97 protein-coding genes and 2 tRNA genes (2 of these 99 only partly in view) are annotated in these 115343 nt (G+C 63.1%); 50 read left to right on the top strand and 49 right to left on the bottom strand.

Annotated elements, in window-relative coordinates:
* From KW821_RS15605 to KW821_RS15595, 3 genes are all read right to left on the bottom strand, one after another.
* A protein-coding gene (locus tag KW821_RS15605; protein ID WP_218292084.1) for a putative selenate ABC transporter substrate-binding protein crosses the window boundary here: on the bottom strand, nt 1–583 show its 5' portion. The gene continues 263 nt to the left of window position 1, outside the view; 583 of the gene's 846 nt are visible here — the first part of the coding sequence; its start codon is at nt 581–583; the stop codon falls past the left edge of the window.
* A gap of 123 nt (nt 584–706) precedes the next feature.
* Nucleotides 707–1885: a nicotinate phosphoribosyltransferase gene (pncB, locus tag KW821_RS15600; RefSeq protein ID WP_218292083.1), complete on the bottom strand. Its 1179-nt coding sequence runs from the start codon at nt 1883–1885 to the stop codon at nt 707–709.
* A gap of 180 nt (nt 1886–2065) precedes the next feature.
* Complete coding sequence (locus KW821_RS15595) at nt 2066–2701, bottom strand: nicotinamidase (RefSeq protein WP_218292082.1); 636 nt, start codon at nt 2699–2701, stop codon at nt 2066–2068.
* A 74-nt stretch (nt 2702–2775) separates the two neighbouring features.
* On the opposite strand from KW821_RS15595, the gene KW821_RS15590 reads away from it, so the two are divergent.
* Together KW821_RS15590 and KW821_RS15585 are read left to right on the top strand one after the other, a co-directional pair.
* Nucleotides 2776–3426: a DNA mismatch repair protein MutT gene (locus tag KW821_RS15590; protein WP_042654438.1), complete on the top strand. Its 651-nt coding sequence runs from the start codon at nt 2776–2778 to the stop codon at nt 3424–3426.
* Nucleotides 3423–3905, top strand: coding sequence for a DUF523 domain-containing protein (locus KW821_RS15585; protein WP_218292081.1), 483 nt, complete (start codon nt 3423–3425; stop codon nt 3903–3905). Before KW821_RS15590 ends, KW821_RS15585 begins: the two co-directional genes overlap by 4 nt.
* Here KW821_RS15585 and KW821_RS15580 read toward each other — a convergent pair.
* The 3 genes from KW821_RS15580 to KW821_RS15570 form a co-directional block, all read right to left on the bottom strand.
* Nucleotides 3851–4804: an acyltransferase gene (locus KW821_RS15580; protein WP_218292080.1), complete on the bottom strand. Its 954-nt coding sequence runs from the start codon at nt 4802–4804 to the stop codon at nt 3851–3853. The two genes, KW821_RS15585 and KW821_RS15580, sit on opposite strands and share 55 nt — an antisense overlap.
* Before the next feature lie 9 nt (nt 4805–4813).
* The gene (locus KW821_RS15575; RefSeq protein ID WP_033129035.1) at nt 4814–5713 is read right to left on the bottom strand and encodes an acyltransferase; all 900 of its coding nucleotides are present in this window, start codon (nt 5711–5713) and stop codon (nt 4814–4816) included.
* A 137-nt stretch (nt 5714–5850) separates the two neighbouring features.
* Nucleotides 5851–7365: a YifB family Mg chelatase-like AAA ATPase gene (locus KW821_RS15570; RefSeq protein WP_218292079.1), complete on the bottom strand. Its 1515-nt coding sequence runs from the start codon at nt 7363–7365 to the stop codon at nt 5851–5853.
* A 383-nt stretch (nt 7366–7748) separates the two neighbouring features.
* Here KW821_RS15570 and ilvG point away from each other — a divergent pair, with 383 nt between their 5' ends.
* The 5 genes from ilvG (at nt 7749) to ilvA (ending at nt 14218) form a co-directional block, all read left to right on the top strand.
* Nucleotides 7749–9395, top strand: a complete 1647-nt coding sequence (gene ilvG, locus KW821_RS15565; RefSeq protein ID WP_218292078.1) for an acetolactate synthase 2 catalytic subunit — start codon at nt 7749–7751, stop codon at nt 9393–9395.
* Nucleotides 9392–9640 (top strand): acetolactate synthase 2 small subunit, encoded by a 249-nt coding sequence (ilvM, locus tag KW821_RS15560; RefSeq protein WP_033129032.1) that lies wholly within the window; start codon nt 9392–9394, stop codon nt 9638–9640. The genes ilvG and ilvM overlap by 4 nt, the downstream gene beginning before the upstream one ends.
* 12 nt (nt 9641–9652) lie before the next feature.
* Entirely contained in the window at nt 9653–10585 is a 933-nt protein-coding gene (locus tag KW821_RS15555) for a branched-chain amino acid transaminase (RefSeq protein ID WP_218292077.1), read from the top strand.
* Between the two features lie 148 nt (nt 10586–10733).
* Nucleotides 10734–12575, top strand: coding sequence for a dihydroxy-acid dehydratase (ilvD, locus tag KW821_RS15550; protein ID WP_218292076.1), 1842 nt, complete (start codon nt 10734–10736; stop codon nt 12573–12575).
* A 104-nt stretch (nt 12576–12679) separates the two neighbouring features.
* Nucleotides 12680–14218: a threonine ammonia-lyase, biosynthetic gene (ilvA, locus tag KW821_RS15545; protein ID WP_218292075.1), complete on the top strand. Its 1539-nt coding sequence runs from the start codon at nt 12680–12682 to the stop codon at nt 14216–14218.
* A 39-nt stretch (nt 14219–14257) separates the two neighbouring features.
* On the opposite strand, the gene KW821_RS15540 is transcribed toward ilvA, so the two are convergent.
* The gene (locus KW821_RS15540) at nt 14258–15133 is read right to left on the bottom strand and encodes a DMT family transporter (RefSeq protein WP_218292074.1); all 876 of its coding nucleotides are present in this window, start codon (nt 15131–15133) and stop codon (nt 14258–14260) included.
* 501 nt (nt 15134–15634) lie between these two features.
* On the opposite strand from KW821_RS15540, the gene ompA reads away from it, so the two are divergent.
* Entirely contained in the window at nt 15635–16756 is a 1122-nt protein-coding gene (ompA, locus tag KW821_RS15535; protein ID WP_218292073.1) for a porin OmpA, read from the top strand.
* 75 nt (nt 16757–16831) lie between these two features.
* On the opposite strand, the gene priA is transcribed toward ompA, so the two are convergent.
* Entirely contained in the window at nt 16832–19039 is a 2208-nt protein-coding gene (gene priA, locus KW821_RS15530; RefSeq protein WP_218292072.1) for a primosomal protein N', read from the bottom strand.
* 147 nt (nt 19040–19186) lie between these two features.
* Here priA and rpmE point away from each other — a divergent pair, with 147 nt between their 5' ends.
* From rpmE to KW821_RS15515, 3 genes are all read left to right on the top strand, one after another.
* Entirely contained in the window at nt 19187–19402 is a 216-nt protein-coding gene (gene rpmE, locus KW821_RS15525; protein ID WP_042654428.1) for a 50S ribosomal protein L31, read from the top strand.
* A gap of 116 nt (nt 19403–19518) precedes the next feature.
* Nucleotides 19519–20952, top strand: coding sequence for a DUF2867 domain-containing protein (locus KW821_RS15520; RefSeq protein WP_042654479.1), 1434 nt, complete (start codon nt 19519–19521; stop codon nt 20950–20952).
* Between the two features lie 178 nt (nt 20953–21130).
* Entirely contained in the window at nt 21131–22375 is a 1245-nt protein-coding gene (locus KW821_RS15515) for a malic enzyme-like NAD(P)-binding protein (protein ID WP_218292071.1), read from the top strand.
* Between the two features lie 94 nt (nt 22376–22469).
* Here the strand turns inward: KW821_RS15515 and KW821_RS15510 are convergent, their stop codons facing one another.
* The 4 genes from KW821_RS15510 to trmA all read right to left on the bottom strand — a co-directional run bounded on the left by KW821_RS15510 (nt 22470) and on the right by trmA (nt 26062).
* Nucleotides 22470–22673 (bottom strand): hypothetical protein, encoded by a 204-nt coding sequence (locus KW821_RS15510; RefSeq protein ID WP_218292070.1) that lies wholly within the window; start codon nt 22671–22673, stop codon nt 22470–22472.
* 54 nt (nt 22674–22727) lie between these two features.
* Nucleotides 22728–24053, bottom strand: coding sequence for a two-component system sensor histidine kinase RstB (gene rstB, locus KW821_RS15505; RefSeq protein ID WP_218292069.1), 1326 nt, complete (start codon nt 24051–24053; stop codon nt 22728–22730).
* Nucleotides 24054–24116: 63 nt separating this feature from the next.
* The gene (rstA, locus tag KW821_RS15500) at nt 24117–24821 is read right to left on the bottom strand and encodes a two-component system response regulator RstA (protein WP_218292068.1); all 705 of its coding nucleotides are present in this window, start codon (nt 24819–24821) and stop codon (nt 24117–24119) included.
* Nucleotides 24822–24955: 134 nt separating this feature from the next.
* Nucleotides 24956–26062, bottom strand: a complete 1107-nt coding sequence (gene trmA, locus KW821_RS15495) for a tRNA (uridine(54)-C5)-methyltransferase TrmA (protein ID WP_218292067.1) — start codon at nt 26060–26062, stop codon at nt 24956–24958.
* A gap of 169 nt (nt 26063–26231) precedes the next feature.
* Between trmA and KW821_RS15490 the strand changes: the two genes are divergently transcribed.
* Nucleotides 26232–27359: a DUF5610 domain-containing protein gene (locus tag KW821_RS15490; protein WP_218292066.1), complete on the top strand. Its 1128-nt coding sequence runs from the start codon at nt 26232–26234 to the stop codon at nt 27357–27359.
* Between the two features lie 95 nt (nt 27360–27454).
* On the top strand, nt 27455–27988 hold the full coding sequence (locus KW821_RS15485) for an ATP--cob(I)alamin adenosyltransferase (protein WP_218292065.1): 534 nt from the start codon (nt 27455–27457) through the stop codon (nt 27986–27988).
* A 47-nt stretch (nt 27989–28035) separates the two neighbouring features.
* On the opposite strand, the gene malZ is transcribed toward KW821_RS15485, so the two are convergent.
* From malZ to KW821_RS15440, 9 genes are all read right to left on the bottom strand, one after another.
* Nucleotides 28036–29865 carry a maltodextrin glucosidase gene (malZ, locus tag KW821_RS15480; RefSeq protein ID WP_218292064.1) on the bottom strand — a complete coding sequence of 610 codons (1830 nt, stop codon included), beginning with the start codon at nt 29863–29865 and terminating at the stop codon, nt 28036–28038.
* A 120-nt stretch (nt 29866–29985) separates the two neighbouring features.
* Nucleotides 29986–30834, bottom strand: coding sequence for an HDOD domain-containing protein (locus tag KW821_RS15475; protein WP_218292063.1), 849 nt, complete (start codon nt 30832–30834; stop codon nt 29986–29988).
* Nucleotides 30835–30903: 69 nt separating this feature from the next.
* Entirely contained in the window at nt 30904–31323 is a 420-nt protein-coding gene (locus tag KW821_RS15470) for an META domain-containing protein (protein ID WP_218292062.1), read from the bottom strand.
* Nucleotides 31324–31627: 304 nt separating this feature from the next.
* The gene (gene yegD, locus KW821_RS15465) at nt 31628–32989 is read right to left on the bottom strand and encodes a molecular chaperone (protein ID WP_042654418.1); all 1362 of its coding nucleotides are present in this window, start codon (nt 32987–32989) and stop codon (nt 31628–31630) included.
* A gap of 102 nt (nt 32990–33091) precedes the next feature.
* Entirely contained in the window at nt 33092–34081 is a 990-nt protein-coding gene (locus KW821_RS15460; RefSeq protein WP_218292061.1) for a 2-hydroxyacid dehydrogenase, read from the bottom strand.
* Between the two features lie 77 nt (nt 34082–34158).
* On the bottom strand, nt 34159–34623 hold the full coding sequence (locus KW821_RS15455) for a CreA family protein (RefSeq protein ID WP_218292060.1): 465 nt from the start codon (nt 34621–34623) through the stop codon (nt 34159–34161).
* 16 nt (nt 34624–34639) lie between these two features.
* Complete coding sequence (locus KW821_RS15450) at nt 34640–35089, bottom strand: DUF962 domain-containing protein (protein WP_042654415.1); 450 nt, start codon at nt 35087–35089, stop codon at nt 34640–34642.
* 143 nt (nt 35090–35232) lie between these two features.
* On the bottom strand, nt 35233–36096 hold the full coding sequence (locus KW821_RS15445; RefSeq protein WP_218292059.1) for a transporter substrate-binding domain-containing protein: 864 nt from the start codon (nt 36094–36096) through the stop codon (nt 35233–35235).
* 51 nt (nt 36097–36147) lie between these two features.
* On the bottom strand, nt 36148–36534 hold the full coding sequence (locus tag KW821_RS15440) for a TraR/DksA C4-type zinc finger protein (RefSeq protein ID WP_042654413.1): 387 nt from the start codon (nt 36532–36534) through the stop codon (nt 36148–36150).
* Nucleotides 36535–36997: 463 nt separating this feature from the next.
* Between KW821_RS15440 and KW821_RS15435 the strand changes: the two genes are divergently transcribed.
* The 10 genes from KW821_RS15435 (at nt 36998) to KW821_RS15390 (ending at nt 50116) form a co-directional block, all read left to right on the top strand.
* Nucleotides 36998–38329, top strand: coding sequence for a glutamine synthetase family protein (locus KW821_RS15435; protein WP_218292058.1), 1332 nt, complete (start codon nt 36998–37000; stop codon nt 38327–38329).
* A gap of 356 nt (nt 38330–38685) precedes the next feature.
* Complete coding sequence (locus tag KW821_RS15430) at nt 38686–40047, top strand: aspartate aminotransferase family protein (RefSeq protein WP_218292057.1); 1362 nt, start codon at nt 38686–38688, stop codon at nt 40045–40047.
* Between the two features lie 54 nt (nt 40048–40101).
* Nucleotides 40102–41199: an extracellular solute-binding protein gene (locus KW821_RS15425; protein WP_042644596.1), complete on the top strand. Its 1098-nt coding sequence runs from the start codon at nt 40102–40104 to the stop codon at nt 41197–41199.
* A 130-nt stretch (nt 41200–41329) separates the two neighbouring features.
* Nucleotides 41330–42409: a polyamine ABC transporter substrate-binding protein gene (locus KW821_RS15420; RefSeq protein ID WP_232018890.1), complete on the top strand. Its 1080-nt coding sequence runs from the start codon at nt 41330–41332 to the stop codon at nt 42407–42409.
* A gap of 76 nt (nt 42410–42485) precedes the next feature.
* Nucleotides 42486–43640, top strand: a complete 1155-nt coding sequence (gene potA, locus KW821_RS15415; protein ID WP_033129005.1) for a polyamine ABC transporter ATP-binding protein — start codon at nt 42486–42488, stop codon at nt 43638–43640.
* A complete protein-coding gene (locus tag KW821_RS15410) occupies nt 43637–44542 on the top strand; it encodes an ABC transporter permease subunit (RefSeq protein WP_042654408.1) in 906 nt (301 codons plus the stop codon). Before potA ends, KW821_RS15410 begins: the two co-directional genes overlap by 4 nt.
* Complete coding sequence (locus KW821_RS15405; protein WP_042654407.1) at nt 44539–45381, top strand: ABC transporter permease subunit; 843 nt, start codon at nt 44539–44541, stop codon at nt 45379–45381. The genes KW821_RS15410 and KW821_RS15405 overlap by 4 nt, the downstream gene beginning before the upstream one ends.
* 89 nt (nt 45382–45470) lie before the next feature.
* A complete protein-coding gene (locus KW821_RS15400; protein ID WP_218292056.1) occupies nt 45471–46199 on the top strand; it encodes an MOSC domain-containing protein in 729 nt (242 codons plus the stop codon).
* 139 nt (nt 46200–46338) lie between these two features.
* Nucleotides 46339–46415, top strand: a tRNA-Pro gene (locus KW821_RS15395).
* 722 nt (nt 46416–47137) lie between these two features.
* Nucleotides 47138–50116 (top strand): hypothetical protein, encoded by a 2979-nt coding sequence (locus KW821_RS15390; protein WP_218292055.1) that lies wholly within the window; start codon nt 47138–47140, stop codon nt 50114–50116.
* Nucleotides 50117–51080: 964 nt separating this feature from the next.
* Here KW821_RS15390 and KW821_RS15385 read toward each other — a convergent pair.
* On the bottom strand, nt 51081–51608 hold the full coding sequence (locus tag KW821_RS15385) for a hypothetical protein (RefSeq protein ID WP_042654404.1): 528 nt from the start codon (nt 51606–51608) through the stop codon (nt 51081–51083).
* Nucleotides 51609–51731: 123 nt separating this feature from the next.
* Complete coding sequence (locus KW821_RS15380; RefSeq protein WP_042654403.1) at nt 51732–52196, bottom strand: thioesterase family protein; 465 nt, start codon at nt 52194–52196, stop codon at nt 51732–51734.
* Between the two features lie 133 nt (nt 52197–52329).
* On the opposite strand from KW821_RS15380, the gene recQ reads away from it, so the two are divergent.
* Together recQ and KW821_RS15370 are read left to right on the top strand one after the other, a co-directional pair.
* Complete coding sequence (gene recQ, locus KW821_RS15375; protein ID WP_218292054.1) at nt 52330–54165, top strand: ATP-dependent DNA helicase RecQ; 1836 nt, start codon at nt 52330–52332, stop codon at nt 54163–54165.
* A gap of 9 nt (nt 54166–54174) precedes the next feature.
* Nucleotides 54175–54309: an HRDC domain-containing protein gene (locus tag KW821_RS15370; protein ID WP_371317614.1), complete on the top strand. Its 135-nt coding sequence runs from the start codon at nt 54175–54177 to the stop codon at nt 54307–54309.
* Between the two features lie 43 nt (nt 54310–54352).
* On the opposite strand, the gene KW821_RS15365 is transcribed toward KW821_RS15370, so the two are convergent.
* Nucleotides 54353–54655, bottom strand: a complete 303-nt coding sequence (locus KW821_RS15365) for a c-type cytochrome (protein ID WP_218292052.1) — start codon at nt 54653–54655, stop codon at nt 54353–54355.
* 106 nt (nt 54656–54761) lie between these two features.
* On the opposite strand from KW821_RS15365, the gene KW821_RS15360 reads away from it, so the two are divergent.
* The 3 genes from KW821_RS15360 (at nt 54762) to KW821_RS15350 (ending at nt 57384) form a co-directional block, all read left to right on the top strand.
* Nucleotides 54762–56189, top strand: a complete 1428-nt coding sequence (locus KW821_RS15360; RefSeq protein ID WP_218292108.1) for a YdiU family protein — start codon at nt 54762–54764, stop codon at nt 56187–56189.
* Between the two features lie 10 nt (nt 56190–56199).
* Nucleotides 56200–56487 (top strand): DUF3630 family protein, encoded by a 288-nt coding sequence (locus KW821_RS15355; RefSeq protein ID WP_218292051.1) that lies wholly within the window; start codon nt 56200–56202, stop codon nt 56485–56487.
* A 222-nt stretch (nt 56488–56709) separates the two neighbouring features.
* Nucleotides 56710–57384 (top strand): 7-cyano-7-deazaguanine/7-aminomethyl-7-deazaguanine transporter, encoded by a 675-nt coding sequence (locus KW821_RS15350; protein WP_218292050.1) that lies wholly within the window; start codon nt 56710–56712, stop codon nt 57382–57384.
* 272 nt (nt 57385–57656) lie between these two features.
* On the opposite strand, the gene rraA is transcribed toward KW821_RS15350, so the two are convergent.
* The 7 genes from rraA to KW821_RS15315 form a co-directional block, all read right to left on the bottom strand.
* Entirely contained in the window at nt 57657–58142 is a 486-nt protein-coding gene (rraA, locus tag KW821_RS15345; protein ID WP_042654398.1) for a ribonuclease E activity regulator RraA, read from the bottom strand.
* A gap of 268 nt (nt 58143–58410) precedes the next feature.
* Nucleotides 58411–59835: a magnesium transporter gene (gene mgtE, locus KW821_RS15340; RefSeq protein WP_218292049.1), complete on the bottom strand. Its 1425-nt coding sequence runs from the start codon at nt 59833–59835 to the stop codon at nt 58411–58413.
* Nucleotides 59836–59979: 144 nt separating this feature from the next.
* Nucleotides 59980–61386 carry a siroheme synthase CysG gene (gene cysG / locus KW821_RS15335; RefSeq protein ID WP_218292048.1) on the bottom strand — a complete coding sequence of 469 codons (1407 nt, stop codon included), beginning with the start codon at nt 61384–61386 and terminating at the stop codon, nt 59980–59982.
* A gap of 12 nt (nt 61387–61398) precedes the next feature.
* Complete coding sequence (gene nirC / locus KW821_RS15330) at nt 61399–62211, bottom strand: nitrite transporter NirC (protein ID WP_218292047.1); 813 nt, start codon at nt 62209–62211, stop codon at nt 61399–61401.
* 51 nt (nt 62212–62262) lie between these two features.
* Nucleotides 62263–62580 carry a nitrite reductase small subunit NirD gene (gene nirD, locus KW821_RS15325; protein ID WP_218292046.1) on the bottom strand — a complete coding sequence of 106 codons (318 nt, stop codon included), beginning with the start codon at nt 62578–62580 and terminating at the stop codon, nt 62263–62265.
* Between the two features lie 97 nt (nt 62581–62677).
* Entirely contained in the window at nt 62678–65224 is a 2547-nt protein-coding gene (gene nirB, locus KW821_RS15320) for a nitrite reductase large subunit NirB (RefSeq protein WP_218292045.1), read from the bottom strand.
* Nucleotides 65225–65618: 394 nt separating this feature from the next.
* Nucleotides 65619–66539: a LysR family transcriptional regulator gene (locus KW821_RS15315; protein ID WP_218292044.1), complete on the bottom strand. Its 921-nt coding sequence runs from the start codon at nt 66537–66539 to the stop codon at nt 65619–65621.
* Between the two features lie 179 nt (nt 66540–66718).
* Between KW821_RS15315 and KW821_RS15310 the strand changes: the two genes are divergently transcribed.
* Nucleotides 66719–68119, top strand: coding sequence for an MFS transporter (locus KW821_RS15310; protein WP_371317613.1), 1401 nt, complete (start codon nt 66719–66721; stop codon nt 68117–68119).
* A 69-nt stretch (nt 68120–68188) separates the two neighbouring features.
* On the opposite strand, the gene hslU is transcribed toward KW821_RS15310, so the two are convergent.
* The 4 genes from hslU to argS all read right to left on the bottom strand — a co-directional run bounded on the left by hslU (nt 68189) and on the right by argS (nt 72876).
* On the bottom strand, nt 68189–69517 hold the full coding sequence (gene hslU / locus KW821_RS15305; protein WP_042654391.1) for an HslU--HslV peptidase ATPase subunit: 1329 nt from the start codon (nt 69515–69517) through the stop codon (nt 68189–68191).
* 62 nt (nt 69518–69579) lie between these two features.
* The gene (gene hslV, locus KW821_RS15300) at nt 69580–70128 is read right to left on the bottom strand and encodes an ATP-dependent protease subunit HslV (RefSeq protein ID WP_042654390.1); all 549 of its coding nucleotides are present in this window, start codon (nt 70126–70128) and stop codon (nt 69580–69582) included.
* 189 nt (nt 70129–70317) lie between these two features.
* Nucleotides 70318–71127, bottom strand: a complete 810-nt coding sequence (locus KW821_RS15295; protein ID WP_218292042.1) for an SPOR domain-containing protein — start codon at nt 71125–71127, stop codon at nt 70318–70320.
* Nucleotides 71128–71130: 3 nt separating this feature from the next.
* Nucleotides 71131–72876 (bottom strand): arginine--tRNA ligase, encoded by a 1746-nt coding sequence (argS, locus tag KW821_RS15290; RefSeq protein WP_042654388.1) that lies wholly within the window; start codon nt 72874–72876, stop codon nt 71131–71133.
* 314 nt (nt 72877–73190) lie between these two features.
* Between argS and KW821_RS15285 the strand changes: the two genes are divergently transcribed.
* The 3 genes from KW821_RS15285 to KW821_RS15275 all read left to right on the top strand — a co-directional run bounded on the left by KW821_RS15285 (nt 73191) and on the right by KW821_RS15275 (nt 75101).
* Nucleotides 73191–73757, top strand: a complete 567-nt coding sequence (locus KW821_RS15285; protein ID WP_042654474.1) for an LON peptidase substrate-binding domain-containing protein — start codon at nt 73191–73193, stop codon at nt 73755–73757.
* A gap of 125 nt (nt 73758–73882) precedes the next feature.
* Nucleotides 73883–74452: a sigma-70 family RNA polymerase sigma factor gene (locus KW821_RS15280; RefSeq protein WP_218292041.1), complete on the top strand. Its 570-nt coding sequence runs from the start codon at nt 73883–73885 to the stop codon at nt 74450–74452.
* Entirely contained in the window at nt 74445–75101 is a 657-nt protein-coding gene (locus KW821_RS15275; RefSeq protein WP_218292040.1) for a ChrR family anti-sigma-E factor, read from the top strand. Before KW821_RS15280 ends, KW821_RS15275 begins: the two co-directional genes overlap by 8 nt.
* A gap of 64 nt (nt 75102–75165) precedes the next feature.
* On the opposite strand, the gene bacA is transcribed toward KW821_RS15275, so the two are convergent.
* The 6 genes from bacA to galE form a co-directional block, all read right to left on the bottom strand.
* Entirely contained in the window at nt 75166–75981 is an 816-nt protein-coding gene (gene bacA / locus KW821_RS15270; RefSeq protein WP_218292039.1) for an undecaprenyl-diphosphate phosphatase, read from the bottom strand.
* Nucleotides 75982–76091: 110 nt separating this feature from the next.
* Nucleotides 76092–77087: an aldo/keto reductase gene (locus KW821_RS15265; protein ID WP_218292038.1), complete on the bottom strand. Its 996-nt coding sequence runs from the start codon at nt 77085–77087 to the stop codon at nt 76092–76094.
* A 178-nt stretch (nt 77088–77265) separates the two neighbouring features.
* A complete protein-coding gene (locus KW821_RS15260) occupies nt 77266–78234 on the bottom strand; it encodes a galactose-1-epimerase (protein ID WP_218292037.1) in 969 nt (322 codons plus the stop codon).
* Nucleotides 78231–79382: a galactokinase gene (galK, locus tag KW821_RS15255; protein ID WP_218292036.1), complete on the bottom strand. Its 1152-nt coding sequence runs from the start codon at nt 79380–79382 to the stop codon at nt 78231–78233. Before galK ends, KW821_RS15260 begins: the two co-directional genes overlap by 4 nt.
* A complete protein-coding gene (locus KW821_RS15250; protein ID WP_042654473.1) occupies nt 79379–80428 on the bottom strand; it encodes a UDP-glucose--hexose-1-phosphate uridylyltransferase in 1050 nt (349 codons plus the stop codon). Before KW821_RS15250 ends, galK begins: the two co-directional genes overlap by 4 nt.
* Before the next feature lie 73 nt (nt 80429–80501).
* Entirely contained in the window at nt 80502–81515 is a 1014-nt protein-coding gene (gene galE, locus KW821_RS15245) for a UDP-glucose 4-epimerase GalE (RefSeq protein ID WP_218292035.1), read from the bottom strand.
* Nucleotides 81516–81730: 215 nt separating this feature from the next.
* On the opposite strand from galE, the gene KW821_RS15240 reads away from it, so the two are divergent.
* The 6 genes from KW821_RS15240 (at nt 81731) to KW821_RS15215 (ending at nt 91714) form a co-directional block, all read left to right on the top strand.
* The gene (locus KW821_RS15240; RefSeq protein ID WP_218292034.1) at nt 81731–82735 is read left to right on the top strand and encodes a substrate-binding domain-containing protein; all 1005 of its coding nucleotides are present in this window, start codon (nt 81731–81733) and stop codon (nt 82733–82735) included.
* 336 nt (nt 82736–83071) lie between these two features.
* Nucleotides 83072–86113: a beta-galactosidase gene (locus KW821_RS15235; protein ID WP_218292033.1), complete on the top strand. Its 3042-nt coding sequence runs from the start codon at nt 83072–83074 to the stop codon at nt 86111–86113.
* A 225-nt stretch (nt 86114–86338) separates the two neighbouring features.
* Nucleotides 86339–87325, top strand: coding sequence for a galactose/glucose ABC transporter substrate-binding protein MglB (gene mglB, locus KW821_RS15230; RefSeq protein WP_042654378.1), 987 nt, complete (start codon nt 86339–86341; stop codon nt 87323–87325).
* A gap of 52 nt (nt 87326–87377) precedes the next feature.
* Entirely contained in the window at nt 87378–88898 is a 1521-nt protein-coding gene (mglA, locus tag KW821_RS15225) for a galactose/methyl galactoside ABC transporter ATP-binding protein MglA (protein WP_042654377.1), read from the top strand.
* Between the two features lie 14 nt (nt 88899–88912).
* Nucleotides 88913–89923 carry a galactose/methyl galactoside ABC transporter permease MglC gene (gene mglC / locus KW821_RS15220; RefSeq protein WP_042654376.1) on the top strand — a complete coding sequence of 337 codons (1011 nt, stop codon included), beginning with the start codon at nt 88913–88915 and terminating at the stop codon, nt 89921–89923.
* 57 nt (nt 89924–89980) lie between these two features.
* The gene (locus KW821_RS15215; protein ID WP_218292032.1) at nt 89981–91714 is read left to right on the top strand and encodes a methyl-accepting chemotaxis protein; all 1734 of its coding nucleotides are present in this window, start codon (nt 89981–89983) and stop codon (nt 91712–91714) included.
* Nucleotides 91715–92570: 856 nt separating this feature from the next.
* Here the strand turns inward: KW821_RS15215 and KW821_RS15210 are convergent.
* Entirely contained in the window at nt 92571–92741 is a 171-nt protein-coding gene (locus tag KW821_RS15210) for a hypothetical protein (RefSeq protein ID WP_170175984.1), read from the bottom strand.
* A 747-nt stretch (nt 92742–93488) separates the two neighbouring features.
* Between KW821_RS15210 and arcA the strand changes: the two genes are divergently transcribed.
* The 4 genes from arcA (at nt 93489) to KW821_RS15190 (ending at nt 98309) form a co-directional block, all read left to right on the top strand.
* Nucleotides 93489–94709 carry an arginine deiminase gene (arcA, locus tag KW821_RS15205; protein WP_042644523.1) on the top strand — a complete coding sequence of 407 codons (1221 nt, stop codon included), beginning with the start codon at nt 93489–93491 and terminating at the stop codon, nt 94707–94709.
* Nucleotides 94710–94771: 62 nt separating this feature from the next.
* Complete coding sequence (arcC, locus tag KW821_RS15200) at nt 94772–95698, top strand: carbamate kinase (protein WP_042654373.1); 927 nt, start codon at nt 94772–94774, stop codon at nt 95696–95698.
* 82 nt (nt 95699–95780) lie between these two features.
* Complete coding sequence (gene argF / locus KW821_RS15195; RefSeq protein WP_042654372.1) at nt 95781–96785, top strand: ornithine carbamoyltransferase; 1005 nt, start codon at nt 95781–95783, stop codon at nt 96783–96785.
* A 117-nt stretch (nt 96786–96902) separates the two neighbouring features.
* A complete protein-coding gene (locus KW821_RS15190; RefSeq protein WP_042654371.1) occupies nt 96903–98309 on the top strand; it encodes a YfcC family protein in 1407 nt (468 codons plus the stop codon).
* A gap of 205 nt (nt 98310–98514) precedes the next feature.
* Here KW821_RS15190 and KW821_RS15185 read toward each other — a convergent pair whose 3' ends face one another.
* The 4 genes from KW821_RS15185 to KW821_RS15170 form a co-directional block, all read right to left on the bottom strand.
* On the bottom strand, nt 98515–99006 hold the full coding sequence (locus KW821_RS15185) for an arginine repressor (protein WP_042042602.1): 492 nt from the start codon (nt 99004–99006) through the stop codon (nt 98515–98517).
* 200 nt (nt 99007–99206) lie between these two features.
* A complete protein-coding gene (gene pyrI, locus KW821_RS15180; protein ID WP_218292031.1) occupies nt 99207–99671 on the bottom strand; it encodes an aspartate carbamoyltransferase regulatory subunit in 465 nt (154 codons plus the stop codon).
* 17 nt (nt 99672–99688) lie between these two features.
* Complete coding sequence (gene pyrB, locus KW821_RS15175; RefSeq protein WP_042654472.1) at nt 99689–100609, bottom strand: aspartate carbamoyltransferase; 921 nt, start codon at nt 100607–100609, stop codon at nt 99689–99691.
* 274 nt (nt 100610–100883) lie between these two features.
* The gene (locus KW821_RS15170; protein WP_042654369.1) at nt 100884–101426 is read right to left on the bottom strand and encodes a hypothetical protein; all 543 of its coding nucleotides are present in this window, start codon (nt 101424–101426) and stop codon (nt 100884–100886) included.
* Nucleotides 101427–101628: 202 nt separating this feature from the next.
* Here KW821_RS15170 and KW821_RS15165 point away from each other — a divergent pair.
* Both KW821_RS15165 and KW821_RS15160 read left to right on the top strand, forming a co-directional pair.
* Nucleotides 101629–101705, top strand: a tRNA-Trp gene (locus KW821_RS15165).
* Between the two features lie 311 nt (nt 101706–102016).
* On the top strand, nt 102017–103387 hold the full coding sequence (locus tag KW821_RS15160; RefSeq protein ID WP_218292030.1) for a phosphatidylserine decarboxylase family protein: 1371 nt from the start codon (nt 102017–102019) through the stop codon (nt 103385–103387).
* A 55-nt stretch (nt 103388–103442) separates the two neighbouring features.
* Here KW821_RS15160 and KW821_RS15155 read toward each other — a convergent pair whose 3' ends face one another.
* Nucleotides 103443–103961 (bottom strand): class IV adenylate cyclase, encoded by a 519-nt coding sequence (locus KW821_RS15155; protein ID WP_218292029.1) that lies wholly within the window; start codon nt 103959–103961, stop codon nt 103443–103445.
* 299 nt (nt 103962–104260) lie between these two features.
* On the opposite strand from KW821_RS15155, the gene KW821_RS15150 reads away from it, so the two are divergent.
* Nucleotides 104261–106150 carry a methyl-accepting chemotaxis protein gene (locus KW821_RS15150; RefSeq protein ID WP_218292028.1) on the top strand — a complete coding sequence of 630 codons (1890 nt, stop codon included), beginning with the start codon at nt 104261–104263 and terminating at the stop codon, nt 106148–106150.
* A 57-nt stretch (nt 106151–106207) separates the two neighbouring features.
* On the opposite strand, the gene KW821_RS15145 is transcribed toward KW821_RS15150, so the two are convergent.
* Together KW821_RS15145 and KW821_RS15140 are read right to left on the bottom strand one after the other, a co-directional pair.
* Nucleotides 106208–106720 carry a lipocalin family protein gene (locus tag KW821_RS15145; protein WP_218292027.1) on the bottom strand — a complete coding sequence of 171 codons (513 nt, stop codon included), beginning with the start codon at nt 106718–106720 and terminating at the stop codon, nt 106208–106210.
* Nucleotides 106721–106736: 16 nt separating this feature from the next.
* Entirely contained in the window at nt 106737–107639 is a 903-nt protein-coding gene (locus KW821_RS15140) for an AraC family transcriptional regulator (RefSeq protein WP_218292026.1), read from the bottom strand.
* Between the two features lie 141 nt (nt 107640–107780).
* Between KW821_RS15140 and yqhD the strand changes: the two genes are divergently transcribed.
* The 5 genes from yqhD to KW821_RS15115 form a co-directional block, all read left to right on the top strand.
* On the top strand, nt 107781–108944 hold the full coding sequence (yqhD, locus tag KW821_RS15135; RefSeq protein WP_218292025.1) for an alcohol dehydrogenase: 1164 nt from the start codon (nt 107781–107783) through the stop codon (nt 108942–108944).
* 506 nt (nt 108945–109450) lie between these two features.
* On the top strand, nt 109451–110977 hold the full coding sequence (locus KW821_RS15130) for a Re/Si-specific NAD(P)(+) transhydrogenase subunit alpha (RefSeq protein WP_218292024.1): 1527 nt from the start codon (nt 109451–109453) through the stop codon (nt 110975–110977).
* A gap of 11 nt (nt 110978–110988) precedes the next feature.
* Complete coding sequence (gene pntB / locus KW821_RS15125) at nt 110989–112473, top strand: Re/Si-specific NAD(P)(+) transhydrogenase subunit beta (protein ID WP_218292023.1); 1485 nt, start codon at nt 110989–110991, stop codon at nt 112471–112473.
* A gap of 367 nt (nt 112474–112840) precedes the next feature.
* A complete protein-coding gene (locus KW821_RS15120) occupies nt 112841–114133 on the top strand; it encodes a serine dehydratase subunit alpha family protein (protein ID WP_218292022.1) in 1293 nt (430 codons plus the stop codon).
* A 161-nt stretch (nt 114134–114294) separates the two neighbouring features.
* Nucleotides 114295–115343: the 5' portion of an L-cystine transporter gene (locus KW821_RS15115; protein ID WP_218292021.1), read on the top strand. Its footprint extends 352 nt past the window's final position; 1049 of the gene's 1401 nt are visible here — the first part of the coding sequence; its start codon is at nt 114295–114297; the stop codon falls past the right edge of the window.

Here is a 115343-nt window from a genome sequence, read left to right as displayed (position 1 = left end):
CCAGCTTGTCCCACACCGAGGCGTTGAGCGCACCGGCCGGCACCTTGCCGGAGGCGACCCAGGCGACGGTGGCGTCGTGGGCGCCGGAGAAGGCGACGTGGGCGAAGTCACGCTCCGGCACTATGCCCTGCTCGGCCAGGAAGTGGCGCGGCATCAGGTGGCCCGAGGTGGAGGAGGGGGAACCGAACGCGAAGTCCTTGCCCTTGGTGTCGGTCAGGGTCTTGATGCCGCTGTCCGCGTTGGCGATGAACTTGGAGGTGAACTGGGCATCTTCCTGACGCTGCACCAGCGGCACTACCTTGTCGGCCCGGCGATGGGCCTGCACGTAGGTGAAGCCCCCGAGCCAGGCCATGTCGAGCTTGCCGGAGGCCAGCGCCTCCACCACGGCGGCGTAGTCGTTGACCGGTACGAACACCACCTCGCGGCCGGTCTGCTCAGCCAGGTAGTCACCCAGCGGGGCAAACTTGCGCTGCAGCTCGGTGGGAGCCTCGTCCGGAATGGCGGAGACGCGCAGCGGCTCGGCGGCGGTGGCGCCCAGGCTGGCGAGCAGGGTGGTGAGGGCAAACATCCATTTACGTGTCATGGCAGTTCCTTGTGGTCTGTCGTTCGGGCAAGAGAAAGGCCCGACAACTGTCGGACCTGGCAAGTGAATCATGGTAGGGCGCCGGCGGCGTGATGCACAAGGCGGCGCCCCTAAAAAGCTACCTTACACCCCGACGTGAAACGCCTGCTTGAGGTTGCGGATGAAGTCCGCATCCCGGCACAGGGTCTTGCCCGGGCTGTCGGAGATCTTGGCGACCGGGCCGCCGTTGCACTCCATCAACTTGAAGACGATGTTCATCGGGCTGACGCCGGGCAGATCGCAGGTGAGCTTGGTGCCGATGCCGAAGCTGGTGTTGATGCGGCCGCGGAAGTGGCGGAACAGCTGCACCGCCTTGTCGAGGTTGAGGCCGTCGGAGAACACCAGCGTCTTGTCTCTGGGGTCTATGCCGAGCCGCTGATAGTGGCTGATGGCCTTCTCGCCCCACACCACGGGATCGCCGGAGTCGTGGCGCAGGCCCTGGTAGCGGCTGGCCAGCTCGAAGTCGAAGTCGCGCAGGAAGGCATCCATGGTGATGCAGTCGGTCAGGGCGATCCCCAGGTGGTTGGTGAACTCGTCCAGCCAGCTGGTGAGGGCCGCACGCTGGCTGTGCTCCAGCGGGAAGCCGAGCTGCTGGTGGGCCTGGAACCATTCGTGGGCCTGGGTGCCCACCGCCGGCAGCCGGTATTTCTGGGCCAGCTGGTAGTTGCTGGTGCCCTTGAATGCCGGCAGGCGCTCCTTGAGACGGCCCACCACGGCGTCCTGCACCGTGTGGGAGAAGCGGCGGCGAGTACCGAAGTCGATGAGGTTGAAATCCTGCATCTCCGCCGGGCTCAGCTCATGCTCCAGCTTGTCGATCTTCTGATCCAGCCGCTCCAGCGCCTGACTCACCCCGAACTGGGGATAGCGAAAGCGGTTGCGCATCTCGCTGATGATGGCGAGCACCGGTATCTCCCACAGGATCACATCCTGCCAGGGGCCCTCGACCCGCACATTGATGCGACCATCCTGCTCGAACACCCGCAGCAGGGAGGCATCGAGCGGCTTGCGGCGCAGGTGATCGAGGTAATCGGCGGTGAAGAAGGGGCGCTCGGCCAGGAAGTCGAGCTCGGGCTTGGTCAGCCGCAGGGAGCCGGCGAGGTGCAGCTGCTCCTCGATCTGGCCCATCATGGGCAACAGATCCTCTTCGTTGCGGCTGTGGAACTCGGCCACCACCTCGGCATCCGGATAGCGATGGAACACGGCCTGCTGCATGTGCAGCTTGTAGGCGTCGGTGTCGAGCAGGCTGGTGAGAATCGGCGGCATATCAGACTCCCCGCAGGCTGGTGAGCGCGATGACGTTCCCCTGCCGCATATGTAATTTGCAGGCATCGGTGTCGAGCAGGCTGGTGAGGATAGGAGGCATATCAGTATCCTGGCAGGCGGGTGACCTGCCGCATGGGTAATTTGCGGGCGCCGGGCAGGCTGGTGAGAGTGATGGGCATGTCAGGCGTCCAGCAGGCGTTGTACATCGGTCAGGGTCTGGACCAGTTCGGCGCCAGCCTCGATCATCTGGGTGCGGGCCTGGGCCACCGTCTCGGGGCTGATGCCACGGCAGGCGTCGAGATGGACTATCACCCGCAGGCCGGCCCGGCGCAGTTGCAACACGCTGGTCTTGACGCAGTAGTCGGTGGCGAGGCCGCCGACCAGCACAGTGCTGACGCCGCGGGACTGCAGAAACTCGATGAGGCCTGTGCTGCGCCGCTCGGCCAGGTCGTGGAAGCAGGCGCCGTAGGGATGCAGATCAGGCTCGATCCCCTTCCAGACGAAGAAGTCGTAATCGATGGGGGCGGGCAGGCCGTCCAGCAGCTCGAAGCCCGGGGTGCCCGGCACGCAGTGCACCGGCCAGCTGAGGTCGGCGTTGGGCAGATTCAGCGGCTGCAGCATGTCGGCGGGGTCAGAGACGGCCCAGGCGGCATTGCGGGGGTGGGCATCCTTGCTGCCTGCCCGCAGGCTGGCGAGGCGGGCCTGGGCGTTGAGCGCAGCCACAATTGCATCCCCACCCGCGACGGGCAGTTCGTTCGGGCAGAGGGGGGTGAAGCCCTTCTGCGCATCAATATCCAGGCTGGCGACGGTTCCCATGATTGGCTCCTGCACATACTATCCTTGTGATATTATCTACCAAACATTATTGGAAGGCGAGCAGGTCAGTCAGGATGCCGAGAATGAGTCTGGATATGGTGGTGCTGCGGTTGAACGAGGAGCGGCTCGAGCTGCTCCTCGAGACCCGCGATCGCCCCCCCTTTGCCCATAGCTGGCAGTTGCCCGCGCTGCGCATCGACGAGACGCGGGACCGGGATCTGGACGCCGCCCGCCATCGCCTGCTGGCGGAGTGGGGGCTGGGCCACTGCTACAGCGAGCAGGTCTGCACCCTCGGCAATCTGGAGCGGGATCCCCGCGGCTGGTCCACCACCCTGGTCTACCTGTGCCTGGTCGAGCCTGAGGTGGAGGCGGTGCGCGGCTGCTGGCATCCGCTCTCTGTCTTGCCGGGCCTCGGCCTCGCCTTCGACCACGGCCAGCTGATCGCCAAGGGGCTGGAGCGGCTGCGCATCAAGAGCCGCTACAGCACCCTGCCACTGCAACTGCTTGGTCCCGAGTTCACCCTCTCCGAGGTGCAGCGCGCCTTCGAGGTCATCCTGCAGACTCCGATGAACACGGCGGCGTTTCGCAAGCGCATCCATCGCGCCGATATCCTGGTGGATACCGGCCGCAAGCGCACCGGCAAGCAGCGCCCCGCCATCCTCTACCGGCTGGAGAGCCCCTGCTGCGTGATGTTCGATCAGGTGATGAACGGAGCCGAAGCATGAACCATAAACCGCTACGCGTGCTGGTCAGCGCCTGCCTGCTCGGGCAGCCGGTGCGGTATGACGGTCAGAGCAAGGGGATCCTCAGCGACTGGCTGAGCTCGCTGGGGGCCGAGGGGCGCACCCTGGCCTTCTGCCCCGAGGTGGCTGGTGGCCTGCCGACCCCGCGCCCGCCCGCCGAGCGGCAGGGGGAGTTGGTGGTGACTCAGTCTGGGCTGGACGTGACCGCCGAATTCGATCGCGGTGCCGAACTGGCGTTGCGGCTCTGCCAGAGCCAGGGGATCCGCTTCGCGCTGCTCAAGGAGGGGAGTCCCTCCTGTGGCAGCGGCCGCATCTACAACGGCCGCTTCGAGGGAGTTTCGATGGCGGGTGAGGGCAAGACCACGGCCCTGCTGCGGCGCCACGGCATCAGAGTCTTCTCGGAGGATCAGCTGCCCGAGCTGGCCTCGGCGCTCACCTCGGCGACCACCGCCTCGACCTGAGCCGCCGCATCGGTCTCCTGCCACTGCGCCAGCACCCTGTCTTTCTCCTGCCAGCGCTGGTTCAGCCACTGCTGGAAGCCCCGCTTGAACTGCTTGTCGTTGAAGTAATCCCCCACCAGCGGCTCATCGACGGGCAGCTCCTCGATGCGCACCCGAATGCGCTTCATCCGCCCCATCAGGAAGTCCTTGAACGGGGTCTCGGCGTTGTCCGGATAGCTGATGGTGACGTTGATCAGGCTGTCGAACTGCTCCCCCATGGCGGCCAGGGTGAAGGCCAGCCCCGCCGCCTTGGGCGGCATCAGGTGACGGTAGGCTGAGCGCACCGCATCCCGCTTGGACTCGGTGAAACGGGTGCCTTCCACGAAGTTGATGACGGTGGTGGGGATGTGGCGAAACTTCTCGCAGGCGTTGCGGGTGGTCTCTATGTCCTTGCCGCGCAGGTGCGGGTTGCGCAGCAGGAATGCCCGCGAGTAGCGGCGCATGAAGGGCATGTCCAGCCCCCAGCAGGCCAATCCCATCAGCGGGATGTAGATCAGCTCGTGCTTCATGAAGAACTTGGGCACCGGCAGCCGGTCCCTGAACAGATGGCCCAGCACCACTATGTCGGTCCAGCTCAGGTGGTTGCTGACGATCAGATACCAGCCATCCTTGCGCAACCGGGTGTCGTCTTCGATCTGCCACTCGATGCGGGTGGTGAGGCGGATCACCAGGGCGTTGCAGCTCAGCCAGAAGCGCATGATGCCGTTGTTGATCCGGCTGCAGGCGTGGCTGAGGCCCGGGATCGGCAGCAGCTTGATCAGCGACACCAGCAGGATCAGGCTGGAGACCAGGATGATGAACAATATGGTCAGGCTGGCGCTGATGAGCAGCACCAGCGGGCCGGGAAGAAAGGTGAGCATGGGTGTCGTTTACTGTGTCTCGTCCGCCAGCAGTTGGCTCAGGGTCTGATCCTTCTCGTGCCAGATCCCGTTCAACCACTGTTGAAACTCTTGTTGGAACTCGGGGTCATTGAAGTAATCCCCCACCAGATTGCGTTCGATCGGCAGATAGCGCACCCGAACCTTGATTTCCCTGACCCGCCCGCACATGAAGTCCCAGTAACTGGGGATGCCGCCCGGATAGGCGATGGTCACATCCACCAGCTGGTGCAGTTGATCCCCCATGGCCGCCAGGGTAAAGGCGACCCCGCCTGCCCTCGGGTGCAGCAGATGGCGATAGGGGGCGGCCTGCTTGTCATGCTTGTGGGCGGTGAAGCGGGTGCCCTCCACGAAGTTCATCACGCTCACCGGAATGTGGCGGAACTTGGCACAGGCCTTACGGGTTGTTTCTATGTCCTTTCCCTTCAGATGAGGGCGTTTTTCCAGAAACTTTCGGGAATAACGTCGCATGAAGGGGAAATCCAGCGCCCACCAGGCCAGACCGAGAAAAGGTACCCAAATCAGTTCTTTCTTGAGGAAAAACTTCAGGAAGGGGATTTTCTGATTAAAAATTCGCTGCAATACCAGTATGTCGACCCAGGATTGATGGTTGGCAATCACCATATACCACTCATTCCGGCGCCCTTTGTCCACTCCGACCACCTCAAAAGTGGTTCTGATGATGACTTTCTGGATCAGATTGTTGAAACCTATCCAGCAGCTGGCGCAGCCATCCAGCAGGGCGTTGCAGAGGGTACGCCAGCCCCTGATCGGCAGCAGCAGCTTGACCAGGCCGAGCAGCAGTATGGGGACAAACCAGAACAGGGTATTGAGGAAATAGAGCAGGGTCGAGAGGCTGCCGCGCAGTCGCTCTATCAGCTTGTTTTGCATGAATCGAGTCCGTCTTCTTGCTTGTGGATGACCACCAAGTGGTCAGATCTGTGGCCATAATATCAGCCGATGGCGCGCTAAACCATGTCTGACAGCCATGGACCACATAGGACTCACTTTTCCATAATCCCAGTCATTCAGCCGCTGCGCAGGCGGGAGAGCAGCCGATCCATGGCCCTGTAGCCGAGCGCCTCGATCAGGTGTTCCTTCTCGATGGCGGGCCGGCCTGCCAGATCCGCTATGGTGCGCGACACCCTCAGTATGCGGTGCCAGGCCCGGATGCTGAGCCCCAGCTTCTGGATGGCGCTCTCCAGAAACTCGGCATCTTGCGGCGATAGTCGGCAAATATCTTCGATCTCGCGGCTATCCAGCAGGTTATTGAGCTTGCCATTGCGGCTCAGCATCCGCTCCCGCGCCGCCAGCACCCGCTCCCGGATCTGACGGCTGGATTCACCGCGCTCCGCCTTGCCGGTAAGGCTGCCCTTGGGCAGCAGCGGCACCTCCACCGTCAGATCGAAGCGATCCAGGAAAGGGCCGGAGAGCTTGCCGAGATAGCGCAGGATCTGATCCGGGCTGGAGCGGGTCTGGCCGTCCCCATAGTGGCCACAAGGGCTGGGATTCATGGCGCCCACCAGCTGGAAGCGGGCGGGAAAGTCCACCTGGCGCGCGGCCCGGCTGATGGTGATGTGGCCGGTCTCCAGCGGCTCGCGCAGGGAGTCGAGCACCTTGCGCTCGAACTCCGGCAGCTCGTCGAGAAACAGCACTCCGTTGTGGGCCAGCGAGATCTCGCCGGGTCTCGGGTGGCTGCCACCCCCCACCAGGGCCACCGCCGAGGCGCTGTGATGGGGCGTGCGATAGGGCCTGTGATGCCAGTGGCCGACCCGGGGAGTGAGTCCGCCGATGGAGTGGATGGCGGCGGTCTGCTGCGCCTCCTGCTCGCTCAGCGGCGGCAGTATGCCGGGCAGGCGGCTCGCCAGCATGCTCTTGCCGGTGCCGGGGGGGCCTATGAACAGCAGATTGTGGCTGCCGGCGGCGGCGATCTCCAGCGCCCGCTTGGCCTGGGACTGGCCGATCACGTCCTGCAGATCCGGCACGTCGGGCAGTGTCTCCGTGCTCTGGGGCTCCGGCAGCGGCAGCTCATACTGGCCCGCCAGCCAGGCGGTCACCGCCAGCAGCTGGTGGGCGGTACGCACCTCCGCATCCTGGATGAGGGAGGCCTCGGGGCCGTTTTCCCGCGGCACCAGCAGGGTGCGGCCCGCATCGCGGCAGGCGAGCACGGCGGGCAAGACCCCGAGCACGGGGCGGATCTCGCCGGTCAGGGCTAGCTCCCCCAAAAATTCATGATCAAGCAGGTATTTTGCCGGTATCTGCTTGGAAGCGGCGAGAATGCCGATGGCGATGGCCAGATCGAAACGGCCCCCCTCCTTGGGCAGGTCGGCGGGGGCCAGGTTGACCGTGATGTGCTTGCTCGGGAACTCGAAGTTGCCGTTGAGCAGGGCGCTGCGCACCCTATCCCGCGACTCCTTCACCGAAGTTTCCGGTAATCCCACCATGTTGAAGGCGGGCAGCCCGTTGGATAAATGGACTTCCACCGTGACTTGCGGCGCCGCGATCCCCAGGCTGGCACGGCTATAAACCACAGCTAATGACATAAATCCCGTCCTTGGTTTGATGTATGTGCTGGTTAACCGTTTTTTATTAGTTTTTTGTGCCAGTCAGAGGCCGTCGGCGCGCTTGAAATCAGAGTCTTGTCAGCTAAAAAACGCTTGCCCAATAAAAATCACCGTGCTAGTTCTAATAGCCATTCGCGGTGCAAACCGCCCCTATTTCACAGGATTTCCGGTTGTAACTATGAACATGGCCTCCCGTTTCGTCAGCATTATTGTGGTCCTAGTGGTGATTATTATCTCACCGCTCGGGGCTCGTTTAGCTGCACGGAACAAGGGATAGACCCACCACCGGACAGAACGAAACAAGCGACCCCCGAGCCTCACGGCTCGGGGGTTTTTTTTCGACCAAAGGACAGGATTTCCACATGAACGGCGCGCAGTTTTTGGTACAGGCTCTCAAGAAACAGGGTGTGACCCAGGTGTTTGGTTACCCGGGCGGGGCCATCATGCCGGTCTACGATGCCCTGTATGACGGTGGTCTGGCCCATCAGCTCTGCCGCCACGAGCAGGGTGCCGCCATGGCGGCGGTGGGCTATGCCCGCGCCTCCGGCCGGGTGGGGGTCTGCATCGCCACCTCGGGCCCGGGCGCCACCAATCTGGTGACCGGGCTGGCGGAGGCGCTGCTCGACTCGGTGCCGCTGGTGGCCATCAGCGGCCAGGTAGCCTGCGCCGCCGTGGGCACCGATGCCTTCCAGGAGGTGGACGTGCTCGGCATGTCGCTCTCCTGCACCAAGCACTCCTTCATGGTCACCGACCCCGCCGATCTGGGGCGGGTGCTGGCCGAAGCCTTCGCCATCGCTACCGAAGGCCGCCCCGGTCCTGTGCTCATCGATTTCCCCAAGGATATCCAGCTGGCCGCCGTGCCCACCCTGAGCCCGCTGTTTGCGGTGGCGGAGCCGGAGGCCCTCAACCCGGCCGAGATCGGCGCCGCCCGCGCCCTGCTGGCGGCCGCCGAGCGCCCCGTGCTCTACGTCGGGGGTGGGGTCGGCATGGCCAATGCCGAGGCCGAGCTGCGCGAGTTTGCCGCCACCAGCGGCATGCCGGCGGTCACCACCCTCAAGGGGATAGGGGCGCTGGATCCCGACAGCCCCGTCTATCTCGGCATGCTCGGCATGCACGGCACCAAGGCCGCCAACTACGCGGTGCAGCAGTGTGATCTGCTGCTGGTGGTGGGCGCCCGTTTCGATGATCGGGTGACCGGCAAGCTGGACGAGTTCGCCCCCCACGCCAGGGTGGTCCACCTGGACGTGGACGCCGCCGAGTTCGGCAAGCGCCGCGCCGCCGAAGTGGGCATCACCACGGATCTGAGGCTGGTGCTGCCGGCGCTGGCCATGGCCCTCGACATCGCCCCCTGGCGTGAGCACTGCGCCGCCATGGCACGGGAATATGCGTTTCGCTACGACCATCCCGGCCAACCCATCTATGCCCCGGCCCTGCTCAAGCAGCTGTCCGAGCGCCTGCCCAAGAGCAGCGTGGTGGCCTGCGACGTGGGCCAGCACCAGATGTGGGTGGCCCAGCACATGCGTTTCACCAGCCCGCGCAACCATCTCTCCAGCGCCGGCCTCGGCACCATGGGCTTCGGCCTGCCCGCCGCCATCGGCGCCAAGATGTCGCGGCCGGATGACGAGGTGGTGCTGGTGAGCGGTGACGGCTCCTTCATGATGAACGTGCAGGAGCTCGGCACCATACGCCGCGCCCAGCTCAAGGTGAAAATGGTGCTGATCGACAACCAGCGTCTCGGCATGGTGCGCCAGTGGCAGGAGCTGTTCTTCGACGGCCGCTACAGCGAGACCATACTCTCGGACAACCCGGACTTCATCGCCCTGGCCGCCGCGTTCGGCATCCCCGGCGAGACCATCAGCTGCAAGGCGGAGATAGCGCCGGCGCTGGGCCGTCTGCTGGCGAGCGAGAGCGCCTACCTGCTGCATGTCGCGATTTCAGAGGAAGAAAACGTCTGGCCCCTGGTGCCACCAGGAGTCGCCAACCACAAGATGATGGAGCAACGCCCATGAACCAGCACACATTGCATATTCACGCCCAGCCGAGACCCGAAGTGATGGAACGGGTGCTGCGGGTGGTGCGCCACCGCGGCTTCGCGCTCTGCGCCCTCAATATGGAGCAGGATTGCCAACAGCTGCGGATCACGGTTACTGTCGAGTCGGTGCGTCCCATCCAGCAGTTGTGGAGCCAGCTGGTCAAGCTGGTGGACGTCTCCCGGGTCGATGCACTGGAACAGCAGCCCCGGATCAGCGCTTAAGGAGCAAAGCCAATGTCACAGCCTTCCCATCCTCAATACATCTGGTTCAACGGCAAACTGGTGCCCTGGCAAGATGCCCAGGTCCACGTCATGAGCCACGCACTGCACTACGGCTCCTCGGTGTTCGAGGGGGTGCGTGCCTACGACACCCCCAAGGGGACCTGCATCTTCCGCCTGCAGGAGCACACCCGTCGCCTGTTCGACTCCGCCAAGATCTACTGGATGGACGTGCCCTACAGCGAGGCCGAGGTGAATGACGCCTGCCGCACCGTGGTGCGCGAGAACGGCCTCAAGAGCGGCTATCTGCGCCCGCTGGCCTTTGTCGGCAACGTGGGGCTTGGGCTGCATCCGCCGCTGGATGCCAAGGCGGATCTCATGGTCGCCGCGCTGCCCTGGGGCGCCTACCTCGGTGAGGAGGGGCTCAAAAACGGGGTGGATGTGTGCGTCACCTCCTGGAGCCGGCTCGCGCCCAACACCATCCCCACCGGTGCCAAGGCCGGCGGCAACTATCTCTCATCCCAGCTGATCAGCCGGGAGGCCAAGCGCAACGGCTTCGCCGAGGGGCTGGCGCTGGACGTGAACGGCTATCTGAGCGAGGGGGCCGGGGAGAACCTGTTCCTGGTGAAGAACGGTGTGCTGTTCACCCCGCCCGCCACCGCCGCCATCCTGCCCGGCATCACCCGCGACACCATAATGACGCTGGCCAAAGATCTGGGTTATGAGGTGCGTGAGCAGGCGCTGCCGCGCGAAGCCCTGTATGTGGCAGACGAGATATTTATGACCGGCACCGCCGCCGAGGTGACCCCGGTGCGATCGGTGGATCGGATGAAAGTCGGGGCCGGGAGCCGTGGCCCCGTGACCGAGCGGCTGCAAAATGCCTTCTTCGGCCTGTTCAACGGCCAGACCGAGGACAAGTGGGGTTGGCTGACCCCGGTCAACGACTGATTGAAGGAGCGAGCGGGCAATCCGTCGCCCGCTCTCAGACAAGAGCCGGTTGTGGCAAGGGCAGGTCCCTTGCCACAACCGATTTGCAGTGACAGTTTTGCATCACTAATTTGCCCAACCGGGCTCATGTATTCAGGGAGTAGAGACAATGCCGAAGTTGAGATCCGCCACCACCACCCACGGACGTAACATGGCCGGGGCCCGTGCCCTCTGGCGCGCCACCGGCATGACCGACCAGGATTTCGGCAAGCCCATCATCGCCGTGGTCAACTCCTTCACCCAGTTCGTGCCCGGTCACGTGCACCTCAAGGATCTCGGCCAGCTGGTGGCCCGGGAGATCGAGGCGGCCGGTGGCGTCGCCAAGGAATTCAACACCATAGCCGTGGATGACGGCATCGCCATGGGCCACGGCGGCATGCTCTATTCGCTGCCCTCCCGCGAATTGATCGCCGACTCCGTGGAGTACATGGTCAACGCCCACTGCGCCGACGCCATGGTCTGCATCTCCAACTGCGACAAGATCACCCCGGGGATGCTGATGGCCGCCTTGCGCATCAACATCCCGGTGATCTTCGTCTCCGGCGGCCCCATGGAGGCGGGCAAGACCAAGCTGTCGGATCAGATCATCAAGCTGGATCTGGTGGACGCCATGATCCAGGGTGCCGATCCCAAGGTGTCCGACGCCCAGAGCGATCAGATAGAGCGCAGCGCCTGTCCCACCTGCGGCTCCTGCTCCGGCATGTTCACCGCCAACTCCATGAACTGTCTGACCGAGGCCCTGGGCCTCTCCCAGCCGGGCAACGGCTCCATGCTGGCGACTCACTCCGATCGGGAGCAGCTGTTCAAGCTGGCCGGTCAGCGCATCGTCGCTTTGGCCAACCGCTACTACCTGCAGGATGACGAGAGCGCCCTGCCGCGCAACATCGCCACCAAGGCGGCGTTCGAGAACGCCATGGCGCTGGACATCGCCATGGGCGGCTCCACCAATACCGTGCTGCACCTGCTGGCGGCGGCCCAGGAGGCCGGGGTGGACTTCACCATGACCGACATCGATCGCATGTCCCGCCGGGTGCCCCAGCTGTGCAAGGTCGCGCCTTCCACCCAGAAGTACCACATGGAAGACGTGCACCGCGCCGGTGGCGTGGTCGCCATCCTGGGCCAGCTGGAGAAGGCCGGGCTGGTGCACGGCGATACCCGCAACGTGCTCGGCACCAGCTTGCACGAGCTGCTGGAGCAGTACGACGTCAGCCGCTGTGATGACAAGGCGGTGCACGACTTCTACCGCGCCGGCCCGGCCGGGATCCGCACCACCAAGGCGTTCAGCCAGAGCTGCCGCTGGCCCGAGCTGGACCTGGACCGCGCCGAGGGCTGCATCCGCTCGCTGGACAACGCCTACAGCCTGGAAGGCGGCCTGGCCGTGCTCTCCGGTAACCTCGCCCTGAACGGCGCCATCGTCAAGACCGCCGGGGTGGATGAAGAGAACCTCTGCTTCCGCGGCCCGGCCCGGGTGTTCGAGAGCCAGGACACGGCGGTGGCCGGCATCCTGGATGGCACTGTGCAGGCCGGTGAGGTGGTGGTGATCCGCTACGAAGGGCCCAAGGGTGGCCCCGGTATGCAGGAGATGCTCTACCCCACCACCTATCTCAAATCCATGGGGCTCGGCAAGGCGTGCGCACTGATCACCGACGGCCGCTTCTCCGGCGGCACCTCGGGCCTCTCCATCGGTCACGTCTCCCCCGAGGCGGCCTCCGGCGGCACCATAGGCCTGGTGGAAGATGGCGACATCATCAACATCAACATCCCGGCCCGCAGCATGGTGCTGGAAGTCGCCGACAGCGTGCTGGCCACGCGCCGCGCCGCCGTCGAGGCCCGTGGCTGGAAGCCGCTGAACCGTCAGCGTCAGGTCTCCTATGCCCTGCGTGCCTACGCCATGCTCGCCACCAGCGCCGACAAGGGCGCGGTGCGCGACCTCAGCAAGCTGGAGGAGTGACCATGAAAGTGATGACACATCATTCATGCAAAGTGCTGCTCGCCTCCTCCTGCGCCGACAAGGGATTGGTGTGGCGCGATCTCAGCAAGCTGGAGGAATAGGACATGGTTTCAGCGGCAGATTATCTACGCAAGGTGTTGCTCTCCCCCGTCTACGAGGCGGCGCGGGTGACGCCTCTGCAGACCCTCAAGAAGCTCTCCGAGCGGCTCGGCAACCAGGTCTCCCTCAAGCGGGAAGACTTGCAGCCGGTGCACTCCTTCAAGCTGCGCGGTGCCTATCACAAGATCGCCACCCTGACCCAGGAGCAGAAGGATCACGGTGTCATCGCCGCCTCTGCTGGCAACCACGCCCAGGGGGTGGCGCTGTCGGCGGCCAAGCTCGGCATCAAGGCCATCATAGTGATGCCCAAGACCACACCGGACATCAAGATCGATGCGGTGCGCCGGCTGGGCGGCAACGTCATGCTGTTTGGCAACAGCTTCGACGAGGCCTACGGCGAGAGTCGCCGCCTCGCCGAACTGGAGGGCTACACCCTGATACCGCCGTTCGACGACGTTGAGGTGATCGCGGGCCAGGGCACCATCGGCAAGGAGCTACTGGAGCAGGACACCCACCTCACCCACGTGTTCGTGCCGGTGGGGGGCGGCGGCCTGGCCGCCGGGGTGGCGGTCTACATCAAGCAGCTGCTGCCGGACGTGAAGGTGATCGGGGTTGAAGCCGAGGGTTCCGCCTGCCTCAAGGCCGCGCTGGCGGCCGGCGAGCCGGTCAACCTGGAGCGGGTCTCGCTGTTTGCGGACGGGGTGGCGGTCAGGCGCATCGGCGAGGAGACCTTCCGCCTGTGCAACCAGTATCTGGACGAGGTGGTGACCGTCTCCAACGACCAGATCTGCGCCGCCTTGAAGGACATCTTCGACGACTGCCGCGCCATCGCCGAGCCGTCGGGTGCACTGTCGCTGGCGGGGCTCAAGGCCTACAGCGAGCGGGAGCAGGTCAAGGGCGGCCGGATGGCGGCCATACTGTCCGGCGCCAACGTCAACTTCCACAGCCTGCGCTACGTGTCGGAGCGCTGCGAGATCGGCGAGAAGCGCGAGGGCATGCTGGCGGTGAGCATCCCCGAGCGCAAGGGGGCCTTCCTCGACTTCTGCCGCCAGCTCGGGCCACGCATGGTGACCGAGTTCAACTATCGCTACGCGGATGCCGTGCAGGCCTCGCTGTTCGTGTCGGTGCGCCTCACCGGCGGCGACGAGGAGCTCGGCCAGATCATCGATCAACTTGGTGGCAACGGTTACCCCGTGGTCAACATGACAGAGAGCGAGCTGGCCAAGAACCACGTGCGCTACATGATTGGCGGCCGCCCGGCCCGGCCCCTCGGTGAACGGCTCTACAGCTTCAAGTTTCCGGAGCAACCGGGCGCTCTGATGCGCTTCCTGGAGACCCTCGGCTGTCGCTGGAACATCAGCCTGTTCCACTACCGCAACCACGGTGCCGACTATGGACGGGTGCTCTGTGCCTTCGAGCTGCCGGACGAGGACGTGGCCGCCTTCCACGACTACCTGCACGAGATTGGCTACGGCTGGAAGGAGGTGAGCGACGATCCCGCCTACCGGCTGTTCCTGGCGAGTGGCGATGAACGCATGAAGTGATTAAAAAGAGGGAAGTATCAACTTCCCTCTTTTATATTTTCACGAGAGCACTTTTTCAGATGTGCGCCGAGTTGGTAGATTGAATAGCTTGATAGAGGCGATGACTATTAGTGCCCCCATAATAGTTGTTGTTGTAATTTCAGTATCGAAAGCAATGAAATCAAAGAGCATGGTTAATATTGGCACCAGATAGAAGAGGACGCTGACCTTGCTTGCCGAGTTTCTCTGGATCATATAGAACAACAGTAATACGGCCCCGGTGGAAACGACCACTATCATCCATGATAAGGAGAAGACGAAGTTTGGGGTCCAGTTCACATGCCATCCGATAACGAGGGAAGTGGCTACGAAGACGATGGAGGCACAACCATTCTGGATCATGCCTGACTCCAGTGGCGTTATGGGGATCGTCTTCTGGCAGAGAGAACCTATGCTGATTGCCATTACCGAGAGGAGCGCAAAGATAACACCCAAGGGAGTGACATGACTGACATCTTTGGCTCCAAAGATCGCAAGTCCCAGGCCTGAGAAGCCGATCATAAGAATCAGTAGTTTATAGGGTGATGCCTTATCTCCACCGAGCAATATGGTCAGAATGGGTTGCAAACCGAGGACGATGGAGACCAGACCCGGCGAGAGTTCATAACGAATGGACAAGAAATAAAAGGCTTGGTAGAAGACTTGCAACAGGAGGCCTGTTACCACCACTCTGGCAAGTATGCTTGGTGTTAATTTTGTTTTACTCTTTATTTTAAAACAGAGATAGATCATCCCCATCAGTAGAAATGCACCTGTAGCCCTAAGGGTCAGGAAGGACCACACAGATGCGTTCTCCAATCCCATCTTGACGAAGATGGCACCACTACTCCACATCAATAAAAATAAAATAGGAGCTAATCGTTCCAGATAGTTCATGTGTCCAGGTGCCTGTTATCGATTCATGGTGTAATACAGTTTCACCGCTGAGTGAGTCATATTTATTCTGCGGTCTTGGGCGCGTACGAGGCACGGAACCAATCACTAGACATTTATTGGTATTTGTCTTTGGCAGGCGTATCCCATCAAATGCCCCTTGTCATAAATACATCGAGACATTCCTATGCGGATAACATCATTATTATTTGGATGTTATCCGAACGATTGATGGGGGTCAAACGGATTTGATTATGGTCTGGCATATGCAATGCAGCCATGATCAAAGGACGACAGGGTACTGGGCGAATGGGGTCTATTTCCTTGAATATCAGGAAGAAGGCCGCCTTGGTCTCAGAATGTAAGCGAGCTCACACTCCCGAGAGTTTTGTCATTTGAGGCTAGTGACAGATGGGATAATCTCAGTGTGAGGCTTGGGTTCTGGGCCTCGTCAGGGAAGAGAGACGCCAGCGCGTCATAACAATTCATTGCAGGGGCTCATCCATGAACAAATCTACGCTCGCCGTCCTGATCGGCGGTCTGATGGCTACGGGGGCGCTGCAGGCCGCGCCGCAAGACAACACCTGGTATGCCGGTGGCAAGGCCGGTTGGTCCAATTTTTACGGGGTGGATTACGACGATCAGGTCAAGGAGGTGCTCGATACCTTCGATCCCGGCCAGGATCACAGCGATCTCGGCCTTGGCGCCTTCGTGGGCTATCAGGTCAACAGGAATGTGGCCGTCGAGCTGGGGTATGACTGGCTCGGCAAGTATCAGGTCGATCAGCGCTTCAGCAGCAACGGGGTCGAGGCGGGACTGGATGGGGAGGCCAAGGCGCAGATGATCCAGGCCACCATGAAGATCGGCTTCCCGGCGACCGAGACCCTGGACATCTATGGCCGGCTGGGGGGCGCCTATGCCTGGACCGATAGCTCCATCAGCGCCTGGGCCAACGATGGCACCAGCAACCTCACCGAGTCGGGTGGCGGCAAGTATCACGGCGCCGCCTTCGTCGGCGCACTCGGTCTGGAATATGCCATCGACAAGGATTGGTCCGCCCGCCTCGAATACCAGTACACCACTCCGCTCGGCAAGACCTCGCTCGATGAGTCCGGCATAGAGCTGGACAACGGCCTGCTGGCGGTCGGCATGGTCTATCACTTCAACCAGATCGGCGACGAACCCGTGGCCCCGACCCCACCCCCCGCCGCTGTCGTGGCGCCCGTGCTGGTCGAGAAGCAGTTCAGCCTGAACTCGGACGTATTGTTCGAGTTCAACAAGGCGACCCTGAGACCCGAGGCGAGCCAGGCGCTGGATAGCCTGTTCGCCCAGATAGTGGCCGCCAACCCGAAAGACGGGGTCGCGACCGTGATCGGTCATACCGACAGGCTGGGGTCCGACGCCTACAACCAGTCCCTGTCTGAGCAACGTGCCCGCAGCGTGGCCGACTATCTGGTCGCCAAGGGACTGTTTGCCGACAAGGTGCGGGCAGAGGGGCGCGGAGAGTCGTCCCCGGTGACCGGGGGCAGCTGTGGCGAGCAGTCGAGGCAGGCGCTGATCGCCTGTCTGGCGCCGGATCGCCGGGTCGAGGTGCGGCTGGAGGGGGTCTCCCAGCCCGCGCAATAAGGGGCTGCTGCAGATACAACAAGGGGGCGCAGGCCCCCTTGTTGTATCTGTCGGTTCGCCCGCACCTGGTTCAACTTAGTTCAACTCGGTGGGGTCTATATCCAGGCTCCAGCGCACCTTCTTGGTCTCGGGCCAGCCGTCCAGCTCCTTGACCGCCCAATCCAGCAGCTGCGCCAAGGGGGCCCGGTTAGGCCCCTGCACCAGCAGTTGCATCCTGAACTTGCCCGCCTTGCGCTCCATGAAGCCGCTGATGGGCCCCAGCACCTGCACATGGGGATACTGGGCGCTGCGCAGAGTCTCGGCGAGCCGGCCGAGGAACAGCTGCACCTCGTCGCGGCCGTTGGCCTCGGCCCGGAACAGCCCCTGATAGCTGAACGGCGGCAGCCCCAGCAGGCGGCGCTCTTTCAGCGCGGTGTCGGCGAAGTGACCGTAGCCGTTCTGGGTCAGATCCTGCAGCAGGGCGTGCTCAGGGTGGTGGCTCTGCAGCACCACCAGCCCTGGTTTGCTGGCACGACCGGCGCGGCCGGCCACCTGGGTGTAGAGTTGGGCCAGCTTCTCGGCGGCGCGAAAATCGGCGCTGAACAGGGCGCCATCCACGTCCAGCAGGCCGACTAGAGTCACATCCGGGAAGTGGTGGCCCTTGGCCAGCATCTGGGTGCCGATCAGGATCTTGTACTTGCCCGCCTTGATGTCGCCGAGATGGGTCTCCAGCTCGCCTTTACGGCGGGTGTTGTCCCGGTCGATACGGACCACAGGGTACTGGGGGAAAACGGTGGTGAGCAGCTGCTCAAGCTGTTCTGTGCCGACCCCGGAACCGATCAGCTCGTTGCTGCCGCACTCCGGGCAGTGGTGGGGCAGCGGGCGTATGCTGTCGCAGTGGTGGCAGTGCAGCCGGCGCCCGGCCTGATGCCAGGTGTACCAAGCGTCGCAGCGTTCGCAGGCGGCGCTCCAGCCGCACTGGTGGCAGATAAGCGACGGGGCATAGCCGCGGCGGTTGAGAAACAGCATCACCTGGTTGCCGGCCGCCAGGTGCTCCGCCATCAGCTGCTCCAGCTGGGGGGAGAGCCCGGCCTGCAGCCGCACGCTCTTGATGTCGAGGATCACCTGGCGGGCGGTCTGGGCGTTGCCGGCGCGCCGCGTCAGGCTGAGGTGGTGATACTTGCCGCTCTTGGCGTTGTGCAGCGTCTCCAGCGAGGGGGTGGCCGAGCCGAGCAGGATGGGGATGCCGGCGCGATGGGCCCGCATCACCGCGAGATCCCGGGCGTGGTAGCGGAAACCGTCCTGCTGCTTGAAGGAGCCGTCGTGCTCCTCGTCGATGATGATGATGCCGAGATCCTTGAACGGGGTGAACACCGCGGAGCGGGTGCCGATCAGGATGGCGGCGCCGCCATCGCGGCAGGCGAGCCAGGCATCGAGCCGCTCCCGATCGTTCATGGCGGAGTTCATCGCCACCACGGGCACCTGGAAGCGGCGCCGGAAGCGGTTGATGGTCTGGGGGGTGAGGCCTATCTCCGGCACCATCACCAGCGCCTGCTTGCCCGCCCTGAGCAGGGGCTCGAGGATGCTTAAGTACACCTCGGTCTTGCCGGAGCCGGTGATGCCGTCCAGCAGGAAGGCGCCGAACTGGTCGCCCTGACTGGTGATGGCGGAGACCGCCAGCGCCTGCTCGCCGTTGAGGCGCAGCCCCTCACCCGCCTCGAACCGGCTCGCCCAGTCCCCCTCATGACTCGGCTCCAGGCTGCGTCTCTCCAGCAGCCCCTTCTTCTCCAGCGCGGTGAGCGCCGCACTCTGGATCTCCTCCTGCTTGAGCGCGGAGGGGGTCTGCGGCCCCTTGCGCAGCAGGGCCAGGGCCTGCTGCTGCTTGGCGGCGCGCTTGAGCTCGTTGAGATCGATCGCCATCCCGGCTTCGGTGGCAAACCAGAACTCCAGCTCCCGGTAGGCGGCGGGCTCGCCCTTGCGCACCAGCGCCGGCAGGGCGTGGGGCAGCACCTCGCCCAGCGGATGCTGGTAGTAGTTGGCACTCCACTCCATCAACGCCAGTATGTCCGGGCCCAGCACAGGCGCGCTGTCCAGCACCCGTTTGATGGGTTTGAGCTTGGCGCGGGGCACCTGACTCTCGCCAGGATGGGCCACCACCAGGCCGACCAGGGTCTGGGGGCCGAAGGGGATCTCGACCCGACAACCGGGCGCAGGCAGGGGCAAGGGGGAGAGATAGTCGAAATGACGGCGTAAGGGTACCGGCACAGCGACACGAACCAGATCAAGCGTTTGCGATGAATCCACCAGGGGTTGCCTATTTTTTCTGCGAAGCCACTTGCCTGAACTCAGGCATTTCCTATATTATTCGCAGCCTTTGAAACTGTGTTCAACAATCGTGTGGTGTCCGACAAGAGATCGGATGGCGACACGGCCTGATAATCGAGGTTGTCCATGAAAGCTAATATCCATCCTGAGTACGTCGCCATCACCGCCAAGTGCTCTTGCGGTAACGTCATCAACACTTTCTCTACCCTGGGTAAAGATCTGAGCCTGGACGTGTGTTCCGCGTGCCACCCGTTCTATACCGGCAAGCAGAAAGAAGTTTCTAGCGGCGGCCGCGTAGACAAGTTCAACAAGCGTTTCGGTGGTCTGACTGCCAAGAAGTAATCTTACTTCTGAAGAATTCTGAAAAAGGCGCCCATCGGGCGCCTTTTTTATTGGTTGGCGTTCTGTATTGAAGCGGTTTGCCCTATGGTGTTGGCTCAATCATGGGAGAAGAACAGATGCGCACATGTCTGGTGATGGGGGCGGCCGGTTATATCGGATCTTATCTGGTGCCCCACCTGCAAACGCTGGGCTACCGGGTCATCGCCGGGGCCCGCCGCCCCTGCCGGCTGCCGGAGGGGGTCGAGTTTCGCCTCGCCGACAGCCTCAAGCCCATCACCCTGCTGCCCGCCCTGGCCGGGGTCGACACCGTCTTCTATCTGGTGCACGCCATGGGTGCCGGCGCGGGTTTCCACCGGCTGGAGCAGCAGGGGGTGAAGAACTTCGCCGCCGCCGCCCGCGCCGCCGGGGTGCGCCGCATCATCTATCTGGGCGCCATCCAGCCGGAGCGCTGCAACAGCCGCCACCTCAACTCCCGCCGCCATTGTGGCGAGCTGTTTCGCGAGGCGGGGGTGCCGACGGTGGAGCTGCGGGCCGGCATCATCATAGGGCCAGGCTCCGCCGCCTTCGAGGTGATGCGGGATCTGGTGTTCAACCTGCCGATGATGGTCACCCCCAAGTGGGTGCGCTCCCGCACGCCGCCCATCGCCTTGTCCAACCTGCTGCACTACCTGGGCGGGCTGGTGGAGGCCGAGGGGGTGGATGGCCTGGTGCTGAACGCCGTGGGCCCCGAGCTGCTCAGCTATCAGCAGCAGTTGCAGAAGTTCGCCGCCCATATCGGCAAGCGCTTCCCGGTCATCCCCATCCCCTTCCTGAGCCCCAGGCTCTCCGCCTGGTGGCTGCAATTTGCCACCTCGGTGCCCCAGCCGGTGGCCAAGGCGCTGGTGGGCGGCCTCAAGCACGATATCCCGGCCGAGGGGGGCCAACTGCAGAGCCTGCTGCCCCAGACCCTGCTCAGCTTCGACGAGGCGCTGACCGAGACCCTGGCGCTGGAGCAGAGGCTAGGGGCCGAGCAGCAGGGGGAGGAGACGCCGCTGGGCCTGCGCTGGCGCCATCCCGAATACGGTTTCTATGATCGCACCGCCAGCGGGGAGGCGGTCTGCCTCGCCGGCCCTGAGGTGGTGTGGCAGGTGCTGCAGCAGCTGGGGGGCGAGCAGCGCTACTTCTACATGAACGAGCTGTGGGTGGTGCGCGAGTGGATGGATCACCTGATCGGTGGCCCGGCCCGCACCCGCGGCCGCACCAACCCGGATCGCTTCGTGAAGGGGGACATGCTGGACTCCTGGCAGATCCTCGGGGTGGACGAGGGGCGCAGGCTGGATCTGCTGTTCAACATGAAGGCCCCCGGGGTGGGGCGGCTGGAGTTCAACATCTTGCCGGAGGAGTCCGGCCTGACCCGGCTCAAGGTGACCGCCCACTGGCATCCGCAGGGCGCCTGGGGACTGGCCTACTGGCTCGCCATGCTGCCGTTCCACCTGTTCATCTTCCAGGGGATGACGGAGGCCATCGCCCGTCAGGCGGAGGCGCGGGCCGGCATACCCGTGATGGACTGAAACCATATCTATAACTAAATAGGTATTTGTAGCTGGTGTGACATGCTAATAACTGGCATGTCAGTGGCTCGTGGCAATATTTTCTACTGTGAAAGCCCGCTGGTTTTCTTTATGATCCCCAGCCCTCGCCGTCGGCGAGCCATGCACCACTACATTCATTTCCGTATCGGGGTCCCCCATGTCCGATCTGCGTCAGCAAGCGCTCGATTACCACGCCCAGCCCGTTCCCGGCAAGATTGCCATCGCCCTCACCAAGCCTGCCGAAACCGCCCATGATCTGGCGCTGGCCTACAGCCCGGGCGTCGCCGAGCCGGTGCGCGAGATCGCCGCCAACCCGGAAGATGCCTACCGCTACACCGGCAAGGGCAATCTGGTGGCCGTCATCTCCAACGGCACCGCCATCCTGGGGCTGGGCAATCTGGGCCCGCTGGCCTCCAAGCCGGTGATGGAGGGCAAGGCCCTGCTGTTCAAGCGCTTCGCCGGCATCGACGCCATCGACATCGAGGTCAAGCACGAGACCAGCGCGCAGTTCATCGACACTGTGGCGGCCATCGCCGACACCTTCGGTGGTATCAACCTGGAAGACATCAAGGCGCCGGAGTGCTTCGAGATCGAGCAGGCGCTGATCGCCCGTTGCGACATCCCGGTGTTCCACGATGATCAACACGGCACCGCCATCGTCACCGCCGCCGGCCTGCTCAACGCGCTGGAAGTGCAGGGCAAGCGCATCGAGCAGAGCCGCATCGTCTGCATGGGCGCCGGCGCGGCCGCCACCGCCTGCATGGATCTGCTGATCAAGTGCGGCGCCCGCCCCGAGCACATCTTCATGCTGGATCGGCAGGGGGTGATCCACAGCGGTCGCACCGACCTGAACCAGTACAAGCAACGCTTCGCCAACGACACCCCACTGCGCACCCTGATGGAGGCGATCGAGGGGGCCGATGTGTTCGTCGGCGTCTCGGGCCCGGACGTGCTGCCGGCCGAGGCGGTGGCCCTGATGGCGCCGCGCCCGGTGATCTTCGCCTGCTCCAACCCGGATCCCGAGATCAAGCCGTCGCTGGCGCACTCGGTGCGCGATGACCTCATCATGGGCACGGGCCGCTCCGATTATCCGAACCAGATCAACAACGTGCTCTGCTTCCCCTTCATCTTCCGCGGCGCGCTGGACGCCCGCGCCAGCCGCATCAACGATGCCATGAAGATCGCCGCGGTGGAGGCCATTCGCGGCCTGGTCAAGGAGCCGGTGCCGGCCGAGGTGCTGACTGCCGCCGGGGTGAGCGAGCTGAGCTTCGGCAAGGATTACGTCATTCCCAAGCCGATGGATGCCCGCCTGTTGCCGCGGGTGGCCCGCGCCGTGGCGCTGGCCGCGGTCGAGTCGGGGGTGGCGCGCGTCGCGTTGCCGGCGGACTACATGCTGGACTGAATCGCGGATCGTGCCCCAGGCTCGCCAGCGGTAACAACAGAAGGGGCCCCGTGATGGGGCCCCTTCTCGTTAAGGCAAAGCCAAACTGTTGTTATCAGGCCTTGGGTGCAGCAGCCGTGGGTTTGGCCTTGGCGGTAGGCGCGACGGCGGTGTGGGCTGCCTTGTGGTGGTGTTTTTTCACGACCTTGGTCTGAGTCGCATGGGTGGCCGGCGTCGCCGGGGTGGCGGTGGCGGCCATGGTGAAGCCGGAGGTCAGGGCGAAGACAGCGGCCAGACTCAGGGGGATCAGCTTGTTCATATTCCAGTTCCTCGTTCGGGTTGATGGTATGGAGCTTTTCTCCATGGCTTCATCCTAGGGCTGTTCCCGATCCGCTTCAGTGAGTGGCTGGTGACGGTTTGTATCCAAATGTACCGGCAGCCGCAGGCAGAAGCAGGTGCCGCTCGCCGCAGGCAGCAGCTGCACCTCGCCGCCGTGGTGGCGGGCTATGCTGCGCACTATGGCGAGCCCGAGCCCGGCCCCGCCGGTGCGCCTGTCCCGGCTCTGATCCAGCCGCACGAAGGGCTCGAAGATCTGGGGCGCGAGTGCGGGCTCTATGCCGGGGCCGTCGTCGCTCACCATCAGCAGATAGTCATCCTGTTGCCGCGCCATGCTCAGGCTCACCCGGCCGGCCGCGTGGCGCAGGGCATTGCCGATGAGGTTCTCCAGCGCCCGCTCCAGCAGCCTGGCATCCCCCCGCCAGGGCAGGGGCCCCGGGGGGATAGCGAAGTCGAGTCGCTTGTCCGGCCGCAGGGCCTGCCAGTCCCCCAGCCGTTCCCGGGCCCAGCCACCCAGCTCCAGCGCGCTGCACTGCAGCGGCAGGGACGGGCGATCGAGGCGGGCGTAGGTGAGCATCTCCTCGATGAGGGAGTCCAGCGCCCCGAGGTCGCGCTCCAGCCCCTGCCGATCCGCCTCGCTCGGCGGTGGCTCCAGCATGGCGAGCCGGTAGCGCAGCCTGACCAGGGGGGTGCGCAGCTCGTGGGCGATGGCGTCGGTCAGCTGCTTGCGGCTGGCCAGCATGGCCTGCAACTGCTCGGCCATCTGATCGAAGGTGCGGCCGACCCTGGCCAGGCTGCTGCCAGTGGGCAGGCCGGTGCGGCTGGAGAGATCGCCGTCGCCGACCCGGCGCGCGGTCTGCTCCAGCTGCTGCAGGCCGCGCCAGTGGGGCCGCAGCCAGAGCAGGATGGGCAGGCCGAGGGAGAGGCCGATGAGCAGCAGCAGGCCCACATCGACCCAGTGCAGCTCGTGCAGGTAGGAGAGATAGGGCACCGGGCCGACGATCAGCACCTGATCGGTCTTGGGAATGCGCTGCAGGAAGGTGTCGTCCTCCTCGACGATGACGATGTTGCCCGCCTCGAGGAAGGCCTGATCGTCGCTGGCCAGCGGCTGGTTGGCGAGGGGGCCTATCTGCAGCGGCAGGTTGAGCTGACGGCTCTGCTCCGCCATGCGGGCGGGCCAGTGCTCGGCCGGCAGCCGTGCCAGCTCGCCGGTGAGCAGGCCAAGGGAGCCTTGCATCATGTGTTCAAGATAGCGGTCACCGGCCCGCTCGGCGCTGACCTGATAGACCAGGCCGATCAGCAGGATGGCGAGGCCGAAGCAGCCGATCAGCAACAGGTAGAACTGGATAAACAGGCGACGCATTGGCGCTCTCCCTGTGGGCAGAAGTGGGGGCTGGCCGTCGGCACTGGGCCGCCAGGCGCTCGATCAGTCCCAGGCCTGGGGGACCAGCAGATAACCCTTCTGGCGCACCGTCTTGATCCGGGTCGGGTTGTTGGGGTCATCCCCCAGCCGGCGCCGCAGGCGGGAGATGGCGACGTCCATGCTGCGATCCTGGCCGTCGTAGTCGCGCCCCCGCAGGCTGCGAAACAGCGCCTCCCGCCCCAGGATCTGGCCGGCATGGCAGGCCAGCTCCCACAGCAGATCGAAGTCGGCGGTGGAGAGCGGGATGCTGGTGCCAGCCAGCCGCACGTCCCGGCCCGGGCCGTCGATCTGCAGGCGGCCGAACTGCAGGCGCTGGGGCGGCGCGCTGGGCACGGCCGCGGCCGGCGCCCCCTGCTGGCGGAACTGGACCCGCAGCCGGGCCAGCAGCACGGGCGGTGGCGTGGTCTTGAGGATGTAGTCGTTGGCCCCCAGCTCCAGGCTGAGGATCTGGTTCATGTCGCTGTCGAGCGAGGTGAGCATGACGATGGGGCCCTGGAAGCGCGGCCGCAGATCCCGGCACAGGGAGAGCCCGTCCTGACCCGGCAGCATGATGTCGAGCAGCACCAGATCCGGCTGCTCGGCCAGGACTCTGGCCAGCGCCAGATCGCCTCGGGTCTCCAGCAGGACCTCGATATCGTGGCGGCCCAGCCAGCTGCTGATGAGCTGGCCTATCTCGGAATCATCTTCAACAAAGAGAACGCGTGGCATGGTGGCGTGACACCCCGGCAATGGCGCGGATGCGCGTGCCGCCAGCATAACGGCTCCCCCCGCTCTCTGCACCGGGATAAATAATCAAACAGGGCCCTTGGGCCCTGTCGTCATATTGGTTGCTGCCGCCTGTGTTAACTCGCCTTGCGCTTCAAGTAGACCCCGGCTTCCATATGATGGGTCCAGGGGAACTGGTCGAACAGCGCGAAGCGGGCGATCTCGTGGGTCTCGCCGAGGACCTGCATGTTGGCCTGCAGGGTCTCGGGGTTGCAGGAGATGTAGAGGATGTTGTCGTACTCCTGCACCAGCTTGACCGTGGCGTCGTCGAGCCCGGCACGGGGCGGGTCGACGAAGATGGTGTTGCACTGGTAGCTCGCGAGATCGACCCCCTTGAGGCGGTTGAACTCCCGCTCGCCGCGCATCGCCATGGTGAACTCCTCCGCCGACATGCGCAGTATGATGACGTTGTCCACCCCGTTGGCGGCGATGTTGAACTGGGCGGAATCCACGCTCGGCTTGGCGATCTCGGTGGCCAGCACCTTGCGGAAGTTCTGGGCCAGGGCGATGGAGAAGTTGCCGTTGCCGCAGTAGAGCTCCAGCAGGTCACCCTCGCTCCCCCTGGTCACGTCCAGCGCCCAGCCCAGCATCTGCTGGTTAATCTCGGCGTTGGGCTGGGTGAAGCTGTTCTCCACCTGCTGATAGATGAGTTGGCGGCCCTGCACCGTCAGCCGCTCGATGACGAACTCCTCCCCCAGGCAGATCTTCTGCTTGTGGGCGCGGCCGATCAGTCGCAGATCGAAGCCCTTGGCGCGCAGCTCGGCCTGCAGCGCCTCGGCCACGGGCTGCCACTCGGCCTCGAGCCGGCGGTGGTAGAGCAGGCTGACGCAGAGCTGGCCGGAGAGGGTGGAGAGGTAATCGATCTGGAACAGCTTCTTGCGCAGCACCGGGTGCGGGCGCAGGCCCTCGAGCAGCACCGGCATCAGCTGGTTGATGAGGCGGCTGGCGGTGGGGAACAGGTCGACCCGGATGATCTCCTTGGTGGCCGGGGCATACATGCAGTGGAAGAGGTCATCTCCCTCGTGCCAGATGCGGAACTCGGCGCGCATCCGGTAGTGCTCGGCGGGCGAGGCATGCACCTCCAGCGCGGGCGGATTGCAAGCGGCGAACAGCTCGATGAGGCGGGCGCTCTTCTCGTCGAGCTGGGCCTGGTAGTCGGCGGGAGTCCGCTGGGATTGGGTCATTGATACCTCGCATGCACCGGGCAGGGCCGGACAGAAACCGGGGGAAGGCCAGAGGCCATCCAAAGGGGCCAGATTGTAAAAGGCGGGCGCAGATTCTCCAAGTTTTTATGGTCAAGAAGTGTGCAGTCAGGCCGATAACCGATCCACCACCATGGCGGGAGGAAGGATTATGCAGATAGATGGCGTGGGCGCGGCCCAACCCAAGGGAGTGGGTGCCTCCCCCAAGGCACCTCAGCAGGCGGCGGCAAAGCAGGCGGAGGAGGGGGAGGCGGTCACCCTGAACCGGCCGCCCAAGTGGGCGCAGGTGCTGATCCAGCAGGCGCTGCAGTTCACGCTTGAGCTGCATGGCCAGCGCTATCAGGCGCCCAAGAATCAGGAGTTCAAACTGAACCCGCCGGAGGCGATCACCCCGGAGACCCTGTTCGACTTCCAGTCGGTGGCGGACAACGTGCTGCAATTTGTCAGCGGGCGGTTGGGGGCAGCGCGCTCGGATGGCAAGAGCGATGACGAGCTGGCCGAGATGATGGCGCAGGCGCGCAAGGGGGTCGACATGGGCTTCAGCGGCGCCAGGGAGCAGCTCGGCGACTGGGCCACCGACAACGAGGAGATCAAGACCGGCATCGATAAGAGCTACAAGCTGATCCAGGATGGGCTGGAGTCCTTCGAGCAGGAGTTCTTCGGCGAGGTCTCGACCACGGATCTGGGGGCGGCCAAGATGGCCAGCCGGCAGCAGGCCTTCCTCGAGATAGAGACCCGGGACGGGGACCAGCTGATGCTGCGCTTCAGCGACAGCTGGCAGTTCAAGTCCCGCCGTGAGGAGGGCTTCAGCCTGAAGTCGAGCCAGAGCTTCGACTTCTCGCTGCAAGGGGCGCTCAGCGGCGACGAGATGGAGGCCATCGGCAAGCTGGTCAAGGGGCTGGACGATCTGGCCGGCCAGTTCTTCGGCGGGGATGACAAGACGCTGGCGGACAGGCTGAACGCGCTGCAACTGGATGACAGCCAGCTGGCCTCCTACTCCCTCAAGCTCAGGCAGAGCAGCAAGCTGAGCCAGGCCTATCAGGGGGCTCACTCATTGCAGGAGAGCCTGAAGCCGCTGGCGGACTATCTGCCCCTGCTGAGCCAGTGGCAGCGAGGGGCCGATGCCGCGCTGCCGGCTTCCTCACAGCAGGCGCTGACGCCGGCGGTGCTGGCGGCGCGGGGGCAGGCCGATCCGGCCCAGAGCGCGGGCTTCGTCGGCTTCAATCAGCGGATGCTGGAGGCCATGAGGCTGCTCGGCCAGCAGATGGCGACGCGCTAACCTGGCGCCATCGCCCCTGTCGACCCTGGGTACGGGTCGTTTGCCAGTCCGGGCCCGGGCTGGCAAACTGCCCTTTTCTCCAGCCAGAAGATGCCATGAACCCCAAGAAACCGAGAGACAAGCGCGAGCTCTGCTACCCCTTCATCTTCGAGACCCAGTTCCAGTGCGACTACGAGATCGCCACCGACGAGCTCTGCTGTCAGGTGGGGGCCGTGCTGGCGCAGCTGGCACCCAAGGCCGATACCGAGGCCATGCTGGCCGATCTGGGGGCCCTGCAGCGGCTCATCTACAACCTCAACGGCTCGGTGCGCGGCAAGCTGGGGATCTTCGAGCAGGATCTGGACTGGCTGAAGGGGCGTTACGATCACTACAACGAGGCGAGTCGTGGCCGGGTCACCGGCTTCGTGCTGCCCCAGGGGCCGCAACCCATCCCCACCCTGCACCTGTGCCGTTGCGGCAGCAAGAAGGTGGTGCGGCTGCTGGTGCGCCTGGAGGAGAGCGGCGTGCGCTTCGATCCCATCCTCTACCGCTTCGCCAACCTGCTCGCGAACTTCTTCTTCGTGCTGACCGTCTACCTCAAGCAGGCCTGGGACGTGCCGGAAGTGCCCTACGTCAGCATCAACTACTGAGCCTGAGCGCCAACAAAAACCGGAGCATCTGCTCCGGTTTTTTTATCTCAGCTCGAGAGCAGCACCCTGGCCGAGTTGGCCGGGATGGTGAGTTGCAGCTGGCCCTGCACCACCTCGAACTTGTCGCCGTTGAAGGCGTCGGTGAAGCGGCTGGCGGGGCTGGCGGTCTGCCACAGGGGCAGGCTGATGGTACGCGGTTCGGTGGGGTGGCGGTTGCAGGCCACCACCACCTGATCGCTCTGCAGGGTGCGGACGAACACATAGCTGTGGGGGCCGGCGTAGAGGGTCTGGATGTCCCCCCGGCGCAGGGCGGGCCGCTGCTTGCGCAGCTGGATCAGGCGGCGATAGTGATCGTGCAGCACATGATCCCAGTCGGTGGTCTCCCAGGGGAAGCAGCGCCGGCAGTCCGGGTCGTTGCCACCGGAGAGGCCCACCTCGTCGCCGTAGTAGATGGACGGCACGCCTATGTAGGTGAGCAGCAGGGTGGCGGCCAGCCGCATCCGCTGCTTGTCCTCCCCCAGCAGGTAGAGGAAACGGGCGGTGTCGTGGCTGTCCAGCAGGTTGAACTGGGCCAGCTGGTTCTTGAACGGGATGTGGGCCCGCGCCAGCTTGAGCCAGCTGTCCAGCTCCTCGGCGCTGATCCTGATGGGGTGGTAGGCGATGTCCTGCCCCGCCAGGAAGGCGCGAATGGGGTGGGCGAAGCCGTAGTAGTTCATGGCGCCGTCCTCCTGATCCCCCTGCAGCCACTGGCTCGCCTCGAAGAAGTGCTCGCCGAGCACGTAGGCGTCCGGGTTCTCCTGCTTCACCGCGCCGCGAATGGCGCGCACGTGGCCGCTGTTGCCCATGGCCGAGCCCCGCTCCCCCAGCATGTGGATGACGTCGAAGCGCCAGCCGTCGATCTGGTAGGGGGCGCGCATCCAGTAGCGCAGGATGGCGTTGTCGGCGCGATAGACGGCGTCCTGCACCTGGGCGCTGGCGAAGTCGAGCTTGGGCAGGCTGCGGATCCCCTTCCAGCTGACGTAATCCCCCTCCTGATCGAAGGTGTAGAAGCTGCGCCAGGGGGAATCCGGGTTGCTCTTGGCCCCCAGCGGCGGGCAGAACCAGGGGTGTTCGGTCGAGGTGTGGTTGACCACGGCATCCAGGATGATCCTCATGCCGCGCTGATGCAGGTTGCGGGTCAGCTCGGCGAACTGCGCATTGCTGCCGAGGTGCGGGTCGACGCCGTAGTAGTCCTGGGTGTCGTACTTGTGGTTGCTCGGCGAGTCGAAGATGGGGTTGAGGTAGAGCGCCGTGATGCCGAGGGACTGCAGGTAGTGCAGCTTGGCATCGATGCCCGCCAGATCGCCGCCGTAGAACTCGCAGGCGGCATGCCCTTCCTCGTGCCGGCTGACCGGCTCTCCCCAGGCCTTGCTGATGACGGCCTTGCCCCGGTATTCGTATTCGTGATGACGCACGCTGAGGGAGGGATCGCCGTTGCAGAAGCGGTCGGGGAAGATCTGGTAGAACACCTGATCCTGTACCCAGGCCGGCGGCTGATGCAGGCTGTTGAAGCGGAAATGCTGCTCGCGCGGCGGCATGGCGGCGCTGACACCGGCCCCGTGCAGCCACCACTGCTGCTCATCGGTGAGGCACTTGAAGCAGTAGAGGTGGATGTCCTGCCCCCTGGCCAGCGGCAGCTCGACCTGCCAGACCTGCAGCCGATCCCGGGTCGAGACCGGGGTCATGGCCAGCAGGTACTCCTCGTTGTCCGGCTCGTGGCGCAGCCATACCTCCCGGATCGGGCTGTCCAGCTCGCTGAACAGGGTGAGCAACAGGGCATCGGCACGCTCTTTGAACCAGGGTGCCACCTGGGGGTGAAACAGGAAGGGAGGAGTCATGATGTCTACTGCGTCAGAAGGTCGGCGAGGGCCATATTACTACCCTGTTCGTGAAGTTGTGGGTGTTGACCGACCAGAGTGAGACGGGGATCGGACCCGCTCTGGTCGGCCACCGTGGATCTACTGGGTCAGCAAGTCGGCGAGGGCGTTGCCCTGTTCATGGAGCTGTTCGAGCTGGTCCGCCAGGGTGCTGGGATCCAGCCCGAGCTGGTCGGCGAGCGGCGTGGGGAAGCGGGCTATGATGGCCTGGGCCGGCACCCCGGCATGCCAGGCGAAGGAGACGAAGACGGCGAGCCGGATCAGCACCGCCTCCTTGCTGACCGGCTGATAGGAGAGCGGGTCCAGCTGCTGGGAGATGGCGTCGACGAAGGATTCCGACAGGTTCCAGCGTCGTGCCAGCTCGGCGCCGAGCTGGGCGTAGTCGTAGCCCAGCATCTCCCGCTGGGCCTCGACCCGGCTGCTGCCCTTCTCGATGGCCAGGCTGATGAGCTCGGCCTCCTCCGGCAGAGTGCTCTGGATGAGCAGCTCGCCGATGTTGTGGATCAGCGCGCAGGTGAAGGCGGTCTCCGCATCCACCACCTTGGTCTGCAGGGCCAGGGTGCGGGCTATGGTGGCCACCTGGAAGGTCTGGGTCCAGAAGCGGTTCTTGTCGAAGCTGGGGGGAGCCTTGAAGCTGCTGATGATGCCGGAGGCGACCACCACGGAGCGCAGCCGGTTGAAGCCGAGCCGGATCACCGCCTGCTCGATGGAGGTGACCTCGTTGCCCCGGCGCAGGGCGGCCGAGTTGGCCATCCGCAGCACCTTGACGCTGATGACCTGGTCCATGGCGATCTTGGCCGCGATCTCGTCGATGCGGGCATTCTCGTCGCTGAAACTCAGCATCAGCTCGTGCAGTAGCTGCGGGATTGTGGGCAGTTGCTTGATCTTGCCAAACAGGCGATCCATCGACATGGCTGAGGCAGCCTCCATTGCGAACAGTGCCTCATAGTGTGCCACAGGCTGGCCAGTTGTTCCTGTCGGCGAGTGGTTTTGTGAGCCCTAGTACACCCAATCGCGCAGCTGGTATTCCAAACGGTGCCGTTTCCCCTGCAGGATCAGGGTCTGGGGAGTCCCGCTCAGGCTGGCTCCCTCCATCAGGGTAACGATGACCGCCTGCTCTATGCTGTCGAGCTGGGGCTGGCAGGCCATGGCCGTGCTGCCGAGGCTGGTGACCCAGAATCTGTTGCCCTCGAGGTGGCCCTGGCCGAAGTAGCGGTTGCAACCGGCGATGCCGTTGACGGTGAAGTGCTCACCTATCTCGATATCGGGCGGATTGACGCGGGCGCTGGCGATGGGCTGACCATCCAGCTTGTCGAGCACCCAGTGGTGGTGCTGCAGATCTTGCTGGACGAAGACGGGAGTACTGCTGCAGGCGCTGAGCAGAAGCAGGGCGAGCAGCAGTAGCAGAAATCTGGGCATCGAAGGGGCTCCGGTGATGGGAGCGACAAGCATACCCTCGGCGCCGCCTGCGGGGCAGGGCGGCGAAGGGGGAGCCCGACTGCTTCTGTCGCCCTCATGGGCGGGGGGGTGTCGGCAAATGGCAACACCCGGTCCGGCTGAGCCTCGAGTTTGGCAGCAGGGGCCCCAGCGGGCCCTCAGTTGGCGAACAGCCGCTCGGCATGACGGGCGAGGCCCGCGGCCACCGAACCGACGTCTCCCCTTTCCAGCGCATATGGCCGGCAGTTTCTGGCGGATGAAGGCCCGGAGAGCGCGAATGGGCTCGTCAGTTGGCGAACAGCCGCTCGGCGTAACGGGCTAGCCCCGCGGCCACCGAGCCGAAGTCATCCCCCCCTTCCAGCGGTATGGTTGGCAGTTTTTGGCGGATGAAGGCGGCGATCAGCGGCGAACGGGCGCTGCCGCCGGTGACGAAGATCCGATCCGGCTGCACGCCGGCGGCGGCAATGGCCTGATCCATCAGCTCGCCGATCTTCTCCAGCAAGGGCGCCGAGGCGCTGGCCAGCTGCTCGCGGCTGAGTTCCGCCTCCAGCCCCTTCTCCAGCTCGCTCAGGGATTGCTGATTGAGCTGGTGGTCGGACAGCGCGATCTTGCCCTGCTCAGCGCGCCACACCAGCTGGTGGCTCAGCTTGTGGGCGCGCAGGCAGGCGAGCCGCGCCAGCTTGCTGCCGGGCTGGCTGTCGAGCTGCAAGTCCTGCAGCTGGCGGGCGGTATCCAGGCTGTAGAAGCGGCTCTGGGCGCTGACGTCGTTGATGGCGGCCGCATCCCAGAACAGCGGATGGGGCAGCGGCTTGCCGGTCTTGAGGGTCTCGTGCATGCCGAGCAGCGGCATCATGCCCTCCACCGTCAGGCGGATGTCGAAGTCGTTGCCACCGACCCGCTGGCCACTGTGGCCGAGCAGGTCGCCGCTGCGATCCAGCCGATCGCGATGGCTGGGGCCCATGCGCAGCATGGAGCAGTCGGTGGTGCCGCCGCCGATGTCCACCACCAGCACCACGGCATCCTCGCTGAGGCGGGCCTCGAACTCGAAGCCGGCCGCCACCGGCTCATAGAGAAACTCCACCTGCTCGAAGCCGGCCAGCCGGGCCGCCTCGGTCAGGATGGCGATGGCCTGGCGGTTGCTCTCCTCCCCCGCCAGCCCCTGGAAGTTGACCGGGCGGCCGATCACGGCGCCGCGCACCGGTTGGCCGAGCTGCTGCTCCGCCTCCTCGCGGACCCGCAGCATCATGGCGCAGACGATGTCCTCGAACAGGGCGATCTGGGGGGCCTTGAGGCCGTAGGCGCCGAGGAAGGACTTGGGCGACTTGATGTAGTAGCCGTCGTCCGGCTCCTCCAGGTAGCGCTCCAGCGCCGCATTGCCGAAGCTGAGCTCGTCGATGAGCCCCTCCTCGCGCATCTGGCGCCGCACCGCCTGGGCCCGGGTCACCACGGGGCCGCGCAGCTTGAGGTACTCGGTCTGCCGGGCAGGGGTCAGCCGTTCGGCCAACAGGCCGGCGATGGCATCCCTGTGGGGGGCGTGCAGGGTGGAGGGGAGGTAGCGGGAGCCTGACAGGGTCAGCAGCCGGGGGCTGCCTTGTTCCATCACGGCGACGGCGCAGTTGGAGGTACCGTAATCAAATCCGATAAACATGGGCGGCCAGGCTCCTGCATAAAAAAGGGCTGGTAGCCTACCCGAAGGCGCCGGGTCTCACAACCCGGCGCGCCTGAATGACGGACTAAATGCGAGGAATGCTTACTCCACCTCGTTGTCGCTGCGGCCCTGCTGCTCGATGGCCTGGATGTTGCTGAGGGTGGTATCGGCGATGGCGTGCAGCGCCTCCCGGGTCAGGAAGGCCTGGTGACCGGTGAACAGCACGTTGTGGCAGGCGGAAAGGCGACGGAACACATCGTCGGTGATCACCTCGTTGGACTTGTCGGAGAAGAAGAGATCTTCCTCCTCCTCGTATACGTCCAGCCCCAGGGCGCCGATGCGGGCGGTCTTGAGCGCCTCGATGGCGGCGTTGGAGTCGAGCAGGCCGCCGCGGCTGGTGTTGATGATCATCACCCCGTCCTTCATCTTGGCGAAGGCCTCCTTGTTCAGCAGGTGATAGTTCTCCTTGAACAGCGGGCAGTGCAGGCTGATGACGTCGGACTGGCGGAACAGGGTGTCGAGATCCACGTACTCGGCGCCGAGATCCAGCGCGGCCTGGTTCGGATAGGGGTCGCTCACCAGCAGGCGCATGCCGAAGCCCTTGAGGATGCGCAGGGTGGCGATGCCTATCTTGCCGGTGCCGACGATGCCGGCGGTGCGGCCGTGCATATTGAAGCCGACCAGCCCTTCCAGCGAGAAGTTGGCATCGCGGGTGCGCTGGTAGGCCTTATGGATGCGGCGGTTGAGGGTCATCATCAGGCCGACCGCGTGCTCGGCCACCGCCTCCGGGGAGTAGGCGGGCACCCGCACTACCTTGAGCCCCAGCTCCTTGGCGGCGACCAGATCCACGTTGTTGTAACCGGCGCAGCGCAGGGCGATCACCCTGGTGCCGTTGGCGGCCAGTTCGGTCAGCACCGCCCGGTCGGCGTCATCGTTGACGAACAGGCAGACCACGGGGAAGTGGTGGGCGAGGCGGGCGGTCTTGGCTTCCAGCCGTACGTCGAAGAACTCCAGCTCGAAGCCGTACTGGCTGTTGGCCTGATTGAAGTGTTCCTTGTCATAGCTCTTGGTACTGAAAACGGCGACTCTCATGATGCGCTCTCCGCAGATATCGATGTAGTTAAATTACAACAGCTTGAGGTGTTGAGCACGGGATAAATGGTGGGGGATCAGCCCCAGGGCATGATGGGAACCGCACTCACCGCGCTCTTGTAAGAACCATCTACCAATTTGGTGCTGTAAGTCAGGTAGACCAGGGCGTTGCGCTTATTGTCGTAAAAACGCACCACTTTCTGCTCCTTGAACACCAGGGAGATGCTGACATCGAACACCTCTTCCCCCGCCTTCAACTTGGCGGGCAGGGTGATGGGGCCAATCTGGTGGCAGGAGAGGGAGGCATGGGAGGGATCCTCCGCCAGCCCCAGCCCGCCCTTGACGCCGCCGGTCTTGGGGCGCGCCAGATAGCAGGCGACGCCATCGATGCGGGGATCGTCGAACGCCTCCACCAGGATCTTGTGGTTGGGGCCGACCAGCTTGAAGGCGGTGCTCACCTCGCCGACGGGGTCGGCCTTGTCCGCGAGGGCGGGGCCGGCGAGCAGGGCGACGAGCAGCAGCAGGGGATGACGGTACGACATTGAGACTCCTCCCGGCCTATCGGTAAGACAGGCCCAAACGACTGTAGAGACTGGCCAGCACCCAGGCGGGGCCGATCAGCAAGAATTGCAGGTCGGCGAGGAAGGAGGGGCGCTTGCCCTCGATCCGGTGGCCGACAAACTGGGCTATCCAGAGCAGCACGAACGCGACCAGCGCCGGCAGCAGCAGGGGCCCCTGCCACAGGGCGCAGGCCACCAGCCCCAGCGCGGTGAACCCCGCCATGCCCCAGAACAGGGGGCGTGACAGGCGCAGGTAGAACAGCAGCACCGGGATGGCCGCCAGTATCGCCCAGTTGAGCCCGAATGGCAGGGGCCCCCTCGGCAGGCACCAGAGCAGGGCGAGCCCGCACAGGTAGATGCCGGGGACCGCCACCTTGTGGATCGCCACATTGGTGGGGTGGCGGTGGCTCTGACCATAGTCGCCGAACCAGTCATCGAGTCGTTTCATGGCACCTCCCTGGTGCTGTAAGTGAAACTCATGGCCCGCCTCTCCCTGGCGGGCACCAGACCTGTTGTGGCCTCATGGGGCCCCAGGCTGTGATCGTGCTGTGTCACTGCCCTGCCGGAAGATCGTCTCCCTGCGTCAGCGCTTTACTGCCCTTGCCGGGGCGGATATTCCCAATATTGGGCCGGGATGCTCCTGAGCAAGGGGGTCATGTCCGGATTGACCAGTGGAATGGTCAGGCGTTGATCCAGGTTCGCGCTGGTCAGGGCCTCGCGGACCTTGGGATTCTCCCGGAAGAACTGCATGAAGCTGCCGTCGGCGTAGGCGCGTTCCAACCCGGTCTGGATCGCCTTGGCCAGCTTGGGGGACTCGGGGCTGACGAAGAAGAACTCGGCGAAGGGGTAGCGCAGCAACAGGTGCTGCTCGATGGCGAGGTTGGGGTACTGGGCCAGCAGCTCATGGCTCTCGGCGTAGACCTCCACCAGGCCGCGGGGGAAGAAGTCGAGCTTGTCGCCGTCGTTGATGAGGCGGAACAGGTTGCTGTAACGGCCCGCGTAGGTCGGGATGCCCGCCAGCTCCAGGATCTTGTTGTCTGCCCAGCCGACGCCCTGAGCCGCCTTCATGACCTTGAGGTCGGCCAGCGAGCCGACCTGATTGAACTTCTCCTGGGCATCGCGATGGATGAAGGCGATCCTCAACCCTTCCAGGCCACGGAACAGCGGGATGGGGATGGGGATGAGGGCGGATTCGAGGGTGCTGGAGGTGCCCATCCAGAACACGTTGATGGTTTTGCCCTTGCGCAGCTCTTGCTGCAGGCTGTACTGATTGAGATTGAGTTCGACCCGCTCCAGCTTGAACGGCTGACCGGCGTGGTTGAGTGCCAGTTCCAGCAGCTTGAGCTGGTATTCGTTATCGAGGTCGTTGATCGGCCGGCTGGGGACCTTGACGGTGAGAGTCTGTGCTTGTGCCAGCAACGGCAGGCACAAACACAGCTTGATGAGCCATTTCACTCTCTGCTCTCCTGATAGATTCCGGGACTTGCCCGGAGTCTATCAGAAGAATCAGGCGACGCGACGGAACACGTGGGTATCGTTGAATTCCTTGGTGCTCTGGCATTCGACGCAGAAACGGGACTCAGGGCGAGCCTGCAGTCGCTTGAGGGATATTTCGTCACCGCAGGATTCGCAGTAGCCAAATTCCCCTTCATTGATGCGTTTCAACGCCCCTTTCAGCTTGCGCAGATGCAACTTGTCGTGCTCGATGCGATTCAGCTCCAGACGGCGGGCTTCCTCGATGCTGGCACGGTCAATTTCATCAGCCATCTCGTTGGTATCGGTGGCGATGGCCTGGCTGGCTTGGGAGTTGAGACGATCTTCGAGTTCGACGATTTGTCGCTCGATCTGACCCTTGTAAAAGGCCAGTTGGTCTTCAGTCATGAAATCACACATAGCGTTTACTACCAGTCAGTTTCCCAATTTTCCCTATTTATGGGGGCTGTCTGCTTGCAGACCAAGCCCCTGTATCCCGATTTGCACCAAATCCATGCAGGAGAGTGCAAATCAGGGCGGGCCTTGTACCAAAAAAATGCAGGCATGCAAAGCAGATCGGATAAGGACTGTGCGCCCTTGCAAAAAAATGGCCCTTTTCGGACAGGCCCTGACGGAGCCTGGCCCCCTGAGCGGCCCGCCGTTGGCACTGGGCTTGCAGTGAGCTGATGGTGATACAAGGTGTTTAGTATTTGGTGCCGGCCTGGTCATTATATAGGCCATTAATTATAGTTTTTTAAACACCACCGCTTGACAAAGGCCATTATCACGGGCTTTTATGGTGCTGTTGATTACATTTTTTTAACATGGGTGTTCCATATATTAGACACCCTTGCCAATGACAACCGTAGAGTCGGGGTTTAACATGGACAGTATCAAGGGCTGGATGGAGAGTAATCGCATCACGGAAGTGGAGTGCCTGTTTCCGGACTTCACCGGCAATGCCCGAGGCAAGATCATTCCAGCCAATAAATTTCTGCGCGAGGGGGGCATGCGGCTACCCGAGATCATCTTCACCCAGACGGTGACCGGCGAGTATCCGGATGACGACAGCATGATAGACCCGCTGGAGCGGGACATGCAGCTCTACCCCGATCCCAACACCATTCGTTTCGTGCCCTGGGCGCTGGAGCCCACCGCTCAGGTGATCCACGATTGCTTCGATATCAATGGCAAGCTGATCGACATCGCGCCGCGCTCCGTGCTGCGCCGGGTCCTGTCATTCTATGAGAAGCAGGGCTGGAAGCCGGTGGTGGCCCCCGAGCTCGAATTCTACCTGGTCAAGCGCAACGAAGACCCCGACTACCCGCTGGTGCCGCCCGTGGGTCGCAACGGCCGCCCCGAGACTGCCCGCCAGTCGTTCAGTATCGATGCGGTCAACGAATTCGACCCCATCTTCGAGGACATGTACGACTACTGCGAGGCGCAGGAGCTGGAGGTGGACACCCTGATCCACGAGTCCGGTGCCGCCCAGATGGAGATCAACTTCCTGCACGGTGACGCCATCGACCTGGCGGATCAGGTGTTCCTGTTCAAGCGCACCATGCGTGAGGCGGCGCACAAGCACGGCATCTACGCCACCTTCATGGCCAAGCCCATGAGTGAAGAGCCGGGCTCCGCCATGCACATCCACCAGAGCCTGGAGGATGCCGAGGGGCGCAACCTGTTCGGCACGGACAATGGCGGCAACACCGAGCTGTTCATGCACTTCATCGCCGGCCTGCAGAAATATACCCCGGCCGTGACCGCGCTGCTGGCACCGAACGTCAACTCCTACCGCCGCCTCACCTTCGGTGAGAGTGCGCCGCGCAACGTGCAGTGGGGCGTGGAGAACCGCACCTGCGGCCTGCGGGTGCCCTTCTCCGAGGCCAGCGCGCGTCGGGTGGAGAACCGCTTCGCCGGCGCCGATGCCAACCCCTATCTGGCGCTGGCCGCGACCCTGGCCTGCGGCTACCTCGGCATGATGGAGAAGCTGGAGCCGATGCAGGAGATGAAGGCGAGCGCCTACGACCTGCCCTACAGCCTGCCCCGCTCGCTGGAGGAGTCGCTGAGCCACCTGGAACAGTGCGAGCCCATCAAGGAGATGCTGGGCGAGCGTTTCATCCGCGCCTTCGTCGCGGTCAAGCGCAAGGAATACGAGACCTACTTCGGGGTGATCAGTCGTTGGGAGCGGGAATTCCTGCTGCTGAACGTGTGATGTCGGTGCGTGCAAGGCGCACGCAACCCCGACAGGGGGAGGTCGATGCCGGCCTCTCCCGCCGAGAGTGAAAGCACCAAACAGCAACAAGCCGGGTCGCACGCCGCTCATGATGAGTGGCGGTGCAGGGTGATGAGTACCCGCCGATCCCGTATGACGACAGCACCAAGCAGAAACAAACCGGGTCGCACGCCGCGCATTATGAGTGGCAGTGCAGGGCGACGAGTACCCGCCGCTCCCGTATGGCGATAGTACCAAGCAGCAGCAAACTGGGTCGCACACCACTCGAGGGTGGTAGTGCATGGAGGCTGATACCGGCCTTTCCCGCTCATATCGAAGGAACCGAGGAGCAAGCAATGCAGCACACCACTCGTGAGTGGCAACAACTGGATGCCAGCCATCACCTGCATCCCTTTACCGATTTTCAGGCGCTGAACAACAAGGGCAGCCGCATCATCACCAAGGCCGAGGGGGTCTATCTGGAAGACTCCGACGGGCGCCGCATCCTGGACGGGATGGCGGGCCTGTGGTGCGTCAACATGGGTTACGGCCGCCAGGAGCTGGTGGACGCCGCCACCAAACAGATGCAGCAACTGCCCTATTACAACCTCTTCTTCCAGACCAGCCATCCGCCCGCTGCCGAGCTGGCGACCCTGCTGGCCGAGATCACGCCGTCTCATCTCAACCACGTCTTCTTCACCGGCTCGGGTTCAGAGTGCAACGACACCGTGCTGCGCATGGTGCGCCACTACTGGGCCAGCAAGGGGCAGCCGGACAAGCAGGTGATCATCAGCCGCCACAACGCCTACCACGGCTCCACCGTGGCGGGGGCCAGCCTGGGTGGGATGAAAGGCATGCACGCCCAGGGCGGGCTGCCGATCCCCGGCATAGTCCACATCGATCAGCCTTACCACTTCGGTGAGGGGCAGGGGGTGAGCGCCCATGAGTTCGGGCTGGAGCGCGCCCGTCAGCTGGAGCTGAAGATCCTGGAACTGGGGGTGGACAAGGTCGCCGCCTTCATCGGCGAGCCCATTCAGGGGGCCGGCGGCGTCATCATCCCGCCCGACAGCTACTGGCCCGAGATCCAGCGCATCTGTGACAAGTACGGCATCCTGCTGATCGCCGACGAGGTGATCTGCGGTTTCGGTCGCACCGGCCACTGGTTCGCCAGCGAAGACTTTGGCATCAAGCCGGACCTGATGTGCCTGGCCAAGGGCATCACCTCTGGCTATCTGCCGATGGGGGCCGTGATGGTCGGCGACAGAGTCGCCAAGGTGCTGGTGGAAGAGGGGGGCGAGTTCAACCACGGCTTCACCTATTCCGGCCACCCTGTGGCCTGCGCCGTGGCCATCGCCAACATCCAGCTTATGCAGAGTGAGAGCATAGTTAAGCGAATTCATGATAGCATTGGCCCCTATTTGCAACGTCGCTGGAGCGAGCTGGCCGATCACCCGCTGGTGGGAGAAACCCGGGGTAAAGGCCTGGTCGCCGCGTTGGAAATAGTCCAGGACAAGCAGACCAAGCGTCGCTTCCCGGCCCAGCAGCAGGCGGGGATGACCTGTCGGGAGTTCTGCTTTAACAATGGCTTGGTGATGAGGGCGGTCGGCGATACCATGATCATATCGCCCCCCTTGGTGATCACCGAGGAACAGGTAGATGAATTGGTCAAACTGGCCAGGCTCAGTCTGGATCTGACGGCTGCGAAGCTGCAGGAATAGGCTGTACCCGAGCAGGTTGGCTTACGCATACAATTTGCTTAGGAGACAAGGACTATGTCTTTTAAAACGGGAATGCTGGCCGCCTCAGTGGCGCTGGTCATGGTCAGTACTGGGGCGATGGCCGATGACAAGGTACTGCACGTCTACAACTGGAGCGACTATATCGCGCCAAATACCCTGGAAGATTTCCAGAAAGAGACGGGCATCAAGGTCATCTATGACGTGTTCGACAGCAACGAGGTGCTGGAAGCCAAGTTGCTGGCAGGGAGTTCGGGCTATGACATCGTCGTGCCGTCCAACCCCTTCCTGGCCAAGCAGATCAAGGCCGGGGTGTTCCAGAAGCTGGACCGCGCCAAGCTGTCGAACTGGAAGAACCTGGACACTACCTTGCTCAAGGCGCTCGAGCCGAGTGACCCGGGCAACTTGTACTCCATCCCCTACCTGTGGGGCACCATCGGCTACGCCTACAACATCGACAAGGTGAAGGCGGTGCTGGGTGCCGATGCGCCGGTGAACTCCTGGGATCTGGTGTTCAAGCCGGAAAATATGGCCAAGTTGAAGGAGTGCGGTGTCTCCTTCCTCGACTCACCGACCGAAATGCTGCCGGCGGCCCTGCAATATCTGGGCTTCAAACCGGATAGCCAGAAGCCGGATGAGTTGAAGAAGGCGGAGGAGTTGTTCCTCTCCATCCGTCCCTATACCGCCTATTTCCACTCTTCGAAATACATTTCGGATCTGGCCAACGGCAACCTGTGCGTGGCGGTCGGTTACTCCGGGGACTTGCAGCAATCCAAGTCCAGGGCGATCGAGGCCAAGAATGGTGTCAATCTGACCTATGTGATCCCGAAAGAGGGGGCAGGCAGCTTCTTCGACATGTTGGCCATCCCGGCCGATGCGAAGAACGTGGAAGAGGCCCATGTCTTCCTCAACTATCTGATGAAGCCTGAGGTGATTGCCAAGATCTCGGATGCGGTCAGCTATCCGAGCGGGAACAAGGCCTCGGTGCCGCTGGTCTCGGAGGCGATCCGCAACGACCCGGGTATCTACCCGAGCGATGAGGTCCTGGCGAAGCTGTACGTCTTCCCGGATCTGCCGGCCAAGGTGCAGCGTCTGATGACCCGCAGCTGGACCAAGATCAAATCAGGCAAGTAGCAAGTAAGTGACGAGTGCCCCTCCCGGTCCGCAGTTCGGCCGGGAGGGTAGTGACCACCCGAACAGGTTGGACGGCGTGTATGGATGCGCGACTGGCAAAATCACAATATGAGGACTGATCAAAGTGCACATGACCAAGATAGCAACGCTGGCCCTGACCCTGGGGTTTGCAAATCTGACCCAGGCAGCCCCTGTGGTTCATTTTTACAACTGGTCCGATTATATCGGCGAGACCACCCTCAGTGACTTTCAGCAGAAGACCGGGATCAAGACCGTTTACGACGTGTTTGATTCCAATGAGACGCTAGAGGGCAAGCTGCTGACCGGGCGTACCGGTTATGATCTGGTCGTGCCTTCCAACAATTTCCTGGCCAAGCAGATCCAGGCGGGGGCCTTCCAGAAGCTGGATCCTGCCCAACTGCCCAACATGGTCAACCTGGATCCCCTGCTGCTCAAGCAGCTCGACAAGGTGGATCCCGGCCATCAGTACGCCGTGCCCTACCTGTGGGGTACCAACGGCATCGGTTACAACGTCGACAAGGTCAAGGCGGTGCTGGGGGTCGACAAGATCGATTCCTGGGCGATCATCTTCGAGCCGGGCAACATGGAGAAGCTGTCCCATTGTGGCGTCGCCTTCCTCGATTCGGCCGATGAGATGATCCCGGCCGCCCTGAACTACCTCGGCCTCAACCCCAACAGCCATGATCCGGCCGATCTCAAGCGTGCCGAGGAGCAACTGCTGAAGGTGCGCCCCTATGTGGCCTACTTCCACTCCTCCAAGTACATCGGCGATCTGGCCAACGGCGACATCTGCGTGGCGGCCGGCTTCTCCGGTGACATCCTGCAGGCGGCGGCCCGGGCCAACGAGGCAGGCAAGGGGATCAATATTGCCTACAGCATCCCCAAGGAAGGCGGCAATCTCTGGTTCGACATGATGGCGATCCCGGCCGATGCCACCAATGTCAAAGAGGCACACGCCCTGATCAACTATATTCTCGAGCCGCAGGTGATCGCCAAGGTGAGCGACTATGTGGGGTATGCGAACCCCAACACCAAGGCGGGAGAGTACATGGAGAAGCGCGTGCGCGATGACGAATCCGTCTATCCCCCCCAGGCGGTGCTGGAGCGGTTGTATGTGCAGGAGTCACATCCCCGTTCGGTACAGCGCCTGATCACCCGGAGTTGGACCAAGATCAAGTCCGGAACCTAACCTTGGCGCCCACCCCGGGGCGCCAGATTGTCTTTATGGATCGGCCCCGGCCGGTATCACGTGTGGGAGTTTGGTAATGGCGATAGCCTCCAGTGCCTATAAAAAAGCCCTCGAGGGCAGCCAGCAGCGTAAAGAAGTGCTGGTCAAAATAGATCGGGTAAGCAAGCAGTTCGACGAAACGCTGGCGGTCGATAACGTGTCTCTCAACATCCATAAAGGCGAGATCTTCGCCTTGCTGGGTGGCTCCGGCTCCGGCAAGTCGACCCTGCTGCGGATGCTGGCCGGGTTCGAGCGCCCCACCGAGGGACGGCTGTTCCTGGATGGCGTCGACATTACCGACATGCCGCCCTATGAACGTCCGATCAACATGATGTTTCAGTCCTACGCCCTGTTTCCCCATATGACGGTGGCGCAGAACATCGCCTTCGGCCTCAAGCAGGACGGTCTGCCCAAGGCAGAGGTCGATGCCCAGGTCGAGGAGATGCTCAAGCTGGTGCAGATGACCCAGTATGCCCGTCGCAAGCCCCATCAGCTCTCCGGTGGCCAGCGTCAGCGGGTGGCCCTGGCCCGTTCCCTGGCCAAGCGTCCCAAGTTGCTGTTGCTGGACGAACCCATGGGGGCGCTGGACAAGAAGCTGCGCTCGCGGATGCAGCTCGAGCTGGTGGAGATCATCGAGCGGGTCGGCGTGACCTGCGTCATGGTGACCCACGATCAGGAAGAAGCCATGACCATGGCCGAGCGGATCGCCATCATGCACCTGGGCTGCATCGAGCAGATCGGCAGCCCGATGGATATCTACGAGACCCCGGCCAGCCGGCTGGTGTGCGAGTTCATCGGCAACGTCAACCTGTTTGACGGCCTGCTGGTGGAGGACGAACAGGACCACGCCACCATCGCCTGTGCGGATCTGGAGCAGCCCATCTACGTGGGTCACGGCATCAGCTCTCGCGCCGAGAACAAGAAGGTGAGTTATGCCCTGCGGCCGGAGAAGCTGCTGATGAGCACTCAGAAGCCGAGCGATCTGGAGCACCCCGACTTCAACTGGACCAAGGGGCTGGTCTACGACATCGCCTATCTGGGCGGCCACTCCGTTTATCACATCCAGCTGCCCTCGGGCAAAATCGTTCAGGCTTTCATCGCCAACGCCGAACGCCACGGCAAGCGGCCAACCTGGGATGACCAGGTGTTCCTCTACTGGGAAGATGACAGCGGCGTGGTGTTGCAATCATGAAGGCATTGAGACGACTGAAGCGACTGGGCGGGCGCCAGCTGGTGATCGGCATCCCGTTCTTCTGGCTGTTCCTGTTCTTCCTGCTGCCCTTCATCATAGTGGTGAAGATCAGCTTCGCCGAAGCGGACGTGGCCATCCCGCCCTACACCGACGTGGTGAGCTGGGCCGATGACCAGCTCACCATCCTGCTCCACCTGGGCAACTACCTGCTGCTGCAGGAGGATGATCTCTACATCGCGGCCTATCTGGGCTCCCTCAAGATGGCCCTCATCAGCACCATTCTCTGCCTGCTGATCGGTTATCCCATGGCCTATTCCATCGCCCGGGCCAACAAGGAGACCCAGACCGTTCTGCTGCTGCTCATCATGATGCCGACCTGGACCGCAATCCTGATCCGGGTCTACGCCTGGATGGGGATCCTCAGCAACAACGGCCTGCTCAACAGCCTGCTGATGGGCATAGGCCTGGTCGACGAGCCGGTGCAGATCCTCAACACCAACCTGGCGGTCTATATCGGCATCGTTTACTCCTACCTGCCGTTCATGGTGCTGCCGCTCTATGCCAACCTGGTCAAACATGATCAGAGCCTGCTGGAGGCGGCCTCCGATCTCGGTGCCCGCAACCTGACTAGGTTCTGGCGGATCACGGTGCCGCTCTCCAAGAACGGCATCATCGCCGGCTGCATGCTGGTGTTCATTCCCGTGGTGGGCGAGTTCGTCATCCCCGAGCTGCTCGGCGGCCCCGAGACCCTGATGATCGGCAAGGTGCTGTGGCAGGAGTTCTTCAACAACCGCGACTGGCCGGTGGCCTCCGCCCTGGCGGTGGTGATGCTGGCTGTGCTGATCGTGCCGATCATTCTGTTCAACCGTAACCAGGCCAAGGAATTGGAGGGGAAAGTATGAAGCGCTTCGGTTTTGCCAAGCTGATGCTGTGGCTGGGGCTGCTGTTCATCTACCTGCCCATGGTCATCATGGTGATCTACTCCTTCAACGCCTCCAAGCTGGTGACGGTGTGGGGAGGCTGGTCGCTGAAGTGGTACTTCGGCCTGCTCGAGAACAAGCAGCTGATAGGCTCGGTGCTGCGTTCCCTGGAGATCGCCTGCTACACCGCCATCGCCGCGGTGGCGCTGGGGACCACGGCCGCCTTCGTGCTGACCCGGATCCCGCACTTCCGTGGCCGGACCCTGTTCGGTGGCCTGGTGACGGCGCCCCTGGTCATGCCGGAGGTGATCACCGGTCTGTCGCTGCTGCTGCTGTTCGTGGCCATGGCCCAGCTGATTGGCTGGCCGGCCGAGCGGGGCATGCTGACCATCTGGATAGCCCACACCACCTTCTGTACCGCCTATGTGGCGATAGTGGTGTCGGCCCGGCTGCGGGAGCTGGATCTCTCCATCGAGGAGGCGGCCATGGATCTGGGGGCCAAGCCCTGGAAGGTGTTCTTCCTGATCACCATCCCGATGATTGCGCCTTCGCTGGCGGCGGGCGGCATGATGTCGTTCGCCCTGTCGCTGGATGATCTGGTGCTGGCGAGCTTCGTCTCAGGCCCGGGCTCCACCACCCTGCCGATGGAGGTGTTCTCGGCGGTGCGACTCGGAGTGAAACCCGAGATCAACGCGGTGGCCAGCCTGATCCTGCTGTCGGTGTCGCTGTTTACCTTCGGCAGCTGGTATCTGATGGCCAAGGCGGAGAAACGCCGTCGTGCCGAGATTGCAATGACCACCCAGATGCAGGCAGTCGCCTGACCACAGGGCTGTTGACGAAGCAACGCGGCTTGCGCCAAAGCATCGACAGCCCCTAAGATCCGCATTCTCTCATCCAGCAGGAGGACAGAATGCGGATCTCCCTCTTTATCGGCCAGAGTGCCGAGTTGAACGCCAAACTGGTTCCCGGCCTGGTATCGGCCATCCACAAGCAAGCAGCGGACAGACCCCTGTGGTGCCGCTTCTCGGGTCTGGACGGTGATGAACAGAGCGACCAGCGCCATCACGGTGGCCCGGATCGGGCGCTGCATTACTATCCCGCCGATCACTATCCCTGGTGGCAGACCTGGCAAACCGCGCTGGGTTTGCCCGCACCCCGTACCCCCTGGCAACCGGCGGCCTTTGGCGAGAACCTCTCCGGCCTCGGGCTGACCGAGGCGCAGGCCTGCATCGGCGATGTCTACCGGCTCGGCGAGGCGCTTGTTCAGGTAAGCCAACCGAGATCCCCCTGTTTCAAGCTGAACCAGCGTTTTGGCTATCCGCACCTCTCGCTGATGATGCAGCTCAACGGCCGCTGCGGCTGGTTGCTCAGGGTGCTGGAGGAGGGGTGGGTTGCCCAGGACGAGGAGCTGTTGCTGGTCGACCGGCCCTATCCCGAGCTGACGGTGAAGCGCACCGCCGACATCCTGTTCAACCAGGTCCGCAACGAGGGGGAGCTGCAGCTGTTGCTGGACAATCCGGCCCTCTCCCCCAACTGGCGCCAGCATGCGGCCCACTGGCTGGAGCATGGGGTGGTGGCCGATTGGCGAAAACGGCTGCTGGGGCCGGTCGAATTCCAGCTGCCGACGAAAGGGGTATGACACCGCGCCATGTGGCGCCGCTTGCCACGTTTTGCGCAAAGCGCTGCATTGTTGAGCGGAAAGCGGCTTTTTTTCATCAGAAACAAAAAAAGGCTTGTGTCATGTCGGGGCTTTCGGTAAATTCTCGCCCCGCAGACATCGGTGTGTAGCGCAGCTTGGTAGCGCACTTCGTTCGGGACGAAGGGGTCGGAGGTTCGAATCCTCTCACACCGACCACATTAGAAAAGGCCGCTCCATGAGCGGCCTTTTCGCATTTTGGATACCCCGGTTCTGTGGATATTTATCTCCGGATAGCCTCTCATTGCCCTCCCTCTCTCAGCGCATTATCCCTCATGCAACGGCATATCCCTCGGGGTGGTCCAGTTCAGGCATCCCCTTGCGCCAGGCACTCTGCTCTTCCACGGCCTTCGCCAGCACCAGACCTTCATCGGTGGCCTGCTGGACATGCCGTTGGGCATTCGCGTCATAGCTTCGACCCACATCGATCTAGACGCTGCCGTCGAGGTGGACGATTCCGCGAGGCGCCGTATGACCGCCTGATCGCTATGGCCTGCCAGTCGACGATACTGGCCAGCTCGAGATTCCGCGCAGCGGCCGCTCGACGAGCGGCATGGAGCAGACTCTCAAGCCGAATCTAGGGCCGGTGCCGCCTCAGGCACCGGAACCCGCTGTACCAATAGCGAGACAGTGTGCGCCAGGCTCGGTTGGTTCAGTTATCAACGACTTGCGGTTAGCCACGACCAGTCGGGCGTGTCAGCTGTCTCATCCCTGTGACAGGTCCTCGTTTCAGTGGCTCGTAAGTCCTTGTTTTTCCACACCACACCCATCGGCACAGGGCTTGCTATCAAGGTCTCGTCATGACGACCGGCGGTTGCAGGTGATCGTGTCGATCGGCGCCACCCGGCCACACAAGGAAAGACGTCAAAGGAGACATCGATATGTTAGTCAATAAACGATGGATGACGACGCTGGGAGCCCTGCTCACGCTAGGGCTGCTCGGCGCGACGCCGGTGCAAGCCGCTGACCCCGTTGGGGTGCAGACCACCTTGGAGGGATGCCGCAAAGACGCGGGTTTCACCTTCCCCGATGGCGGTCCCTACATTTGCCCCGACACTGACTACACCACCGGCAACCTCGGCAAGACGTGGAACGAACTCGACCTCGTTCCTTACCGCATCACGCTGCAGGCCGGCAACTCAGCCCCTGCCAACCAGACATACACCCTTGGCGTGGTGCTGGACAACGAGGATGCAAGCCGCCCCGGATATGACATCCTGTCGACCCCGGTGCTGAACCTGGCCAAGTCGAGCGCGTCCTGCCAAGCCGTTCAGTCGACGGCGCAAACACCTAAGGTGCCCGGCGTCGGTGGAACCGACGTCTCCATTTACCGGCTGATCACGGTCACACAGGCGGAAAACACCACCTGCGTCTACGACTACTACGGCCGACTGGCCCTGGGTTCGCATCTGTTCCCGGGCTCGTCGCTGCACGCCAACCTCCTGGCCGAAGACCTCGGTACGGGCGGCGCTGGCGCACGGGACGTTTCGATCCCCGTCAAGGAGATCGAGCCGCAGGAAATCTCGAAGACGATGACCGCGCACCAGGGGTCGGAGCAGACCTGGAATATCTCCAAGGGAACCGAAGATACGTTGGACTTCGGCAACGTCTGCCGCAGTGACGCGCCAGAGTCTCTTCCCGTCCAGATCACTGTCACCTGGACCAAGGCGGAGGTCATCGGCGGCAAGGTTGCGGTCAACATAGTGCTGAACGCGAAGAATCCGGCCGCACGTACCATCACCATCGACTTGACGGACAAGCTGTATAAGGGCTCGAACAACTCTGGAGCCTTGCTCGGCACCTTCAACAAGGGTCCGTTCGATCTCGCTGCCGGCTTCAACGGCATGGTCGCCGAATTCACAGAGGAATTCGATGCGGCGACGGCGGGCAAGGTCGGTGACTGGCTGCACAACGAGGTGTCAGGGACCTATACGGATAAGGCAACTGGCATCCCGGTCCCGGGCACGACGACGGCGGTTGCGGACGCACAGATCCAGCAGGGTGCGGTCACTAATGCCTCGACGACCATCAAGGACGTGGAGGACATCGACGGCGTGGGCCTGATGTATGCAGTCGGGGCTCCGTCGTTTGGCGGCTTCCTGGATGGCTACCTCGCGGATACGCAGACTGACGGCGTGGTCACCTGGGAGGCGACCGGCCTGACAGACGGTGGCTCCATCACCTTCGACAAGGAGGTTTACCTCGACGATCCGAAGCGCGTCACGACGGGCATGCTGAGCGATATCGCCTATCTGTCCGCCTCGGACGGGTTCATTGCCCAGACCGATCAATTGCAGATACCCATCGCCTCGTCGGTGAAGGCCAAGCTCACTATCCAGAAGAGCATCCCGAGCTTCCTGGATACGGGCGAAAAACTCGAGGTGACGTTCCACATCACCCGCGCGGATGATCCGACGTTCAGCAAGACGAAGGTCATCACCTTTACCGGTGGTGGCGCGACGACAGAGTCCGTCACGGCGTGGGGCCTGGTGCCCGATCTCTACTACGTCGAGGAGCAGGGCAACATGTTCTTCGCCGCAGGCAGCGACACGGGTGAGCCCGCCAATCTGGTCGATAAGCGCGATCCAGCCGTGTACCCGAACCCCAGGCCGGTAGATCTCCGTCTCGAGGAGGGCATTGCCACGCATTGCGCGGCGACTGCCGACTTCCAGAACGAACCAGGGGATCGTCTTGCCTTGGCGCAGGTGCAGAAGACCACCGAGCCGCTACTCGAAAGCTCGGACGACGACTATGACTGGACCTTCAGTCTGTACGGTCCGGGCGGTGGCTTGCTGAGCACGCAAGTGGTTGGCGCCGGTGCAGGCTACGGCATGTTCCAGGGGGCGGGCGGCGACTTGGAGCTGCTGGCCGAGGGCACCTACACAGTCGTGGAGACGACCAAGACGGGTTGGGACCTGATCTCGGCCGATCCGGACTCGGTTCCGAAGGACCAGATCTGCGACTTTACGGTTGACTACCCCGAGGATATTGGCAAGACGTTCTCTTGCTCGTTCCTGAACCGCAAGCTCGGCAGGGCGCAGGTCCTCAAGACCATGAACGGCCTCCCCGACCTGGGCAGCTACTCGTTCATCTTCGTGCTGCGGCAGGGTGCCACACCCTCGGTTAACGGCCTGACCCTCGAGTCTTTGTCGGCCAATACCGGGAACGGCGGCACTCTGGCGTTTACAACGGCGCTCGTCCCGAACCAGATCTATCAGATCTGCGAGATCATGCTGCCGGGGTGGCTCAGCAACTTCGGGACCTTCGTTCCGAATGCGTTCATGCCGCCGGATGGAGTGGTCATCAACCCGAATGTCGACAACAGTATTCTCTGTGGCAATTTCTCGGTTGGCCCGGGTGAGACGAAGGTGTTCACGATCGACAACACCCAGCCCCCGGGTGGCCGCGCGTTGACCATTGGCTACTGGCGGAACTGGGCGTCCTGTTCCAAATCCAACGGCAAGCAAGAACCCGTGCTCGATCAGACGCTGGCATCCTTTGCCGGTGGTGGCGTCTACATCGGCAAGCTGTTCGTGGATACCTGCCAGGAAGCGGTACGCATCCTGAGCAAGCAGGACGTCGGGACCGGCAAGCAGAAATCGAGTGATCCGGCGTTCAACATGGCAGCGCAACTGCTTGCAGCCAAGCTGAACGTGCAAGCCGGGGCCGGCCAGTGCCCGAACGCGGTCACGGCTATGGTCGCGGGCCAAGCCATTCTCGATGGACCGCCGCCTAGCTATGCGGTGAACTTCACCGGGACGGGTGATTATCCGAAGAAGGGCCAGTTCGCGACCGAGGCGAACAACCTCGGCACGACGTTGGATCAGTACAACAACAACTACCTGTGCACAGGACCGTAACGGCGTAACACCGTTGCATCCAACTGAAGGGCCCGGCGCAAGCCGGGCCCTCTTCTTATGTCTGGCGACCTGGAATCCTCAGCGAAGGTCACTTGCGCTTGGCTGCAAAGCCGGCGGTGGCTCAGCAGCTCGCGCTCGAGTCATTGCCCACTCTGTCCACCGCGCTAGTCGGCATGTATCAGCGAGTCAGCCACACCTGCGTAGGTGGTGGCCGTGGTGCCAGTCAGCACACAGTTGCGCTCCGGGGTACAGTATTCCCGTGATAGCCACCTTGAATGGTGTTCCCTGATTTTTGCGGTCATGCAGTACCCTTCTGTCCACTGCTTGCGTCGTCGTTAGTTCAGTGAGCCAAGTCTTCCTGCTTGCGACGGGCTGTTCCCGTCAACAGCCATCCTCGTTTGGCCATTGGCAGGGGTGTTACCTTGTTACCGGCAAAGAGAGAGCCGATGCTTTTCACCCACAGGGCCATGGCTGGGCGGATCCCGGCTAGCTAGTCGTAGTGGGCCTGGACCCCGCATACTGCCGACACCCCGACACCCCGACACCCCGACACCCCGACACCCCGATGCTGATGGTGTGGCTGGTGGCAAGCTTTGCGACGCGCTAGTCCGAAGGCAAGCCTTGGCGTCATGGCGGTGCGGTGCAGATCGTGCGGAGTCCAATGGGAGATGATGCAGTCGTCACGCCAGGACGCGTGTAGGTTTTGTTCGGGACTAATTGGCCGGAGGTACGAATGCGCTCACACCGACCACGAGAAGGCCGCTCCATAAGCGGCCTTTTCGTATCTGAAGTTTGCCTGATGCCTTCGGCAGGATGGGGGCTCAGGCCCTGAACGCCGGCCATTAAAAGGGCCACCGCTCGGTGGCCCAGGGGTGGAGTCTGATCCTGACTCCGGCACTCTAGATTGTGGCAATCTCGTTGTGGGTCTTGTCGATGCTGCCCTCCTTGCGCCCGGGGCGCTTAATCAGATATGCCAATGTTGATGGCGCAATGCCTTGAAGCCGTGCTGAGTTTGCAGAGCCGCATGCTTGGGGTACTCACTAATGAAATGTTCGATTCCCTCCATCAGTTGTAGACGCAACGAAGACACGGGCTCATGCCAGGCTTGCAGGCAGAGATGGCCGGGGATCAACTGCTCTTGGTACTCTTCCAGCAGTTGTTCTGGCCAAGGTTCGATACCGGAATCGTGTCGCAGTAGATAATGGGCGGCGGGCTCACGGGCATAGATGAACTGAACTTGGGCCAAGTCGCGTTGGCTTAGCGTTTGACTGCCGATGTGGCAAGTCAGATATTTTCCCGTCTTCAGATCCAAGAAGTGACCGCGTTGCCGACAGGCTATGATGCGATACCAAGGCAAGGGCGAACAGAGAGAATACCCTTCCAGCTCCTGTTCCAACCAGTGGCGACACTCGGGCGTATGTACCTCGTCGAGCAGGAGCTCGATCTGTGTCAGCAAGGCTCTGGATGGTTTGGTAGCCAGCATCGCGCTCATCGTCTGCACTCCTCCCTCTGCACACAATCCCGACTTTCAGTATGGACCCTGGGTGGCGGCGGGGGTAACAATTCTAATGATTAAAATCGGCTTAGAAGTGCAGTTTTTATGCAATAACGGCCATTAGCCGACCAGGTAGGTGCCGGTGCCGAAGGCGATGTGGGTGCCTTCCTCGTTGTGCAGCTCCATGCGGGCAACGGCCACCTTGCTGCCGGCGCGGATGATGTGGGCGGTGGCGATGAACTCGTTGCCGCGGCCGGGCCGCAGATAGTCGACCCGCAGATCTATGGTGCCTAGGCGGGAGAAGCGCTCCTTGAGGTAGCTGGGGGAGAAGTCTTCCAGTTCGTCGATGCAGGAGGCCGCGACTATCATGCCACCCGCCACGTCCAGCAGGCTGGCGGTGACGCCGCCGTGCAAGATGTTGTGGAAGGGGTTGCCGATGAGTTTGTCCTCCATCTTGATGCGCAGCTCCACCTTGTCGAAGTCGTAGTGGGTCACCTGCATGCCGATCAGCTTGTTGAAGGGCATCCGTTCGGCGAACAGGTTGGCGATACCACTGAGCGCCATCTTCTTCAGCATCTGTTTCATTCCCTGATCCCAATCCCTGGCGCTAAAGCCGAGTAAAAACTCCAGCCAGTCTGCAACACTTCCTTAACAGTCGCAATGGCAGGTTTATTGTGAGCGGCGGCTGCTTTAGAATGGCGACCCCAAAGGAGAGCCCATGACCGCTGTTGCCGACACCCAGCCCGACTTTCAACCAGAGAGTCCGCTTGCCCTGCTGCAGGCGGTCTTCGGCTACCAGCAGTTTCGGCCGGGCCAGCTGGAGATCATCGAGCAGATAGTGGCGGGGCGCGATGCCCTGGTGCTCAAGCCCACCGGTGGCGGCAAGTCGCTCTGCTTCCAGATCCCGGCGCTGCTGCGCCCTGGCTTGGGCGTGGTCGTATCCCCGCTCATCTCCCTGATGAAGGATCAGGTCGACAGCCTGCGCGCCAACGGCGTGGCAGCGGTCTACATCAACTCTGCCCTGAGCCGGGAGGAGATGATCCAGAACTTCGCCGCCATGCGCCGCGGCGAGATCAAGCTGGTCTATGTCTCGCCGGAGCGGCTGTTGCAGCACGAGTTTCTGGATCGGCTGGCGGAGCTGCCGCTCGGTCTGTTCGCCATCGACGAGGCGCACTGCGTCTCCCAGTGGGGCCACGACTTTCGGCCGGAATACGCGGCGCTGGGGCGGCTCAAGCAGTGGTTCCCCCAGGTGCCCGTGGTGGCGCTCACCGCCACCGCCGACGAGGCGACCCGCAGCGACATGCTGCACCGCCTCGAATTGCACGATCCCTTCATCCACACCGCCAGCTTCGATCGCCCCAACATCCGCTACAGCCTGGTGGAGAAGTTCAAGGCGGCGGAGCAGCTGCTGCGCTACGTGCAGAGCCAGAAGGGCAACTGCGGCATCGTCTATTGCTCCAGCCGCAACCGGGTGGAGGAGGTGGCCGAGCGGCTCTCCCGTCACGGCTGCAAGGCGGCCCCTTATCATGCGGGCCTGCCGCTGGAGCAGCGGCTGCGCACCCAGGATGCCTTCCTCAAGGACGACGTCGAGATAGTGGTGGCGACGGTGGCGTTCGGCATGGGCATCGACAAGCCGAACGTGCGCTTCGTGGTGCACTACGACATCCCCAAGAACATCGAATCCTACTATCAGGAGACGGGGCGGGCCGGCCGTGACGGCACCCCGGCCGAGGCGCTGCTGCTGTACGATCCCGCCGACATCGGCCGGGTGCGGCGCCTGCTCGACAACATCGAGAACCCGCAGCAGCTGCAGGTCGAGCAGTACAAGCTGAACGTGATGGCGGCCTTCGCCGAGGCCCAGACCTGCCGTCGTCAGGTGCTGCTCAACTACTTCGGCGAGTACAACGACAAGCCGTGCGGCAACTGCGACATCTGCCTGGATCCCCCCAAGAGCTACGATGGCACCGAAGACGCCCAGAAGGCGCTCTCCTGCGTCTGGCGGGTGGGGCAGAACTTCGGGGTAGGTTATGTGGTCGAGGTGCTGCGCGGCTCGCTGAACCAGCGCATCAAGGATCACGGCCACGACAAGCTGTCGACCTACGGCATCGGCAAGGATCAGAGCCACGAGTACTGGATGAGCGTCATTCGCCAGCTGATCCACAAGGGCTTGCTGACCCAGAACATCACCCGCAACCTGGTGCTGCAACTGACCGAGGCGGCCCGCCCGGTGCTGCGCGGCGAGGTGCCGCTGGAACTGGCGGTGCCACGGCTGCAGCCCATCTCCAGTCGCAAGGAGAAGCGCAATGGCCTGCTCGACAGCGCGAACTACGACAAGCGGCTGTTCAAGGAGCTGCGCAACCTGCGCAAGCAGATCGCCGAAGAGGAAGAGGTGCCGCCCTACGTGGTGTTCAACGACGCGACCCTGGTGGAGATGGCCCAGCTGATGCCGATGACGGAAGACGAGATGCTGGCCGTCAACGGGGTGGGGCATCGCAAGCTGGAGCGCTTCGGTGAGGCCTTCATGGATCTCATCATCGAGTATTGCCGGCGCTAGAGAGCCACCCTGATGGAGATGGGGTCAGCGACGATGCCGATGACGGAAGACGAGATGCTGGCCGTCAACGGGGTGGGGCACCGCAAGCTGGAACGCTTCGGTGAGGCCTTTATGGACCTCATCATCGAGTATTGCCGGCGCTAGACGGCCGGTTCGCCGCCGGCCGTGGCTTCTTCCCGGTTCCCCGTTATTTCAGGCTGGCGTAGTAGGCCGCCAGGTTGTCCATGTCCGCCTCGGTGAGCGCGGCCATGAAGGGGGCCATCATGGGATCCTGGCGCTTGCCCTCCTTGAAGGCCTTCAGCTGCTTGACCAGATAGGGGGCATTCTGGCCCGCCAGATTGGGATAGATAGGCACGCTGGCCTTGCCCTCAGGCCCGTGGCAGGCGGCGCACAGGGCGGCCTTCGCCTTGCCCGCGTCCACATCGGCCGCCCTGGCGTGCTGACCCCAGGCCAGCGCCAGCAGGGGCAGGACATACAGCCATTTTTGCATCTTCTTTTCCTCGATTTGAAATAGAACACAGTCCCGTTGGCCTGACGCAGGCCAACGGCGGTATAAAAGAGTGACACGAGCATACGCAGGGATGAACCACGCCACCATGAAGCTGATCAACACTTTCGCCACCGAACTGCCCTGGGCCTGCGAGCCGGTGGCCCCCCAGCCCCTGCACAACGCCAGGCTGCTGCACCTCAACCAGGATCTGCTGCGCGAGCTGGGGTTGGCGGACGTCAGCGCGGCCGACTGGCTCGTCTGCTGCGGCCAGGGCCGGCCGCTGCCGGGCATGATGCCGGTGGCCCAGGTCTATGCGGGTCATCAGTTCGGCGGTTACAGCCCGCGCCTCGGTGATGGCCGGGCCCTGCTGCTGGGTGAGCAACAGGCGCCGGACGGCCAGCGCTGGGATCTGCACCTGAAGGGGGCTGGCAAGACGCCTTTCTCCCGCTTCGGCGACGGCCGCGCCGTGCTGCGCTCCAGCATCCGCGAGTATCTGGCATCTGAGGCGCTGCATGCCCTCGGCATCCCCACCACCCGCGCCCTGGTGCTGGTGGGCAGTGACGAGCCGGTCTACCGGGAGCAGGTCGAGAGCGGGGCGACCGTGTTGCGCACCGCACCGAGCCACCTGCGTTTCGGCCACTTCGAGTACTTCGCCTGGAGCGGCCAGGGGGAGAAGATCCCGCAGCTCATCGACTATCTGCTGCGCCACCACTTCCCGGAGCTCAGCAACGGGGCCGAGCTGTTCGCCGAGGTGGTGCGCCGCACCGCGCGGCTCATCGCCAAGTGGCAGGCCGCCGGCTTCTGCCACGGCGTGATGAACACCGACAACATGTCCTTGCTCGGGCTGACCCTGGATTACGGTCCCTACGGCTTCATCGACGCCTATGTGCCCGACTTTGTCTGCAACCACTCGGATCCGGGGGGCCGTTACGCGCTGGATCAGCAGCCGGCGGTCGGTTACTGGAACCTGCAGAAGCTGGCCCAGGCGCTGGCGGATCAGGTGGACGGCGACGCCCTGGCGGCGGCCCTGGCCCAGTACGAGCATCAGCTGATGCTGCACTACTCGGAGCTGATGCGGGCCCGACTCGGGCTGGAAAGCTGGGAGGAGGAAGACCCGGCCCTGTTCCGCCAGCTGTTCCAGCTGCTGGCGAGCCAGGGAGTGGACTATCACCTCTTCCTGCGCCGTCTGGGTGGCTTGACTCAACAGGGGGAGTGGCCTCTCCCTCTGCTGGCGCTGCTGCCGGATCCCGCGCTCTGGCAGGGGTGGCTCGAACTCTATCGGGCGCGGCTGGTCCGCGAAGGCAGTGACGATGGGACCCGCAAACTGCAAATGGAGGCCGTCAATCCCAAGTATGTGCTGCGCAACGCTCTGGCCCAGCAGGCGATAGACGCCGCCGAGGCGGGCGACATGGCCCCGTTCGAGCGGCTGTTTGCGGCCCTGCGGCACCCTTATGACGAGCAGCCCGACTACGAGGATCTGGCGACCCCGGTTCCCCAGTGGTATTGCGGCGGTGAGCTCTCCTGCAGCAGTTGAGGAGTACATGATGAGTTGGCGTGTAGCGCAGATAGACACGGAATCAGCGGTGCTGATGCTGGCTTGCCCCGGCCTCTGCTGGGACAACTTTCCCAGCCTGGCCGACGCCTTGCTGCAGGAGTGGGAACTCGGAGTGCTGGAGCAGGAGTGGGGAGCGGATCGCCACAGCTGGCTGCTGACATTCGAGGGAAGCCAGCTCAGGCTGGAGTTCGATCACCACGGCGGCTGCTGGCTGGAGGCGCTGCGCCCGTCCGATCGGGAGGTAGTGCTCTGGCTGGGTCGGCAACACAGGGCCTGAGCCCGGCTCGCCCCGGCCGGCGATGACGGCCTCGGCTGCCGCATCAGAATTGAACTGTCGGCCTGGGGTGCATGACGTTGTCCTTTGATGAGCGTTGCCGCAGGCCGAACCCATAGCATAAGGATTGAACTATCACGCCGGGGGCGTATAATCTCGCCCCTCAATTATCGCCAATGGTGGCGGTATGGGTTCCCTAACCCCATTAACCAAAAAGGTCACAACATGAATCTGACCCCTGCTCAGCACCATACGGCGCTGGTGCGCCTCTCTTTGTTCCACATTCTGATCATTGCCAGCAGCAACTATCTGGTGCAACTGCCGATCACCGTCTTTGGCTTCCACACCACCTGGGGCGCCTTCAGCTTCCCGTTCATCTTTCTGGCCACCGATCTGACGGTGCGGATCTTCGGCGCCGGACTGGCCCGCAAGATCATCCAGACCGTGATGCTGCCTGCGCTGGCCATCTCCTATGCGCTCTCGGTGCTGTTCTTCGAGGGCAGCTACCAGGGGATCGGCAACCTGGCCGAGTTCAACCTGTTCGTGGCGCGCATCGCCCTGGCCAGCTTCATGGCCTATCTGGTGGGCCAGTTCATGGACGTGGTGGTGTTCAACCGCCTGCGGCTGCTCAGGGCCTGGTGGGTGGCGCCGGCCGCCTCGACCCTGTTTGGCAACCTGGTGGATACCATCGCCTTCTTCAGCATCGCCTTCTGGCGCAGCACTGATCCCTTCATGGCCGAGCACTGGGTCGAGATAGCCACCGTGGATTATGTCTTCAAGCTGCTGATAAGCTTGGGGTTGTTCGTGCCGCTCTACGGCGTGCTGCTGCGCTACCTCAGCCGCAAACTGGTGGGGGAGGCCGGCCTTGCCGGTCTGCAACCGGGGAGCCGTCAGGCCTGACGAGAATGACCACCGCATGGGTGGTCATTTTTTTTGCACTTCTCGCAAATAAGGCTTGCACAGTTAAATGAGAATGATTATTGTTACCTTGTTTTCCGGGAAAGACTTCATTCATTCCAACGTGATGAACTTCTTGTGAAGGCACGACATTGCTCACATTGCTTCCAGTTAAGGGGCCAGTTTTTTACTGGCCCTCTTTTTTTGGCTGTTTTTCAGCAAGTTGCAGTCATAAAAAATGGGAGCCTTGGCTCCCATCTTCAGTCTGTGTCGGCTCACTCTATATCGAGTGCATCGGGGGAGAGGATCACCCCCGTGGTGTCCGCGTAGAGGTGATCGTCCGGCAGGAAGGTGACGCCGCCGAAGTTGACCGGCAGATCGGTCTCACCCACGTCCTTGTGGTCGGCGCCGACCGGGATGGCGGCCAGGGCCTGGATGCCGATATCCAGATCTTCCAGGATATCGACCTCGCGCACGCAGCCGTAGCAGACGATGCCTTCCCACTCGTTCTCCGCCGCCGTGGTGGCGATCTCGCTGTCGATCAGGGCCCGGCGCATGGAGCCGCCGCCGTCGATCAGCAACACGCGACCGACGCCGTTCTCCTTGACCAGTTCACGGATCAGGCCGTTCGATTCGAAGCATTTGACCGTGGTGATGACGCCGCCGAAAGAGGCACGGCCGCCGAAGGAGCAGAGCATGGGTTCGAGTACATCCACCATGTCCTGATAGATGTCGCACAGTTCTGAAGTGTTGTATTCCATTGAGTCAAATCCACCGCTGGAAACAGGTGGATCCAGTATAAGGAGTGGGACTGGCATTTCAATGAATATTCCTTGAACAAGCATGGGGATAAGAGGCGGCGCATCGATTCCCCGCAGCCCATGGCCTGGTCGCCGAGAGGCTCAGAGTATCGCGCTGCCATGGGGGGATTTTTATCACCCGCCTTGTGGGTCAGGGGGCATGAGCCCACCCTCCCGGCCGAAAAACAAAGGGGCCATCAGGCCCCTTCATATTGGCGCCGATCCGGCACTAGAGCAGGAACAGGGTCGCCAGCCCGAGGAAGATGAAGAAGCCACCGGTGTCGGTGATGGCGGTGATCATCACGCTGGCCCCCACCGCCGGATCCCGGCCGAGGCGGGTCATGGTCATGGGGATGATGACCCCCATCAGGGCCGCGACCAGCAGGTTGAGTATCATGGCCAGGGTCATCACGGCGCCCAGCGCCGCATCCTGATAGAGGAAGTAGGTGGCGACCCCCATAGTGCCGCCCCACACCAGGCCGTTGATCAGCGCCACCCCCAGCTCGCGCCACAGCAGGAAGGAGACGTTGCCCGGCTGGATTTGCTGCAGCGCCAGCGCCCGCACTATCATGGTGATGGTCTGGTTGCCGGTGTTGCCACCTATGCCCGCGACTATTGGCATCAGCGCCGCCAGCGCCACCAGCTGCGAGATGCTGTGCTCGAACAGGCCGATGACGCGCGAGGCCATGAAAGCGGTGCAGAGGTTGAGGGCGAGCCAGGCCCAGCGGGTCTTGACCGCCTTGCTGACCGGGGCGAAGACATCTTCATCCTCGCTGATCCCCCCCATGCGGCGCAGATCGGTGTCGCTCTCCTCATAGACCAGATCCACCACCTCGGCGACGGTGAGCCGGCCCATCAGCTTGCCCTTGCCATCCACCACGGCGGCGGAGATGAGATCGTCCCGCTCGAAGGTGCGGGCCGCGGCCTCGTCGTTGTCTTCCGGATCGAAGGTGACGGGGTTGCGCTCCATCACGTCCCCCACCTTGGTATCGGGCTTGTGCAGCAGCACTGTGGTGAGCGGCAGCTCCCCCTGCAGCCGGTTGCGCCTGTCGGTGACGAACAGCTTGTCGGTGTTGGTTGGGATCTTGCCGAGCTGGCGCAGATAGCGCTGCACCGTCGCCAGGCTTATGTCGGCCCGCACCGTGATCAGCTCGAAGTCCATCATGGCGCCGACCGTGTGCTTGCCGTAGCGGATCACCTCCCGCACCCGATCGCGCTGGTCTGGGGCCATGGAGGTGAGCAGCCGCCCCATCAGGTTGCGGGGCAGGTATTGGCCGAGGTAGATCTGATCGTCGATGTCGAGGGTGCGCAGGGCGTGCAGCAGCGCCTTGTCGCTCATGCCGCTGATCAGACTGTCCCACACCGTCTCCGACGCCTCGACCAGGATCTGGCCATGCCTCTCCGGGTCCACCTGCTGCCAGAGCACGTGGCGCTCGTCCGGCGGCAGGGATTCCAGCGCATCGGCGACGTCGGCGGCCGGCAGGCTGTTGACCAGACGCGTCAGCTCGCTGGTCTGATCCCGCAGCTCGGCGTCCTGCACCCCCTGCGGATCCAGCAGGCTGTCGGTGAGGGCATCGTCGGCCAGCAGCAGGGTGAGGATGCGGGATCTGTCGTGTTCACGCTGCTTGGCGCTGTTCTTGGGGGGGAGAGACATGCAACAAGATTCCTGAATTCGGTTGGCCGGATGGCCGTGCCCCATAGGATACCAGACCCAAAACAATAGGTTATGACTGTAAATGCAGTAAAAAAACGCCACCCTCAGGGTGGCGCTTGCAATACAGGGGAGTTGGGCACCGGATCAGGCGGATGCCATCGTCTGCAGCGGGTCGCTGGCCTGACCGAACCAGGCAAGCTGGTCGGCCAGGGTGACGACAGAGCCGACCATGATGAGGGCCGGACTCTCGACCCCGACCGCCAGCTCGGGCAGCCGGTCCAGGGTGCCACGAATGACCCGCTGGCTCGGCTGGGTGCCGCGCTCGATCAGCGCCACCGGGGTGTCGCCGGCCTTGCCGTGCGCTATCAGTCGCTCACGGATCACCCCACAGGACGAAAGCCCCATATAGAACACCAGGGTCTGCCGATCCCGAGCCAGCAGAGGCCAGTCGAGATCCTGGGCGCCGCCCTTGCCGTGGGCGGTGACGAAGCGCACGCTCTGGGCGTGATCCCGGTGGGTGAGGGGGATGCCAGCATAGGCGGCGCAGCCGCTCGCGGCCGTGATCCCCGGCACTACCTGGAAGCCCACGCCGCTGCCGACCAGCGTCTCCAGCTCCTCGCCGCCCCGGCCGAAGATGAAGGGATCGCCACCCTTCAGCCGCACCACCCGTTGCCCCTTCCTGGCTTCCTCCAGTAAGAGTTGGTTGATGCCCTCCTGGGGCACGCAGTGGTTGCCCGCCTGCTTGCCGACGAAGATGCGTCTGGCATCGCGCCGTACCAGTGCCATCACCTCGTCCGACACCAGCCGGTCATAGACCACCACATCCGCCTGCTGCATCTGGCGCAGGGCGTGCAGGGTGAGCAGGCCGGGATCGCCGGGGCCGGCGCCCACCAGGATCACCTCGCCCTTGGCACCGGCATCCTCGGCAAAGAGCGCGTCGGTCAGCTGGTTGGCGGCAGCTTTGTCGCCGCGCGCCAGCGCCTGACCGAGCCGGTCGGCGCCGAGCAGCCGCTCCCAGAACTGGCGTCGCTCCCCCATGCTGGCGAAGCGGGCCTTGACCCTGTCTCTCAGGCCGCCGGCAAAGGCCGCCACCGCGCCGAGGTGCTGGGGCAGCAGGGCCTCCAGCTTCTCGCGCAGCAAACGGGCCAGCACCGGGGCCTTGCCACCTGAGGAGATGGCCACCATCAGCGGCGATCTGTCGATGATCGACGGCATGATGAAGCTGGAGCGTTTGGGGTCATCCACCACGTTGGCAAAGATGCCCGCCTGGTTCGCGCTCTGGTAGACCAAGGCGTTGACCTCGCGCCTGTCGGTGGCGGCCACCACCAGCCACTTGCCCGTCAGCTGCGCCGGCTCGAACTCGGCGGCCAGCCAATCGATGGTCCCGTCGGCGGCAAGGGCCGCCAGCTCGGAGTCGAGCATGGGGGAGACCACCGTCAGTCGGGCGCCGGCGTCCAGCAGCAGGCGCGCCTTGCGCTCCGCCACCTCACCGCCGCCAACCAGCAGCACGGGTTTGTTGTCGAGTCGGCAAAAGATGGGCAAGTAGTCCATGGGGCCTCCGGATCAGGCGGTTTGGGTCTGGCTGACGGTGGCGCTGGCGTCGGTCACTGGGACGGGACGCTCCACCTTCGGGGTGGCATACCAGTAACCGAGGCCCATGAAGATCGCGCCGGAGACGGTATTGCCAAGGGTGACCCACAGCAGATTGTGGCCTATGCCACCCAGGGTGTAGGCCTCGGAGTGGGCGCCGAACCAGGAGAGGGCGAACAGGGTCATGTTGGCGATCGAGTGCTCATAACCGGAGGCGATAAAGGCCAGCAGGCACCACCAGATGGCGATGAACTTGGCCGCGCCCTCGGTGCGCAGCGCCATCCAGATGGCGAGGCAGACCAGCCAGTTGCACAGCACCCCCTTCATGAACAGGGTCAGGGCCGGCGCCTGGGTCTTGGCCAGCGCCACCTTGTGGGCCAGGCTGCCCGCGTCCGGCAGCAGGCTGCCGCCGTAGGAGTAGATCAGCGCCACTGCTATGGAGCCGAGCAGGTTGCCGGCCCAGGTCTGGGGCAGGATGCGCAGCAGATCCCCCATGGAGATCTTGCCCGCCTTCACCCCCAGGGTGAGGAACATGGTGTGGCCGGTGAACAGCTCGGAGCCGGCGATGATCACCAGGGTCAGGGCGATGCCGAAGGTGGCCCCCATCACCAGCGGACGGATGGCCGGATCCACCAGGTTGCCCAGGGTGAAGATGAGGATGATGCCGAGGCCTACATAGGCCCCCGCCATGGCGGAGCTCAGCCAGAAGCCGAGTTTGTCGTCCCGCTCGAAGCGGTTGATGCGGGCCGCGTTGGCGGCGCACTTGTTGATGGTGTCGGTATACATGCTGGTTCTCTTTAAACGGGCCGCCCGCAGGCCGCCCTGATGTGTATGGGATTAGGCGGCGACCCAGACCTGCTGGTCACGCACTTCAACGGCATAGGCCGCAATCGACATGGCCGGATTCTCGAAGCAGTGGCCGTCGCTCAGGCGAAAGCGCTGCTTCTTGAGCGGGCTGGCGACCCAGAGCGCGCCGTCGTGTTCACAGATGATGCCCCGCGACAGCACGTTGGCGGCGAAGAAGGGATCCCGGTTGTCGATGGCGAACACCTCGGCCGCCTCGCTCGGGCGGAACAGCGCGATCTGGTGACCTTCGATCAGGGCGCAGACCCCGGTACCAGGCAGTATGTCGTTGAGTTGACAGGCTAATTTCATCACTTCATCTCCGCTTCGCATTGGATGGGCTGGCTATCCAGCAGGGCGCAGACGCTGTTGCCAAGAATCACGTCATTGAGTTGAAAGACCGATTTCATTACTTGGCCTCCACTTCGATCTGGTAGACGGGGATGCGCTCCGCCGGGGTGGCGGGCCTGTGCTGGTCACGCTCGCTGACGAACTGCACGTCAGGGTCGCGTTTGCCGCTGTTGATGAAGTGGCTGAAACGCTTGAGCGCCTCCTCTTCATTCAGGGTGCGAGACCACTCGCACTCGTAGCCGTCGATCAGCACCTGGATGTCACGTTCCAGGGTCTCATTCAGTCCCAGCTTGTCGTCGACTATCACCTCGCGCAGGTAGTCGACGCCCCCTTCCAGGTTGCCGAGCCAGACCGAGGTGCGCTGCAGCTTGTCGGCGCTGGTGACGTAGAACATCATGAAGCGGTCGATCAGCTTGATCAGGCTCTCGCGATCGAGATCGGAGGCCAGCAGATCGGCGTGGCGCGGCTTCATGCCGCCGTTGCCGCCCACATAGAGGTTCCAGCCCGCGTCTGTGGCTATGATGCCGACGTCCTTGCCCTGGGCTTCCGCACATTCGCGGGTACAGCCGGAGACCCCGAACTTCATCTTGTGCGGGGTGCGAATGCCCTTGTAGCGATTCTCGAGGAAGACCCCGAGGCCGACGCTGTCCTGCACGCCGAAGCGGCACCAGGTGCTGCCGACGCAGGTCTTGGCCATGCGCAGCGCCTTGGCGTAGGCTTGGCCGGTCTCGAAGCCGGCGGCCAGCAATTTCCGCCAGATGGCGGGCAGATCGTCTTTCTGGGCACCGAACAGGCCGATGCGCTGGGCGCCGGTGATCTTGGTGTAGAGCCGGTAGTCGCGGGCCACCTCGGCCACCGCCAGCAGCCCTGCTGGGGTCACTTCACCACCGGCCATGCGCGGGATGACGGAGTAGCTGCCGTCCTTCTGCATGTTGCCGAGGAAGATGTCGTTGGTGTCCTGCAGCTGGGTGTTCTGCGGGCTCAGCACATGGCCGTTCCAGCAGGAGGCGAGGATGGAGCCGACCGTGGGTTTGCACACCTCGCAGCCATAGCCCTGACCGTGCCTGGTCAGCAGCTCGTCGAAGCTCTTGATCCCTTCCACCTTGACCAGGTGGAACAGCTCCTGGCGGGAGTGGGGGAAGTGGGCACAGAGGTGGTTGTTGACCTCGATGCCCTGCTTCACCAGCTCGGCGTTGAGCACCTGGCTGATGAGCGGCACGCAGCCGCCGCAACCGGTGCCGGCCTTGGTGTGCTGCTTGATGGCGGCCAGCGTGGTGTGACCCTCGGCCACCGCCTGGGCGATGTCGCCCTTGGAGACGTCGAAGCAGGAGCAGATCTGGGCGGTCGATGGCAGGGCATCGACCCCCAGGGTCGGCTTGGCACCGGCATAGGCGGGCAGGATCAGGGTGTCCGGGTGGGATGGCAGCGGCATGGCGTTGAGCATCAGCTGCAGCAGGTTGCCGTAGTCATCCACGTCGCCGACCAGCACGGCGCCGAGCAGGCGGCTGTTGTCTTCGCTCACCACTATCCGCTTGTAGACCCCGGCCTGATCGTCCTGGAACACATAGCTGTGGCTGCCGGGCGTGCGGCCGTGGGCATCGCCGATGGAGCCGACGGAGACGCCGAGCAGCTTGAGCTTGGCGCTCATGTCCGCCCCCTCGAAGCGGCTGTCGCCGCCGAGCAGGTGATCCACCGTGATCTGGGCCATCTTGTAACCCGGCGCCACCAGGCCGAAGAAGCGGCCTTGCCAGGCGGCGCACTCGCCGATGGCATAGATGTCGGGGTCGGAGGTGAGGCAGTGATCGTCGACCGCGACGCCGCCGCGCTCGGCTATGGCCAGTTCACAGTAGCGGCCGAGGGTGTCCTGCGGGCGTATGCCGGTGGAGAAGACCACCACGTCCACATCAAGCGCGCTGCCGTCGGCGAAGGCGAGGCGGTGTTTGGCCTCCTTGCCGCCGTGCATCAGGATCTCGCTGGTGCTCTTGCTGGTGTGCACCTGCACCCCCATGGACTCGATCTTGCGGCGCAGCAGCTGGCCACCCTGACCGTCGAGCTGCTCCGCCATCAGCACAGGGGCGAACTCCACCACGTGGGTCTCGAGGCCCAGCGCCTTGAGGGCACCGGCCGCCTCCAGCCCGAGCAGACCGCCACCCACCACCACGCCGCTCTTGCCGCTCTTGGCGGCGCTGCGGATGGCCTTCAGATCCTCGATGGTGCGATAGACGAAGCACTCGTGGTGCTGGCTGCCCTGAATGGGTGGCACCCAGGGGTAGGAGCCGGTGGCCAGCACCAGCTTGTCATAGCCGACCACTGTGCCCTTGTTGGAGTGCACCTCGCGGGCCGCCCTGTCGATTTTTTTCACCGCCTCGCCGAGCAGCAGACGGATGCCGTGCTTCTCGTAGAAACCGGGTTTGACGAGGGAGAGATCTTCGCTGGTGTGGTGGGAGAAGTAGGAGGAGAGATGGACACGATCGTAGGCGGGACGGGGTTCTGCACTGAAGACGGTGATCTCGAATCGGCCCGGATCGGCCCGCTCGATCAACTCTTCGATGAAGCGGTGCCCCACCATGCCGTTCCCTATGACGGCCAGTCTGACTTTGCTCATGATTGCCTCTGATTTGGAGTAATAAAACGTCATTCTGGCGTTAGGCTACCCAGTCACGGGGGGCGGGCAATTGATGCAAATCAAGTGTCTATTTATATATCCCCTCAGAGGTAAGTTGGTGAAATAGAAAGATATGCATAAATAGGTATACCAGTGGTGCAATTAGGCTGATGGCGTGCCGAATGGCAATGAGGGGGCTGCGGCCACCGTCGGTGGGTCGGCACTCAGGGGGGAGGGTAGCGATAGACCGGCGGCTCGTTCGTGGGCCGCCACTCGTTCACTTTTATCATTCGGCTGGGCGGCCTAGGGCGGCTTGGCTCGCCAACCATGATGAAAAAACACCTCGGCGAGGAGGTGTCTATCGCACGCTCCCAAGCGGGGAGCTGCCCCGGGATCAGCGCGTTGGCTGTGGCGTTTGATAGGGCGCGCGGGCGCAGGTCTCGCGGATGAGATGGCGCAGCCAGCGGTGGGCCGGATCGGCATCGAGCCTGGGATGCCAGAGCAGGGCCAGGGTGATTTTGGGCAAGGGGAAGGGCAGGGGCAGGGTCACCAGATCGGCGTGCAGGGCGGCGCAGTGCAGCGCGGGCACGGTGGCCACCAGATCGCTGCCCCGCACCAGCGCCAGCGCAGTGGCAAATCCCGGCACCAGGGTGGTGATGGTGCGCTCCAGCTTGAAGACGGCGAGCGCTTCATCGATGGGGCCGTGCTCCTGCCCGCGACGTGACACCATGATGTGGCGGGCGGCGGCATAGCGGGCGGCGGTCAGGGGGCCTTCGCACAGGGGATGACCGGGGCGCACCACGGCGACGAAGCGATCCTGGAACAGCGCCTGGGTGTGCAGCTCGGGCGCCGTGTTGGCGCCGATCACTCCGGTCTCGAAATCCAGCTCACCGCCGCGCAGGGCGTGGCTCTCCTTGTCGGGCTTGGCCATGAAATGCAGCCGCACCCCGGGCGCCTCGGTGGCGAGCCGGGTCAGCAGGGCCGCCCCGACGCTCTCCACGAAACCGTCGCTGGCCCTCAGCCGGAAGGTGCGCACCAGGCTGGCCGGATCCACCTCCTGCTGGGGGCGAAGCACGGCCTCGGCCTCCTGTACCAGCTGGCTGACCTGCTCGCGCAGGACCAGGGCGCGGGGGGTGGGCACCAGCCCCCGGCCGGCCCGCACCAGCAGGGGATCCCCCGTGGTCGCGCGCAGCCGGGCCAGCGCCCGGCTCATGGCGGAGGGGCTGAGCCGCAGCCGTCTGGCGGCGCCGGCCACGCTGCCCTCATCGAGCAGCGCCTCCAGGGTTAGCAGCAGATTGAAATCGGGTGTGCTCATGATCTTTGCCTCGCCGAGCCTTCAGGGTGACCGCCTCATGGCGATGCCTCTCGCCTCATCATACGCGAGAATGGGCGCCTTCATATGGCGTTCCGTGCAGCTATAAGCTGCAAGTCGTGCGTCTTCCGCCGGTTCAGCTTGCTGGCTAGCCTTGTCGGCATCCTAGTCCGCCGGAGCTCATGCCCATGCCACACAATATCGTCCTTTCCCCCCCTCTGACTCGCCGCCTCGGCCTGCTGGCGCTCGGGCTCGCCACCCTGTTGCCCATGCTGGCGGGGAGCATGGCCAACATGGTGCTGCCGGCGCTGGAGCAGGCGTTTGCCGTGCCCTTTGCCAGCGTGCAGTGGGTGCTGGTGGCCTACCTGCTGGGGCTCACCTGCCTGACGGTGGTGGCCGGGCGGCTCGGTGACCGGCTCGGCCGGCGTCGCCTGCTGCTCTGGGGCCTTGGACTGTTTGCGCTGGCCTCCCTGCTGTGCGCCCTGGCGCCCTCCCTCGGCTGGCTGATCGCGGCGCGGGCCCTGCAGGGGGCCGGGGCGGCCTGCATGCTGGTGCTCGCGCTGGCCATGGTGGGGCAGCTGGTGGGGCCGGCGCGCCGTGGCTGGGGCATGGGGCTGCTCGGCACCCTGTCGGCCTGCGGCACTGCCCTTGGCCCCTCGTTCGGCGGCCTGTTGATAGGTACGTTCGGCTGGCAGGCGCCCTTCCTGCTGCTGGTGCCCGTCAGCCTGCTGGCGCTGGGGGCCGGCCTGCTCGGCCTGCCTGCGGAGGGTGCACAGCCGAAAAAGGAAAACATCCCCCTCGCGCGCCTGCTGATGCTGGTGATGGCGCTGCTCTGCTACGGGCTGGCGCTGACCTCGGGGGGCGCCCTGGCGCTCTGCTGGGGGGCGGGGGCACTGCTCGTCGCCGTGCTGTTCGTGCGCCGCGAGCGCCTCGCCCGCTCCCCCCTGCTGCCGCTGACGCTGCTGGCCGCTCCCCGCCTGCGCGGCGGCCTGCTCGCCAGTGCCCTGGTGGCCAGCGTGATGGTGGCAAGCCTGCTGATCGGCCCCTTCTACCTGCGGGGAGTGTTCGGCCTCGATCTGGGGACGGTCGGGCTCATGATCTCGGGCGGGCCGCTGTTGGCGGCCCTGACGGGGATGCCCGCCGGCTGGCTGGTGGACAGGGTAGGTGCGCGGCGGGTGGTGCGGCTGGGGCTGATGGCCATGGCGAGCGCGGCCCTCGGGCTGGCGACCCTGAGCAGCGGGCTGGGCCCGCTCGGTTATCTGCTGCCCATACTGCTGCTGACCGCCGGCTATGCCCTGTTCCAGACTGCCAACAACAGTGCCCTGGTGGGGGCGGCGAGCGAGCAGACGAGGGGGGCCGTGGCCGGCTTGCTGACCCTGTCGCGCAATCTGGGCCAGCTGACGGGGGCCGCCGGGCTCGGTGGCCTGTTTGCCAACCTGGTGGGCACGCACAGCCTGGTCACGGCCATGGCGGCGGATCTGGCGTTTGCCATGCAGGCCAGCTTTGCCCTGGCCGGCTTGTTGATCGGCGGGGCGCTCTGGCTGGTCGGGCGCCGCCATGAGGGGGCACTGGTGGTGAGTTGAGGGGGAAACCATGCGGCATAAAAAAACGCCTCCATCGGGAGGCGTTTTTAGGGCGTCATAGAGCTGGCCTTACAGGATAAAGCGGCTCAGATCCTCGTCCTCGATCAGCTTGCCGAGGTGGGCGTTGACGTAGTCGGCGTCGATCACGAAGGTCGCGCCTGACTGCTCGGAGGCATCGTAGGAGATGTCTTCCATCAGCCGCTCCATCACGGTGTGCAGGCGGCGGGCGCCGATGTTCTCGGTGCGCTCGTTGACCTGCCAGGCGGCCTCGGCCAGGCGGCGGATGCCGTCCTTGGTGAACTCGATCTTGACCCCTTCGGTCGCCATCAGCGCCTGGTACTGGTCGGTGAGGGAGGCGTTCGGTTCGGTCAGGATGCGCTCGAAGTCTTCGGTGGTCAGCGCGGTCAGCTCGACCCGGATCGGCAGACGACCCTGCAGCTCGGGGATGAGATCCGACGGGCGTGCCACCTGGAAGGCGCCGGAGGCGACGAACAGTATGTGGTCTGTCTTCACCATGCCGTGCTTGGTGTTGACGGTGCAGCCCTCGACCAGCGGCAGCAGATCCCGCTGTACCCCCTCGCGGGAGACGTCGGGACCGGAAGACTCACCGCGCTTGCAGATCTTGTCGATCTCGTCGAGGAAGACGATGCCGTTGTTCTCGACCGCGTGGATCGCCTTCTGCTTCAACTCTTCCGGGTTGACCAGACGGGCGGCCTCCTCCTCGATCAGCACCTTCATGGCCTCCTTGACCTTGATCTTGCGCTTCTTCTTCTGCTGCTGACCCAGGTTCTGGAACAGCCCCTGCAGCTGGTTCGCCATCTCTTCCATGCCCGGCGGGGTCATGATGTCGACCCCCATGGGGCTGGCGGAGAGCTCGAGTTCGATCTCCTTGTCATCCAGCTGGCCTTCCCGCAGTTTCTTGCGGAACACCTGGCGGGTGTTGGAGTTGTCGGCCTTCTCCTCCTCGCCCCAGCTGTTGCGCGGATTGGGCAGCAGGGCGTCGAGGATGCGCTCCTCGGCGGCTTCCTCGGCGCGGTATTTCATCTTCTCCATCTCGGTCTCGCGCACCAGCTTGATGGCGACATCGGTCAGATCGCGGATGATGCTGTCCACTTCCTTGCCCACGTAGCCCACCTCGGTGAACTTGGTCGCTTCCACCTTGATGAAGGGGGCGTTGGCCAGCTTGGCGAGGCGGCGGGCGATCTCGGTCTTGCCGACGCCGGTCGGGCCTATCATCAGGATGTTCTTCGGCGTCACCTCGTGGCGCATCTCCTCGCTGAGCTGCATCCGGCGCCAGCGGTTACGCAGGGCTACGGCCACCGCACGCTTGGCATCGGCCTGGCCGATGATGTGGCGGTCCAGCTCGTGAACGATTTCTCTCGGGGTCATCTCGGACATGATGGCATTCCTGTATCCGGGGCGGGCAGAGCCCACCCCTTGCAAATTGGCAAAGAGGGGCCTTACTTCGGCTCGGTCTCTTTGGGTGCGTACTCCAGCACTTCAACCGTGTGGTGCTGGTTGGTGAAGACGCAGATGTCACCGGCGATCTTGAGGGACTTCTCGACGATGCTCTTGGCATCCAGCTCGGTGTTCTCCAGCAAGGCGGTGGCCGCCGACTGGGCGAAGTTGCCGCCCGAGCCGATGGCGATGAGATCATGCTCCGGCTGCACCACGTCACCGTTGCCGGTGATGATGAAGGACTTGTGCTCATCGGCGACCGCCAGCAGGGCCTCGAGGCGGCGCAGGGCGCGATCGGTGCGCCAGTCTTTGGCCAACGCCACGGCGGCGCGCTCCAGATTGCCCTGATGGGCCTGCAGCTTGGCCTCGAAGCGCTCGAGCAGGGTGAAGGCATCGGCGGTACCGCCGGCGAAGCCCGCCAGCACCTTGCCGTTATAGAGACGATGAACCTTGCGGGCATTGCCCTTCATGACGGTGTTGCCGAGGGATACCTGGCCATCCCCCCCGATCACGACTTGGCCGTTGCGGCGGACAGAAACTATGGTAGTCACTTTACTTACCTCGCTTGAGCCGAAAAACGGCCTGACTGTGCATGGCAAGAAAGATGGGGGTCAGGCCGGAGTTTTTCAACCCTGCCGATGGCGCGGATAAGAGAGGGCGTCATATGGCCTGCAGGCCAAACGGCGGATAAAAAGAAGGCAGGGTGTTGAGCCCTGCCTGCTGTCTGGAGCGAACGACTATCAGCCCTTCTTGGGGATACAGCCGCTGATACCGGCGCCTTGCAGCTTGCGGTTGGCGGCATCGACGGCGGGCTTGCCGCTGAAGGGACCGACCATCACCTTGTAGACGGTGCCGTTGGCGCCATTCACCACCTGCAGGCTGGAGGAGAGGCCGGCGCCGAAGGCGATGCGCGCCTTGAGCGATTCGGCGGAATCCTGTGAGCGCAGGGCGGCGCACTGCATCATGTAGCGACCACTGTCTGCCGCCGCAGTCTGCTGCGCCGCGGCCGCCTTGGCCTTCTCCTGCTCGGCCCGCAGCCCCTTCTCCATGCGCGCGAGCTCGGCCTTGCGGTCGATCACCTGCTCCTGGGCGCTGGTCACGGGGGCTGGCTTGGCGGGCTGAACCGGTTGCGGCTGGTACGGCTGCACCTGGCCGATGGGCGTCCCCGGCTGGGGGATGTCGGTCGGCACCGGCTGCGGCAGTTTCTCGGGCTGCAGGGTGAGGGTGGGCGCCGGTGGCGGCACCCCCGGCTGGGGCGGCGGCTCCATGATGTCCACCTGCTTGTTCTCCAGCCGCTCGATGTAGCTCCACTTCTCCTGTGGCAGGCCATTGCCCTGCGCCTTCGGCTTGTTGGCCTTGACCTGCTCCTCTATGGTCGGGGCATCGGCGCCCTTGCCATTGATCAGGTAGAGGAAGGCGCCGAAGCCGACGAGCAGGGCCCCGGCCAGCAGTGCCGGGATAACAGGAAAGCGGCGAGGTGCCGCTTTCTTGGTGTTACGACCACCGGCCCGTCTTCTCGGGCTGTTGCCGACGTAATCCCGGGTTGCCATCTATTACATGCGCTCCAGGGTATGGATGCCCAGCACGCCCAGACCCAGTTTCAGGACCTTGGCGGTGGCGGCGCACAGCAACAGACGGCTCTGGCGGCTGACCTCGTCGACGCCGTCCTTGTTGATCGGGCAGGCTTCGTAGAAGGTCATGAAGTTGCCGGACAGCTCGTATAGGTAGGTGCAGAGCAGGTGCGGCATCCCCTTGTCCGCCACGCCGTTGATGGCATCGGAGAACTGGATCAGCTTCTGGGCCAGCACCTCTTCCGCCTCTTCGTTCAGCACCACCTTGCCGCCCAGGGTCTCGGCGTCGACGCCGGCCTTGCGGAAGATGGACTGGATGCGGGTGTAGGCGTACTGCAGGTAAGGGGCCGTGTTGCCTTCAAACGACAGCATCATGTCCCAGTCGAAGATGTAGTCGGTGGTGCGGTTCTTGGACAGATCCGCATACTTGACCGCCCCCATGGCGATGGCGTGCACCACCTGGGCCTTCTCCTCGGCGCTGAGGTCGCTGTTGCGGCTCTCCAGCAGGGCGGCGGCGCGCTCCTCGGCCTCGTTCAGCAGATCGACCAGCTTGACGGTGCCGCCGGAGCGGGTCTTGTAGGGACGGCCATCCTTGCCCAGCATCATGCCGAAGGCGTGGTGCTCGAGGGGAACGGACTCCGGCACATAGCCCGCCTTGCGGGTGATGGTCCAGGCCTGCATCAGGTGCTGGTGCTGACGGGAGTCGATGAAGTACATCACCCGGTCGGCGCCCAGGGTCTCGTAACGGTACTTGGCACAGGCGATGTCGGTGGTGGTGTAGAGGAAGCCGCCATCGCTCTTCTGGATGATGACGCCCATGGGCTCGCCATCCTTGTTCTTGAATTCGTCGAGGAACACCACGGTGGCGCCTTCGCTCTCGACCGCCAGCCCCTTGGCTTTCAGGTCGGTGACGATGGCGGGCAGCATGTCGTTGTACATGGACTCGCCCATGATGTCCTTGTTGGTCAGGGAGACATTCAGGCGGTCGTAGTTGATCTGGTTCTGTTCCATGGTCATGTCGACCAGCTTCTTCCACATGGTGCGGCAGTACTCATCGCCACCCTGCAGCTTGACCACGTAGTTGCGGGCGCGCTCGGCGAAGGCTTCGTCTTCGTCGTAGCAACGCTTGGCCTGGGTGTAGAAGGCTTCCAGATCCTTGAGCGCCATGTCGCTGGCGTGCTCGTTGGCCATCTTCTCCAGATAGGCGATCAGCATGCCGAACTGGGTGCCCCAGTCGCCGATGTGGTTGGCGCGCACCACCTTGTGGCCGAGGAACTCCAGGGCGCGGGCCGCCACGTCACCGAGCACGGTGGAACGGATGTGGTGCACCGCCATCTCCTTGGCCACGTTGGGGGCGGAGTAGTCCACCACCACTGTCTGCGGGGTCGGCAGCTTCACGTTGGCGTTGGCGGAGGTCACCATGGCCTCGACCTGGCCGGCCAGCCAGCGCTGGTCGAAGAAGAAGTTGATGAAGCCGGGGCCGGCGATCTCGACCTTGGCGATCAGGTCGGAGGCGGGCAGGTGCTCGATGATGGCGGTGGCCAGCTCGCGGGGATTCTTGCGGGCCGGTTTGGCCAGCAGCATGGCCAGGTTGGTGGCCAGGTCACCGTGAGCCTTCTCCTTGCATCGGTCTACTTGCACCCGGGCTTCCAGGTCGGCCGGCAACACGCCCGCGGACTTGAGATTGGCTACCGTTTGTTCAAGTAGATGATGAATATGCTCTTTCATAACTGACCACCGAGGTTGCGCGTCGAAAAATGACTGACTAGATAAGGGCGTGAATTTTACCCGCATCGGGCCGAGAAAACTATAGGAATGGCCCGCCCGTATTGGCACGGCGGATATTTCACTGCGTTTTCCACCACAATACAGAATATTGATTGGAATAAGTGGTGGTTATCCATTTCTACTGCATATCGAAGCGGCTTGTCCAGGCTATTTTCCCCTGATTGTTAACGGGTTTTTTATTCCATCTCGATCTGAATGATCCCGCCCCGTGCCACGGTCGTATCATCAGAGGAAGTCGTTGGAGGATGATCCTGATGAAACTGGCGCTGTTTCCGCTCTCCGCTCACCTGCTGCCCGGTGGCATCATGCCGCTGCGCATCTTCGAGCCCAGGTATCAGCGCATGGTCGCCGAGGCGCAGACGCGGGAGTTTGCCATCTGCATGCTGGATCCCCGTCAGCCGGAGGCGCTGCGCAACATGTACCCCATCGCCACCCGGGTGCGGATCATCGATTTCGATCTGCTGCCGGACGGCCTGCTCGGCATCACCGTGCTCGGGGTGGCGCGGGTCAGGATAGTCGATCTGTGGCAGGAGTCCGATGGTCTGCGGGTGGGCGAGGTGGAGCCGCTGCCCCCCTGGCAGACCAGCCGGCTCAATGCGGATCAGCACTCCCTGGTCAAGGCGTTGCAGGATGTGTTCAACGATTACCCCGAATACGCGGCGCTCTACCCCACCCCCGACTGGGACGACGCCAGCTGGGTGGCGCAGCGCTGGCTCGAGGTGCTGCCCATCCCGGTGGAGCAGAAGCAGTGGCTGGTGGCGGCCGAGAACAACCAGCCGGCGCTCTCGCTGCTGAGCGGGCTGCTGGTGGCGAGCCATTGACGGCATGGGGAGGAATGATCTTTTTTCACTGGCCGTCGTACTGGCAAGGGCGATAGCCATCAAGGTAGGGCGCGATGACATATACTAGCCACCCATCATTTATCCGTCACAGGACCTCGACCCGCATGGATAACCCAGATGGTGACCTGAAGGCGAACCTGCTGCGCGTGGCGGAGCAGGCCGACAAGGCTGCCTTCGCCACCCTGTTTCACCACTTCGCCCCCCGCATCCGCGGCTATGGCCTGCGCCATCTCGGCAGCGAAGCCAATGCGCTGGAGCTGGTGCAGGAGACCATGCTGCTGGTCTGGCAGAAGGCGCGGCTCTATCACCCCGAGCGGGGCGCCCCCACCACCTGGATCTACACGGTGATGCGCAACCAGTGTTTCGACATGCTGCGCCGGCGCCGGGCCAGCAAGGAGGATCTCTGCGCCGAGGAGCTGTGGCCCGTGCTGGAGTTCAGGGCAGAAGAGGATCGACTGAGCGAGGGGGAAGGGGCCGTGCTGACGAGCCAGATGGCGCACCATCTGGACGCCCTGCCCCAGGCCCAGCAGCAGGTGGTACGCGGCATCTACCTGCAGGAACTCTCCCAGCAGGAGCTGGCGGATCTGCTCGGGGTCCCGCTCGGTACCATCAAGTCCAGGCTGCGGCTGGCATTGCAGAAGCTGAAAGAGCATGTGGAGCAAGAGCATGATTAAAGCCCATCCCACCCACGTCATGCTGCGCGCCTTTGCCGCCGGCGAATTGCCACTGCCGCTGACGGTCGGCGTCTCGGCCCACTGCGAACTCTGTGCCGATTGTGGCGCCTGGCTGCACGCCTGTGAGGAGGAGCTGGCGGCCCGCCATCTCGAGACCCCGGCTCCCGAAGAGGCCATGGTGCCGGTGCTGGATGCCATGCTGGCGGAGATACTGCAGCAACCCCTGCTACCCGTGGTGAGCGCCGCCGACCCCGTCCCCGAGCTGCGGGTGGCCGGCCGGGAGTATCCCCTGCCCAGGGCCCTTGCCCGCTACCATGAGGCCGACTGGCGCCACGTCGGCGCCATCCGTCAGCACCGGCTGCCGTTGGTGGAGCAGGGGGCGCGGGCCAGCCTGCTGCACATAGAGGCGGGCGGGCGCATCCCGGAGCACACCCATCAGGGCTACGAGCTGACCCTGCTGCTGGCGGGCAACATCCAGGATGGCGAGGTCCGCTATCAGGCGGGGGACTTCATCTGGCGCGATGCCAGCCACTCCCACAGCCCGCACACCCCGGACGGCTGCCTCTGCTACACGGTGCTGGATGCCCCGGTCCGCTTCACCAGGGGGCTGTCACGGCTGCTGAACGGCCTCAGGGATCGGCTCTACTGAGGCCGGTCGCAGGCATAAAAAAAGGGACCCGTCGGGTCCCTTTTTGTTGGTCGCTCTGCGTGGCTCAGGCCACGAACACCAGATAGACGGCGAAGGCCACCACGAAGCGGTAGATGGCGAACGGGATGAAGTCGAGCCGGCGGATCAGCGCGAGGAAGGTCTTGATGGCGATCATGGCCACCACGAAGGCGGTGACGAAACCCACCGTGAACATGGGGAAGTCGGCCATGGAGAGGAAGTCGCGGCTCTTGTAGAGATCCAGCCCGCTGGCAGCCACCATCATGGGCACCGCCAGGATGAAGGAGAACTCGGCCGCCGCCTGACGGCTGATCCCCATCAGCATGCCGCCGCTGATGGTGGCGCCGGAGCGGGAGAAGCCGGGCCAGAGCGCCAGGCACTGGAACAGGCCTATGCCGAGCGCCTGCTGGTAACTGATGTCATCCAGGGTCTCGGAGCGCACCGCAGGGCGGAACTTCTCGGCGATGATCAGCAGGATGCCGCCGGCGACCAGGGCATACATCACGGTCTCGGGGCCGAACAGGTTGGCCTTGATCCAGCTGTGAATGGCCAGGCCTATGACCACGGCGGGCAGCATGCCGAGGATGATGTGGATCAGCGACAGGGTGGCGTGGCCCTTGGCTGGCTTCTGGCCGAAATGGATGCCAATCAGCCCGAACAGCCGGCGCCAGAACACGGCCACGACCGCCAGTATGGAGCCCATCTGAATGACCACCTCGAAGGTGGCGGCCTTGGGGCCTTCGAAACCGAGCAGGTGGCCGACGATGATCATGTGGCCGGTGGATGAAACGGGCAGAAACTCGGTCAGGCCTTCCACTATGCCCAGCACAAAGGCGACAAACAGGGCGTAGGACTCTGTCATGATTCAGATCTCTTGGTTGATTGGTCCGGATAAAAGCAGCCCCGAGCGGAGTCGGGGCGACCAATGATGGCGGAAAATAACCCGGGCAACCAGAGAATATTGCGCCGCAGTCAGTGGAGCACCGCCAGGATTTTTTGCTGCCACTCGGCATCCAACGGCGGCAGGTTGAGGGCATCGACCGCGCTGGCTATCTGCTGCGGATTGCTGGCGCCGATCAGGGCGCAGCTCACCACGGGATCGCGCAGCACCCATTGCAGTGCCAGCTGTGACAACTCCTGCCCCCGCTGCTGTGCCAGGGCATGCAGGGCCCGGATCCTGACCAGTTTCTCCGGGGTGATCTGATCGGGCTGGAGGAAGGGGCTGGCGCTGGCGGCGCGGGAATCCGCTGGGATCCCGGCCAGGTAGCGATCGCTGAGCAGGCCGCCGGCCAGGGGGGAGAAGGCCACGACCCCCACCCCCTGCTCGCGGCAGACCGGCAGGGTCTCGGCCTCGATTTCCCGCTGGAACAGGGAGTATTTGAGCTGATTGACCAGGCAGGGGGTGCCGAGTTCCGCCAGCCGGGTCGCCGCCCTGGCGGCCAGTTCGGCCGGGTAGTTGGAAAGGCCGACGTAGAGCGCCTTGCCCTGGCGCACCATCAGCGCCAGCGCCTGGCAGGTCTCCTCCAGCGGGGTGCGGGAGTCCGGCCTGTGGTGGTAGAAGATGTCGACGTAGTCGAGGCCGAGTCGGCGCAGGCTCTGGTGCAGGCTGGCAAACAGGTACTTGGCGCTGCCGCCGTCCCCATAGGGGCCATCCCACATCACGTAGCCCGCCTTGCTGGCGATGATCAGCTCGTCTCTATAGGGGGCCAGGCTGCGCTTGAGCACGGTGCCGAAGGTGGTCTCGGCGGAGCCGGGGGGCGGCCCGTAGTTGTTGGCCAGATCGAAGTGGGTGATGCCCAGATCGAACGCCTGATGCACCATGGCCTTCACCTTGGCGGGATCGCTGCCCTCGCCGAAGTTGTGCCAGAGCCCCAGCCCTATGCTGGGCAGGCGCAGGCCGTGGCGGCCCACGGCGCGATAGGGTTGGCGCTGGTAACGGTCGGGTGCCGCTAGGTAGTTGTCATCCATAAAAACTCCTGGGTTGGGGCTGGTTCACGATATTGGATTTGAGCGGTCAGATATTCCCTGCATTCCCCACCCTGCTCCCGCGAGGGGAGAAGGGGACTGGCAGCCGCCATCACCCAACGGTGACGACGGCAGCGCAACCCTAATCCCTTCTCCCTCCCTTTGGGAGAGAGGGCGGGGCTTAGCGCGCGGGGATCAGGCGGTAACGGGTGACGTGGCGGTAGGTCTCGCCCGGCTGCAACCAGGGATCCCCCAGCTCGGGGCGGTTGGGGCTGTCCGGCAGCTGTTGCGCCTCCAGGCAGAGTCCCTGATGGTTCTGCCACTCGCCGCCGCCTCTGGCCGGGGTGCCCGCCAGCCAGTTGCCAGTGTAGAGCTGCACGCCAGGCTGGTCGGTATACATTTCCATGCGAAGGCGCTCATCGCCCGAGACGAGGGTCACGGCGGCTTGACCGGGGAGCGGGTTCAGCAGGAAGCAGTGATCGTAGCCACAGGCCCCGATCTGCTGCGGGTGACTCAACCACTCCTCACCAACGAGGCGGCGCTGGCGCAGGTCGAATGGACCCGTCACCTCGGCCTTGCCCAGCGGCAGCGAGTGCTCGTCGATCGGCAGGTAGTGATCGGCCGCGATGCTGATGCTGTGCTCGCGCACATCACCGCCATCCAGATTGAAGTAGGCGTGGCTGGTGAGATTCACCGGAGTCTGTGCATCCGTGGTGGCGGTGAGTTCGATCACCAAGTCCTGCTGCTCGAGCCGGTACTCCAGGTTGACATCCAGATTGCCGGGGAAGCCCTGCTCGCCGTCGGCCAGCCGGGTGTGTAGGCGAATGCGATCCCCGGCCAGTTCGGATACCTGCCACTCCCTGTTATGCAACGACTGGCTGCCGCCGTGCAGGCAGGTGGTGCCTTCGTTGGCATCGAGAGACCAGTGCTGGCCGTCCCGTGTCAGGCGGGCGCCACCGATGCGGTTGGCAAAACGGCCGACGATGGCACCGAGATAGGCGTTCTGCCCGGGGTAGTCGGTCGGTTCGCAGGCGAGCAGCACGTTGCGATAATGGCCATCGACCGGCAGCTCGAGGGCGGTCAGGGTGGCACCGAAGTCGAGCACGCCGAGGCGCAACCCGGCGTCGTTCTGCAGATGGAACTCCTTCATGCGATCACCCCGGCTCCGGCGCTGGCGCGGCAGACATAGCTGTCCGCCTTGAGGCCGAACCTGGCAGGGTACTGGGCCTCGACCGCGGCGATCACCTCATTCACCTGCTCCGGGCGCAGCAGGGCGACCACGCAGCCGCCGAAGCCGCCGCCGGTCATGCGCACGCCACCCTGGGTGCCGATCTGCGCCTTGATGATCTCCACCAGGCCGTCGATGGCGGGCACTGTGATCTCGAAGTCGTCGCGCATGGCGACATGGGATTGACCCATCAGCTCGCCGAGGCGAACCAGATTGCCGCAGGCCAGCGCATCGGCGGCGGCCAGGGTGCGGGCGTTTTCCCCCACCACGTGGCGGGCACGGCGATAGCAGGCTTCATCCAGCCCGGCCTTGCCGGCCTCCAGTGCGGCCAGATCCAGATCCCGCAGTGCCTTGACCCCATAGTGGCGGGCGGCGGTCTCACACTGCTGGCGGCGGGTGTTGTATTCGCTGTCCACCAGGCCGCGGCGCACGTTGGAGTTGACGATCAGCACCGCCAGATCGGCGGGCATGGGGATGAGGCGGGTCTCCAGCGAGCGGCAGTCCAGCAGCAGGGCGTGATCCGTCTTGCCGCTGGCGGAGATCATCTGATCCATGATGCCGCAGTTGCAGCCGACGAACTGGTTCTCCGCCTGCTGGCCATTGAGGGCGATCTCGGCCTGGCTGATGTGAAGCCCCAGCGCCTCCTTGAAGGACTGGCCGATGGCCACCTCCAGCGAGGCGGAGGAGGAGAGCCCCGTGCCCTGCGGCACGTTGCCGGAGACCACCAGATTGAGGCCGCGCAGCACATGGCCGCGGGCCTGCAGGTGCTTCACCACGCCGCGGATGTAGTCGCTCCAGCGCTGGTCGGCATGGTGTTCGATGGGCTGTGCGAGATCGAACAGATCGCGCTGGTTGTCGTAGTCGGCGGCGATCACCTGCACCAGGTTGTCGTCGCGCAGGCCGATGGCGACACAGGTCTCGTAGTCGATGGCGCAGGGCAGCACGAAGCCGTCATTGTAATCTGTGTGTTCGCCGATGAGGTTGACGCGACCGGGGGCGCGCACCAGCAGCTCGGGCGGCTGCTCAAACTGCTCGGCATAGACGGCGCTGACGCGTTGGCTGGGAGTCATACTGCTTCCTCTTTGGCTTGGTTGTAGTGAATGGGGCTGAGCGCGCGCAGCCGCTCGGCGGCTTGTTCCGGCGTCAGATCGCGCTGGGTCTCGGCCAGCATCTCGAAGCCCACCATGAACTTGCGCACAGTGGCGGAGCGCAGCAGGGGCGGGTAGAAGTGGGCGTGCAACTGCCAGGCGTCGGGGCAATCCGAGTTGGGCGGCGCAAAGTGCCAGCCCATGGAGTAGGGGAAGCTGCACTCGAACAGGTTGTCGTAGCGGCTGGTGAGCTCCTTGAGCGCCACCGCCAGATCCTGTTGCTGCTCGGGGCTGAGGCTCAGCAGAGAGGGCACATGGGCCTTGGGTAGCAGCAGGGTCTCGAACGGCCAGGCCGCCCAGAAGGGGACCACCGCCAGCCAGTGCTCGGTTTCCACCACGATGCGGGAGCGATCGTTCAGTTCCCGCTCCACGTAGTCGACCAGCAGCGGGCGGCCATGCTCGGCCAGCCAGTCGCGCTGGTGCTGCTCTTCGCGGGCGATCTCGTTGGGCAGGAAGTCGCTGCCCCACAGCTGGCCATGGGGATGAGGGTTGGAGCAGCCCATGACGGCGCCCTTGTTTTCAAATACTTGCACCCACTCCCATTGGGCGGAGAGCTCGCTCACCTGATCCCGCCAGGTCTGGATCACCGCCTCGATGGCGGGCAGCGTCAGCTCGGGCAGGGTCTTGCCGTGATCCGGCGAGAAGCAGATGACCCGGCTGGTGCCACGGGCGGCTTCCAGTCGCAGCAGGGGATCCTGGGCGTCGCTGGCGGCCGGGGTGTCCTGCATCAGGGCGGCGAAGTCGTTGGTGAAGACGAAGGTCTCCTGATAGTCGGGGTTCTGGTCGCCGGTGACCCGGCGATTGCCCGCGCAGAGGAAACAGTCGGGGTCGTGGGCCTGGCTCGGGGCCTGGCTTATCTTCTCAACCTGACCCTGCCAGGGGCGCTTGGCCCTGTGGGGGGAGACCAGCACATACTGGCCGGTCAGCGGGTTGAAACGACGGTGGGGGTGATCAACCGGGTTGAACATCATCACTCCTCAATGCCTGGTGAAATGAAAAGGGTAGCCGCCGCAGGGGCGTTAATGGGGAAGGCGTGTGCCATCACGACTCATACCCCCGTGGATTGGTGGATTGCCAGCGCCAGCTGTCGGCGCACATGGCGGCGAGATCCCGGCTGGCGTGCCAGCCCAGCTCGCGCTCGGCCTTGGCCGGATCGGCCCAGCACTCGGCGATGTCGCCAGGGCGTCTCGGCTCGATGCGATAGGGCAGGGGGTGACCGCAGGCCGCCTCGAACGCCGCGACCATCTGCAACACGCTCTGGCCCAGGCCGGTACCCAGGTTGTAGGGGTGGACGCCACCCTTATGGGTGCAGTGCTGCAGCGCCTTGACGTGCCCCTCGGCGAGATCCACCACATGGATGTAGTCGCGCACACCGGTGCCGTCCAGGGTATTGTAATCGTTTCCAAAGACGGAGAGGCAGTCGCGACGGCCGATGGCGACCTGGGTCAGGAAGGGCATCAGATTGTTGGGAATGCCCTGGGGATCCTCCCCCATGGTGCCGGATTCGTGGGCGCCGACCGGGTTGAAGTAGCGCAGCAGCGTCATGCTCCAGTGGGGCTCGGCGGCCTGCAGATCCTCGAGGATCTGCTCGATGATCAGCTTGGATCGGCCGTAGGGGTTGGTGGCGCTGCGCGGGAAATCTTCCCGGATGGGGGTGCTTGCCGGGTCACCATAGACGGTGGCCGAGGAGCTGAACACCAGGTTGTGGACGCCGGCGCGCTTCATGGCCTGCAGCAGGACCAGGGTGCCGCTCAGGTTGTTCTGGTAGTAGTCGAGGGGGATGCGGGTCGACTCGCCGACCGCCTTGAGGGCGGCGAAGTGGATCACCGCCTCGATCTCCTGCTCGGCGAAGATGCGATCCAGCAGGGCCTCGTCACGAATGTCGCCCCGATAGAACAGGGGTTCACGCCCGCTGATGGCGGCGATCCGCGCCAGCACGCCGGGCTTGCTGTTGCACAGATTGTCCACCACCACGGGTTCCATGCCTGCGGCCTGCAAGGCAAGGCAGGTATGGCTGCCAATGTAACCACAGCCGCCGGTGACCAGTACTTTCATCCTCTTCTCCACTATCCGTTCCCCACATAGGAAAGCCTGAGCAGGAGTCTAGCCGAGGCGCTCCCCCTCAAACTGTGAGCGGGCTAACATATTTGTGTAAACGATTACACAAAATTGCTGAGGCAAAAATGAACGACCTCGGCTTTTCCCCTGTCATCAGTGGGATTGCTCGGTATAATGGCCCCGTCCAAAACCGTGAAATAAGTGAAAACAGCATGAGTACCATCAAGGATGTCGCCCGTTTGGCCAACGTATCGGTGGCAACGGTTTCACGGGTGATGAACAACTCACCCAAGGCCAGCGCCGCCTCCCGCGAGGTGGTGCGAAAAGCCATGGCCGAGCTGGGCTACACCCCCAATGCCAACGCCCGGGCGCTGGTCAACCAGACCTGTGACACCATGGGTGTGGTGGTCGGCGATGTGGCGGATCCCTTCTTCGGAGCCCTGGTCAAGGGGGTGGCTGCGGTGGCGGTGGAACAAGGGTTACACCTGCTGATGGGTAACGGTTTTCACAGGGCACAGCAGGAGCGGGAGTCCATCGAGCTGTTGATCGGCAAACGCTGCGAGGCGCTGGTGGTACACAGCAAGGCGCTGAGCGATGAGGAGTTGATCGACTATGCCCTGCGGGTACCCGGCATGGTGTTGATCAATCGAGATATTCCGGCCCTGAGGGGGCGCTGCATCGCCCTCAACAACCGGCAGGGGGCCGCCACCGCGACCCGCCATCTGCTGGAGCTGGGTCATCGTCACATCGCCTTCGTCAGCTCGGATCATGCCATCGAGGATGCCCAGCAGCGCCTGCAGGGCTATCAGGATGCCCTGCTCGAGGCGGGTCTGAGTGCGGATCCCGAACTGGTCGAAAGCGGCATGCCCAATGAAGAGGGGGGGGAGCGCGCCATGCTCAACCTGCTGGCCAAGGGGCTCAGCATCACGGCCGTGGTGGCTTACAACGACGCCATGGCGGCGGGGGCCATCTCGGTGCTGGCCGACAATGGCCTCAAGGTGCCGGAAGAGGTCTCCGTGGTCGGCTTCGATGACATCATCTACGCCAGATACCTGAGGCCCAAGCTTTCCACCATGCGCTACCCCATCGAGCTGATGGCGGCGCAGGCGGCCAAGCTGGCGTTGCAACTCGCCGCGGGCGAGAGCGAGGTGGTGCAGAGCCGCGTCTACACCCCGACCCTGATCAATCGCCACTCGGTAGCCCCGGTCAGACCCTGATCCTGCCTCGATGACGATTGAGCGGGAGATGATGGCCCCTTTGCACGCTCCCAAGTTGCTGTTCACTCCTCACACTGCAGGCTCTGGTCGTGCCTCAATAGCCACTCCATGACCCAAATATGGGGCTGAACGAAGCCCGCTATTCCGTTTTATCGTCGCCGTGAGTCCACTCATGGTGACGCTCGTCGTTTTTTACTCATCTTTAATCATTTTTACCCTGTTTTACTTAACATCTCCAGTGTAATCGTTTACACCTGTGTGAGCGAGATCGCCGTTTCGGGTGTGAAACTCTCCTACACTGCTGACGTGTTCAACGCTCATACAGGAAGAGAGAGGATGATCAGGGAGATCTTGGCCCGTCAGGACTGGCAGACCCAGGCCATTACCGCCGTCAACCGGCTGCCAGCCCATACCCCGCTGTCCAGCTGGCGCAGCGAGGCCGATGCGCGGAGCGGGCTCGCCTCGCCGTCGCGGCTATTGCTCGATGGCGACTGGCAGTTCTCCTTCTTCGCGGCGCCCGAACAGGTGCCCGATGCCTGGCTGCATCAGGATCTGCCGGAGGCGACGACCGTCGCTGTGCCGGGTAACTGGCAGCTGCAGGGTTTCGATCGCCCCATCTACACCAATATCAAGTATCCCTTCCCCTGCGATCCGCCCAGGGTGCCGGCGGCCAATCCGACCGGCTGCTACTCCCGTGAGTTCGAACTGCCCGCCGACTGGCTGGCCGAGGGTCAGACCCGGGTCATCTTCGACGGGGTCGACAGCGCCTTCTATCTGTTCTGCAACGGTCGCTGGGTCGGTTACTCCCAGGACAGCCGGCTGCCCGCCGAATTCGATCTCAGCCCCTTCCTGCAGGCCGGTCCCAACCGGCTAGCGGCGCTGGTGCTGCGCTGGTCCGATGGCTCCTATCTGGAGGATCAGGACATGTGGCGCCTCAGCGGCATCTTCCGCTCCGTCAGCCTGCTCCACAAACCCGAGCGCCATTTGCTGGACGTGCGGGTCACGCCGCTGCTGGATGCCTGCTACCGGGATGCCCGCCTCAAGGTGGCGCTGCAGGTCAACGATGGCAGCGGGCTGGCGGTGGAGGCGAGCCTCTATCTTGGCGGCGAGTTGATCACCCGCCGACGCCAGCCGCTCGGCACCGGGGCCATCGACGAGAAGGGGGCCTTCGGGGATCGCGCCGAGCTGTGGCTGGAGGTGCCGGCGCCCCATAAATGGAGCGCCGAGACCCCCCACCTCTATCGCCTGACCCTGACGTTGCTGGACGAGCATGGCCTGCCCATCGAGAGCGAGGCCCATGACGTGGGCTTTCGGGCGGTGGAGATCCGCGGCGGTCTGCTGCGGGTCAACGGCCAGCCCCTGCTGATCCGCGGCGCCAATCGCCACGAGCACGATCCCGCCCTGGGTCATGTGGTGACCCCGGCCGCCATGGAGCAGGATCTGCGGCTGATGAAGCAGCACAACTTCAACGCGGTGCGCTGCTCCCACTACCCCAATCACCCCGAGTTTTATCGACTGTGTGACCGCCTTGGCCTCTATGTGGTGGACGAGGCGAATCTGGAGACCCACGGTATGACCCCCATGGGGCGGCTGGCGCGGGATCCCGCCTGGAGCAGCGCCTTCCTGGAGCGGGTCACTCGCATGGTGGCGCGGGACTTCAACCATCCCAGCATCATCATCTGGTCCCTGGGCAACGAGTCCGGCTATGGCCCCGCCCACGATGCCATGTACCAGTGGGTCAAGCGCGCCGATCCGAGCCGCCCGGTCCAGTACGAGGGGGGCGGGGCCGATACCCCGGCCACCGACATCATCTGCCCCATGTATGCCCGCACCCACCAGGATCAGCCCTTCCCGGCGGTGCCCAAGTGGGCGCTGGCCAAGTGGATCGGGCTGCCAGACGAGACCCGGCCGCTGATCCTGTGCGAGTACGCCCATGCCATGGGCAACAGCCTGGGGGGCTTCGCCCACTACTGGCAGGCGTTTCGCGATCATCCGCGCCTGCAGGGCGGCTTTGTCTGGGACTGGGTCGATCAGGGGCTCGACAAGTCGACCGACGATGGCCGCCACTATTGGGCCTACGGTGGCGACTTCGGCGACATGCCCAACGATCGCCAATTCTGCTGCAACGGCCTGCTGTTCCCGGACAGGACCCCTCATCCCGCCCTGTTCGAGGCCAAACGCGCCCAGCAACCTTTCGTGTTGGCGCTGAAAAGCCAACGGCCGCTGGAGGTCGAGATCACCAGCGACTACCTGTTCCGCACCACGGACAACGAGCTGCTGCGCTGGCGGCTGTGTGAGGACGGCGCCGTGCTGGCGCAGGGGGAATGCCCGCTCGGCCTGGCACCCAAGGCCAGCCTGAGCCTGACCCTGCTGGAGCAGCTGCCGACCTTCACTGCCGGTTCTCTGGCCTGGTTGGAGCTGGCCATAGTGCAGCCTGACGCCACGGCCTGGGCCGAGGCGGGTCACGAGGTGGCTCGCCAGCAGTTCATGCTGCCCAGCCCCCTGGCGCTGCCCTCGGCGAACCCCCCCGCCTCGATGCAGGAGCTGGCGGACCATTGGCTCATCGTGGCCGCCAACAGCGAATGGCGGCTGGACAAGGCCAGCGGGCAGATCCGCAGCTGGCAAAAGCAGGGGCAGGATCGGCTGCGGGATGCCATCGCCGATCACTTCTACCGCGCGCCGCTGGACAACGACATCGGCGCCAGCGAGGCGGATCACATAGATCCCAACGCCTGGATCGCCCGCTGGCAGGAGGCTGGACTCAACGACCTGCAGCATCGCTGCCTGGGGCTGACGGTGAACCCGGACCAGGGGACAGCACTGGTCCGGCACGGTTACTTCGTCGGAGAAGAGCTCAAGCTGCTGACCCACTGGCGCCACAGCTTCGGTGCCGATGGTGCCATGGCGCTCGCCATCGAGGTGGAGGTCGCCGCCGACCTGCCGTCGCTACCCCGCATCGGGGCCCGGCTCTGGCTGGTTGATGATATCGACGAGGTGAGTTGGCTGGGGCGAGGCCCCCATGAGAACTACCCGGATCGCCTGCTCGCCGCCGATCTCGGTCGCTGGCAACTGCCGCTCGATGCCCTGCACACTCCCTATGTGTTCCCGACCGACAACGGCCTGCGTTGCGATACCCACCGGCTGCAGCTGGGGGAGATCACCATCGCTGGCAAGTTCCACTTCAGCGTCAGCCGTTACAGCCAGCCGCAACTCGCCCTGGCCCGCCATCAGACCGATCTGGTGGCGGAGGGTGGGCTGCACCTCTGTCTCGATGGCTTCCACATGGGGGTTGGGGGTGACGACTCCTGGAGCCAGAGCGTGCGGCCAGAATATTGGCTGCGGCCAGGGAGCTACTATTGGAACTGTGTTCTACGCTGAATCTGACTCCCCCATGAACGCCAAAACGAATCGATTGAGTCTTGATTGTGTTTAAGTAGTTAATATTTAACGAGTTTGTTGCTGTGTAACAGAGTGTAAACGTTTTCATTTTGTCGTCAGGATCACAGAACTCCAGACAACAAACTGATTACATTAGGCTCGCGCCAGTTCACATGGTGTACAGCATTCCCTACAAAAACAGATATTAGAGATCGGAGCATAACAATGAAAAAACTCACGACAGTTGCCGCCCTGCTGATGGGACTGACGGCCGGTGCCACCGCCCACGCTGAAACCCGTATCGGTGTGACCGTCTACAAGTACGACGACAACTTCATGGCCGTGGTACGCAAGGCAATTGAGAAGGAAGCAGTGGCGAACCCAGGTGTCGAGCTGCTGATGAATGACTCCCAGAATGACCAGTCCAAGCAGAACGACCAGATCGACGTGCTGCTGGCCAAGGGTGTGAAGGCGCTGGCGATCAACCTGGTTGATCCTGCGGCGGCCCCTGTCGTGATTGAGAAAGCCCGTGGCGAAGATGTACCCGTGGTGTTCTACAACAAGGAACCGAGTGCGGCCGATCTCGCCAGCTATGACAAGGCCTACTACGTGGGCACCGACTCCAAGGAGTCAGGCATCATCCAGGGTCAGCTGATCGCCAAACATTGGAAAGCCCATCCGGAGTGGGATCTGAACAAGGATGGCGTCATCCAGTTCGTGCTGCTCAAAGGTGAGCCTGGCCACCCGGATGCCGAAGCTCGCACCACCTATGTCGTCAAGACCCTGAACGACGGCGGCCTCAAGACCCAGCAGCTGCACATGGATACCGGTATGTGGGATACCGCCATGGCCAAAGACAAGATGGATGCCTGGATCTCCGGTCCTAACGCCAACAAGATCGAAGTGGTGATCGCCAACAACGATGGCATGGCAATGGGCGCTGTTGAATCCCTCAAGGCCCAAGGCAAGACCGCCATCCCGGTGTTCGGTGTCGATGCGTTGCCCGAGGCGCTGGCCATGGTCAAGAGCGGTGCCATGGCGGGTACAGTGCTGAACGATGCGGCCAACCAGGCGAAAGCCACCTTCGAGCTGACCAAGAACCTGGCTGAAGGCAAACCGGCCGGTGAAGGCACCAAGTGGAAGATCGACAACAAGGTCGTCCGCGTTGCCTACGTGGGCGTAGACAAAGACAACCTGGCTCAATTCGAGTAATTCCCTCCTCCTGGGCAAGGCGACCCCTTGCCCTCTATTTCAACCCGATGTGATGGCTGATATGACAACACGGCAACAATCAGAATGGCTGTTGGAGATGATTGACGTCAGTAAGAGCTTTCCCGGCGTCAAGGCACTCGATAATGTCAATTTACGGGTCCGTCCTCATTCTGTGCATGCGTTGATGGGCGAGAATGGCGCGGGTAAATCCACGCTGCTCAAGTGCTTGTTCGGCATTTATGAGAAGGATGAGGGCAAGATCTTCTTCAAGGGCGAGGAGGTCAACTTCACCTCGTCCAAAGAGGCGCTGGAGAACGGCGTCTCCATGGTGCACCAGGAGTTGAATCTGGTCTTGCAGCGCACCGTGATGGACAACATGTGGCTCGGCCGCTACCCCACCAAGGGCTGGTTCGTCGACCACGGCAAGATGTACCACGACACCAAACATATCTTCGACGAACTGGATATCGATATCGATCCTCGGGTCAAGGTGGGCACGCTCTCCGTGTCCCAGATGCAGATGATCGAGATCGCCAAGGCGTTCTCTTACGATGCCAAGATTGTCATCATGGACGAGCCCACCTCCTCCTTGACCGAGAAAGAGGTCAATCACCTCTTCAAGATCATCAACAAGCTGAAAGAGAAGGGCTGCGGCATCGTTTACATCTCCCACAAGATGGAAGAGATCTTCCAGCTGTGTGACGAGATCACCATATTGCGGGATGGGCAATGGGTGGCGACTCAGCCGCTCAAGGGCATGACCATGGATCAGATCATCGGCATGATGGTTGGTCGTGAGTTGACCCAGCGCTTCCCGGAGAAAACCAATCAGCCGAAAGAGGTCATCCTGGAGGTTGAGCATCTGACGGCGAAGAACCAGCCATCCATTCAGGACGTCACCTTCGACCTGCACAAGGGTGAGATCCTCGGTATCGCCGGCTTGGTCGGTGCCAAGCGCACCGACATCGTCGAGACCCTGTTTGGCATCCGCGATCGCAGCGGCGGCGCCATCAAGCTGCATGGCAAAGAGGTGGCCAATCACAATGCCCACGAGGCGATCCAGAACGGCTTCGCCCTGGTCACCGAGGAGCGGCGCTCCACCGGTATCTATTCCCGTCTCGACATCGCGTTCAACTCCCTGATCGCCAACATGGACAGCTACAAGAGTTCCATGGGGCTGCTCAGCAACAACAAGATGAAGAGCGACACCCAGTGGGTCATCGACTCCATGCGGGTCAAGACCCCGACCCAGCAGACACAGATTGGCTCCCTGTCCGGTGGCAACCAGCAGAAGGTCATCATCGGCCGCTGGCTGCTGACCCAACCTGAGATCCTGATGCTGGATGAACCGACCCGGGGTATCGACGTCGGTGCCAAGTTCGAGATCTACCAGCTCATCCTGGAGCTGGCCAAGAAGGACAAGGGCATCATCATCATCTCCTCAGAGATGCCGGAGCTGCTCGGGATCACGGATCGCATCATGGTCATGAGCAATGGCCGGGTCGCCGGGATCGTCAACACCAAAGAAACTGACCAGAGCGAGATCCTACGCCTGGCATCTCTGTACCTATAGACAGGAAGATATTTATGGAGTCGGCTAAAAATTTCAATCTGATGCAGGCGCTCAAAGAGAACGGCATCTATGTGGTGCTGCTGGTGTTGCTCATGGTCATAGTGATCAAGGAGCCCTCCTTCCTGAGCCTCACCAACTTCAGTAACATCCTGACCCAGTCCTCGGTGCGGGTCATCATCGCACTCGGGGTGGCGGGCATCATCATCACCCAGGGCACCGACCTGTCGGCCGGTCGTCAGGTCGGCCTGGCCGCCCTGATCGCCGCCACCATGTTGCAGGCGCTGACCAACGTCAACAAGGTGTTCCCCAGCCTGGGTGAAGTGCCCATTCCGGTGGTGATCCTGCTGGTCTGTGCCGTGGGGGCCCTGATCGGTCTGCTCAACGGTCTGATCGTGGCCTACCTGAACGTGACCCCCTTCATTACCACCCTGGGTACCATGATCATCGTCTACGGCATCAACTCGCTGTACTTCGATTCCGTGGGTGCCTCGCCGGTAGCCGGCTTCGATCCCCGCTTCTCGAGCTTCGCGCAGGGGTTCATCAAGCTGGGGGGGTTCAAGCTATCCTACCTCACCTTCTACGCCGCCATTGCCAGCGTGTTCGTCTGGGTGCTGTGGAACAAGACCCGCTTCGGCAAGAACATCTTCGCTATCGGCGGCAACCCCGAGGCCGCCAAGGTGTCCGGCGTCAACGTCGCCGTCAACCTGGTGGTGATCTATGCCCTGGCCGGGGTGTTCTACGCCTTCGGTGGCATGCTGGAGGCAGGCCGTATCGGCAGCGCCACCAACAACCTCGGCTTCATGTATGAGCTCGACGCCATCGCGGCCTGCGTGGTGGGCGGGGTCTCCTTCGCCGGTGGTGTGGGCACAGTGGCCGGAGTCATCACCGGGGTGCTCATCTTCACCCTGATCAACTACGGTCTGACCTATATCGGTGTCAGCCCCTACTGGCAGTTCATCATCAAGGGCGGCATCATCATACTGGCGGTCGCGCTGGACTCCATGAAGTACGCCAAGAAGAAGTAAGCATTGGCAGAGAGGGCCGGGAGAGACCGGCCCTCTCTCTTTGGAAGGACCCATTCCATGCCATTTAAAGTCAAGATCAACGTCCTCCTGCTGCTCGCCATCCTGGTCACCATCGGCACCGCCTGGCTCAGCGTCAATCACTTCATCAGCGGCTACATCCGCACCCAGGCCACCCAGAACATCAACGAGCAGATCACCCTGGTCAAAGAGAAGCTGGCGGGGGACATCAATCAGAAGGTGCTGCTGGCGGCCAATCTCAACCTCGGGGTGACCAGCGTCAAGAAGGCCCTGCAGGAGACCGGATTCCACAACATCGTCAAGCTCATCGGTGACATGGCGTTCGACGTGAACGGGGTCATCAATGATCCGGCCAGGGTAGAGGCACTGCGCAAGCTGATCCCCGCCGCCAACAACCAGATCACCGTCAGCCCGCTGCAGCAGCTGGATGGCAAGCCCGTCATCTCCATCCTGGTGCCCAGGGGCGCCGACTCCGCCTACCTCTATTACCTCGATATGAGCGAGTTCAAGCAGTTGCTGGCCAAGGTGAGCGGCGAGGGGCGCTATTTCTCGCTGGCCGACAGTCAGGGCAAGGTGCTCTACGACAGCAAGCCGCAAGGGGAGAGCGAGGCTCGCCCCAACCAGCTGGATATCCGGGGCAGCCAGTGGACGCTGACCGGTTACGTGGATCTCGACTATATCCAGACCATGACCCAGGCGCTCAATGGCAAGATCACCCTGGCCCTGTTCGGGGTTGCGGCGCTGGTGTTGCTGCTGTCCATGGTGGCGCTCAATCTGGCCTATCGCCCCATCCTCTCCCTGCGCGACCTGGTGCTGGAGCTGTCGCAAGGCAATGGTGACCTGACCCGCCGCCTGACGGTGACCGGCAGGGACGACCTCAGCCAGATCTCGGCCGGTATCAACCGCTTCATCGAGCGTCTGCAGGAGATGATGGGGGAGGTGAGGGAGGCCAGCGGCCAGCTCAATGACGGCATCGCCGGCCTGGCCAGACAGACCGGCTCGGCTCAAGGGTTGCTGGCCGAGCATGTGCGCGAGACGGAGCAGGTCGTCACCGCCATCAACGAGATGAGCCGCACCGCAGTGTCGGTATCCGAGAGTGCGGCCAGCACGGCCCAGTTGACCGGCCAGAGCCAGCAGCTGGCGAGCCAGTCGCGCCTGGTGGTCGATCAGGCCATGGCCAGCGTGACCGCGCTGGTGGCAGAGGTGGAGAGCACGGCCCAGTCCATCACCGCCATGCAGCAGGATGTGCAGCAGATAGGATCCATTCTCGGGGTCATCGGCAGCATCGCCGAGCAGACCAACCTGCTGGCACTCAACGCGGCCATCGAGGCCGCCCGGGCCGGCGAGCAGGGCCGCGGTTTTGCGGTAGTGGCCGATGAGGTGCGCTCCCTGGCGGGGCGTACCCAGCAGAGCACTGCCGAGATTCAGACCATGCTGAGCAGGCTGCAGCGGGGCACCCAAACCGTGGTGGAGGCCATGGGCAATACCCGGCAGAGTTGCCAGGATGCGGCCGAGAACACGAACAGGGTGAATGCGTCACTGGATCTGATGGCGGGAGAGGTGGTGGAGATCAACGATCTCATCAGCCACATCGCCACCGCTGCCGAGCAGCAGAGCGCCGTCGCCGAAGAGATCAACCGCAACATCAGCGCCATCGCCGAGGTGATCACCCAGCTCAAGACCAATGGTGAGCAGACGGTGGGCAGCTCGGTGTCCATGCGGCACACCTATGACAGGTTGAATGACATCGTAGGGAGTTTCAGGCTGGAGTAGTAGCCGGTGGCCGAGGCAAAAAATGGCCAAAAAGATGGGGGCGACTCGCGTCGCCCCCGGTAGTCTTATCGCTCAGATCCTTGAACGAAGTTGCTCCCTGCAATCCCTGACTGTTTACCTCTTCCTTTAGGTTTCCCCTTCCCAATCCTTTGGGGTGTCCTTTAGCCATCTTGGCCTGACGAGTCATCCATTCCCGTCGCACTTTCTCCGTCCTGGGAGGTGTCCTTTACCACATCCTGTGGTGAGTCCATTTGCCTAACCCTGGCAGCCTGTCTTCCTGACCGACTTCTACTGCGTCCGTGCAGGAGTAACTATAAGGATTTCATGGCGGACGACAACGGCATGCTGAAAAACGTTTTTACACAACTCGTTTCTCAGGAAACCGTAATGCAACTTTATTGTTATAAATCATCGCATTGAAATTTATGTGTGCAGGTTTTTTGATCCTATCTTCCGACTATGGCGGGAATTTTATGGGCGTTTCACTTACGCCAGCTATGGCGAATGTCTCACGCTTCGTTTAACTGAGGTTCAGAAAAGTCACAGAGACCAGAGCCGTTCGCAGATGCCGGGCGCTCGCCACGCAAGATCGGCAGGCATGAATGGTCCTGCCACATCGACTTGGCGGCCGGCGTCGCGAGCCCGGAGCGGATGAATGTTCGCAAGGCTGCCTGTCTAGCTCCATGGGGCGTGAGGGAGAGATAAAGGGAGCAAGGGTCAGGCGCCGGCTATCGACTTCTCATCAATGAGCCTGCGGGTGGAGGAAGCGAGGTACATATAGTAGAGGGGTGGACCGCCTGGTGATGGTGCCTGCCGGCCTAGCCAAGAGGAGGAGGCCTCCCCTTGGGCTTCGGCTTCAGTCGTACTGCTCGCCGCCATACTGCTGGCACAGATACTCGGGGACCAGCATCTGGGGTGCCTGGTCGACGTGGCACACCACCTCGGGCACGGCGGGAGCCCCCTCGGCGCTGACCAATGCCGGGCTCATGGACAGAGCCAGGGCGATGAGCAGCAATTTGATCTTCATGGATATCTCCTTGGTGACAGGATTCGGTGTGATCCGGATCACTTTTTGAGTTAAGTCGAGTCGCCTTGCGACGCAAGGCGACCGGATAAATTCAACTAATGAAAAAAGATTAAAACCGGGAGAGGGTGAGAACAGGGCGGGAGGCGTGACCAAGATGCGCTAGGAATGCATATCCATATAAAAGAGATAGCCTCATCGCTGTCATCCGAGGCCTATCCCAGGCGGGCTGGCGTCAATGCCATGATCTGGGACAAGAGATGGATTATTCAGCCAGGATTGTGATTGTGACTATTTATGTGGCCATTCTCCCCCACACCAGCGCGGAGAAATTCACTCTACTGCATATTAAATTCAATTTAAACTTGATGTTTTTATATCTTATTAATTTTAAACACTATTTAAGTTTTGCATTATCCCTTTGTAGATAGGGTAAATGAATGGAATTGGTCATTTTTTGAAATAAAACCATGGGTTTTTGATTATTAATGCGTCTATAGGAAATGGCTAAATGTCATTTATGTAAGCCCTATCAAAAATTAAGTCATGAATTTATTCAGTTGAAGTTGAATGTGATCAATGTCTGGTTTTAGCGTCATATGCAGGTCTAACCTCGGTCTCGAAAGGCAAGGGCAGGATAGAACACAAGCTGAGTACCCTACATAAAGAATATCCCGCCTTAGCCACGAGCATGAATAGAAGGAATCTATTCAATCACTCGCAGGGACCACTGCTAGACGGAATATAATCATGAGCAAATTTTATGTAGGTTCTGAAGTTGGCCAATTGCGCCGTGTCATGTTGCACCGCCCCAACCTCAGCCTGAAGCGTCTGACGCCTTCCAACTGCCAGGACCTGCTGTTCGATGACGTCTTGTCGGTTGAACGCGCCGGTCAGGAGCACGACAAATTCGCTCAAGTGCTGCGCGATCAGAATGTCGAAGTCTTCCTGCTGACCAACCTGCTGGCCGAAACCCTGGATGTGCCGGAAGCCAAAGCCTGGCTGCTGCAACATCAGGTCTCCGATTACCGCCTCGGCACCGCACTGGCCAACGACGTGCGCTGCTTCCTTGCCGACATGCCACACCGCGAGCTGGCCCGCATCCTCTCCGGCGGCCTGACCTACTCCGAGATGCCGTTCAGCGGCGTCAACATGGTAGTGGGCATGCACGCCCCGACCGATTTCATCATAGAGCCGCTGCCCAACCACCTCTTCACCCGTGACACCTCCTGCTGGGTTTACGGTGGCGTCTCCATCAACCCCATGGCCAAGGCCGCCCGTCGCCGTGAGACCAACCATGTGAAGGCCATCTACCGCTGGCACCCGCAGTTCGCCGGTCAAGACTTCATCAAGTACTTCGGTGACGAGGATCGTGACTACGACAACTCCACCATCGAAGGGGGCGACGTTTTGGTCATCGGCCGCGGCGCCGTGCTCATCGGCATGTCCGAGCGCACCACGCCGCAAGGGGTCGAGCACCTGGCACGCAGCCTGTTCAAACACGGCCAGGCCAAGCAAGTCATCGCCATGCAACTGCCGAAACACCGCAGTTGCATGCACCTCGACACCGTCATGACCCACATGGACATAGACACCTTCTCCGTCTATCCGGAAGTCATCCGCAAGGATGTGAACTGCTGGAGCCTGACCCCGGGCGGTGCCACCGGCATGAACATCAAGGAAGAAGGTTACTTCGTGACCGCCATCGAGAAGGCGCTGGGTGTGGATCAGCTCAAGCTCATCACCACCGGCGGTGACAGCTTCGAGGCCGAGCGCGAGCAGTGGAACGACGCCAACAACGTGCTGACCGTGCGTCCCGGCGTGGTCGTGGGCTACGAGCGCAACACCTACACCAACGAGAAGTACGACAAGGCCGGCATCACAGTGCTGTCCATCCCAGGTGAAGAACTGGGCCGTGGCCGCGGCGGCGCCCGCTGCATGAGCTGCCCGATGGAACGTGACGGCATCTAACAAGACGGCGTGGCGCCGGCAGAGGCTGGCGCCACACAGACCCCGAATCGAGATCAACCACTATGAAAAAACCAACTGTCGTCGTCGCCCTGGGGGGCAATGCCCTGCTCCGTCGCGGTGAGCCGCTTGAAGCGGATATCCAGCGCAAGAACATCGCCACCGCCGCCAAGACCATCGCCCAGATCGCCCAGGAATACAACGTAGTGCTGGTGCACGGCAACGGCCCGCAGGTCGGTCTGCTGGCCCTGCAAAACAGCGCCTATACCAAGGTGTCCCCCTATCCGCTGGATGTGCTGGGCGCCGAGACCCAGGGCATGATCGGCTACATGCTGATCCAGGAGCTGAAGAACCTGATGCCGAGCAGCAACGTCACCGCGCTGCTGACCCAGGTGCAGGTCGACCCCAAGGATCCTGCCTTCGCCAATCCGACCAAGTTCATCGGTCCCGTCTATGAAGAGGCCGAAGCCCGCGCCCTGGCCGAAGAGAAGCAGTGGAGCGTCAAGGCCGACGGCAAGTTCTTCCGCCGCGTGGTGCCGTCCCCGCTGCCCCAGCGCATCGTCGAAGGCGATGCCATCGAGACCCTGATTGCCCAGGGACACCTCATCATCTGTACCGGTGGTGGTGGCATTCCGGTGACCTGGGATGGCCTGCGTCTGACCGGCATCGAAGCCGTCATCGACAAGGACATGTCTGCCGCCTACCTGGCCAAGCAGATCAAGGCCGACGCCCTGCTGATCCTGACCGACGCCGATGCCGTCTACCTGGATTGGGGCAAGCCGACCCAGCACCCGCTGCGGGTCACCAGCCCGGCCGAGCTGGCTGGCGTCCAGTTCGATGCAGGCTCCATGGGGCCGAAGATCGAGGCGTCCTGTGAATTTGTCAAAGCGACCGGCGGCATGGTCGGGATCGGCTCCCTGGAAGATGGTCTGGCCATCCTCAGGGGCGAGGCTGGCACCAATATCGTCGCCACCCATACCGTGAATGCCTGAGTAACCGAGCAACTTTGTACTGTGTATGCGTAGTCAATAACACTGCCCAAATTGGTCTGAACAAATATAGAGAGAACTCATCATGGCTTTTAATCTGCGTAACCGTAACTTCCTGAAACTGCTGGACTTCACCCCGCGCGAAATCCAATACATGATCGACCTGGCCATCGACCTGAAGAAGGCCAAATACGGTGGCTATGAGCGCAAGCATCTGGGCGGCAAGAACATTGCCCTGATCTTCGAGAAGACCTCCACCCGCACCCGTTGTGCCTTCGAAGTCGCGGCCTTCGACCAGGGTGCCCAGGTCTCCTACCTCGGCCCAAGCGGTTCCCAGATTGGCCACAAGGAGTCCATGAAGGACACCGCCCGTGTGCTGGGCCGCATGTATGACGGCATCGAATACCGTGGCTATGGCCAGGAGATAGTGGAAGAGCTGGGTGCCTATGCCGGTGTGCCGGTCTGGAACGGCCTGACCAACGAATTCCACCCGACCCAGATCCTGGCCGACTTCATGACCATGCTGGAGCACGGCAAGGGCAAGCGCCTGGACCAGATCAAGTTCGCCTACCTGGGTGATGCCCGCAACAACATGGGCAACTCCCTGATGGTCGGTGCCGCCAAGATGGGCATGGACATTCGCCTGGTTGCTCCCAAGGCCTTCTGGCCGGAAGAAGAGCTGGTTGCCAAGTGCCGCCAGATCGCCGAAGAGACCGGTGCGCGCATTCACCTGACCGAAGACGTGAAAGAGGGTGTGCTGGGTACCGACTTCCTCTACACCGATGTCTGGGTTTCCATGGGTGAAGCGAAAGAAGCCTGGGATCAACGGGTGAAACTGATGACTCCCTATCAGATCAACATGGACGTCATCAACGCCACCAAGAACCCGGATGTGAAGTTCATGCACTGCCTGCCGGCGTTCCACAACGATGAGACCACCATGGGCAAGGAAGTGGCCGACAAATATGGCATGAAGGGTCTGGAAGTGACCGAGGACGTGTTCGAATCCGAGCACAGTATAGTATTCGACGAGGCCGAAAACCGGATGCACACCATCAAGGCAGTGATGGTTGCTACGCTGGGCGACTAAGGTCGCAGTAGTGGTGCCGGGGGGCAACCCCCGGCTTTTCGACCATGTGACGGCGGCATAATACCTCGAACCCTACGACCCGCAGCTTGCATGGATACCGCAGAAGGAAGCTGGACCATGACTAAATTCAAGTTCCCATCAGCCTACACGATATTGTTTGTGCTGATCGCCCTGGTGGCCGCCCTGAGCTGGGTAGTGCCGGCCGGCAAATACGACATGATAATGAACGACGCCCTCGGCAAGGAAGTGCCGGTGGCGGGGACCTACAAGCTGGTGGATGGCAATCCCCAGGGGATAGTCGACGTGCTGCTGGCACCCATCGATGGTCTCTACAACCACGACACCTATGAGGCAGGCGCCATCGACGTCTCCCTCTTCATCCTGATCATTGGTGGCTTCCTTGGCATAGTGACCAAGACCGGCGCCATCGATGCCGGTATTGAGCGCGTCACCGATCGGCTGCGTGGCCGCGAGGAGTGGATGATCCCGATCCTGATGGCGCTGTTCGCCGCAGGGGGCACCATCTATGGCATGGCCGAAGAGTCGCTGCCGTTCTACACCCTGCTGGTGCCGGTGATGATGGCCGCCCGCTTCGACCCCGTGGTCGCCGCCGCGACCGTGCTGCTCGGCGCCGGTATAGGTACCCTGGGCTCCACCATCAACCCGTTCGCCACCGTGATCGCCGCCAACGCCGCCGGCATCTCCTTCACCGACGGTATCTGGCTGCGGGTCGCCATGCTGGTGGCCGGCTGGCTGCTGTGCGTCGCCTATGTGATGCGTTACGCCAAGATGGTGCGCAACGACCCCAGCAAATCTCTGGTGGCTGACAAGTGGGAAGAGAACCGTGCCCACTTCCTCGGCAACAAGAGCGATGAGATGCTGGAGTTCACCCTGACCCGTAAAATCGTGCTCGGCATCTTTGTCGCCGCCTTCGCCGTGATGATCTACGGTGTGGCCGTGCTCGGCTGGTGGATGGCGCAGATCTCCGGCGTCTTCCTGGCCGCGGCCATCATAGTCGGCGTCATCTCCCGCATGAGCGAGGAGGAGCTGACCACCAACTTCATCGACGGTGCCCGTGACCTGCTCGGCGTGGCCCTGATCATCGGTATCGCCCGCGGTATCGTGGTGGTGATGGACAACGGCATGATCACCCACACCATCTTGCACAGCGCAGAAGGGATAGTGACCGGCCTCTCCACAGTGGTGTTCATCAACGTGATGTTCGTGCTGGAAGTGGTGCTCTCCTTCCTGGTGCCGTCCTCCTCCGGCCTGGCCGTGCTGACCATGCCGATCATGGCGCCCCTTGCCGACTTCGCCAACGTGGGTCGCGAGCTGGTGGTCACCGCCTACCAGTCTGCCTCCGGCCTGGTGAACCTGGTGACCCCGACCTCCGCCGTGGTCATGGGTGGCCTGGCCATCGCCAAGGTACCCTATGTCCGCTGGTTGAAGTGGGTCGCCCCGCTGCTGGGTATCCTGACCCTGCTGATCGTGGTCTGCCTGAGTCTGGGAGCCATGCTCTCCTGAGTGAAGTAGCACGAGAAGACGAGTCGAATGAAACGGGAGCCTGCGGGCTCCCGTTTTTTATGGTGAGGGCAGTCAGAGCGTGGCCGCCGCGCTTGGTGGTCGGAGCGGTACTCGCCGTGGGGCAGAGATGAAACAGAGTGAGGCAAGCAAGACAGACAGTAAAAAGGCGACCCCGGGGTCGCCTTCTGTATTCGGGGGAGGGCGGTCAGCGCGCCTGCGCCAGGGTGCGCACCACGGCGGCGTGGGCCAGGCGGGTGCGGCTGATATGGCGGGGGGCAACCAGTACCACGTCGTTGCCGGCCACGGCGCCCAGGATCTCGGGATCGGCGTTGCGATCCAGCAGGCGGGCCACCACGGTCGCGGCACCAGGGGTGGTGTGCACCAGCACCATCTGCTGGTTATGGACCACTCCGCGCACCATGTCGTGGATGGAGCGGGTGCTGCCGGCGGGCTCCAGCTGGTCATCCACCAGGGTGTAGACCTTCTTGCCGTTGGCGTTCTGGGCCTTGGCCACGCCGAGGCGGCGCAGCAGGCGGGAGATGGTGGATTGGCTGATGTCGGCGAAGCCCCGTTCGGCCAGCTCACGGCGGATCTCTTCCTGGGTGCTGTAGCAGTGTTGGCCGATGATCTGGCGACAGGCATCCAGCTGGGCCAGGTCCGATTCTTGTTCAACGGGACGACTGGGGGTCTTGACCACGATGGCTTCCTTTGACTATGACCAATGGCTATCGAACGAAACCTGCCATCAGTGCTTTTAATAGCAAAAAACTCTGACTGTAAGGTGAGAGGCAGGGAATGAACGATGTCTAGCCGTTGCGGGATGGCAAATTATAACCAAACGGAGAATCGGGGATGTGACAGGGGTCAAAAATGGGCCCCAGAGGGCCCAGCTGAATATCAATAACGTTCGCTGACGATGTCCTGGGTGAAGGACTTCTCGCAGTATTTGCACTTCATGCGTACCACACCCTTCACCTCGCGTACCCGGAAGTAGCTGTCCACCGGTTCGTTGTGGGAGATGCAGTTGGAGTTGGGGCAGTGGAACACCCCGGCGATGAACTCCGGCAGCTCCAGCTGGTGCTTCTTCACCACGTTGAAGTCTTCGATGATGTTGACGGTCGCCTTGGGGGCGAACAGCGCCAGCTGGTTGGCCTGCTCTGCGGTCAAGCGGGTGTTCTCGATCTTGATCAGATCCTTCTTGCCGAGCGCGCCGGATTTCAGGTTGAAACCGACGGTGATGCGCTCCTGGGTCTCGATCAGCTGGAACAGCTTGAGGATCTTGATGCCCTGGCCGGCGGGGACGTGGTCGATGACGGAGCCGTGACGGATGGCTTCGACTTGCAGTTGGTTCTTCTCGGACATGATGTGTTCCCCTCGGCTCAGACAGTTTCGTTCAGTACCAGTGCCAGCAGTGCCTGGCGCGCGTAGACCCCGTTTTCTGCCTGCTGGAAGTAGTAGGCATGGGGAGTCTTGTCGACCGCCACCTCGATCTCGTCGACGCGGGGCAGGGGATGCAGGATCTTCATGCTGGGCTTGGCTCCTTCCAGGGTCGCCAGCTCCAGCACGAACTTGGCGGCCATGTGCTTGTACTCGGTCTCGTCGAAGCGCTCTTTCTGGACCCGGGTCATGTAGAGGATGTCGAGCTCCGGCATCACCTCTTCCATGGTCTCGTGCACGCTGAACTGGATGCCCTTCTCTTCCAGCTCTTCGCACAGGTAGTCCGGCATCGCCAGCGCCTCCGGGGAGATGAAGAAGAAGCGGCAGTTGAACAGGCTCAGGGCCTGGGCCAGGGAGTGGACGGTGCGGCCGTACTTGAGGTCACCGACGAAGGCAACGTTGAGGCCGTCCAGCTTGCCCTGGGTTTCGTGGATGGAGAAGAGATCGAGCAGGGTCTGGGTCGGATGCTGGTTGGAGCCATCGCCGCCGTTGATGACCGGCACGCGGGAGAACTCGGAGGCGAGGCGGGCGGCGCCCTCCTTCGGATGGCGCATCACCACGGCATCGGAGTAGGAGCCGATGATCTTGATGGAGTCGGCCAGGGTCTCACCCTTCTTGGCGCTGGTGTTGCCGCCGTCGGCGAAGCCGATGATGTTGCCGCCAAGGCGCTGGACCGCGGTCTCGAACGAGAGGCGGGTGCGAGTGGAGGCTTCGAAGAAACAGCTGGCGACCAGCTTGTCTTTCAACAGGCGGGTGTCGGGTTCGGCCTTCAACCGCTGGGCGGTTGCGACCACCAGTTCCATGTCGGACCGGGTCAGATCCGAGATGGAGATGACGTGTTTGTTATAGAGTGGATTGGCCATCGTCTGCATTCCCTTTGACATCAATGAAGGTTTTTCGGGCACAAAAAAAAGCCCCTGAAACAGGGGCTCTTTTTAAAAATAATTGGGGATCTGTGGGTCGGGAACCGAAAACAACGGGGCCGCTCTGGTGCGCTCCACCCGTCTGCAAGGCTGTTTTCTTGTTCAAAAACTGCATCGTCATGTCCCGACCTTTTTCAAAACCGGACAGATTATAGAGTCGCTTTTCGAATTGTCAAAAATTTATTTCAAAGGCAAGATTTGCCCGTAAAAACGTTTAAGTGTCGTGAACGGGTCGGCAAACCCACAGCTGGTGTCGATCCGACAGCGCCAAGCCATCTTCGGCCATGCTGCGCAGATAACCTAGCCTGTGATGCCCTTCCAGCAGGCAATAGGGTTGTGGCAGTGGCCGCCCGTCCGGGTAGCAGGCGTCCGCGGCGGGGGCGAGCACTATGATGGGCTCGGACCAGGTGCCCCGGCTCAGCATGTCCTCGCCGAGCCAGGAGCGGCGCACGTAGCGATTGTGGCGCAACATCTCGCCCCAGCGCTCGATCACCTCCATGTGGCGGGAGCTGATGTGGGTCACGACCTGCTCCGTGCTCCAGGATTCACACTCGAAGCGGTGGCGGGCGAGATCGATAAAGCTCCAGTTGGACTCAAAACCGCGCCAATGGCGGTAAATCCACTGGGTCAGTACGTTCTGGGGAATGAAGGGCACCAGCGGGGCGACCCGGTCTAGATAATCGGGCAGAGACTCGGTTTTGCGCTCATCCCTGAAGTTGAGTGGCGCAAGTTGTTGAAGTAGGCGGTAATTGAGCATGAGCATCCTCCTCTTGCCAACATCCACCCTACCCCCATTCGGGCGCCTTTCCTACCCGGGCACGGCTGTAAATACAGCGAGTTACCCCGCCAGAATGGGCAAATTGGCGCGAGTTGCTCGTCATTTGTTCGATCGCATCGAAACTGAGAAAAAAAGCCTTTACCTTTGATCCCGGCTTTGTATAATTCGCCTCGTTTGTTGCAGGGGCGTAGTTCCAATTGGTAGAACAGCGGTCTCCAAAACCGATGGTTGCGGGTTCGAGTCCTGCCGCCCCTGCCATTTTTAGAGAGGCCAGCTCATTGAGCTGGCCTTTCGCATTTCTGCCTTTCCGGTTTTCTGCGGCGACCCCGCTCCGCTTCTCCTCCTGACGCCTTGGCTTCCCCTGCCTTTCAAGGGCTTGGCCCAGTTGCCCTTCGCTAGTCGCTATTGCCGCTTTCTGCCCTGTCGTTTCTGGCAGTCGTGCCGTCCGCATCCCTGTGCTACACCACATGAGCTGTGCCACGCGCTGCCTAGGGCGCGCGTGGCGGTTCGTCAGCATGGATGCTCAAGCCGTGGATTCTGGGCGTGGAGACAATGCGAGGAGATGAGTCATGAACAAGGCCGTTGAAACCCGATTGAACAAGTCCCGCCCCGGTGGCTGGGTGCCACAGGATCAGGCCCACATCACACGCTGGATCAAACGGCTCCAGCTGTATGTGGCGCAGCAACCGCGGCCGCTGGTGGCCCCCATCGCCCAGCTGCAGGATCTGGTCAGGTCGGATCCCCTGCTGCACGCCCAGGCCGACGCCATGTTCAGGGAGGCCTGGCGTCACGAGCACTTGACGCCGCTCGGACAGATCGAGCTGAAGAGCTTCGACGACTTCCTGATCCTGCTCAACGGCATCATGACCACGGCGCCCGAGGCCTATCAGGATATCCCGAGCCAGTCCCCCTCCGGGCTCATCGGCTTCCCCATCAACGCCCTGCTCGACTGGCCCATGGCGACCCGCTCCGGCTACCTGTTCTTTGCCAACGCCCTGATCAATCAACAATTCAAGAAGATCCTCGGCTACTGGGCGCAGTTTCTGCAAAGCCCGGCCTCGCGCTACGTGCTGACCGAGCCGGTCAGCCGGCTGGACAGGGAGACCCTGATAGTGCCCTGGCTCGGCAAGCTGGCCCAGGGCGAGATGGTGCAGGTGGCCCGCTCCGCCCTGGGGGAGGGTGCCAACCCGACCCCGGACAGCTTCGATGCCATCTTCCAGTGCGATCCGGCGGCCGAATACCATGGCTTCGGCTGCTGGGATGAGTTCTTCACCCGCACCTTCCGCCCCGGCGTGCGGCCGGTGTCGGCGCCGGAGGACGACAATGTCATCGTCAGCGCCTGCGAGTCGGCCCCGCTGCAGGTGAAGAGCGGGGTGAGCCGCAGCGATCGCTTCTGGCTCAAGGGTCAGCCCTATTCCCTCGACAACATGCTCGACTTCGACGACACGGCGCTGCTGTTCGACGGCGGCACCGTCTATCAGGCCTTCCTCAGCGCCTTGAGCTACCACCGCTGGCACAGCCCGGTGAGCGGCACCATCCGCAAGGTGCGGGTGGTCAACGGCACCTACTACCTGGAAAACCAGTACGAGGGTTTCCTCGATGCCGACGGTGCCGATCCCAGTGCCCCCAACAACTCACAGCCCTTCCTCACCTCGGTGGCGACCCGGGCGCTGATCTTCATTGAGGCAGACAACCCCAAGATCGGCCTGATGTGCGTGGTGCCGGTGGGGATGGCCGAGGTGTCGAGCTGCGACATCACGGTGAAGGCGGGGGACAGGGTGAAGAAGGGGGATCAGCTCGGCATGTTCCACTTCGGCGGCTCGACCCACTGCCTGGTGTTTCGCAAGGGGGTGGAGCTGACGTTCGACTTCCATGGCCAGAGCCCGAGTCTGGAGGCCACCAACCTGCGGCTCAACACCGCCATCGCACGGGTGAAGTGAGGATCATTCATATGGAAACAGGCCGCCTGCGGGCGGCCTGTTTGTTACCCTGCGATCAGGCCAGCGTCTTGGCCAGCAGATCCAGATAGGCGCCTTCGATCAACTGGGACGGCTCCACTCCGAGGCGCGCCATGATGTCATGGGCCTCCTGTATCCCCGCCTCGAGCGGTTCCTCATCCTCCAGCACTACCTCCAGCTCGAGAAAGTGGCCTAGCCCCTCCACCCGATCGAGATGGATCCGGGTCCTGCCGACCAGAAACAGGGTGCGCGTCTTCTGCACCCGGCCGATCTGGCCACAGGCCAGGCTGAGGGTCTCTCGCAGGCTGTCCGGCGCGCTCGTCGGAGTGACCTGATAGAAGCTCTCCTTGGGGCCTTGCCGATCGGCTCGGCGGTAGAAGATGAGCTGGCCGGCGGAGGGCGACAGGGTGCGCAGCTTGAGACGGCCTGACTCGCAGCGAAAGAAAGTATCATCCTGCGCTATCTCGACGGGACCCTGATCGGCGATGGCGGCCGCCTTGGGGAGGAGGGCGTCGATCCGTGCGATCCTGGCCTTGATCTCGATATTTCTGGGCATGGTATGAGGGTCTCCTTGGGAACTACGGGAGTGCCAACCTATCACAGATACAGCTTGCCAGCGCAGGTGCCAGCAGGCTGCGCCTCAACACCGCCATAGCGCGGGTGGGCTGCCCGTGCCACAGGTTGCCATTCCGGGCGGTTAGCCCGTTCTCCTCTGGGCCTGGCGGTGCTAACCGCTTGTTGACCTATCAAAAATTAAGCAATGGCCGTTCATGGTCGGGTATTTCTGGTCGATATAGTCCACACGAGGTGTGCAGGCTTTATTTGACGCCACTTATATCGCTATGAGGACATTCCATGAACCTTTCCCTTCGCGGCAAATTGCTCGCAACCAGCCTGGGCGTGGTGTTGATCACCGTCTGCCTGCTCGGCATGACCGCCTTCTATACCCTGAAGAGCCAGACCCTGAGTGCCATCGACAGCGAGGCGCGCAACTATGCCAGCGCCTACGCGGAGGGGATCGGCAAGTGGATGCAGGACAGGCGCGAGAGCCTGACCGCCCAGGTCGAGGTGATCGCCAACCACCCGGCGTCCGAGCTGGTGCCCCATCTGCAGCAGACCCTGCGCTCCGGCGGCTTCGGGCTGGCCTATTACGGCTCGGCGGAGGGGGTCATGACCCGCAACGATCCCTCCCTCAACAAGGGCAACTATGACCCGCGCGAGCGCCCCTGGTACCAGGATGCCGCCAAGGCGGGCCGGCTCATCATCACCGAGCCCTACATCAGCGTGACCATGCAGCAGCTGGTGGTGACCCTGGCCGAGCCGGTGCTGCAGCAAGGGCGCCTGATGGGTGTAGTGGGGGCCAACCTGGCGCTGGATCAGCTCATTCAGGATGTGCTGGCGATGCGGGTGCAGGGGGACGGCTACGCCATGCTGCTGGACAAGAGCGGCCTCATCGTCGCCCACCCGAACAAGGAGCTGGCGCTCAAGAAGAGCCAGGATCTGGCCCCCGAGCTGGATGCCGGCCGACTGGTGAGCATGAGCCAGCAGGGTGGCCTGCAGGCGGTGCAGATCGGCGGGCGCGACAGCCAGATGCTGGTGCTGCCCATCCCCAACACCGACTGGCTGCTGGCCATGGTGATGCACGAGGATGTGCTGATGGCACCGTTGCAGCGCTTGCTCGGCGAGCTGGCGCTCATCAGCGCCGGCCTGATCCTGGTGTTCGGCCTGGTGCTGACCAGTACCTTCAAGTTCCTGTTCCAGGATCTCGGCCGGGTGGCCGGTGCGCTGCACGACATCGCCCACGGCGAGGGGGATCTCACCGTTCACATCGACACCCGCAGCAAGGATGAGGTGGGCCAGCTGGCCCAGAGCTTCAACCAGTTCGTGGCGCGGCTGCACGGCATCGTCAGCCGCCTGCGGGACGTGACCGGCGAGCTGGCGGCCCAGTCCCGGGTCCAGGCGCAGGGTGCTGAGGCCCGCAGCCAGCGGGTGCGCCAGCAGCAGGACGAGATCGTCATGGTGGCGACCGCGGTGACCGAGATGGCCTCCGCCACCCAGGAGATCGCCGGCAACGCCGAATTCGCCGCCACCACCTCGGGGGAGGCGGTCAAGCTGGCCGTCGCCGGTCAGTCCCAGGTCGGTCAGAGCCAGCGCAGCATCACGGGTCTCGCGGACGAGGTGGCCGATGCCAGCCAGACCATCCATGAGCTGGATGCCCATGCCCAGAAGATCAGCGGCATCCTGGCCACCATCAGCGGCATCGCCGAGCAGACCAACCTGCTGGCGCTGAACGCCGCCATCGAGGCGGCCCGTGCTGGCGAGCAGGGGCGCGGCTTCGCGGTGGTGGCGGACGAGGTGCGGGTGCTGTCCAGGCGCACCCACGACTCCACCGACGAAATCCAGCAGATGATCGAGACCCTGCAGCAGACCACCAGGCGCGCCGTCACCGGCATGGAGACCAGTCGTCAGCTGGCGGGCACCAGTGTGGAGGATGCGGAGGCCGCCAACCAGAGCCTGGCCCGGATCAACGAGGCCATCGGCTCCATCAGCGACATGGCGACCCAGATAGCTGCGGCGGCGGAGGAGCAGACCTCGGTCACCGGCGAGATCAGCCGCAACACCGAGAACATCCGCCACGTCTCTCAGGAACTGGCCGAGCAGGCGCAGGGGGAGGCGACCCAGGCGGTGGAGCTCAAGGCGTTGACCGAGCGATTGGAGCAGGAGATAGGCCGCTTCCGGCTCTGATCCTGTTGCCAGAAAAAAGGGCAGCCTGCGGGCTGCCCTTTTGCATTCCTGTGAGTCTCAGGGGCTCTGTTTGACCCAGATGAGCCGGTCGGTGGCAAAGCCCAGTCCCTTGGCCTTGGCGATCAGTGCATCCACCTTGGCTTTGGGCGGGTTGGGGGAGCGGGAGAGGATCCACAGATAGTCGTGGTTGTAGCTGGTCACCAGGGAGAGCTGGTAGTCGGGGTCCAGATCGATGACGTTGTAGCCGCCGTAGAAGGGGCCGAAGAAGCTCACCTTGAGCCGCGCCTCGTCCGGGTTGCCCACGAAGTAGGCCTTGCCCTCGGCCTCGCGCCAGCGGCCATCACTCTGGAGGCCTCTGTTTAGTACCTTGACGCCACCGTCGTCACGCAGGCTGTAAGTGGCGCTCACCCGCTCCAGCCCCCGCTCGAAGCTGTGGTCGAGGCGTGCTATCTCGTACCAGGTGCCGAGGTAGCGGTCGAGCTGGAAGCCGGTGACGGGGCGGATGCCGTCGGCGAGGCCGGTACAGGCCGTCAGCAGCCAAACGGTGAGCAGACAAAGCAGTGAACGCATGGGGGATCCCTCTCTTTTAGCCTTCGATGATGCGCAGCTGGCCGTCCCGGAAGCGGGAGGCCTGATCCGTCGGCGTGCTGCCGAAGAAGCGCTTGTACTCCCGGCTGAACTGGGAGTTGCTCTCGTAGCCGACCCTGGCCGCCGCCGCCCCCGCCTTGATGCCGTCATGCAGCATCATCATGCGCGCCTTGTGCAGGCGAAACGACTTGATGTACTGCAGCGGCGAGGTGGAGGTGACCGCCTTGAAGTGGTGATGGAAGGCGGAGACGCTCATGTTCACCTCCCGCGCCAGCTCCTCCATGGTCAGGGTGTCGGCGTAGCGCTGCTCGATGAGGCGCAGCACCCGGGCTATCTGGCCCATGTGGTTGTGGCGGTTGGCGAGCGCCTGCAGCGCCGGCCCGCCCGACTCATGGAGGGCGTAGAACAGCATCTCCCGCACCGTCTGCGGCCCCAGCACCCTGGCGTGCTGGGGCTTGTCCATCAGCTCGATCAGTCGCTCGGCGGCGCAGAACATCTGCTCGGAGAGCTGTACCGCCAGCACGCCGCTCTGCTGGGGCGGCGGGGCGGGCAGGCTGTCCCCCAGCTCCAGCAGCAGCTCCTGCAGGGTGGCGACGTTGATCTCGATGGAGAAGCCGATGAGCGGCTGCTCGGGGGAGGCGAAGCACTCGCACTCGCACGGCAGCGACAGCGTCATCAGCAGGTAGTGGTTGGGATCGTAGCGAAACACCTGATCCGCCAGATAGCCCACCTTGTGCCCCTGCAGTATCACTATCATCCGCGGCTGGTAGAGCACAGGAGTGCGGCCGTGATACTCGGTGGTGTAGATGAGGTTCACCTGCTCCACCGGGGAGGGGGTGATGCCGGGCGCAGCGACATGGCGGGTCAGCCTGGCGGCGAGTTCGGCGTAGCGATTGGGCATGGCGGCTCCGGTAAAATCTGGTGTTTTGTAGAAATAGGCAAACAATGTGCAGAATGTTGCCTTGATGGTAGGGGTTGTCTGTAGAAAAATGCAATCAACATTTTGCGGCTCAGCCGCCTCGTCAGCATGAAGGTAATGTCGATGCACAATTTCACCCTGCACACCCCGACCAAGATCCTGTTCGGCAAGGGCCAGGTCGCCCAGCTGCGCGAACAGCTCCCCACCGATGCTCGCATCCTGATCACCTATGGCGGTGGCAGCGTGGTGCGCAGCGGTCTGCTGGCGCAGATCCGCGGCGAGCTGGCCGGCATGTCCCTGTTCGAGTTCGGCGGCATAGAGCCCAACCCCACCTATGAGACCCTGATGGAGGCCGTGACCCTGGCCCGCGCTGAGCAGATCGACTTCCTGCTGGCGGTCGGTGGTGGATCGGTGCTGGATGGCACCAAGTTTATCGCCGCCGCCGCCCACTACGATCCGGCCAGGGATCCCTGGCTCATCCTCGAGACCGTCGGTGGCGAGGTGGCCTCCGCCATTCCGCTTGGCGCCGTGCTGACCCTGCCGGCCACCGGCTCCGAGATGAACATGGGGGCCGTCATCACCCGCAAGAGCAGCGGCGACAAGCAGCACTTCTTCTCGCCGTTCGTGATGCCGCGCTTCGCCGTGCTGGATCCGGTGCTGACCTACACCCTGCCCGCCCGTCAGGTGGCGAACGGCGTGGTGGATGCCTTCATCCACACCCTGGAGCAGTACCTCACCTACCCGGTCAACGCCAAGGTGCAGGATCGCTTCGCCGAGGGGCTGCTGCTGACCCTGGTCGAGGAGGGTCCCAAGGCGCTGGTGGAGCCGGAGAATTACGACGTGCGCGCCAACATCATGTGGAGTGCCACCATGGCGCTCAACGGCCTGATCGGGGCCGGCGTGCCCCAGGACTGGGCGACCCACATGCTGGGCCACGAGCTGACCGCCCTGCACGGCCTCGACCATGCCCAGACCCTGGCGGTGGTGCTGCCGGCCCTGCTGCAGGCCAAGCGTGAGCAGAAACACGCCAAGCTGCTGCAATACGCCGAGCGGGTGTGGGACCTGCGCAGCGGCAGCGAGGAGGATCGCATCGACGGCGCCATCGCCGCCACCCGCGACTTCTTCGAGCGGATGGGGCTCAAGACCCGGCTGCGAGACTATGGCATGGCCGATGCCGGCATCGACACCCTGCTGGCCAAACTGGCGGAGCACGGCATGACCGCCCTCGGCGAGCACGGCGACATCGATCTGGTGCAGAGTCAGCATATTTATGAGGCGGCCTGGTAAGCGGCTGGCGCCGTATCCGGTCGACAGCAGTACCGAATCGAGGGGGCCCGAACCTGCCGCATGGCAGGGGAGCGGCCCCCTGCTCGTTACAAAAAGGTTACTTTTTTCCTTTTCGGCTCGCGAGGTGAGCCGGGAATAGATTTCGTAAGAACAAAAAACGCTAAGATAGAGGGCCGGCAAAACATTTTTTTTGACTGGTTGGATCACTTTTTTCAGCGTATTTTGCTGGTATAAGTCGCTAATTTGGTTTGTTTTTTTAAATACCCTCTCGGGATGGGCTGAATTCTGTACCGGCGCCGCCCGGGCTGCGGTTGTAATAAAACTCCAAAATTTGATACTAATCACCTTCGCGCCTGAAAAGTGGGGGCCTGACCATGACAGGAGGTTGAGGTGAAGCCTGCTGATTTTCATAACAAAGGGCCCGTGACCTGTACTTTGGTCATGCCTTGTCGGCTCAGACATGAGAGACTGGGCAATGATTGTTTATTAACCATCAGGGAATAGTCATGCAGATTGGAATACCGAGAGAGAGTCTCGCCGGTGAGACCCGGGTCGCAGCGACCCCGGCCACCGTTGAGCAGCTGAAAAAGCTCGGCTTCGAGGTCGCCATCGAGGCCGGTGCTGGCTCGTTGGCCAGCTTCGATGATGCCGCCTTCGAGGCTGCCGGTGCCAGCGTGGTGCCGAGCGTCTGGCAAGCCGACCTTATTTTCAAGGTCAATGCGCCGACCGATGCCGAGATCACACAGATTAAAGATGGCGCCACCCTGGTGAGCTTCATCTGGCCTGCCCAGAACCCTGAGTTGGTCAAGAAGCTGTCCGAGCGCAACATCAATGTGATGGCGATGGACATGGTGCCGCGGATCTCCCGTGCCCAGTCCCTCGATGCCCTCTCCTCCATGGCCAACATCGGTGGCTATCGCGCCGTGGTCGAAGCCGCCCACCAGTTCGGTCGCTTCTTCACCGGTCAGATCACCGCCGCCGGCAAGGTTCCCCCTGCCAAGGTATTGGTGATCGGTGCCGGTGTGGCCGGTCTGGCCGCCATCGGGACCGCCGGTTCCCTCGGCGCCATAGTGCGTGCCTTCGATACCCGTCTGGAAGTCGCCGAGCAGATCGAGTCCATGGGGGGTGAATTCCTCAAGCTGGACTTCGGCAATGAAGATGGCGCCTCCAGCGATGGTTATGCCAAGGTCATGTCCGATGAGTTCATCAAGGCCGAGATGGAGCTGTTTGCCCAGCAGGCCAAGGACGTGGACATCATCATCACCACCGCCCTGATCCCGGGTCGTCCCGCTCCCAAGCTGATCACCAAGGGGATGGTCGACAGCATGAAGCCGGGTTCGGTGATCGTGGATCTGGCGGCGGCGACCGGCGGCAACTGTGAATACACCAAGCCGACCGAGCTGTTCGTGACCCCCAACGGCGTCAAGGTGATCGGTTACACCGACCTGCCTGGCCGCCTGCCCGCCCAATCCTCCCAGCTCTACGGTACCAACCTGGTCAACCTGATGAAGCTGATGTGCAAGGAGAAGGACGGCAACGTCGCCATCGACTTCGAGGACGTGGTCCAGCGCAACATGACGGTGATCCAGGCCGGTGAAGTGACCTTCCCGCCGCCCGCCATCGCCGTCTCCGCGGCCCCGCAGAAGCCAGCCGCCAAGGTTGCGCCCAAGCAGACCGAAGAGAAGAAGCCCTCCAACAAGAAGTTCGTGTTCGGTGCCCTCGGCATCGCCGCCTTCGGTTGGGTAGCTGCGGTAGCACCCGCCGAGTTCCTGTCCCACTTCACCGTCTTCATCCTGTCCTGCGTGGTCGGTTACTACGTGGTGTGGAACGTTTCTCACTCCCTGCACACGCCGCTGATGTCGGTCACCAATGCCATCTCCGGCATTATCGTGGTCGGTGCCCTGCTGCAGATTGGGCAAGGGTCGACCCTGGTCACCGTATTGGCCTTTATCGCCGTGCTGATTGCCAGTATCAACATCTTCGGTGGCTTCACCGTCACTCAGCGCATGCTGAAGATGTTCCGTAAGGATTAAGGGGGTTTAACGTGTCTCAAGGACTGGTAACAGCATCCTATATCGTTGCCGCCGTGCTCTTCATCCTCAGTCTCGCGGGACTGTCGAAGCAAGAAACGGCCAAACATGGCAACCTGTTCGGTATCGCGGGGATGGCCATAGCGCTGCTCGCGACCGTACTCAACCCGGAGACCAGTGGCGTGCACTGGATCATCCTGGCCATGGTCATCGGTGGTGCCATCGGTGTGCGTCTGGCGCTCAAGGTCGAGATGACCGAGATGCCCGAGCTGGTGGCCATACTGCACAGCTTCGTGGGCATGGCGGCGGTGCTGGTGGGCTTCAACAGCTTCATCGATCTGCACCCCTCCGCGCCCGCTGAGGTAGTGGTCTCCGTCGGCTCCAACCTGGATGCGACCCTGGCCGCGGCCCGGGCGGCGTTCGAGCAGGCGGCCAGCGTCGCCCAGGTCGAGCACCTCTCCGGCGCCATGCTGAACATCCATCTGGTGGAAATCTTCCTCGGCGTCTTCATCGGTGCCGTGACCTTCACCGGCTCCATAGTGGCGTTCGGCAAGCTGCGTGGCCTGATCTCTTCCAAGCCGCTGCAACTGCCCCATCGCCACAAGCTGAACCTGCTGGCCGTGGTGGTCTCCCTGGCGCTGATGATCCACTTCGTCAACGCCGGTGGCTCCACCTTCGCGCTGCTGCTGATGACCCTGATCGCCTTCGCCTTCGGCTGGCATCTGGTAGCCAGCATAGGTGGCGCCGACATGCCGGTCGTGGTCTCCATGCTGAACTCCTACTCCGGTTGGGCGGCGGCGGCGGCGGGCTTCATGCTCTCCAACGACCTGCTGATCGTGGTGGGTGCGCTGGTGGGTTCCTCCGGTGCGATCCTCTCCTACATCATGTGCAAGGCGATGAACCGCTCCTTCATCTCGGTGATCGCCGGTGGCTTCGGCTCCGACGGTGTCGCATCGACCGCCGATCAGGAGATGGGCGAGTACCGCGAGACCAACGCCGAAGACGTGGCCGACATGCTGAAGAATGCCAGCTCCGTCATCATCACCCCAGGCTACGGCATGGCGGTGGCGCAGGCGCAGTACCCGGTGGCCGAGATCACCCACAAGCTGCGTGAGCGCGGCGTCAAGGTGCGCTTCGGTATCCACCCGGTGGCCGGTCGTCTGCCAGGCCACATGAACGTGCTGCTGGCGGAAGCGAAAGTCCCGTATGACATAGTTCTGGAAATGGACGAGATCAACGACGACTTCAACGACACCGACGTGGTGCTGGTGATCGGTGCCAACGACACCGTCAACCCGGCCGCGATGGAAGATCCGGGCAGCCCGATCGCCGGCATGCCGGTGCTGGAAGTGTGGAAGGCGCAGAACGTCATCGGCTTCAAGCGCTCCATGAACACCGGTTACGCCGGGGTACAGAACCCGCTGTTCTTCAAGGAGAACACCCAGATGCTGTTTGGCGATGCCAAGGCCAGCGTCGAGGCCATCCTGAAGGCACTGTAAGCCTTGACCGGATGAGACAAGAGGAGGCTTCGGCCTCCTTTTTTATTGCGATTATTTCACGCCACGGAGCCAAGCCATTGATGGCAAAGGCACTGTCGGGTAGCGAGGCGGAGGGGGCAGGGACCCAGGCGGGCGGCGGGTCGTGATCGGGATCGCAATCCGGTGACGTTGCCCCTGCTGGAAGGCATAATGGCGGCGAAAAGCGAGCTGGCTCAATTTTATTTGAGTCCGGCGTCACTAAGATCAAATAAATTTACAGAGGGGAGGGCCTGCCAGGCTGGCGCCCTCCTCCCGTTCACCATCAGGGTGGATCCGATCCGATAATGCAGTATGTGCCCAGCGGCATAGCGAACCAGAGAAACCACAGATGAAAGCACAATGGACCGATTTCATAACCCTGCTCAAGCGTGAAGTGGTGCCGGCCCTTGGCTGCACCGAGCCCATGTCGGTGGCGCTGGCGGCGGCCAACTGCCGCAAGCTGCTGGGCCAGGTACCGACCCGCATCAGCATCTGGGTCAGTGGCAACCTGTTCAAGAACGGCATGGGGGTCGGCGTGCCCGGCACCGGCATGATAGGCCTGCCGGTCGCCGCCGCGGTCGGCATCACCGGGGGTAACCCGGACGCCGGACTGGAGGTGCTCAAGGGCCTCACCCCGGCCCAGGTGGAGGCCGCCAAGGCGCTGCTGCCCGTCATCCAGGTGGATGTGAAGGACGTGCCGGACGTGCTCTACGCCGAGGTATTGGCCGAGGCCGACGGTCACAGCGCCCGGGTGGTGATCTGCACCGATCACACCCGCATCGTGCTGCTGGAGAAGGATGGCGAGGTGCTGATGGAGCAGGCCAGCGCCCCCGGCGTGCAGATCCAGCCCGCCAAGTCCGACAAGCCCGGCATGACCTTGCGCGAAATCGTGGCGTTCGCCCTGGAGGTGCCGCTGGCCGAGATCGCGTTCATCCGCGAGGCGGCCAGCATGAACCAGGCGCTGGCGGACGAGGGGCTGCAGGGCTATGGCCTGAGCATCGGCAAGATCCTGACCGAACAGGTGGAGCGCAAGCTGCTGTCCGACGATCTGATGACGCTGGCCATGCGCCTGTCGTCGGCCGCGTCGGATGCGCGCATGGACGGTGCCATGCTGCCCGCCATGTCCAACTCGGGCTCGGGCAATCAGGGCATCGCCGCCACCATGCCGGTGGTGGCCGCCGCCCGCTTCCTCAAGGCCGACGAGGAGCAGCTGACCCGGGCGCTGGTGATGAGCCATCTGGTCGCCATCTACATCAAGATGTACCAGAACAAGCTGTCGGCCCTGTGCGCCGCCAGCACCGCCGCCATGGGCTCGGGGGCCGCCATCACCTGGCTGCTGGGGGGTCAGTTCGAGCAGATCAGTCACTGCATCAACAACATGATCGGCGATGTTTCCGGTATCATCTGCGACGGTGCGGGCAGCGCCTGCTCCATGAAGGTGTCGACCTCCACCTCGGCGGCGGTCAAGTCGTCGCTGATGGCGATCAACAACCTGCACGTGCCCCAGAGCGAGGGCATAGTCTCCGATGACGTGGATCAGACCATCGCCAATCTGGGGCGCCTCTCCAAGCGGGGGATGCTGGATACCGACATCGAGATCATCAACATCATGCGGGCCAAACAGCAGGGCAAGGGGAACTGATGACGAGGGTGGCGCAGGCCACCCTCGGTGTTTGCATGCATTGACGTCACCCCGGCATACCGGGGGACGGACCGCCACGATGCGGTCAGTTTCAGGGCGAGGCGCACGAGGCGCCCGTCCGTCAATCTCGGGCCTCGCCCGTTTATTTTTTGGGGAATATCATGACACTTAGCGTTATCGGTAATCTGGCCATCCTGGTCATGTTGTTGCTGTTTCTCTACCGGTTGCAGCAGACTCATGTCAGCTTCACCCGCCGGGTCTTCTCGGGGCTGGGGTTGGGCATCTTGTTTGGCGGGGCGCTGCAACTGCTGCACGGGGTCGGCTCCGAGGTACTGGTGCAGACCAATGACTATCTGGACATCGTCGGCAGCGGCTACGTGAAGCTGCTGCAGATGATCATAGTGCCGCTTATCATGGTCTCCATCATAGGCGCCATCCTCAAGCTGAGCGGCGGCAGCTCGCTCGGCAAGATCAGCGCCATGACCATAGGGGTGCTGATCTTCACCACCATGATCGCCGCCGGGGCGGGCATACTGATGTCCAACCTGTTCGGCCTGACCGCCGAGGGACTGGTCGCCGGCGCCGCCGAGACCGCCCGTGGCGCGGCCTTGCAGACCAGCCTCGGCAGTGTCGAGAGCATGTCCTTCGCCAAGATGGTGCTGGAGTTCATCCCGGCCAACCCCTTCCTCGACATGACGGGGGCGCGCAAGACCTCCACCATAGCCGTGGTGATCTTCTCCATCTTCATCGGCCTGTCCGCCACCGGTATCGCCCGCAAGAAACCCGAGATCTTCGCCAGCTTCGAACGCTTCATGCTGGTGGCCCACGCCATAGTGATGCGGATGGTGACCCTGGTGCTGCGCCTCACCCCCTATGGCGTGCTGGCGCTGATGGCCAAGGTGGTCTCCGGCTCCAACTACGCCGACATCATCAACCTGCTGAACTTCGTGCTGGCCTCCTACGGCGCCATCGCCATCATGTTTGGCGTGCACCTGCTGCTGGTGAGCCTGGTGGGCATCAACCCGGCCCGCTTCCTGAAGAAGATCATGCCGGTGCTGGCGTTCGCCTTCACCTCGCGCACCAGCGCGGGCTCGATCCCGATGAACGTGCAGACCCAGACCAAGGCGCTCGGCGTGCCTGAAGGGATCGCGAACTTCGCCGCCTCCTTCGGCGCCACCATAGGCCAGAACGGCTGCGCCGGCATCTACCC

This window comes from Aeromonas sp. sif2416 (genome assembly GCF_019218665.1).
Classification (GTDB): Bacteria; Pseudomonadota; Gammaproteobacteria; order Enterobacterales; family Aeromonadaceae; genus Aeromonas; species Aeromonas encheleia.
Note: the sequence above shows the minus strand (reverse complement) of the source record. Positions and strands in the feature narration are given on the sequence as shown.

Excerpts from the sequence above, each read along its gene's own strand:
- pncB (WP_218292083.1), bottom strand. The coding sequence starts at position 1,885 with ATGCCGCCGATTCTCACCAGCCTGCTCGACACCGACGCCTACAAGCTG.
- KW821_RS15595 (WP_218292082.1), bottom strand. The coding sequence starts at position 2,701 with ATGGGAACCGTCGCCAGCCTGGATATTGATGCGCAGAAGGGCTTCACC.
- KW821_RS15590 (WP_042654438.1), top strand. The coding sequence starts at position 2,776 with ATGCCGAGAATGAGTCTGGATATGGTGGTGCTGCGGTTGAACGAGGAG.
- KW821_RS15585 (WP_218292081.1), top strand. The coding sequence starts at position 3,423 with ATGAACCATAAACCGCTACGCGTGCTGGTCAGCGCCTGCCTGCTCGGG.
- KW821_RS15580 (WP_218292080.1), bottom strand. The coding sequence starts at position 4,804 with ATGCTCACCTTTCTTCCCGGCCCGCTGGTGCTGCTCATCAGCGCCAGC.
- KW821_RS15575 (WP_033129035.1), bottom strand. The coding sequence starts at position 5,713 with ATGCAAAACAAGCTGATAGAGCGACTGCGCGGCAGCCTCTCGACCCTG.
- KW821_RS15570 (WP_218292079.1), bottom strand. The coding sequence starts at position 7,365 with ATGTCATTAGCTGTGGTTTATAGCCGTGCCAGCCTGGGGATCGCGGCG.
- ilvG (WP_218292078.1), top strand. The coding sequence starts at position 7,749 with ATGAACGGCGCGCAGTTTTTGGTACAGGCTCTCAAGAAACAGGGTGTG.
- ilvM (WP_033129032.1), top strand. The coding sequence starts at position 9,392 with ATGAACCAGCACACATTGCATATTCACGCCCAGCCGAGACCCGAAGTG.
- KW821_RS15555 (WP_218292077.1), top strand. The coding sequence starts at position 9,653 with ATGTCACAGCCTTCCCATCCTCAATACATCTGGTTCAACGGCAAACTG.
- ilvD (WP_218292076.1), top strand. The coding sequence starts at position 10,734 with ATGCCGAAGTTGAGATCCGCCACCACCACCCACGGACGTAACATGGCC.
- ilvA (WP_218292075.1), top strand. The coding sequence starts at position 12,680 with ATGGTTTCAGCGGCAGATTATCTACGCAAGGTGTTGCTCTCCCCCGTC.
- KW821_RS15540 (WP_218292074.1), bottom strand. The coding sequence starts at position 15,133 with ATGAACTATCTGGAACGATTAGCTCCTATTTTATTTTTATTGATGTGG.
- ompA (WP_218292073.1), top strand. The coding sequence starts at position 15,635 with ATGAACAAATCTACGCTCGCCGTCCTGATCGGCGGTCTGATGGCTACG.
- rpmE (WP_042654428.1), top strand. The coding sequence starts at position 19,187 with ATGAAAGCTAATATCCATCCTGAGTACGTCGCCATCACCGCCAAGTGC.
- KW821_RS15520 (WP_042654479.1), top strand. The coding sequence starts at position 19,519 with ATGCGCACATGTCTGGTGATGGGGGCGGCCGGTTATATCGGATCTTAT.
- KW821_RS15515 (WP_218292071.1), top strand. The coding sequence starts at position 21,131 with ATGTCCGATCTGCGTCAGCAAGCGCTCGATTACCACGCCCAGCCCGTT.
- KW821_RS15510 (WP_218292070.1), bottom strand. The coding sequence starts at position 22,673 with ATGAACAAGCTGATCCCCCTGAGTCTGGCCGCTGTCTTCGCCCTGACC.
- rstB (WP_218292069.1), bottom strand. The coding sequence starts at position 24,053 with ATGCGTCGCCTGTTTATCCAGTTCTACCTGTTGCTGATCGGCTGCTTC.
- rstA (WP_218292068.1), bottom strand. The coding sequence starts at position 24,821 with ATGCCACGCGTTCTCTTTGTTGAAGATGATTCCGAGATAGGCCAGCTC.
- trmA (WP_218292067.1), bottom strand. The coding sequence starts at position 26,062 with ATGACCCAATCCCAGCGGACTCCCGCCGACTACCAGGCCCAGCTCGAC.
- KW821_RS15490 (WP_218292066.1), top strand. The coding sequence starts at position 26,232 with ATGCAGATAGATGGCGTGGGCGCGGCCCAACCCAAGGGAGTGGGTGCC.
- KW821_RS15485 (WP_218292065.1), top strand. The coding sequence starts at position 27,455 with ATGAACCCCAAGAAACCGAGAGACAAGCGCGAGCTCTGCTACCCCTTC.
- malZ (WP_218292064.1), bottom strand. The coding sequence starts at position 29,865 with ATGACTCCTCCCTTCCTGTTTCACCCCCAGGTGGCACCCTGGTTCAAA.
- KW821_RS15475 (WP_218292063.1), bottom strand. The coding sequence starts at position 30,834 with ATGGAGGCTGCCTCAGCCATGTCGATGGATCGCCTGTTTGGCAAGATC.
- KW821_RS15470 (WP_218292062.1), bottom strand. The coding sequence starts at position 31,323 with ATGCCCAGATTTCTGCTACTGCTGCTCGCCCTGCTTCTGCTCAGCGCC.
- yegD (WP_042654418.1), bottom strand. The coding sequence starts at position 32,989 with ATGTTTATCGGATTTGATTACGGTACCTCCAACTGCGCCGTCGCCGTG.
- KW821_RS15460 (WP_218292061.1), bottom strand. The coding sequence starts at position 34,081 with ATGAGAGTCGCCGTTTTCAGTACCAAGAGCTATGACAAGGAACACTTC.
- KW821_RS15455 (WP_218292060.1), bottom strand. The coding sequence starts at position 34,623 with ATGTCGTACCGTCATCCCCTGCTGCTGCTCGTCGCCCTGCTCGCCGGC.
- KW821_RS15450 (WP_042654415.1), bottom strand. The coding sequence starts at position 35,089 with ATGAAACGACTCGATGACTGGTTCGGCGACTATGGTCAGAGCCACCGC.
- KW821_RS15440 (WP_042654413.1), bottom strand. The coding sequence starts at position 36,534 with ATGTGTGATTTCATGACTGAAGACCAACTGGCCTTTTACAAGGGTCAG.
- KW821_RS15435 (WP_218292058.1), top strand. The coding sequence starts at position 36,998 with ATGGACAGTATCAAGGGCTGGATGGAGAGTAATCGCATCACGGAAGTG.
- KW821_RS15430 (WP_218292057.1), top strand. The coding sequence starts at position 38,686 with ATGCAGCACACCACTCGTGAGTGGCAACAACTGGATGCCAGCCATCAC.
- KW821_RS15425 (WP_042644596.1), top strand. The coding sequence starts at position 40,102 with ATGTCTTTTAAAACGGGAATGCTGGCCGCCTCAGTGGCGCTGGTCATG.
- KW821_RS15420 (WP_232018890.1), top strand. The coding sequence starts at position 41,330 with ATGACCAAGATAGCAACGCTGGCCCTGACCCTGGGGTTTGCAAATCTG.
- potA (WP_033129005.1), top strand. The coding sequence starts at position 42,486 with ATGGCGATAGCCTCCAGTGCCTATAAAAAAGCCCTCGAGGGCAGCCAG.
- KW821_RS15410 (WP_042654408.1), top strand. The coding sequence starts at position 43,637 with ATGAAGGCATTGAGACGACTGAAGCGACTGGGCGGGCGCCAGCTGGTG.
- KW821_RS15405 (WP_042654407.1), top strand. The coding sequence starts at position 44,539 with ATGAAGCGCTTCGGTTTTGCCAAGCTGATGCTGTGGCTGGGGCTGCTG.
- KW821_RS15400 (WP_218292056.1), top strand. The coding sequence starts at position 45,471 with ATGCGGATCTCCCTCTTTATCGGCCAGAGTGCCGAGTTGAACGCCAAA.
- KW821_RS15390 (WP_218292055.1), top strand. The coding sequence starts at position 47,138 with ATGTTAGTCAATAAACGATGGATGACGACGCTGGGAGCCCTGCTCACG.
- KW821_RS15385 (WP_042654404.1), bottom strand. The coding sequence starts at position 51,608 with ATGAGCGCGATGCTGGCTACCAAACCATCCAGAGCCTTGCTGACACAG.
- KW821_RS15380 (WP_042654403.1), bottom strand. The coding sequence starts at position 52,196 with ATGAAACAGATGCTGAAGAAGATGGCGCTCAGTGGTATCGCCAACCTG.
- recQ (WP_218292054.1), top strand. The coding sequence starts at position 52,330 with ATGACCGCTGTTGCCGACACCCAGCCCGACTTTCAACCAGAGAGTCCG.
- KW821_RS15365 (WP_218292052.1), bottom strand. The coding sequence starts at position 54,655 with ATGCAAAAATGGCTGTATGTCCTGCCCCTGCTGGCGCTGGCCTGGGGT.
- KW821_RS15360 (WP_218292108.1), top strand. The coding sequence starts at position 54,762 with ATGAAGCTGATCAACACTTTCGCCACCGAACTGCCCTGGGCCTGCGAG.
- KW821_RS15355 (WP_218292051.1), top strand. The coding sequence starts at position 56,200 with ATGAGTTGGCGTGTAGCGCAGATAGACACGGAATCAGCGGTGCTGATG.
- KW821_RS15350 (WP_218292050.1), top strand. The coding sequence starts at position 56,710 with ATGAATCTGACCCCTGCTCAGCACCATACGGCGCTGGTGCGCCTCTCT.
- rraA (WP_042654398.1), bottom strand. The coding sequence starts at position 58,142 with ATGGAATACAACACTTCAGAACTGTGCGACATCTATCAGGACATGGTG.
- mgtE (WP_218292049.1), bottom strand. The coding sequence starts at position 59,835 with ATGTCTCTCCCCCCCAAGAACAGCGCCAAGCAGCGTGAACACGACAGA.
- cysG (WP_218292048.1), bottom strand. The coding sequence starts at position 61,386 with ATGGACTACTTGCCCATCTTTTGCCGACTCGACAACAAACCCGTGCTG.
- nirC (WP_218292047.1), bottom strand. The coding sequence starts at position 62,211 with ATGTATACCGACACCATCAACAAGTGCGCCGCCAACGCGGCCCGCATC.
- nirD (WP_218292046.1), bottom strand. The coding sequence starts at position 62,580 with ATGAAATTAGCCTGTCAACTCAACGACATACTGCCTGGTACCGGGGTC.
- nirB (WP_218292045.1), bottom strand. The coding sequence starts at position 65,224 with ATGAGCAAAGTCAGACTGGCCGTCATAGGGAACGGCATGGTGGGGCAC.
- KW821_RS15315 (WP_218292044.1), bottom strand. The coding sequence starts at position 66,539 with ATGAGCACACCCGATTTCAATCTGCTGCTAACCCTGGAGGCGCTGCTC.
- KW821_RS15310 (WP_371317613.1), top strand. The coding sequence starts at position 66,719 with ATGCCCATGCCACACAATATCGTCCTTTCCCCCCCTCTGACTCGCCGC.
- hslU (WP_042654391.1), bottom strand. The coding sequence starts at position 69,517 with ATGTCCGAGATGACCCCGAGAGAAATCGTTCACGAGCTGGACCGCCAC.
- KW821_RS15295 (WP_218292042.1), bottom strand. The coding sequence starts at position 71,127 with ATGGCAACCCGGGATTACGTCGGCAACAGCCCGAGAAGACGGGCCGGT.
- argS (WP_042654388.1), bottom strand. The coding sequence starts at position 72,876 with ATGAAAGAGCATATTCATCATCTACTTGAACAAACGGTAGCCAATCTC.
- KW821_RS15285 (WP_042654474.1), top strand. The coding sequence starts at position 73,191 with ATGAAACTGGCGCTGTTTCCGCTCTCCGCTCACCTGCTGCCCGGTGGC.
- KW821_RS15280 (WP_218292041.1), top strand. The coding sequence starts at position 73,883 with ATGGATAACCCAGATGGTGACCTGAAGGCGAACCTGCTGCGCGTGGCG.
- KW821_RS15275 (WP_218292040.1), top strand. The coding sequence starts at position 74,445 with ATGATTAAAGCCCATCCCACCCACGTCATGCTGCGCGCCTTTGCCGCC.
- bacA (WP_218292039.1), bottom strand. The coding sequence starts at position 75,981 with ATGACAGAGTCCTACGCCCTGTTTGTCGCCTTTGTGCTGGGCATAGTG.
- KW821_RS15265 (WP_218292038.1), bottom strand. The coding sequence starts at position 77,087 with ATGGATGACAACTACCTAGCGGCACCCGACCGTTACCAGCGCCAACCC.
- KW821_RS15260 (WP_218292037.1), bottom strand. The coding sequence starts at position 78,234 with ATGAAGGAGTTCCATCTGCAGAACGACGCCGGGTTGCGCCTCGGCGTG.
- galK (WP_218292036.1), bottom strand. The coding sequence starts at position 79,382 with ATGACTCCCAGCCAACGCGTCAGCGCCGTCTATGCCGAGCAGTTTGAG.
- KW821_RS15250 (WP_042654473.1), bottom strand. The coding sequence starts at position 80,428 with ATGTTCAACCCGGTTGATCACCCCCACCGTCGTTTCAACCCGCTGACC.
- galE (WP_218292035.1), bottom strand. The coding sequence starts at position 81,515 with ATGAAAGTACTGGTCACCGGCGGCTGTGGTTACATTGGCAGCCATACC.
- KW821_RS15240 (WP_218292034.1), top strand. The coding sequence starts at position 81,731 with ATGAGTACCATCAAGGATGTCGCCCGTTTGGCCAACGTATCGGTGGCA.
- KW821_RS15235 (WP_218292033.1), top strand. The coding sequence starts at position 83,072 with ATGATCAGGGAGATCTTGGCCCGTCAGGACTGGCAGACCCAGGCCATT.
- mglB (WP_042654378.1), top strand. The coding sequence starts at position 86,339 with ATGAAAAAACTCACGACAGTTGCCGCCCTGCTGATGGGACTGACGGCC.
- mglA (WP_042654377.1), top strand. The coding sequence starts at position 87,378 with ATGGCTGATATGACAACACGGCAACAATCAGAATGGCTGTTGGAGATG.
- mglC (WP_042654376.1), top strand. The coding sequence starts at position 88,913 with ATGGAGTCGGCTAAAAATTTCAATCTGATGCAGGCGCTCAAAGAGAAC.
- KW821_RS15215 (WP_218292032.1), top strand. The coding sequence starts at position 89,981 with ATGCCATTTAAAGTCAAGATCAACGTCCTCCTGCTGCTCGCCATCCTG.
- KW821_RS15210 (WP_170175984.1), bottom strand. The coding sequence starts at position 92,741 with ATGAAGATCAAATTGCTGCTCATCGCCCTGGCTCTGTCCATGAGCCCG.
- arcA (WP_042644523.1), top strand. The coding sequence starts at position 93,489 with ATGAGCAAATTTTATGTAGGTTCTGAAGTTGGCCAATTGCGCCGTGTC.
- arcC (WP_042654373.1), top strand. The coding sequence starts at position 94,772 with ATGAAAAAACCAACTGTCGTCGTCGCCCTGGGGGGCAATGCCCTGCTC.
- argF (WP_042654372.1), top strand. The coding sequence starts at position 95,781 with ATGGCTTTTAATCTGCGTAACCGTAACTTCCTGAAACTGCTGGACTTC.
- KW821_RS15190 (WP_042654371.1), top strand. The coding sequence starts at position 96,903 with ATGACTAAATTCAAGTTCCCATCAGCCTACACGATATTGTTTGTGCTG.
- pyrI (WP_218292031.1), bottom strand. The coding sequence starts at position 99,671 with ATGTCCGAGAAGAACCAACTGCAAGTCGAAGCCATCCGTCACGGCTCC.
- pyrB (WP_042654472.1), bottom strand. The coding sequence starts at position 100,609 with ATGGCCAATCCACTCTATAACAAACACGTCATCTCCATCTCGGATCTG.
- KW821_RS15170 (WP_042654369.1), bottom strand. The coding sequence starts at position 101,426 with ATGCTCAATTACCGCCTACTTCAACAACTTGCGCCACTCAACTTCAGG.
- KW821_RS15160 (WP_218292030.1), top strand. The coding sequence starts at position 102,017 with ATGAACAAGGCCGTTGAAACCCGATTGAACAAGTCCCGCCCCGGTGGC.
- KW821_RS15155 (WP_218292029.1), bottom strand. The coding sequence starts at position 103,961 with ATGCCCAGAAATATCGAGATCAAGGCCAGGATCGCACGGATCGACGCC.
- KW821_RS15150 (WP_218292028.1), top strand. The coding sequence starts at position 104,261 with ATGAACCTTTCCCTTCGCGGCAAATTGCTCGCAACCAGCCTGGGCGTG.
- KW821_RS15145 (WP_218292027.1), bottom strand. The coding sequence starts at position 106,720 with ATGCGTTCACTGCTTTGTCTGCTCACCGTTTGGCTGCTGACGGCCTGT.
- KW821_RS15140 (WP_218292026.1), bottom strand. The coding sequence starts at position 107,639 with ATGCCCAATCGCTACGCCGAACTCGCCGCCAGGCTGACCCGCCATGTC.
- yqhD (WP_218292025.1), top strand. The coding sequence starts at position 107,781 with ATGCACAATTTCACCCTGCACACCCCGACCAAGATCCTGTTCGGCAAG.
- KW821_RS15130 (WP_218292024.1), top strand. The coding sequence starts at position 109,451 with ATGCAGATTGGAATACCGAGAGAGAGTCTCGCCGGTGAGACCCGGGTC.
- KW821_RS15120 (WP_218292022.1), top strand. The coding sequence starts at position 112,841 with ATGAAAGCACAATGGACCGATTTCATAACCCTGCTCAAGCGTGAAGTG.